At 73.4% G+C, this 115,343-nt stretch carries 94 protein-coding genes, 3 tRNA genes and 2 riboswitches (2 of these 99 running past the window's edge); of the genes, 65 read left to right on the top strand and 32 right to left on the bottom strand.

All coding sequences use genetic code 11. The annotated features are described in order from the left end of the window. The 3 genes in view from B124_RS04170 to B124_RS04160 are tightly spaced (each overlapping or abutting the next) and all read left to right on the top strand, a layout consistent with a single transcriptional unit that may run on beyond the window. Window positions 1–1,760, top strand: partial view of a vWA-MoxR associated conflict system protein gene (locus tag B124_RS04170; RefSeq protein WP_496501239.1) — the 3' portion only. The gene continues 310 nt to the left of window position 1, outside the view; only the last 1,760 of its 2,070 coding nucleotides appear in the window; its start codon lies beyond the left edge, outside the window; its stop codon occupies window positions 1,758–1,760. Next, window positions 1,757–2,758: an AAA family ATPase gene (locus tag B124_RS04165; RefSeq protein WP_496501238.1), complete on the top strand. Its 1,002-nt coding sequence runs from the start codon at window positions 1,757–1,759 to the stop codon at window positions 2,756–2,758. The genes B124_RS04170 and B124_RS04165 overlap by 4 nt, the downstream gene beginning before the upstream one ends. Further along, entirely contained in the window at window positions 2,751–6,269 is a 3,519-nt protein-coding gene (locus tag B124_RS04160) for an SAV_2336 N-terminal domain-related protein (RefSeq protein ID WP_496501237.1), read from the top strand. The genes B124_RS04165 and B124_RS04160 overlap by 8 nt, the downstream gene beginning before the upstream one ends. Before the next feature lie 73 nt (window positions 6,270–6,342). Here the strand turns inward: B124_RS04160 and B124_RS04155 are convergent, their stop codons facing one another. Then, on the bottom strand, window positions 6,343–7,095 hold the full coding sequence (locus B124_RS04155; RefSeq protein WP_496501236.1) for a GH12 family glycosyl hydrolase domain-containing protein: 753 nt from the start codon (window positions 7,093–7,095) through the stop codon (window positions 6,343–6,345). Between the two features lie 284 nt (window positions 7,096–7,379). On the opposite strand from B124_RS04155, the gene B124_RS04150 reads away from it, so the two are divergent. After that, complete coding sequence (locus B124_RS04150; RefSeq protein WP_496501235.1) at window positions 7,380–7,802, top strand: PPOX class F420-dependent oxidoreductase; 423 nt, start codon at window positions 7,380–7,382, stop codon at window positions 7,800–7,802. 91 nt (window positions 7,803–7,893) lie between these two features. Here B124_RS04150 and B124_RS04145 read toward each other — a convergent pair whose 3' ends face one another. Beyond that, a complete protein-coding gene (locus B124_RS04145) occupies window positions 7,894–8,934 on the bottom strand; it encodes an arabinan endo-1,5-alpha-L-arabinosidase (protein ID WP_496501234.1) in 1,041 nt (346 codons plus the stop codon). 168 nt (window positions 8,935–9,102) lie between these two features. Between B124_RS04145 and B124_RS04140 the strand changes: the two genes are divergently transcribed. Then, window positions 9,103–10,584, top strand: a complete 1,482-nt coding sequence (locus tag B124_RS04140) for a glycosyl hydrolase (RefSeq protein ID WP_496501233.1) — start codon at window positions 9,103–9,105, stop codon at window positions 10,582–10,584. A gap of 120 nt (window positions 10,585–10,704) precedes the next feature. On the opposite strand, the gene B124_RS04135 is transcribed toward B124_RS04140, so the two are convergent. Beyond that, window positions 10,705–11,445 carry a transglycosylase SLT domain-containing protein gene (locus tag B124_RS04135; protein ID WP_496501232.1) on the bottom strand — a complete coding sequence of 247 codons (741 nt, stop codon included), beginning with the start codon at window positions 11,443–11,445 and terminating at the stop codon, window positions 10,705–10,707. A gap of 3 nt (window positions 11,446–11,448) precedes the next feature. Beyond that, window positions 11,449–11,609, bottom strand: a riboswitch (cyclic di-AMP (ydaO/yuaA leader). A gap of 401 nt (window positions 11,610–12,010) precedes the next feature. On the opposite strand from B124_RS04135, the gene B124_RS04130 reads away from it, so the two are divergent. After that, the gene (locus tag B124_RS04130; protein WP_496501231.1) at window positions 12,011–12,598 is read left to right on the top strand and encodes an ATP-binding protein; all 588 of its coding nucleotides are present in this window, start codon (window positions 12,011–12,013) and stop codon (window positions 12,596–12,598) included. A 177-nt stretch (window positions 12,599–12,775) separates the two neighbouring features. Here B124_RS04130 and B124_RS04125 read toward each other — a convergent pair whose 3' ends face one another. After that, a complete protein-coding gene (locus tag B124_RS04125; RefSeq protein ID WP_496501230.1) occupies window positions 12,776–12,985 on the bottom strand; it encodes a DUF397 domain-containing protein in 210 nt (69 codons plus the stop codon). Further along, entirely contained in the window at window positions 12,982–13,824 is an 843-nt protein-coding gene (locus tag B124_RS04120) for a helix-turn-helix domain-containing protein (protein WP_496501229.1), read from the bottom strand. Before B124_RS04120 ends, B124_RS04125 begins: the two co-directional genes overlap by 4 nt. 345 nt (window positions 13,825–14,169) lie before the next feature. Between B124_RS04120 and B124_RS04115 the strand changes: the two genes are divergently transcribed. Continuing rightward, window positions 14,170–14,589: a DUF7848 domain-containing protein gene (locus B124_RS04115; RefSeq protein WP_496501228.1), complete on the top strand. Its 420-nt coding sequence runs from the start codon at window positions 14,170–14,172 to the stop codon at window positions 14,587–14,589. Between the two features lie 109 nt (window positions 14,590–14,698). Then, on the top strand, window positions 14,699–14,959 hold the full coding sequence (locus B124_RS04110; RefSeq protein ID WP_496501227.1) for a hypothetical protein: 261 nt from the start codon (window positions 14,699–14,701) through the stop codon (window positions 14,957–14,959). A 169-nt stretch (window positions 14,960–15,128) separates the two neighbouring features. On the opposite strand, the gene B124_RS04105 is transcribed toward B124_RS04110, so the two are convergent. From B124_RS04105 to gcvT, 4 genes are all read right to left on the bottom strand, one after another. After that, complete coding sequence (locus B124_RS04105) at window positions 15,129–16,526, bottom strand: L-serine ammonia-lyase (RefSeq protein ID WP_496501226.1); 1,398 nt, start codon at window positions 16,524–16,526, stop codon at window positions 15,129–15,131. 176 nt (window positions 16,527–16,702) lie between these two features. After that, the gene (gene glyA, locus B124_RS04100; protein ID WP_496501225.1) at window positions 16,703–17,968 is read right to left on the bottom strand and encodes a serine hydroxymethyltransferase; all 1,266 of its coding nucleotides are present in this window, start codon (window positions 17,966–17,968) and stop codon (window positions 16,703–16,705) included. 128 nt (window positions 17,969–18,096) lie between these two features. Next, window positions 18,097–18,474, bottom strand: coding sequence for a glycine cleavage system protein GcvH (gcvH, locus tag B124_RS04095; RefSeq protein WP_496501224.1), 378 nt, complete (start codon window positions 18,472–18,474; stop codon window positions 18,097–18,099). Between the two features lie 57 nt (window positions 18,475–18,531). After that, window positions 18,532–19,665 (bottom strand): glycine cleavage system aminomethyltransferase GcvT, encoded by a 1,134-nt coding sequence (gene gcvT / locus B124_RS04090; protein ID WP_496501223.1) that lies wholly within the window; start codon window positions 19,663–19,665, stop codon window positions 18,532–18,534. 157 nt (window positions 19,666–19,822) lie between these two features. Next, window positions 19,823–19,920: riboswitch (glycine riboswitch) on the bottom strand. Between the two features lie 202 nt (window positions 19,921–20,122). Between gcvT and B124_RS04085 the strand changes: the two genes are divergently transcribed. The 10 genes from B124_RS04085 to B124_RS04040 all read left to right on the top strand — a co-directional run bounded on the left by B124_RS04085 (window position 20,123) and on the right by B124_RS04040 (window position 31,150). Further along, window positions 20,123–20,683, top strand: a complete 561-nt coding sequence (locus B124_RS04085; RefSeq protein WP_496501222.1) for an AAA family ATPase — start codon at window positions 20,123–20,125, stop codon at window positions 20,681–20,683. A gap of 122 nt (window positions 20,684–20,805) precedes the next feature. After that, the gene (locus B124_RS04080) at window positions 20,806–21,579 is read left to right on the top strand and encodes an enhanced serine sensitivity protein SseB (RefSeq protein ID WP_496501221.1); all 774 of its coding nucleotides are present in this window, start codon (window positions 20,806–20,808) and stop codon (window positions 21,577–21,579) included. A 131-nt stretch (window positions 21,580–21,710) separates the two neighbouring features. Continuing rightward, entirely contained in the window at window positions 21,711–22,511 is an 801-nt protein-coding gene (locus B124_RS04075; protein ID WP_496501220.1) for an enhanced serine sensitivity protein SseB C-terminal domain-containing protein, read from the top strand. 345 nt (window positions 22,512–22,856) lie between these two features. Beyond that, the gene (locus tag B124_RS04070; RefSeq protein ID WP_496501219.1) at window positions 22,857–23,855 is read left to right on the top strand and encodes an ABC transporter permease; all 999 of its coding nucleotides are present in this window, start codon (window positions 22,857–22,859) and stop codon (window positions 23,853–23,855) included. A gap of 107 nt (window positions 23,856–23,962) precedes the next feature. Continuing rightward, window positions 23,963–25,720, top strand: coding sequence for an ABC transporter substrate-binding protein (locus tag B124_RS04065; RefSeq protein ID WP_496501218.1), 1,758 nt, complete (start codon window positions 23,963–23,965; stop codon window positions 25,718–25,720). A 76-nt stretch (window positions 25,721–25,796) separates the two neighbouring features. Further along, a complete protein-coding gene (locus B124_RS04060) occupies window positions 25,797–26,804 on the top strand; it encodes an ABC transporter permease (protein ID WP_496501217.1) in 1,008 nt (335 codons plus the stop codon). Further along, window positions 26,801–27,898, top strand: a complete 1,098-nt coding sequence (locus B124_RS04055; RefSeq protein WP_496501216.1) for an ABC transporter ATP-binding protein — start codon at window positions 26,801–26,803, stop codon at window positions 27,896–27,898. Before B124_RS04060 ends, B124_RS04055 begins: the two co-directional genes overlap by 4 nt. Then, a complete protein-coding gene (locus B124_RS04050; protein WP_496501215.1) occupies window positions 27,895–29,130 on the top strand; it encodes an ABC transporter ATP-binding protein in 1,236 nt (411 codons plus the stop codon). The genes B124_RS04055 and B124_RS04050 overlap by 4 nt, the downstream gene beginning before the upstream one ends. A 26-nt stretch (window positions 29,131–29,156) precedes the next feature. Next, the gene (locus B124_RS04045; protein ID WP_496501214.1) at window positions 29,157–29,816 is read left to right on the top strand and encodes a trimeric intracellular cation channel family protein; all 660 of its coding nucleotides are present in this window, start codon (window positions 29,157–29,159) and stop codon (window positions 29,814–29,816) included. A 143-nt stretch (window positions 29,817–29,959) separates the two neighbouring features. Continuing rightward, window positions 29,960–31,150 carry a cysteine desulfurase family protein gene (locus B124_RS04040; RefSeq protein ID WP_496501213.1) on the top strand — a complete coding sequence of 397 codons (1,191 nt, stop codon included), beginning with the start codon at window positions 29,960–29,962 and terminating at the stop codon, window positions 31,148–31,150. 143 nt (window positions 31,151–31,293) lie between these two features. On the opposite strand, the gene B124_RS04035 is transcribed toward B124_RS04040, so the two are convergent. Beyond that, the gene (locus tag B124_RS04035; RefSeq protein ID WP_496501212.1) at window positions 31,294–32,097 is read right to left on the bottom strand and encodes an N-acetylmuramoyl-L-alanine amidase; all 804 of its coding nucleotides are present in this window, start codon (window positions 32,095–32,097) and stop codon (window positions 31,294–31,296) included. 111 nt (window positions 32,098–32,208) lie between these two features. Between B124_RS04035 and mnmA the strand changes: the two genes are divergently transcribed. Further along, a complete protein-coding gene (mnmA, locus tag B124_RS04030) occupies window positions 32,209–33,348 on the top strand; it encodes a tRNA 2-thiouridine(34) synthase MnmA (protein ID WP_496501211.1) in 1,140 nt (379 codons plus the stop codon). Window positions 33,349–33,380: 32 nt separating this feature from the next. On the opposite strand, the gene B124_RS04025 is transcribed toward mnmA, so the two are convergent. Continuing rightward, window positions 33,381–34,190, bottom strand: coding sequence for an alpha/beta fold hydrolase (locus tag B124_RS04025; protein ID WP_496501210.1), 810 nt, complete (start codon window positions 34,188–34,190; stop codon window positions 33,381–33,383). Between the two features lie 114 nt (window positions 34,191–34,304). Here B124_RS04025 and B124_RS04020 point away from each other — a divergent pair, with 114 nt between their 5' ends. The 8 genes from B124_RS04020 to B124_RS03985 all read left to right on the top strand — a co-directional run bounded on the left by B124_RS04020 (window position 34,305) and on the right by B124_RS03985 (window position 43,447). Then, window positions 34,305–34,850, top strand: coding sequence for an LOG family protein (locus tag B124_RS04020; protein ID WP_496501209.1), 546 nt, complete (start codon window positions 34,305–34,307; stop codon window positions 34,848–34,850). An 89-nt stretch (window positions 34,851–34,939) separates the two neighbouring features. After that, window positions 34,940–35,650, top strand: coding sequence for an SDR family oxidoreductase (locus tag B124_RS04015; protein ID WP_496501208.1), 711 nt, complete (start codon window positions 34,940–34,942; stop codon window positions 35,648–35,650). A gap of 44 nt (window positions 35,651–35,694) precedes the next feature. Continuing rightward, window positions 35,695–36,735, top strand: coding sequence for a methionine synthase (locus B124_RS04010; RefSeq protein ID WP_496501207.1), 1,041 nt, complete (start codon window positions 35,695–35,697; stop codon window positions 36,733–36,735). 16 nt (window positions 36,736–36,751) lie between these two features. Next, window positions 36,752–38,911: an NAD-dependent DNA ligase LigA gene (ligA, locus tag B124_RS04005; protein WP_496501206.1), complete on the top strand. Its 2,160-nt coding sequence runs from the start codon at window positions 36,752–36,754 to the stop codon at window positions 38,909–38,911. 162 nt (window positions 38,912–39,073) lie between these two features. Further along, window positions 39,074–41,230, top strand: coding sequence for a putative bifunctional diguanylate cyclase/phosphodiesterase (locus B124_RS04000; protein WP_496501205.1), 2,157 nt, complete (start codon window positions 39,074–39,076; stop codon window positions 41,228–41,230). A gap of 179 nt (window positions 41,231–41,409) precedes the next feature. Beyond that, window positions 41,410–41,706, top strand: a complete 297-nt coding sequence (gene gatC, locus B124_RS03995) for an Asp-tRNA(Asn)/Glu-tRNA(Gln) amidotransferase subunit GatC (RefSeq protein ID WP_496501288.1) — start codon at window positions 41,410–41,412, stop codon at window positions 41,704–41,706. Beyond that, entirely contained in the window at window positions 41,703–43,211 is a 1,509-nt protein-coding gene (gene gatA / locus B124_RS03990) for an Asp-tRNA(Asn)/Glu-tRNA(Gln) amidotransferase subunit GatA (protein ID WP_496501204.1), read from the top strand. Before gatC ends, gatA begins: the two co-directional genes overlap by 4 nt. Then, window positions 43,208–43,447: a hypothetical protein gene (locus B124_RS03985; RefSeq protein ID WP_496501203.1), complete on the top strand. Its 240-nt coding sequence runs from the start codon at window positions 43,208–43,210 to the stop codon at window positions 43,445–43,447. The genes gatA and B124_RS03985 overlap by 4 nt, the downstream gene beginning before the upstream one ends. A 70-nt stretch (window positions 43,448–43,517) precedes the next feature. On the opposite strand, the gene B124_RS03980 is transcribed toward B124_RS03985, so the two are convergent. Further along, window positions 43,518–43,730: a type II toxin-antitoxin system prevent-host-death family antitoxin gene (locus tag B124_RS03980; protein ID WP_496501202.1), complete on the bottom strand. Its 213-nt coding sequence runs from the start codon at window positions 43,728–43,730 to the stop codon at window positions 43,518–43,520. Between the two features lie 46 nt (window positions 43,731–43,776). On the opposite strand from B124_RS03980, the gene B124_RS03975 reads away from it, so the two are divergent. The 4 genes from B124_RS03975 (at window position 43,777) to B124_RS03960 (ending at window position 52,097) form a co-directional block, all read left to right on the top strand. Then, window positions 43,777–44,940, top strand: coding sequence for an RNA-guided endonuclease InsQ/TnpB family protein (locus B124_RS03975; protein ID WP_496501201.1), 1,164 nt, complete (start codon window positions 43,777–43,779; stop codon window positions 44,938–44,940). Window positions 44,941–45,010: 70 nt separating this feature from the next. Further along, complete coding sequence (gatB, locus tag B124_RS03970) at window positions 45,011–46,531, top strand: Asp-tRNA(Asn)/Glu-tRNA(Gln) amidotransferase subunit GatB (RefSeq protein WP_496501287.1); 1,521 nt, start codon at window positions 45,011–45,013, stop codon at window positions 46,529–46,531. Between the two features lie 117 nt (window positions 46,532–46,648). Further along, window positions 46,649–48,916 (top strand): MMPL family transporter, encoded by a 2,268-nt coding sequence (locus B124_RS03965; protein WP_496501200.1) that lies wholly within the window; start codon window positions 46,649–46,651, stop codon window positions 48,914–48,916. A 142-nt stretch (window positions 48,917–49,058) separates the two neighbouring features. Further along, a complete protein-coding gene (locus tag B124_RS03960) occupies window positions 49,059–52,097 on the top strand; it encodes a helix-turn-helix transcriptional regulator (RefSeq protein ID WP_496501286.1) in 3,039 nt (1,012 codons plus the stop codon). An 80-nt stretch (window positions 52,098–52,177) separates the two neighbouring features. On the opposite strand, the gene B124_RS03955 is transcribed toward B124_RS03960, so the two are convergent. The 4 genes from B124_RS03955 to B124_RS03940 form a co-directional block, all read right to left on the bottom strand. Continuing rightward, a complete protein-coding gene (locus B124_RS03955; protein ID WP_496501285.1) occupies window positions 52,178–55,201 on the bottom strand; it encodes a helix-turn-helix transcriptional regulator in 3,024 nt (1,007 codons plus the stop codon). A 228-nt stretch (window positions 55,202–55,429) separates the two neighbouring features. Next, on the bottom strand, window positions 55,430–55,585 hold the full coding sequence (locus tag B124_RS03950; RefSeq protein ID WP_496501199.1) for a hypothetical protein: 156 nt from the start codon (window positions 55,583–55,585) through the stop codon (window positions 55,430–55,432). A gap of 223 nt (window positions 55,586–55,808) precedes the next feature. Further along, window positions 55,809–58,850, bottom strand: a complete 3,042-nt coding sequence (locus B124_RS03945; protein ID WP_496501198.1) for a helix-turn-helix transcriptional regulator — start codon at window positions 58,848–58,850, stop codon at window positions 55,809–55,811. Window positions 58,851–58,852: 2 nt separating this feature from the next. Next, entirely contained in the window at window positions 58,853–59,020 is a 168-nt protein-coding gene (locus tag B124_RS03940) for a hypothetical protein (RefSeq protein ID WP_496501197.1), read from the bottom strand. A 194-nt stretch (window positions 59,021–59,214) separates the two neighbouring features. Between B124_RS03940 and B124_RS03935 the strand changes: the two genes are divergently transcribed. Next, complete coding sequence (locus tag B124_RS03935) at window positions 59,215–62,286, top strand: helix-turn-helix transcriptional regulator (RefSeq protein ID WP_496501196.1); 3,072 nt, start codon at window positions 59,215–59,217, stop codon at window positions 62,284–62,286. A gap of 77 nt (window positions 62,287–62,363) precedes the next feature. Here the strand turns inward: B124_RS03935 and B124_RS03930 are convergent, their stop codons facing one another. Together B124_RS03930 and B124_RS03925 are read right to left on the bottom strand one after the other, a co-directional pair. Next, window positions 62,364–63,524, bottom strand: a complete 1,161-nt coding sequence (locus B124_RS03930; protein ID WP_496501195.1) for a PQQ-dependent sugar dehydrogenase — start codon at window positions 63,522–63,524, stop codon at window positions 62,364–62,366. Between the two features lie 205 nt (window positions 63,525–63,729). After that, window positions 63,730–64,734, bottom strand: coding sequence for an aldo/keto reductase (locus tag B124_RS03925; protein WP_496501194.1), 1,005 nt, complete (start codon window positions 64,732–64,734; stop codon window positions 63,730–63,732). 120 nt (window positions 64,735–64,854) lie between these two features. Here B124_RS03925 and B124_RS03920 point away from each other — a divergent pair, with 120 nt between their 5' ends. The 8 genes from B124_RS03920 to B124_RS03885 all read left to right on the top strand — a co-directional run bounded on the left by B124_RS03920 (window position 64,855) and on the right by B124_RS03885 (window position 77,216). Further along, entirely contained in the window at window positions 64,855–65,763 is a 909-nt protein-coding gene (locus B124_RS03920) for a 2-hydroxyacid dehydrogenase (RefSeq protein ID WP_496501284.1), read from the top strand. Between the two features lie 313 nt (window positions 65,764–66,076). Next, a complete protein-coding gene (locus B124_RS03915) occupies window positions 66,077–68,896 on the top strand; it encodes a putative bifunctional diguanylate cyclase/phosphodiesterase (protein ID WP_496501193.1) in 2,820 nt (939 codons plus the stop codon). Window positions 68,897–69,124: 228 nt separating this feature from the next. Next, window positions 69,125–71,068: an acetolactate synthase large subunit gene (locus B124_RS03910; protein ID WP_496501192.1), complete on the top strand. Its 1,944-nt coding sequence runs from the start codon at window positions 69,125–69,127 to the stop codon at window positions 71,066–71,068. Between the two features lie 29 nt (window positions 71,069–71,097). Then, complete coding sequence (ilvN, locus tag B124_RS03905) at window positions 71,098–71,622, top strand: acetolactate synthase small subunit (RefSeq protein WP_496501191.1); 525 nt, start codon at window positions 71,098–71,100, stop codon at window positions 71,620–71,622. Window positions 71,623–71,905: 283 nt separating this feature from the next. Continuing rightward, window positions 71,906–72,904: a ketol-acid reductoisomerase gene (ilvC, locus tag B124_RS03900; RefSeq protein ID WP_496501190.1), complete on the top strand. Its 999-nt coding sequence runs from the start codon at window positions 71,906–71,908 to the stop codon at window positions 72,902–72,904. 213 nt (window positions 72,905–73,117) lie between these two features. Beyond that, window positions 73,118–74,734, top strand: a complete 1,617-nt coding sequence (gene serA / locus B124_RS03895; protein ID WP_496501189.1) for a phosphoglycerate dehydrogenase — start codon at window positions 73,118–73,120, stop codon at window positions 74,732–74,734. Between the two features lie 221 nt (window positions 74,735–74,955). Beyond that, the gene (locus tag B124_RS03890; protein ID WP_496501188.1) at window positions 74,956–75,612 is read left to right on the top strand and encodes a TetR/AcrR family transcriptional regulator; all 657 of its coding nucleotides are present in this window, start codon (window positions 74,956–74,958) and stop codon (window positions 75,610–75,612) included. 71 nt (window positions 75,613–75,683) lie between these two features. Beyond that, window positions 75,684–77,216: an MFS transporter gene (locus B124_RS03885; protein WP_496501187.1), complete on the top strand. Its 1,533-nt coding sequence runs from the start codon at window positions 75,684–75,686 to the stop codon at window positions 77,214–77,216. Between the two features lie 274 nt (window positions 77,217–77,490). Here B124_RS03885 and B124_RS03880 read toward each other — a convergent pair whose 3' ends face one another. Continuing rightward, window positions 77,491–78,927: a helix-turn-helix domain-containing protein gene (locus B124_RS03880; RefSeq protein ID WP_496501186.1), complete on the bottom strand. Its 1,437-nt coding sequence runs from the start codon at window positions 78,925–78,927 to the stop codon at window positions 77,491–77,493. Between the two features lie 130 nt (window positions 78,928–79,057). Here B124_RS03880 and B124_RS03875 point away from each other — a divergent pair, with 130 nt between their 5' ends. The 4 genes from B124_RS03875 (at window position 79,058) to B124_RS03860 (ending at window position 82,911) form a co-directional block, all read left to right on the top strand. Continuing rightward, window positions 79,058–79,984 (top strand): proline dehydrogenase family protein, encoded by a 927-nt coding sequence (locus B124_RS03875; protein WP_496501185.1) that lies wholly within the window; start codon window positions 79,058–79,060, stop codon window positions 79,982–79,984. Window positions 79,985–80,046: 62 nt separating this feature from the next. Continuing rightward, on the top strand, window positions 80,047–81,678 hold the full coding sequence (gene pruA / locus B124_RS03870; RefSeq protein WP_496501184.1) for an L-glutamate gamma-semialdehyde dehydrogenase: 1,632 nt from the start codon (window positions 80,047–80,049) through the stop codon (window positions 81,676–81,678). 131 nt (window positions 81,679–81,809) lie between these two features. After that, the gene (locus B124_RS03865; protein WP_496501183.1) at window positions 81,810–82,535 is read left to right on the top strand and encodes an HAD family hydrolase; all 726 of its coding nucleotides are present in this window, start codon (window positions 81,810–81,812) and stop codon (window positions 82,533–82,535) included. A 220-nt stretch (window positions 82,536–82,755) separates the two neighbouring features. Then, complete coding sequence (locus B124_RS03860) at window positions 82,756–82,911, top strand: hypothetical protein (RefSeq protein WP_496501182.1); 156 nt, start codon at window positions 82,756–82,758, stop codon at window positions 82,909–82,911. A gap of 25 nt (window positions 82,912–82,936) precedes the next feature. Here the strand turns inward: B124_RS03860 and B124_RS03855 are convergent, their stop codons facing one another. After that, the gene (locus B124_RS03855) at window positions 82,937–84,511 is read right to left on the bottom strand and encodes a purple acid phosphatase family protein (protein WP_496501181.1); all 1,575 of its coding nucleotides are present in this window, start codon (window positions 84,509–84,511) and stop codon (window positions 82,937–82,939) included. 130 nt (window positions 84,512–84,641) lie between these two features. Between B124_RS03855 and B124_RS03850 the strand changes: the two genes are divergently transcribed. Both B124_RS03850 and B124_RS03845 read left to right on the top strand, forming a co-directional pair. Beyond that, the gene (locus B124_RS03850; protein WP_496501180.1) at window positions 84,642–85,682 is read left to right on the top strand and encodes a 3-isopropylmalate dehydrogenase; all 1,041 of its coding nucleotides are present in this window, start codon (window positions 84,642–84,644) and stop codon (window positions 85,680–85,682) included. Between the two features lie 256 nt (window positions 85,683–85,938). After that, window positions 85,939–87,048 carry a branched-chain amino acid aminotransferase gene (locus B124_RS03845; protein WP_496501179.1) on the top strand — a complete coding sequence of 370 codons (1,110 nt, stop codon included), beginning with the start codon at window positions 85,939–85,941 and terminating at the stop codon, window positions 87,046–87,048. 81 nt (window positions 87,049–87,129) lie between these two features. Here B124_RS03845 and B124_RS03840 read toward each other — a convergent pair whose 3' ends face one another. Then, on the bottom strand, window positions 87,130–88,206 hold the full coding sequence (locus B124_RS03840; protein ID WP_496501178.1) for a S1 family peptidase: 1,077 nt from the start codon (window positions 88,204–88,206) through the stop codon (window positions 87,130–87,132). Window positions 88,207–88,587: 381 nt separating this feature from the next. Here B124_RS03840 and cimA point away from each other — a divergent pair, with 381 nt between their 5' ends. Beyond that, window positions 88,588–90,219: a citramalate synthase gene (gene cimA, locus B124_RS03835; protein ID WP_496501177.1), complete on the top strand. Its 1,632-nt coding sequence runs from the start codon at window positions 88,588–88,590 to the stop codon at window positions 90,217–90,219. Here cimA and B124_RS03830 read toward each other — a convergent pair. Continuing rightward, window positions 90,137–91,747, bottom strand: coding sequence for an MFS transporter (locus tag B124_RS03830; RefSeq protein WP_496501176.1), 1,611 nt, complete (start codon window positions 91,745–91,747; stop codon window positions 90,137–90,139). The genes cimA and B124_RS03830 overlap by 83 nt on opposite strands. Before the next feature lie 101 nt (window positions 91,748–91,848). Further along, window positions 91,849–92,349, bottom strand: a complete 501-nt coding sequence (locus tag B124_RS03825) for a MarR family winged helix-turn-helix transcriptional regulator (protein WP_496501175.1) — start codon at window positions 92,347–92,349, stop codon at window positions 91,849–91,851. Between the two features lie 216 nt (window positions 92,350–92,565). Between B124_RS03825 and B124_RS03820 the strand changes: the two genes are divergently transcribed. Together B124_RS03820 and B124_RS03815 are read left to right on the top strand one after the other, a co-directional pair. Next, window positions 92,566–94,182: an acyl-CoA carboxylase subunit beta gene (locus B124_RS03820; protein WP_496501174.1), complete on the top strand. Its 1,617-nt coding sequence runs from the start codon at window positions 92,566–92,568 to the stop codon at window positions 94,180–94,182. A gap of 58 nt (window positions 94,183–94,240) precedes the next feature. After that, complete coding sequence (locus tag B124_RS03815) at window positions 94,241–94,453, top strand: acyl-CoA carboxylase epsilon subunit (RefSeq protein ID WP_496501173.1); 213 nt, start codon at window positions 94,241–94,243, stop codon at window positions 94,451–94,453. Window positions 94,454–94,819: 366 nt separating this feature from the next. On the opposite strand, the gene gltX is transcribed toward B124_RS03815, so the two are convergent. From gltX to B124_RS03800, 3 genes are read right to left on the bottom strand one after another with little or no spacing between them, the layout of a single operon-like run. Then, on the bottom strand, window positions 94,820–96,313 hold the full coding sequence (gene gltX / locus B124_RS03810; protein WP_496501172.1) for a glutamate--tRNA ligase: 1,494 nt from the start codon (window positions 96,311–96,313) through the stop codon (window positions 94,820–94,822). Further along, window positions 96,306–97,118, bottom strand: a complete 813-nt coding sequence (locus B124_RS03805) for a fumarylacetoacetate hydrolase family protein (protein WP_496501171.1) — start codon at window positions 97,116–97,118, stop codon at window positions 96,306–96,308. The genes gltX and B124_RS03805 overlap by 8 nt, the downstream gene beginning before the upstream one ends. Window positions 97,119–97,161: 43 nt before the next feature. Continuing rightward, window positions 97,162–97,350, bottom strand: a complete 189-nt coding sequence (locus tag B124_RS03800; RefSeq protein WP_496501170.1) for a hypothetical protein — start codon at window positions 97,348–97,350, stop codon at window positions 97,162–97,164. 639 nt (window positions 97,351–97,989) lie between these two features. Here B124_RS03800 and B124_RS03795 point away from each other — a divergent pair. The 7 genes from B124_RS03795 to B124_RS03765 all read left to right on the top strand — a co-directional run bounded on the left by B124_RS03795 (window position 97,990) and on the right by B124_RS03765 (window position 103,700). Continuing rightward, the gene (locus tag B124_RS03795; protein WP_496501169.1) at window positions 97,990–101,829 is read left to right on the top strand and encodes a sensor histidine kinase; all 3,840 of its coding nucleotides are present in this window, start codon (window positions 97,990–97,992) and stop codon (window positions 101,827–101,829) included. Then, entirely contained in the window at window positions 101,830–102,252 is a 423-nt protein-coding gene (locus B124_RS03790; RefSeq protein WP_047018298.1) for a roadblock/LC7 domain-containing protein, read from the top strand. A gap of 71 nt (window positions 102,253–102,323) precedes the next feature. Continuing rightward, window positions 102,324–102,734, top strand: coding sequence for a DUF742 domain-containing protein (locus tag B124_RS03785; RefSeq protein WP_496501168.1), 411 nt, complete (start codon window positions 102,324–102,326; stop codon window positions 102,732–102,734). Then, window positions 102,715–103,308 (top strand): GTP-binding protein, encoded by a 594-nt coding sequence (locus B124_RS03780; protein ID WP_496501167.1) that lies wholly within the window; start codon window positions 102,715–102,717, stop codon window positions 103,306–103,308. Before B124_RS03785 ends, B124_RS03780 begins: the two co-directional genes overlap by 20 nt. A 110-nt stretch (window positions 103,309–103,418) precedes the next feature. Further along, window positions 103,419–103,490: transfer RNA gene (locus tag B124_RS03775), tRNA-Gln, on the top strand. 24 nt (window positions 103,491–103,514) lie between these two features. Continuing rightward, a tRNA-Glu gene (locus B124_RS03770) sits at window positions 103,515–103,587 on the top strand. 37 nt (window positions 103,588–103,624) lie between these two features. Continuing rightward, window positions 103,625–103,700, top strand: a tRNA-Glu gene (locus B124_RS03765). 165 nt (window positions 103,701–103,865) lie between these two features. On the opposite strand, the gene B124_RS03760 is transcribed toward B124_RS03765, so the two are convergent. Then, a complete protein-coding gene (locus tag B124_RS03760) occupies window positions 103,866–104,582 on the bottom strand; it encodes an IclR family transcriptional regulator (RefSeq protein WP_281621774.1) in 717 nt (238 codons plus the stop codon). A gap of 167 nt (window positions 104,583–104,749) precedes the next feature. On the opposite strand from B124_RS03760, the gene leuC reads away from it, so the two are divergent. The 4 genes from leuC to B124_RS03740 all read left to right on the top strand — a co-directional run bounded on the left by leuC (window position 104,750) and on the right by B124_RS03740 (window position 107,911). Beyond that, window positions 104,750–106,162 (top strand): 3-isopropylmalate dehydratase large subunit, encoded by a 1,413-nt coding sequence (leuC, locus tag B124_RS03755; RefSeq protein WP_496501166.1) that lies wholly within the window; start codon window positions 104,750–104,752, stop codon window positions 106,160–106,162. 3 nt (window positions 106,163–106,165) lie between these two features. Beyond that, on the top strand, window positions 106,166–106,777 hold the full coding sequence (leuD, locus tag B124_RS03750) for a 3-isopropylmalate dehydratase small subunit (protein ID WP_496501165.1): 612 nt from the start codon (window positions 106,166–106,168) through the stop codon (window positions 106,775–106,777). Between the two features lie 126 nt (window positions 106,778–106,903). Further along, a complete protein-coding gene (locus tag B124_RS03745) occupies window positions 106,904–107,116 on the top strand; it encodes an SCO5555 family protein (RefSeq protein WP_496501164.1) in 213 nt (70 codons plus the stop codon). Between the two features lie 126 nt (window positions 107,117–107,242). Continuing rightward, window positions 107,243–107,911, top strand: a complete 669-nt coding sequence (locus tag B124_RS03740) for an HU family DNA-binding protein (protein WP_496501163.1) — start codon at window positions 107,243–107,245, stop codon at window positions 107,909–107,911. Between the two features lie 120 nt (window positions 107,912–108,031). Here the strand turns inward: B124_RS03740 and B124_RS03735 are convergent, their stop codons facing one another. Both B124_RS03735 and cofC read right to left on the bottom strand, forming a co-directional pair. Continuing rightward, on the bottom strand, window positions 108,032–108,235 hold the full coding sequence (locus B124_RS03735; RefSeq protein WP_496501162.1) for a hypothetical protein: 204 nt from the start codon (window positions 108,233–108,235) through the stop codon (window positions 108,032–108,034). A gap of 24 nt (window positions 108,236–108,259) precedes the next feature. Then, the gene (cofC, locus tag B124_RS03730; RefSeq protein WP_496501161.1) at window positions 108,260–109,063 is read right to left on the bottom strand and encodes a 2-phospho-L-lactate guanylyltransferase; all 804 of its coding nucleotides are present in this window, start codon (window positions 109,061–109,063) and stop codon (window positions 108,260–108,262) included. Between the two features lie 153 nt (window positions 109,064–109,216). Here cofC and B124_RS03725 point away from each other — a divergent pair, with 153 nt between their 5' ends. Genes B124_RS03725 through B124_RS03715 form a run of 3 tightly spaced genes read left to right on the top strand, consistent with a single transcriptional unit; the run spans window position 109,217 to window position 112,202 of the window. Next, on the top strand, window positions 109,217–109,963 hold the full coding sequence (locus tag B124_RS03725; protein ID WP_496501160.1) for a lysophospholipid acyltransferase family protein: 747 nt from the start codon (window positions 109,217–109,219) through the stop codon (window positions 109,961–109,963). After that, entirely contained in the window at window positions 109,960–111,000 is a 1,041-nt protein-coding gene (locus tag B124_RS03720; protein WP_496501159.1) for an NAD(P)H-dependent glycerol-3-phosphate dehydrogenase, read from the top strand. The genes B124_RS03725 and B124_RS03720 overlap by 4 nt, the downstream gene beginning before the upstream one ends. 32 nt (window positions 111,001–111,032) lie before the next feature. Continuing rightward, on the top strand, window positions 111,033–112,202 hold the full coding sequence (locus tag B124_RS03715) for a D-alanine--D-alanine ligase family protein (protein ID WP_496501158.1): 1,170 nt from the start codon (window positions 111,033–111,035) through the stop codon (window positions 112,200–112,202). A 208-nt stretch (window positions 112,203–112,410) separates the two neighbouring features. Here the strand turns inward: B124_RS03715 and B124_RS03710 are convergent, their stop codons facing one another. Then, complete coding sequence (locus B124_RS03710; protein WP_496501157.1) at window positions 112,411–112,980, bottom strand: DUF3515 domain-containing protein; 570 nt, start codon at window positions 112,978–112,980, stop codon at window positions 112,411–112,413. 20 nt (window positions 112,981–113,000) lie between these two features. Continuing rightward, window positions 113,001–113,234 carry an Lrp/AsnC family transcriptional regulator gene (locus B124_RS03705; protein WP_496501156.1) on the bottom strand — a complete coding sequence of 78 codons (234 nt, stop codon included), beginning with the start codon at window positions 113,232–113,234 and terminating at the stop codon, window positions 113,001–113,003. 137 nt (window positions 113,235–113,371) lie between these two features. On the opposite strand from B124_RS03705, the gene B124_RS03700 reads away from it, so the two are divergent. Further along, window positions 113,372–114,346 carry a thiamine-phosphate kinase gene (locus tag B124_RS03700; RefSeq protein WP_496501155.1) on the top strand — a complete coding sequence of 325 codons (975 nt, stop codon included), beginning with the start codon at window positions 113,372–113,374 and terminating at the stop codon, window positions 114,344–114,346. Next, entirely contained in the window at window positions 114,339–115,193 is an 855-nt protein-coding gene (gene thiD, locus B124_RS03695) for a bifunctional hydroxymethylpyrimidine kinase/phosphomethylpyrimidine kinase (RefSeq protein ID WP_496501154.1), read from the top strand. Before B124_RS03700 ends, thiD begins: the two co-directional genes overlap by 8 nt. 123 nt (window positions 115,194–115,316) lie before the next feature. Here the strand turns inward: thiD and rpmB are convergent, their stop codons facing one another. Next, a protein-coding gene (gene rpmB, locus B124_RS03690; protein WP_180929172.1) for a 50S ribosomal protein L28 crosses the window boundary here: on the bottom strand, window positions 115,317–115,343 show its end. Its footprint extends 159 nt past the window's final position; only the last 27 of its 186 coding nucleotides appear in the window; its start codon lies beyond the right edge, outside the window — the gene reads right to left on this strand; its stop codon occupies window positions 115,317–115,319.

Here is a 115,343-nt window from a genome sequence, read left to right as displayed (position 1 = left end):
TGGTCCGGGACTCGACGACGCAGAGCCCGCGGTCGGCCGTGGACGTGGGCCGGATGCTCACCGGGGCCGCCGACGAGCCGGGTCTCGACGGGCTGATCGCCATCGTCGACACCTGCCACGCGGGCGGCGCGGCACCGGACGTCGGCAGGCTGGCGGGCGGCGTCCGCGCGGGCCGCTCCCGGATCGCCGTGCTCACCGCCGCCGCGGCCGACCAGCAGGCCCGCGACCTGAGTCTCAGCTTCGCCCTGGCCCGTACCCTGCGCGCGGGCATCCCGGACGCGGCCAGCGCGCTGTACGTGGACCACACGCTGGCCCGTGCCCTGCGCGACCAGGTCAGCGGGCAGGCGGTCGGGCGCGCCGAGTACGACCAGGACCCCTTCCCCCTCCAGGACCTGTGGCTGGCCCGCAACGCCGCACACGACACCCGGACCGCCGGCGACGCCGTCGGCCCGCTGGGGCTGCGGGACCTGAAGGAGAGCGTGGAGCTGTGGCGGGGCAGCCGCGCCGCGCCGGAGCGGCTGACCAGCGCCTCGCTCGCCGGCCTGCGCGAGTTCTTCGCCCGGCAGGAGGCCGGCGACGAGCCGCAGCACCCGGCCGCCCGCGCGGAGGTCGAGGACGTGGTGACGGCCCTGCTGGAGGCCGTACGCACCAAGGAGTTCCTCACCGACGCGCTTGCCGGCTCCCTCACCACCGGCCTGCTGCGCTCGGCCCGCCGCCTCGCCGGCTTCCCCGCCGAAGCGGAGGGCGCCGTGCCACTGCGGGACCTGCTGGAGTACGCGGTGCTGCGCACGCGGCGCCGCCGCGAGGCCCGCTGGAAGGGGCTGGCGCGGCTCGTCACCGCCCTGTTCCACCTGGCGGACGCGGCACCCGACCACGCCGGGCTGCGGGACTGGGCCCGCCGCCTGGACGTGCTCACCGAGGTCAACGACGCCCGCGCGGAGTTCGCCGAGGACCGCAGACGCCGGGAACTGCGCCTGGTCGTCAGCCTCGCCGGGGCCTGGACCGAGTGGCCGGAAGAGGTGGACGCCTGGCTGCTGCGCGGCAGCGAGGACCGTCCGCAGCACCAGCGCTTCCCGTGCGAGACCGGCGGCTCGCACGGCGTGGCCCGGGCGATCGAGGCCGCGCTGCGCTGGGCCCGCGGCGAACTGCCGCACCCGGAGCTGCTGGAGCACATCGACGTCGCGGCCCCCGCACACCTGCTCGCCGGCTGGCACCCCGAGGAGGAGAAGGTCGGCCGCTACCTGCTCGGCGCCAAGTACTCGGTGCTGGCCCGCTGGAGCGGCCGGCTCGACGAGGCCGAGGACAACGCCGAGATCAACGAGGCGGCCCGCAAGGCGCTGCGGAAGATGGCCTCCTCCAGCACGGCGCCGGTGACGTGGATAGACCCGGCCGCGCTGCACGACCGCCCCGCCTTGGAACACCGGCTGGCCACCGGCCAGTACGACACGGCCGTCGGCGTCGACCACGTGCCGCAGGACCTCACCGAGGTGCTGCGCCTGTTCCTGCCGTTCGCCCCGATCGTGCTGTGGCCGCGCGGCGACGCGCGGCCCGTGGCGGACCGGCTGCCCGAGCTGGTGCACGAGCGCTGGCACCAGTTGCCCGACGGGCTGGCCGCCGCGTACCGCAGCCGGTGGGAGGGGCACCAGGACGGCGCCCTGTGCCTCGGCGACGTGCGCGCGGTCTGGCACGACGAGGCGTGGATGGAGTTCTGCCGGCCCTTCGAGAACCGAGTGGTCGCCGCCCCAGAGGAGGAAGCATGACCTGGCAGCCCTACTACCGGGGTGACGGCCGGCGACGGGACGTCGAGCTGGCCGCGCCCCCGCCGTGGCGCACCTTCCCGCGCGCCTCCCAGCACCGCGAGTACCAGCCGCCGCCGGGGCTGCTCGACGCCGTCAACGCCGCGCTCCACCTGCGCCGCCCGCTGCTGGTCACCGGGCCGGCCGGGTCGGGCAAGTCCACGGTGATCGAGCAGGTGGCGTACGAACTCGGCCTCGGGGACGTACTCCGCTGGCACATCACCTCCCGCAGCACCCTCGGCGAGGCCCTCTACCGCTACGACGCCCTCGGCCGGATCCACGCCCAGAACCTCCGCGCGGCCGTCGGCCGGCGGCGGCCGGGCTCCCGGGCGGCGGCCGGCAAGGGCGGCAAGGGCGGCAGCGGCGGCAACGGCAGCGCGCGCGGCCGGGACGACATCGCGCCGTTCCTCCAACTCGGCCCGCTCGGCACCGCGCTGCTGCCCGCCGAGCGGCCCCGTGCCCTGCTCGTCGACGAGATCGACAAGAGCGATCTCGACCTCCCCGGCGACCTGCTGGAGATCCTGGAGCGCGGCGAGTACGAGATCCCCGAGCTGGTGCGGTACCGCCGGGAGCGGGTGGAGATCCGCTGCTGGGACAGCCGGGACACGTACACCGTGGCGGGCGGGCGGGTGCGCTGCTCCCAGTTCCCCTTCATCGTGCTCACCAGCAACGGCGAACGGGACTTTCCGCCGCCGTTCCTGCGCCGCTGCATCCGCTACACCATGCCCCAGTTGACGCCGCCGCTCCTGCGGGGCATCGTCCGGGCGCACTTCGACGGCGAGCTGCCCGACGACGGCGAGGAGCTGATCCAGGAGTTCGCCGACCGGGTGGCGGGCGGCAGCCACCTGGCCATCGACCAACTGCTCAACGCCATCGCCCTGCTGAGCGGTGCCCCGGGGCTGGCGGGCGAGCAGCGGGAGAGCCTGCGCGAACTGCTCACCCGCGAGCTGTCCCGTGCCTAGCCCACCCCGCGGCGCCCCCGGCAGCCCGCTCCCACCCGACGGACCACCCGGCGCCGCAGCGCCGCACGGCGAGGCGTCCGGCGAGGCGCCCGGCGAGGCGTCCGGCGAGGCGCCCGGCAGTCCACTCGACCGGCTCCTGGCGGCGCTGGCCGCAGCGGTCCCACCCGGCACGGACGCCCGTACCCTCGCCGACGCGGTCTGGCTGGCCGCCGCCCGGAGCCCCGCCGGCCAGGACCCGCCGGCCCCGGCCGGACCCACCGAAGGGCCGCCCCCGCCGGGCCGGCCGCACCCCGGCGACGACGGCGACCCGGCGCTCACCGGGGACCGCGGCACACCGGCGCCGCCCCCCGACGCGCCCCCCGGTACGGGCGTATCGGCGCGCCACCCCGACGCGGACACCCGCATCCGCGGCGAGCCGCTGTCCCTCGGCCGCCCCGCGGCGCTGCCGGAGCCGCTGGCGGTCGGCCGGTCGTTCCAGCCGTTCCGGCGGCGCTGGCCGAAGGGGAGCCGCACGCGGCTCGACGTCGAGGCGACCGTCGACCACTACGCCAGGGGCGGGCCGCTGGTGCCCGTGTTCGCCGCGGCGCCGGAGAAGTGGTTCGAGGTCGTCGTCGTGGTGGACACCTCGGTGTCCATGCAGGTGTGGAGCGAGACCGCCCGGTCGCTGACGAAACTCCTGCGCGTGCTCGGGGTGTTCCGGGCCGTCCACGAGTGGCGCCTGGTGTGGGAGGGCGAACAGCCCCGGGTACGCGACCAGTCGGGCGCCTTCGTCGCCCCCGGGCGCGTCCCGTACCACGGCAGCGGAAGCCGCCGCAGACGGCTGGTCGTCGTCTTCTCCGACTGCGCGGCGGGCGGCTGGCGGCGCCCGGGGCCCTGGCTGCTGCTGCGGGAGTGGGGGCGCCAGGTGCCGGTCGTGCTGGTCGATCCGCTGCCCCGGCGGCTCTGGCGGCGCTCCGCACTGAACCTGCCCGCCGTCCGCGTCACGGCCGCGGAAGCGGGCGCCCCCAACGGCGCCCTGCGCTACCGCACCCCGCCGCGGCTCCGGCGCGGGGCGCCGGGGCGGCCGGCGGGCGGGGACGAGTGGCTCCCGCTGCCGGTGGCTTCCTGCTCGCCGCGGTCGCTGGGCACGTGGGCCGGCGCCCTGATGCGGCCGGCACCGCAGGGCTGCGAGGCGGTCCTGATCCCGCGAATGGGGCGCCTCGACCCTGACGCGAGCACCTTCCCCATGGGGCCCGCCGGTTCCGCAAGCCGCGCCGGTTCCGCCCGGCCCGCCCCGCCGGAGCGCGCAGCCCTCGCCAGCCCTGCCGATCCCGCCAGCCCTACCGGTTCCGCGGACCCCGCCAGCTCCGCCGGTTCTGCCAGTCCCGCCTCCCGGCCGGAGCGTGCCGACCCCGCCGTCCTCGCCCGCTCCTTCCTGCACACCGCCGCCGCCCCGGCGGTACGGCTTGCAATCCTCTGCTCGGAACTGCCGGCCCTCACGCTGCCGCTGCTGCACGCGCTGCGCGACCAGGCGGTGCCCGAGGCGGGCCCGGCCGACCTCGCCGAACTCCTCACCGCCGGCCTGCTGACGGTCACCCACACCCACGGGCACGACCCGGTCATGACCCTCCGCCCGGACGCGCGCGAGGAACTGCGCGACGAGGCGACGACGTACGACGCACGGCAGGCCCGGCGGGCGCTCAGCCACTACACGAAGTCCCACCCGTACGCCCCGGCCGGCATCCCCGCCGTCCGCCACGACCCGTCGTCGCCCGGGGAGTTCGCCGCCCACGCCGAGCCGTTCGCGTACACAGGCGCGGCGGCGGAGCGCACCCCGCTGCCGGCGGAACTGGGCACGCACGCGCCGCTCCTGGGGCTCCTGGCGCGGGGGCGGAGATCCGGGTACGTCGAGGCGGAAGCCGTAGTCGAGGCGCTCGTGGTGAGCCGGATTCTGCCGAGTGCGATGAAGGACACCCTGCGCGCACTCTTCCTGGTGCTGGAACGCGAAGACGTGCAGATCCGGGTCCCGACGGGCGATGTACCGGTGCCCGAATTGGAGGACGAGTCCGAGGCTCTGCGCGCGGAACTCGAGTACGAGGCCCTGCTCACGGAGTTCCTGTCCGACGGCCTGCACCCGGAGCTGGCGTCCCACGCCCTGCGCACGGAGCTGGAGAACCGCGCGTATGCCGCCGGGGAGCTGCTGCCCACCGAGGCCGAGCTTGTCGACCACTTCCACGCCGTACGCGACATCGCCTGGCGCGCCATGGCCGCGATGCGTGACCAGGCTGACCCCAGCCACGCTCCTTCACCGTCGGCCCCGGAGCCCGACTCGTCCGCGGCGGACCACGCCCCCCTCGGCCCGCCGCCGCCGGAGCTGGCCGGCTTCGCCGCCGTCATGCGGGTGGTCCGGCTGGGGAAGGCCGTCGGGTACGTCAGCGGGGACGGCGTACGCCGTGCGTTCGAGGAGGACGGGATCCCACCTGCGCAGTGGAAGGACGTGCTGCGGTCGTTGAACGGCTACCTGGAGTCCGAGGGCGTCCGGCTCCACGTCTCCGCCGCGGAACCACCCCCGCCCGCACCCCCGTCGCCCCAGCGGGGCAGCCGCTTCCTTACGCGAAGGGCCCCGCGGCACGAAGAGCAACTGGCGGTGATCCGCACGCCGTTGCAGTCCTCGTACCGCATCGCGGTGATCTCCCTCAAGAGCGGCGTCGGCAAGACCACGACCACCACGGCGCTCGGCGCGATCCTCGCCGCCGAGCGGCAGGACAAGGTCCTCGCGATCGACATCGACCCGGACGGCGGCGCCCTGGGCCGCCGGGTGCCCCGCGAAACCGGCGCGACCCTCGGCAACCTGGTGATGTCGATCCCTTACCTCAACAGCTTCGCGGACATCCGCCGATTCACCTCGCAGACGCCGTCCGGTCTGGAGGTCCTGGCCAACGACGTCGACCCGGAGATCGCCGCGACGTTCAACGACGAGGACTACCGCCGCGTCATGGACGTGCTCGGCAGGGAGTATCCGGTGATCCTCACCGACTGCGGCACCGGCCTGCTCTACCGCACCATGCGCGGCGTGCTCGACCTCGCCGACCAACTGATCGTCGTGGCCACCCCGTCCGTCGACGGCGCGTCCAGCGCCAGCACCACCCTCGACTGGCTGCAGGCCCACGGCTACGCCCACTTGGTCGCCCACTCCGTCGTCGTCGTCTCGGATATGCGCGACGGAGGAAGGAGGATCAAGACCGAGGACATCGTGAGGCACTTCGAGACCCGGTGCCGCGGCGTGGCCGTCGTCCCGTTCGACGACCACCTGATGAACCACGGCCTGCTCGACCTGAACCCGCTCCGGCACAAGACCCGCGAGGCGTACTACGACCTCGCCGCCCTCGTCGCCGAGGACTTCGCCCGTGCCCGCGACGCGCAGGATCCGCCGCCCGGCGCCCCGCCCGAAGGACCGCACATCACCCAGCAGACCGGCACCTTCGAGGACCCCTCCCGCCAGCAGACCCGCCGTCCGCCCGGCGACCGCTAGCACTCCGCACTCCGCACGCGGCGCGGCGGCGACCCAGGACGCCTGCCGCCGCGCCGCGCCGCGTCGTCCGCGGTCAGCCGGACGTGACCTCGAAGGCGTTCGTGGTGAACTCCAGCCCGCCGGACGCCGAGGTGATCTCGTACCCGAACTGCACGTCGCCGACGGTCACGTCACCCCACCAGCCCTCGTCGCTCAGCCAGCGGAGCACGGGCAGCAGGTCCACCTCGCCGGCGGTCGAGTCGCCCTGCCGGAGGAAGGAGAAGACCTCGTTGTTGCCGTTGTTCCCGCTGTAGACGTCCCAGGTGTGGCCGCCGAGCGCCACGGTGGTCCGGAACTGCCCGAGCGGGCCCACGGGTCCGGTCCAGTTCATCCAGAGCATGACCTCGTAGTCGTAGTTGACGTCCCACACGTCGTACGTGGTGTTGTACGCGCCGCTGCTCGGCACGGTGACGTCGTACGAGCTGCTGAGCCGGTCGATCTGGCTGACCGGCTCGTTCACGATCCACTTGGCGTTGGGGTACGACTTGATGCCGCCGGTGTCCGGGTGGTCGGCGTCGACCGTCCAGTCGTGGGCCGACTCCGCGGAGATGCACTGGCTGCCGGCGCCGGAGCCCCAGATGTTGTTGTAGAGGATGTAGCCGTCCGGCGACTCCCAGTTGCCCCACTGGTCGCAGGACTGCCATGCCTGTGCCATTGCGGCCTGCGCGGGCACCGCCAGATGGCCGAGGAACCCGAGCGCCGCCAGCAGCGGGGCGGCGATCAGGGTGCGGACGGCCCGGCGCCGGCGGCGGGGGCGTCCGGTGGGGGTGCGCTTGCTGTGGCTCATGGCGCCACTCTCCTTGGCTCGTGTGGTGGGGGGTGCGCACGGAAGGGGTTCGCTTCCCCGCGCGTACGAGGACAGTGGCCGCCGGGCCGTCGAATGGTTGCCGTCGAATCGGCACCGAGCCGGAGCCGGATCCGGATCCGGCGGCCGGGCTTCCGTGTCGGCACTGCGGAGCGGGGCGCGCGGTCCGTAGCATGCCCGTGCCTGCCCGCCGCGCGCCGCGCGCCGCGCGCCGCGCGCCGCCGCCCGGGCGGCACCCGTACCGGATCTGCCGAAGGAGACCCCGCGTGTCCAGGCCACCGCTGCCCGCCGACGTCGTCGAGATGCTGCGCCGCCCCAACCCCTGCGTGATCGCCACGCTGCGCGCGGACGGCGCGCCGGTGTCGACCGCCACCTGGTACCTGTGGGAGGACGGCCGCGTCCTCGTGAACATGGACGAGAGCCGCCGGCGCCTGCAGCACCTGCGCGACGACCCGCGCGTGACCCTCACCGCCCTGGCCGAGGAGGGGTGGTACTCGCACGTCACCCTCATCGGCCGGGTCGCCGAACTGCTCCCCGACGAAGACCTCAGGGACATCGACCGCCTCGCCCGCCACTACACGGGCAAGCCCTACCCCGAGCGCGGGCGCGCCCGGTTCAGCGCCTGGATCGACGTCGACCGCTGGCACGGCTGGGGCGCCTACCGGGACACCGCCCAGGCATCCACCTGACCCGCGTCCCGGCCGCGGGACGCCGGGCCCCGGCGTTCCGCGGCCGGCCTGCCGGCCACCATGCCTGGCCGACGGGTCCCGGCCGCCCGGCTCAGTGGGCGTAGGGCCAGCCATCGCCGTCCCAGCCGAGCCAGTTGATGCCCAGCAGGGCCGTGCCGTCGTCGGCGTAGTAGTGGTAGACGAGGATGTCGTGGTCGGTGTCGGCGAAGACGTCCTGGTGGCCGGGGCCGTGGATGGTGTCGTGGCCGGCCATGACCTCGGTGCCGCCGCCGGAGGTCATCGCGGTGCCGTTGCGGTCGCGGTAGGGGCCGGCGATGTCCGTGGACCGGCCGGCCATGACCCGGTACGTGCTGGCCGCGCCGCGGCAGCACAGGTCGAACGAGACGAAGAGGTAGTAGTAGCCGCCCCGCCGGTAGATCGTGGGCGCCTCGATGGCGCCGCCGCCGCGGCCGGCGATCGAGACCATGCTGCCGTCCAGCCGCCGGCCCGTCGCCGGGTCGATCCGGATGAGCTTGATGCCGGACCAGAACGAGCCGAAGGCCAGCCACCAGCGGCCCTCGGCGTCGACGGCGAGGTGCGGGTCGATGGCGTTGTAGTCGTCCGCGCCGCCGGACTCGATGACCAGGCCCTGGTTCGTCCAACTGCCCGAGTCGCCGCTGGCGCTGGTGGCCAGGAAGATCGCTGAGTGGTTGGAGCCGAAGGTGGAGGCCGAGTAGTAGAGGTGGTACCCGCCCCCCACGTGGCTGAGGTGCGGAGCCCACAGGTTGCGGCTTCCTCCGGTGTACGCGGTGGTCCACGGGGCGCCGCCGGGGAAGACGCTGCCGGCGTTGCGGAAGTCCGTGCGGTCGGAGGACGTCTTCAGGGCGATGTCGTCGCCGGTGTGGGCGACGAGGTAGCCCCCGGAGGGCCGCTTGACGACGGACGGGTCGTGCACGCGGGTGTCCCCGGTCACGAGGCCGGGGAAGGGGTACGCGGCCGGGGCGGCGCCGGCCGGCGCGGGGCGCAGCCCGGAGGCGCCGGCGACGGAGGCGGCTGCCAGGGTGCCGGTCGCCAGCGCGCCGCGGAGCAGCCGGCGCCGGGACGCGCCGGGCGGCGGGCCGGCGGCGTGGTCGTGGTGGGGGGTTCGGGTCACGGGTGCCTCCCGCCGAAGAAGATGTTCGGGATATCGCACGACGTTCGTGATGCTGCGCAGAGCGTAGCGCCGATACATTGACGCGGCCATTACGCAAGAGCAGGATATTGGGAGCGCTCCCAATATTCCCCGTGCACACACCCCCACGCCCCGGCAGGAGACCCCCCGGTGACCCAGCCCCCGCTCCGCCGCACGCCCGCGCTGGCGCTCCTCGTCCTGACCGCGCTCCTCGCGGCCCTGCTCTCGGCCGGCACGGGAGCCGAGGCCGCGGCCGGCGAGGCCGGCGCCGCCGCCCAGCCCGTCGTCTACGAGGCCGAGGACGGCCGACTGAACGGCACCGTCGTCGAATCCTCCGCGCCCGGCTACTCCGGCACCGGCTACGTCGCCGGTTTCGACGCGGCCGAGGACTCCGTCACCGTCACCGTCCCCGACGGCCCGGCCGGGCTCCACGACCTGACCATCCACTACCGCGCCCCGTACGGCCAGAAGGTCGCGTCGCTGCGGCTCAACGGCGAGGGCGCGGGCGACGTCACCCTCGCCGCCACCGACACCTTCAGCACGGTGGCCGCCGGCAAGGTGATGCTGCAGGACGGCCCCGACACGATCACGATCGTGAACAACTGGGGCTGGTACGAGATCGACGCCATCAGCCTCAGCCCGAGCGAGCCCCGTCCGCCGCACCAGGTCTCCGGCGTCCCCGTAGACCCGCAGGCCACTCCCGAGGCCCGGGCGCTGCTCGGCTACCTCGCCGCGGGCTACGGCGAGCACATCCTCAGCGGCCAGCAGGACGCGGCGTCCATCCGCTGGCTGGAGGAGAACGTCGGCCGCGCCCCGGCCGTGGCCGGGCACGACATGATGGACTACTCACCCAGCCGCGTCGAGCGCGGCACCACCTCCACCGAGGTCGAGAACGCCCTCGACTGGGACGAACGCGGCGGCATCACCACGTTCACCTGGCACTGGAACGCCCCCGCCGGCCTCATCGACGAACCCGGCAAGGAGTGGTGGCGCGGCTTCTACACCGACGCGACGACCTTCGACGTGGCCGCGGCGCTCGCCGACCCGCAGTCCGAGGAGTACGCGCTGCTGCTGCGCGACATCGACGCCATCGCGGCGGAGCTGAAGCGGCTGCGGGACGCGGGCGTCCCGGTGCTGTGGCGCCCGCTGCACGAGGCCGAGGGCGGCTGGTTCTGGTGGGGCGCCAAGGGCCCCGAGCCGGCCAAGGAGCTGTGGCGGCTGATGTACGAGCGCATGACCGGCCACCACGGGCTGCACAACCTCATCTGGGTGTGGAACTCCGTCGACCCGGCCTGGTACCCCGGCGACGACGTCGTCGACGTCATCAGCGCCGACACCTACCCCCCGGTCGGCGACCACGGCCCCGCCAGCGGCACGTACGACAAGCTGGTCGACCTCGTCGGCGACGAGAAACTCGTCGCGATGACCGAGACGGGCTCCATCCCCGACCCGGACCTGCTTGAGGCGTACGAGGCGGACTGGAGCTGGTTCACCACCTGGAGCGGCGAGTTCATCGACGACGGCGAGCACAACCCGCTGCCGTTCCTCCAGGAGGTGTACGCGCACGATTACGTCATCACGCTCGACGAACTGGGCGACTGGCGCTCCCACCCCCCGGCCCGGACCGGCTGAACCCAGGTCGGCGCAGGAGGCATTCCCGGGCCTGGCGGATCCGCTGCCGGTCCTCGTGCGGTGGGGCGTGCCGCAGGCCGCGGAGAGCGCCGGTGGGAACACCGGCGCTCTCCGGTTGTGTCAGTACGGACCGTAGACGTTGTCGATCGACCCGTACCGGTCGGCCGCGTAGTTGCACGCGGCGGTGATGTTGGCCACGGGGTCGAAGCTGTCGGTCGAGGTGCCGGGTACGTGGTAGGCCACGAAGGTGGGAGCGATGACCTGGAGCAGGCCCTTGGAAGGCGTGCCTGCCGCGGCGTTGGAGTCCCAGTTGTTGATGGCCTGCGGGTCGCCGCCGGACTCACGCATGATGTTGCGGTAAATACCGTCGTAGGTCCCGGCGATGCCGTGCTCGGCCATGATGTCGAGCGACTCCCTGATCCAGCCGTCGAGGTTGTCCGGGTAGCCCGTGACGGAGGCGGTGGCCGCCTTCGTGCCCGAGTCGGAATCCGTCGAGTCGCTCGTGTCGGCCTTTGCGCCGAGCGCGAGTTCGAGGCCTGGGAGGATGAAGTGCGGGTTGTCGCCGACGGCCTCGCGGTTGTCTTCGTACAACTTCTGCCAGCCGCCGGGCACGGCTTGCTCTTCGGCAATCTTCGCCAGGGAATCTCCCGCGACCGTGACATACGTGGTCGCTTCGGCCTTGGCGGTTCCCGCGGCGGTGACGTCGGCGCGTACGGTGGACTGCGGGGCCGATCCGGCCGCGGAGGCCGAGGACGCGCCGATCAGCGGGACGGCGATCACGACGCCGCTGACACCGGCGAAAGTGACACCACGGCTGATCAGTCGCCGCTTGGGACGGCGGTGCTTACCTTTACCAGGCATGGGTGTTTCTCCTCCTGCGCCTGCGAGGTGAGCTGTCGGGTTCGGGCGGGAGATGCCCGGCCGCACGACCGTGCGACTTCACCCCAAGCCGTTCCGGAATACGGAACGGCACCTTACCTATGGGTCCCCCGCTCCTGCCGTGTGTGGTTAGGGAAAGGTTCCGGGTGGCGGCAGGATTCGGCGTCCATCCGGCTGGCGCAGACTTAAGCATGCCTTTCCGGTCCGGACAAGCCGCGGAAACCGTCTGGGCAATGCGAGACGGGCTCCGAGACCGGTTGAGTGCCGCTGCCGAAATCGAAGAGGAGGGCAACTCGCGTGCGGAACAAGGAAACTGTGAATTCCACTGCCGGTGCGCCGCGGCCGAACGTGATTCGCATCACCGGACACAGGAGGTCCGATCGGCCTGGAGTGCATGATGGGGCGATCGGGGCGAATTAATCAAATGGTACGGAGTGACGTCAGGGAATATCCGACAAGTCGGCTTGTTCTTGGTCCACAGCAGCCGGTGTTCGCATGGATCTTCGATCTCGTCAGCGTCCCGATCTGAAGAGGGAACCGCTCGCTTGTGCGGAGAACGAGGCGTCAACTGACCAAAGGAAATCTCGGTAACGAGCTCGGCCTTCCACAGCCGACGATCAAGCGCTATCTGGGGCTGCTGGAGGAGGTTTTCCTCATAAAGCGCATCCCCGCCTGGTCCCGCAACCTCAGCACCCGGGCCGTCGGCACGGCCAAGGTCGCCATGGTCGACTCCGGTATCGCGGCCAATCTGCTCGGGCTGGACGCCGCGGCTCTGGGACAGCCCGCCGGTCCGCTCGGCGGGCTGCTGGAGGGATTCGCGGCGATGGAGATCGCCCGCCAGCTCACCTGGGCCGCACAGCCCATCGAGCTGTACCACTACCGCACCAAGGACAAGGTCGAGGTCGGCATCGTGCTGGAGGACAGGCGTGGCCAGGTCGTCGCGATCGACGTCAAGGCGGCCTCGACCGTCAAGGCCGAGGACTTCCGCGGGCTGCGGCATCTCGCCGACCGCCTCGGCAGTGACCTGCTGACCGGGATCGTGCTCTACACCGGAGGGCAGACGCTCCCCTTCGGTCCGCGTTTCCGCGCCGTTCCCATCAGCGCGTTGTGGGAGACGGCCGCGCCGTCGGACTGACGGAACCGAACGGTGGCCGTCAGCGCTCCACCCCGCTGACCGTGGTGTCGTTGTCCTCGCGGCGGTAGCCGCTGTACTCGCCGCCGGCTGGTCCGGCAGCGCCGGATGACACAGAAGAGCCGCCCCGTCCCGCGGTCAACAGCCGTAGGACAGGGCGGTCTCTGTGTGTCTGCGAGGTCAGACGGCGCCGAACTCTCCGGCCTTGACGCTCGTCACGAAGGAGGCGAACGCGTCGGCGCGGATGTCGAGTACGGGACCCGTCGGGTTCTTGGAGTCGCGGATGGGGACCACGCCGCGTGAGGCGGCGAGGTTGACGGCCACCTCGATGCAGTCACCGCCGTTGCCGCTGTAGGAGGACGTGAACCAGCGGGGGGATTCGGTCGTCACGGGGTGCCCTTTCGTAACTGGTTGATCATGGCCACGGACGCCGCCGGGGACAGCGCCTCGCCCTGAAACTGATGGTAGGCCGTCAGCATCGGCAGCACGGAGGCGCTCTCCCGGTCCAGATGTCCTTTCGACTGGGATTCGGCGTAGCAGATCACGGACCGGTCGGCAAGGGTGAGCAGATTGACCGGGAGGTTGAACGCACGCCGGGCGCCGATGCCGAAGGGCGCTACCTGGAGGATCCAGTTGGGACGGGTGGCGACTTCGACGAGACGCTGAAGCTGCGCGTCCATGATCTCCGTGCCTCCCACAGCATGGCGGAGGCAGCTCTCATCCATGACGACGAACATCATCGGCGGCCGAGGCCGCACCAGCGCCGCTTGGCGCTCCGCCAGGAACGCGACCCGCTCCGCTGCCTGTTCGGGCGTGATCGAGCCACGCTCGACATGGCCGTCTTCCTGGGCCTGCGCGTACTCCGGTGTTTGCAGCAGGCCAGGGATGATGCCCACGTTGAACAGCCGGATCTCAACCGCCCGTCCCTCGTGCGCGACGTACTCCGGGAAGCCCTCCAGCAGGCTGCCGTGTTTGATCTCCCCCCACTCACGTTCGAACGAATCGGCCGTTCCCTCGATTCCCAACGCGGCGTCAACGGCCACTGAAAACCGGCGGGTTGGCGGTTTGTGGGCAGTTTCCACCCCGGAGACGTGTCGTCCCGTGTATCCGATCCGCGCGGCCAGTTCATCTTGCAGCCACCCCCGACCCTCCCGCACGCTGCGCAATCGTGCGCCGTACGCCGCTTCCGGGCTCGCTTCAGGGGTTAACTCCTTACGGTTGACCACCATGTTCCTTCCGGTGCTGGAACGTTGAAGGCTTACTCACGCTAAGCCACCCTGTGACCTCTTGGTAGTGGACCCACTACGGAGAGGAGCGGCGGTGTCTGTGCAGAACGTACCCCCAGACGGCCAGAAGTCCGCCCGTGTCCCGGAACCCGGCACACTCATGGTGGACACCCACCGTGGTCGGGTTGGGGAGTTCCGGGGTCTCGTCGGTTCGCACTGGCTGTTGCGTCCGGTGTGCGGCGGGGCCCCGTGGACGGCGGAGCCCGAGTACGTCCGATCCGCGGAGCCGATAGAGCGGTTGCGCGCCGAGAACCGGCGGCGCAACGCCCGTAGCCGGGGGGAGTACCTGTGACCGGGGCGGCCGGCCGCGTGTTCCACCTCGTCGGCTGCACTCTGCGTCCCGGTCTGGACGACGACGCCTCGCCGGTCAGGGGCAAGTGCCGACGTCTCGCGCTGACGTGCGACGACACGGAGTGCGGTGCGGAGTCGGCGCGGATCACCGATGACGCCGGGGCGCAGGCGTGGACGTTCCGGCACCTGCGCGAGCACCCCGAGCACACCAGCCAGCCCCCGCCCTTGTCGCATGGGCCGCGGGAGGGCCGCCTGTGCGGGTCCGGCTCACCGCCTCTCCGCGATCAGGACGGGCCCCAGCGGGACGAGCCTCACCGTGGCCTGGAGCCGTTCAGCCAGCGGCCGGCCACCGCGAGCCTCGGCAACGCGCCGGACTGGCGCGGCTACCCGCCCGCGATCCGAAAGAAGGGACCGTGATGCGTTACTGCACTCACTGCGGCCAACTCGGCACCGAGCAGCATCCGGTGGAGTCCGTGGGCGAGGCCGGCGAGTCCGGGGGCGGGTCGGTCGTCTACGCGCACCCGGGGTGCCGGCCCAAGCCGCGTCGTACGTCTCCGACGTCCGCGCTGCCGGCCAGACGCGTCCGGCGACGGCCGTGACGTACCGCTACGACACGCGCATGCCGGCCCTCCTGCCCGAGCGTGCCACGTACGCCAGCGATGCCACCCCCACGCCCGGGTGCGTGCGATGCGCCAGGCTCGTCAACGCGCGGACCAGGGCTCGCATCTACCTCGACGAGCAGCGGGTGACAGCCGCCAACGTCGCCATCCGGCGACATCCGCACTGAATCCGACCCACGGCGCGCACCCGCCGCGGAGAGATCCGGCCGTAACTCGCGGTAACACCCCCTTCAATTCGGCCCAAATCGGCCCCGAGGGCCGAACTTTGCCCACCCGCACGCATTCGCCCTCCACCCCCACCCTGCGCCGTCGGGCTGACTGAACCGAAGGCGGTCGTCAGCACTCCACCACGTTGACCGCGAGGCCGCCGCGGGCGGTTTCCTTGTACTTGACCTTCATGTCCGCGCCCGTCTCCTTCATCGTCTTGATCGCCTTGTCGAGCGAGACGAAGTGCTGCCCGTCGCCGCGCAGCGCCATACGGGCGGCGGTGATCGCCTTGACCGCCGCCATGCCGTTGCGTTCGATGCACGGGATCTGCACCAGGCCGCCGACCGGGTCGCAGGTCAGGCCCAGGTTGTGCTCGATGCCGATCTCCGCGGCGTTCTCCACCTGCTCCGGGGTGCCGCCGAGGATCTCGGCGAGGCCGCCGGCGGCCATGGAGCAGGCGGAGCCGACCTCGCCCTGGCAGCCGACCTCGGCGCCGGAGATGGAGGCGTTCTCCTTGAAGAGCATGCCGATCGCGCCCGCCGCGAGCAGGAAGCGGACCGCGGTGTCTTCCTCCCCAGCGCGGCTGTCCGCGCCGGGGAGGAAGTCCGCCGCGTAGTGCAGGACCGCGGGGATGATGCCCGCCGCGCCGTTGGTGGGAGCGGTGACGACCCGGCCGCCGGCGGCGTTCTCCTCGTTGACCGCCATCGCGTAGAGGGTGACCCACTCCATCGCGTGCGCCGCCGGGTCGCCGGCAGCGCGGAGCTGGCGGGCCTCGCCGGCGGCGCGGCGGCGGACCTTCAGGCCGCCGGGGAGGATGCCCTCGCGGGTGGTGCCGCGGGCGACGCACTCGCGCATGACCCGCCAGATCTCCAGCAGTCCGGCGCGGATCTCCGCCTCCGTGCGCCAGGCGCGCTCGTTCTCCAGCATCAGCGAGGACAGCGACAGGCCCGTCTCCCGGGTGCGGCGCAGCATCTCGTCGGCGGTGCGGAACGGGTACGTCAGCACGGTGTCGTCGAGCTTGATCCGGTCCTCGCCGACGGCCGCCTCGTCCACGACGAAGCCGCCGCCCACGGAGTAGTACGTCTTCTCCAGCAGCGTGCCGCCGTCCCGGTCGTACGCGGCCAGCACCATGCCGTTGGCGTGGTACGGCAGCGAGCGGCGGCGGTGCAGGACGAGGTCGGCGCCGGTGTCGAAGGGGATCTCGTGGTCCCGCCCTATCTCGGCGCCCAGCAGGTGCAGCCGTCGAGCGGTGCGGATGCGCTCCACCTCGCCCTCGGCCCACTCGATGTCGACGGTGCGCGGCGAGTGGCCCTCCAGACCGAGGAGTACGGCCTTGGGGGTGCCGTGGCCGTGGCCGGTGGCGCCGAGGGAGCCGAAGAGTTCGGCCCGTACCGCGGCCGTGTGCGCCAGCAGGCCGTCGTTCTTCAGCCGGCGCGCGAACATCCGGGCCGCCCGCATCGGGCCGACCGTGTGCGAACTCGACGGGCCGATGCCGATCGAGAAGAGGTCGAAGACGGAGATGGCCACTCGGGACTCCCTTGTCCTTTCGTGGGGCGTGCGCGTGCGACGTGCATAGTGCCTGTTGCCTGTGGGCGTTGCCTGTGGCTGTGCCTGTGGCGGTGGCTGGTGCCGGCGGTTTCGCGTACGTCCCCGGGGCCCGGCCGCCCGCCGCGTCGTTGCGCCGGGCCGCCGGGCCGTACGTGCTACAGGCCGGGGTACAGCGGGTGCTTGTGCGCCAGGGCCGTGACCCGGGCGGCGAGGGCGGCGCTCTGCGCCTCGAAGCCCGGCTTCAGGGCCTCGGCGATGACGTCGGCGACCTCCTCGAAATCCGCGGCGGTGAAGCCGCGGGTGGCCAGCGCCGGCGAGCCGATGCGCAGGCCGGAGGTGACCATGGGCGGGCGGGGGTCGTCCGGGACCGCGTTGCGGTTGACGGTGATGCCGATCTCGTGGAGCCGGTCCTCGGCCTGCTGGCCGTCCAGCTCGGAGTTGCGCAGGTCGACCAGGACCAGGTGGACGTCCGTACCGCCGGAGAGCACCGAGACGCCGGCCGCGCGCGCGTCGTCGCGCAGCAGCCGCTCCGCGAGGATCCGGGCGCCGTCGAGCGTGCGGCGCTGCCGCTCCTTGAACTCCTCCGACGCCGCGATCTTGAACGACACCGCCTTGGCGGCGATCACGTGCTCCAGCGGCCCGCCCTGCTGGCCGGGGAAGACCGCCGAGTTGATCTTCTTGGCGAGGTCCTGGCGGGAGAGGATGACCCCGCCGCGCGGGCCGCCGAGCGTCTTGTGCGTCGTCGTGGTGACGATGTCCGCGTACGGCACGGGGTTGGGGTGCAGGCCCGCGGCCACCAGCCCGGCGAAGTGCGCCATGTCGACCATCAGCAGCGCGCCGACCTCGTCGGCGATCCGGCGGAAGCCGGCGAAGTCGAGCTGCCGCGGGTACGCCGACCAGCCGGCGATGATCAGCTTGGGCCGCCGCTCCTTGGCCAGCCGCTCGACCTCGGCCATGTCGACCAGGCCGGTCTCGGCGTCCACGTGGTAGGCGGCGACGTCGTACAGCTTGCCGGAGAAGTTGATCCTCATGCCGTGGGTCAGGTGCCCGCCGTGGGCCAGGTCCAGGCCGAGGATCGTGTCGCCGGGCCCCAGCACCGCGAACATCGCCGCCGCGTTCGCCGACGCGCCGGAGTGCGGCTGGACGTTCGCGGCCTCGGCGCCGAAGAGCGCCTTGACGCGCTCGCGGGCCAGCTCCTCGGCGACGTCGACGTGCTCGCAGCCGCCGTAGTAGCGGCGGCCGGGGTAGCCCTCGGCGTACTTGTTGGTGAGGACCGAGCCCTGCGCCTCCAGCACGGCGACCGGGGCGAAGTTCTCCGAGGCGATCATCTCGAGGGTGGACTGCTGGCGGGTGAGTTCGGCGTCCACGGCGGCGGCGACCTCGGGGTCGACCTCGTGGAGCGAGCCGTTCAGAAGGGACATGGGACCTTCCGTGGGAAAGGACGGACGCGGGCGGTCGGGGGCGGGCGCGGCTGCGGCGGCGGAGCGCGGCCCGGAGTTCACCTCGCGGCGGAGTTCACCTCGCGGCGGGGCTCAGCTCGCCGGGCAGCTCAGGTCGCGGTGAACGCGGTGTACTCGTCGGCGGACATCAGGCCGTCGGCCTCGGCCGCGACCCGCACCCTGAACAGCCAGCCGTCGTCGAACGGACCCGAGTTCACCAGCGCCGGGTCGGCCACGACGTCCTCGTTGGTCGCCGTGACCTCGCCGGTCACCGGCGCGTAGAGGTCCGAGACGGACTTGGTCGACTCCAGCTCGCCGCAGGGCGCGCCCGCGGTGACCGTGTCACCGACGTCCGGGAGCTGGACGAAGACGACGTCGCCGAGGGCGTTCGCGGCGTGGGCGGTGATGCCGACGGTGGCCACGCCGTCGTCGGCGGCCGTGATCCACTCGTGTTCCTTGCTGTAGCGCAGGTGCTCAGGGTTGGTCATGAGGGCGATTCTCCAGGATCGGGACGTGGGTGAGGTGCAGGGGCGCTCGTGGCACGCTCAGGCGCGCTGGTAGAAGGGCAGTGCGACGACCTCGTACGGCTCGTGGCTGCCGCGGATGTCGACGCCCACGCCGGTGGCCGCCGCGGACCCCGGCTCGGCGTGCGCGGCGTCCACGTACGCCATGGCGATCGGCTTGCCGAGGGTGGGGGAGGGGGCGCCGGAGGTGACCTCGCCGATCCGCTCGCCGCCGGCCACCACCGCGTACCCCGCACGCGGCACCCGCCGGCCCTCGGCGACCAGGCCGACCAGCACCCGCGGCGGCTCGGCCGCGGCGCGCTCGGCGGCCCGCGCGAGCGCCTCGCGGCCCACGAAGCCGCCGGGCTTGTCGAGCTTGACGACCCGGCCGAGGCCGGCGTCGAAGGGGGTGAGCGCGGTGGACAGCTCGTGCCCGTACAGCGGCATGCCGGCCTCAAGACGCAGGGTGTCGCGGCAGGAGAGGCCGCACGGCACCAGGCCGTCGTCCGCACCGGCGGCGGTCAGCGCATCCCAGACGGCGACCGCGTCCGCGGGGCGGACGAACAGCTCGAAGCCGTCCTCGCCGGTGTAGCCGGTACGGGCGATGAGCGCGTCGGCGCCGGCGACGGTGCCGGGCAGGCCCGCGTAGTACTTCAGGCCGGCCAGATCCGCGTCGGTGACCCGGCCGAGGACGGCCGGCGACTTCGGGCCCTGCACGGCGATCAGGGCGTACGCGTCCCGGTCGTCGCGCACCTCGGCGCGCGGGAAGCCGGCGGCGCGCTCGGTGACGGCGTCCAGCACGGCCTGGGCGTTGGCGGCGTTCGCGACGATCATGTACTCCTCGTCCGCGAGCCGGTAGACGATCAGGTCGTCGACGATGCCGCCGTCCTCGCGGCAGATCATCGTGTACCGGGCGCGGCCGGGGCGAACCGCGGAGAGCCGGCCCACCAGGGCGTAGTCCAGCAAGTCGGCGGCCTGGGGGCCGGTGACGGTGATCTCGCCCATGTGGGAGAGGTCGAAGAGGCCGGCGCGGGTGCGCACCGCGACGTGCTCCTCGCGCTCGCTGCCGTAGCGCAGCGGCATGTCCCAGCCGGCGAAGTCGGTCATGGTGGCGCCGAGGGCGCGGTGCGTGGCGTCGAGCGCGGTACGGCGCGGTGCAGGGCTCTCAGTGGTCATCGTCAGGCTCCCGGACAGGGGGTGGTCGTGTCCTCCCCATCTGTCATCGGAACCTGAGAGGTTCGCCACGATCCCGCGGGAGCGTGGCTTGCACCTTGGGTGGGGCGGCACCGGCACACGGCTGTGCTCCAGAGCGCTGCCCGCTTTTCAGATCTGCCTCGCCCGCGCGGTGACGGGGCCTGAGAGATTCAAGGGAGGACTTGCTCCTTCGGCGCCCGGTGCGATGAGGCACCGGGACTCTCCCGCGCGGGTTCGAACGGCCGGTATGCAGTTGGCGGGCCCCATCATTGCACGCGGCCGGCGATAGCGGGACGGCGCGAAGAACTGGGAGACCGGCTTCCGCCGCTCAGGTGCCGTCAATGGCTTCGGCTGCTTCCGTGGCGTCCTTGTCGAGCCCCGCCGCTGTTGCCAGGCTGGTGGGGGGCAAGCGGCGGCGGTGCAGGGCGTGGGAGGCAGCGTGACGGTGGAGCAGGCGGCCTCCCGGGAACGGCTCCGCTATCCGGCGGGGGACATCGTCGTGGTCTCCGGGCTGCCGGGCAGCGGCAAGAGCACGCTCATGCGGCGTACGCAGCCGCCGGCGGCGCTGCTCATCGACTCGCAGTACGTGCGCGAGCGCTGGGCGCGGAAGCTGGGCGGGCGGCTGCCGTACGCCGTGTACCGGCCGCTGGTGCGCATCGACCACTACGTGCGGCTGCGCCTGGCCGTCCGCGCCGGCGGCAGCCTCGTCGTGCACGACTGCGGCACGCTGCCCTGGGTGCGCTGGTGGCTGACCAGGCAGGCCAGGCGGTACGGGCGCGGGATGCACGTCGTGGTGCTCCACGTGCCGGCCGACGTGGCGCGCGAGCGGCAGGAGCGGCGCGGGCGCTCGGTGTCGCGCTACGCCTTCGCCCGGCACCGGTGGGCGCACCGCAGGCTGCTGGACCGGGCGCGGGCCGGCCAGCCGGCGCCGGGGTGCGACTCGGTGCTGGTGCTGGACGGACAGGCGCCGGGGGCGCCGCGCTCGATCAGCTTCGGCTGAGCCCGCCGGTCAGCTTCGGCTGAGCCCGCCGGTCAGCTTCGGCCGAGCCCGCGCCTTCGCCCGCGGGCGCGTGCAGCGGTTAGGGTGCCGACGTTCCTCCCGAAGAGAGTTGGCTGGTCCCGATGAGCTTCGACTACCGCTCCCCGCAGCCCCCCGCGACGGGCGGCTTCCCCGGCAACGAGCTGGAGGAGGTGCTCGCCGCCTCCCTCGGCAACCCGCAGGCCGCCCCGCGGCTGCTGGAGGTGCTGGGCCGCAGCAGCCTGTGGGTGCCGCTGCCCCAGGGCGGCGGGCCCGACAGCACGTCGCTCGGCGTGCCGACGACCGACATCGGCGGGGCGCTGTACGTGCCGGTGTTCTCCTCGCAGGAGGAGTTCCTGCGGGTAGCCGGCTCCCACCTGTCGTTCACCGTCGCGCCGGCCCGCGAGTTCGCCCGCGGGCTGCCGCCCCAGGTCGGCATCGCGGTCAACCCGGGCGGCACGGTCGGCGTGCCGCTGCCGCCGGCGGCGGTGGCGGAGCTGTGCCGGGACCGCGGGTCGCTGCGGCTGCCGGGGGAGGTGCGCGGCGGCCGGGTGCGGCTGTTCACCCCGGACTGGCAGGACGATCCGGTGGACTTCCTGGCCGCGGCCCGGGAGGAGTTCGAGCAGATCGGGGTGGTGCGCAGCGCACGCCGGGGGCTCGCGAGCGTGGAGGGCGGTCCGGAACAGCTCTACATCGGCGTCGACATGCTGGACACGTACGACGAGAGCAAGCAGGCGGCGGTGGCGGCGCTGGGCCGGGCGCTGGGCACGCAGCCGGTGCCGTGGAAGGTGCAACTGGTCTTCCTCGACGCCGCGGTGGACCCGGTGATCACCTGGATGCGGGCCAAGGTTGAGCCGTTCTACATCCGGGTCGGCTGACGCGGTGAGGCTCTAAGCTGGTTTGATGACCTTTCGGGCATACACGCGTGCCCGGAAGCGGCGGCGGCCGGGAGGAAGGGTTGGGGCCCAGGGTGAACGGGGGCGCGAGCGGGGGTGCGCCGGGAGCGGGCGTGGACCAGTTGGTCCGCCAGATGGCTCCCGGCAGGTACGACGCGTACGAGGCGCTGCTCGCCGCGCTGGCCGCCGGGCAGGTGTGGATGCTGCTCTGGCAGGGCCGCCCGGACTCGCCCGACGCGCAGTACGGCAGCATGCAGGTCGACGGCCACGCCTACGCGCCGTGCTTCAGCTCCGACCGCGAGCTGGCCGCCAGCGGCTGGGCCGGTGCCCACGAGTCCGTCGCCGGCCATGAGATCGCCGCCGCGCTCTACCCCGACCGCTGGGGCCTGTGGCTCGACCCGCACGCCGCCGGCGGCGGCGTCGGCGTCCCCTGGCTCGACCTGCGCCGGGTGGCCACCGGCCTGGACCGGCTGCCCGCGGGGCCGCTGCGGATCTCGGAGCCGGTCGTGGACGTCGCGCAGTTCTACGCCCTGCTGGGCCAGACCGCGCACCGTACGCCCGCCGTCCGCACCCTCTGCCGCGCCTGGGTGCAGCCGGCGCTCGGCGAGCCGTACCTGGCCATCGGCATCGACCTGTACGACACCGGCCCGCAGTCCGTCGCCGCGGCGCAGGCGATGATGCAGGAGTCCGTGGCCGCCGTGCCCCCGGGCCTGGCGGTCTCCACGGTGGCGCTGGCCGACGACCACGACCCGGTGGCGATGTGGATGCGGGCCAACTCCCGGCCGTTCTTCGACCGCGGCGCCTACGGCGGCGGCCCGGCCGCCCCGCCCGCCGGTTACGGCTATCCGCCGCCCTACTCCGCGGGCGGCGCCCAGCAGTCCGGGTGGCAGCCGGGGCCCGCACCGCAGTTCTGAGGGCTAGCCCCCCATATCCGGATCTGTCACGTTATTGCGGCGGCGAAGATCCGCTCAGCGGCGGTGGGATGTCCGGATAACGGTATCCACTGCATCGCATCACGTTTGCGCATCCATTCCCCTCGGGGTCTGGCGAGTGATCCCCAGCGCGTTGAAGACTCCCCCTTCGGGAAGCTGCCGTTCCTCTGTGCGACGGCGGGGCTTCACGATCACGTACGACGGGCACACCGGCACACGAGCACGACGGATCACGGCACCACGCATGACTTGCACCAGCGAAGCGAATGAGCCGCTACCGCGGCCGACGACGGCGGGACGCCGCCGCTCGAGAGGGGTCCCCACAACATGACGGCACCTATCGAGACCACCGGGGCTGCCGAGGCGGCGCCGGAAGCTCTCGTCGAGGGCGTGGACAAGAGCCGGATCGAGGGCCGTTCACTGGGGCGCATCGCCTGGATGCGGCTCAAGCGGGACCGTGTCGCCATGGCCGGCGGCGTCGTCGTGGTGCTGCTCATCCTGCTCGCCGCGCTCTCCCGGCCGATCCAGTCGGTCTTCGGGCTCGACCCCAACAAGCTCAACCAGGACCTTGTCGACCCCTCCCTCGCCACGCCGTACGGCTCCTTCGGCGGCATGAGCTGGGACCACCCGCTGGGCGTCGAGCCGCGGCTCGGCCGCGACATCGCCACCCGGATCCTCGAAGGCTCCTGGGTCTCGCTGCTCGTCGCCTTCGGCGCCACCATGGTCGCCGTCGTGATCGGCACCGTCCTCGGCGTGATCGCCGGCTACTACGGCAAGTGGGCGGACACGGTCATCAGCCGGACCATGGACACGTTCCTGGCCTTCCCGGTGCTGCTCTTCGCCATCTCCATCTCGGCCGCGCTGCAGGGCGGCGCTTTCGGCCTGAAGGGCCTCCAGCTCCACATCGGCGTGCTGATCTTCGTCATCGGCTTCTTCAGTTGGCCGTATATCGGCCGTATCGTCCGCGGACAGACCCTCAGCCTGCGCGAACGCGAGTTCGTCGAGGCGGCCAGGAGCCTGGGCGCGCGCGGTCCCTTCATCCTCTTCCGGGAACTGCTGCCGAACCTGGTGGGGCCGATCCTGGTCTACTCCACCCTGCTGATCCCGACCAACATCCTCTTCGAGGCGGCGCTCAGCTTCCTCGGCGTGGGCATCCAGCCGCCGCAGGCGTCCTGGGGCGGCATGCTGAGCAGCGCGATCGACTACTACCAGGTCGATCCGATGTTCATGGTCGTGCCGGGCGTGGCGATCTTCCTGTCCGTGCTGGCCTTCAACCTCTTGGGCGACGGGCTCAGGGACGCACTCGATCCCAAGGGCCGCCGATGACGCCGATGACCTCGATGACCCCGATGACCCCAAGAAGCAGCCTGGGCGCGGCACCCGCCGTTCCCGCTCTCGTCCCATCACTCCGAACCAGGGGGCAACGCCTCACCATGAAACTCAGGTCGAAATCAGCCGCACTGCTCGCGGTTGCCGTCTCGGTCGCGCTGACCGCCTCCGCCTGCGGCGGTGGCGGCAACGACGACGACGAGGGCGGCGAGGGCGGCGGCGCGCCGGCGAACGCGGCGATCGAGAAGGTGCTCAACCCGTCCGAGAAGAAGGGCGGGACCCTCGTCTACGAGTCGGCCGACGTGGCGGACTCGATGGACCCGGGCAACACGTACTACGGCTACGTGTGGAACTTCAGCCGGCTGTACGCGCGCTCCCTCATGACCTACGCGCCCGGACCGGGCGCCCAGGCCGCGGAGCCGGTGCCGGACCTCGCCGAGGGCCCCGGTGAGGCCACCGACGGCGGCAAGACCTGGACGTACAAGATCAAGAAGGGCGTCAAGTACGAGGACGGCACCGAGGTCACGGCCGCGGACGTCAAGTACGCCGTCGAGCGGAGCAACTACGCCCGCGACGTGCTCTCCCTCGGCCCGAACTACTTCGCCCAGTACCTGGAGAACCCGGACGACTACAAGGGTCCGTACAAGGACAAGAGCGAAGAGGGCATCGCGTCCATCCAGACCCCGGACGACCACACGATCGTCTTCAAGCTCGCCCAGCCGTTCCAGGAGTTCGACTACCTGGTGGCGATGACCCAGACCGCGCCGGTCCCGCGGGACAAGGACAACGGCTCGGACTACCAGAAGAACATCATGTCCACCGGCTCGTACAAGTTCGAGAGCTTCGAGCAGGACAAGTCCGCCACCCTGGTCCGCAACGACCAGTGGGACCCGAAGACGGACCCGATCCGCAAGCAGCTCCCGGACAAGATCGAGGTCCGGTTCAAGGTCAACCCCGAGACCATCGACCAGAACATCGAGGCCGGCAAGACCCACGTGATGTTCGACGCCCTCGGTGTCACCGGTCAGACCCAGTCCCAGCTGCTGCGGGACAAGTCCAACCTGATCGACAACCCGACCGGTGGCCGCCTGACCTACCTGGCGATGAACACCCAGCTAGCGCCCTTCGACGACGTCAACTGCCGCAAGGCCGTGGAGTACGCCGTCGACAAGGACTCCTCGATGCGCGCCCTCGGCGGCGAGCCCAAGGGTGACATCGCCACCACGGCGCTGCCCCCGGACGTCCCGGGCCACCAGATGTACGACGACCCGTACGCCACCCCGGACAGCAAGGGCGACATCGACAAGGCCAAGGCGGCGCTGAAGGAGTGCGGCAAGCCCGACGGCTTCGACACCGTGCTGACCGCGCGCAGCGAGCGCCAGGACGAGGTCGACAACGCCACCGCGATCCAGGCGGCGCTGAAGAAGGTCGGCATCAACGCCGAGATCCAGAAGTACCCCGGCGGCAAGTACTTCACCGACTTCGCCGGCGCCAGGAAGTGGGTCGAGGACAACAACGCGGGTCTGTACATGATGCAGTGGGGCACCGACTGGCCCAGCGGCTACGGCTTCCTGCAGCAGATCGCCAACGGCGGCGCCATCGGCGAGTCCGGTAACACGAACATCTCGTACCTGGACGACCCGGAGATCAACAAGCTCCTGGACGAGTCGATCGCCAACCCGGACAAGGCGGCCCGCGCCCAGGCGTACGCCGAGGTGGACCAGAAGATGCTGGAGACGGCTGCCATCGTGCCGCTCTCCTACTTCAAGGTCCTGCACCAGCGTTCGGACAAGCTCACCAACCTGGTGGTCTCGCAGGCGTTCAGCGGTCAGTACGACTACCTGAACCTCGGCCTGAAGTAGTACCCCCACCGGCTGCGCGGGCGGTGCCCTTCACCGGCACCGCCCGCGCCGCCCGGACCGTGGAAGGCACGCCCTCGTGTTCGCGTATCTCATCCGGCGGCTGCTGGCCGCGGTGATGCTGCTCTTCGTCGTGAGCGCCATCACCTACGCCATCTTCTTCATCCTGCCGCGACTCGCCGGCAGCTCCGCAGACCAGCTCGCCGCGCAGTACATCGGCAAGAGCCCGGACCCCAAGACCATCGAAGCGGTCAAGAAGAACCTCGGCCTGGACGATCCTGTCTACGTCCAGTACTGGGACTTCATCCGCGGCATCTTCGCCGGCCGGGAGTTCAACTTCGGCCCCGACCCGTCGCAGTGCGACGCGCCGTGCCTCGGTTACTCCTTCCGCAAGCACGTCGAGGTCTGGCCGGAGATGCTGGACCGGCTGCCGGTCACCGCCTCGCTGGCCATCGGCGCCGCGGTGCTGTGGCTGATCTCCGGCGTGACGACGGGCGTGATCTCGGCGCTGCGTCCGGGGTCGTTCTTCGACCGCGCGGCGATGGGCGTCGCCCTGGCCGGCGTCTCGCTGCCGATGTTCTTCACCGGCACCGTCGCGCTGGCGCTGTTCGTCTACAACTGGGAGATCTTCCCGAACGAGTACACGCCGCTCACCGAGAATCCGGTGCGCTGGTTCCAAGGGCTCATGCTGCCCTGGTTCTCGCTGGCGTTCTTGTATTCCGCGCTCTATGCGAGACTCACGCGGGCCGGGATGCTGGAGACCATGGGCGAGGACTACATCCGCACCGCCCGCGCGAAGGGCCTGAAGGAGCCGGTGGTCATCGTCCGGCACGGGCTGCGCTCCGCGCTGACCCCCATCGTGACCATCTTCGGCATGGACTTCGCGCTGCTGCTCGGCGGAGCGGTGATCACCGAGACGGTGTTCTCCTTCAACGGGGTCGGTTCCTGGGCGGTGCAGTCCATCAACGAGAACGACCTGCCACCGATCCTCGGTGTCACGTTGTTCGCCGCCTTCTTCATCGTGCTCTGCAATCTGGTGGTCGACTTCGTGTACGCCGCCATCGACCCGAGGGTGAGGGTCTCGTGACCGGCCTGACGAAGACGGGCGCCGTCGGCGAGCCGGTGCCCACCGGCGCACAGGCGTCGAGCTTCCTGGACATCCGGGACCTGAAGGTCCACTTCCCGACCGACGACGGCCTGGTGAAATCCGTCGACGGGCTCTCCTTCCGACTGGAGAAGGGCAAGACCCTCGGCATCGTGGGCGAGTCCGGCTCCGGCAAGTCCGTCACCTCGCTCGCGGTGATGGGCCTGCACACCGCCGGGCAGCACGGCAAGCGCCGGCGGGCCCAGATCTCCGGTGAGATCTGGCTCAACGGCCAGGAGCTGCTGTCCGCGGAGCCCGACGAGGTGCGCCGGCTGCGGGGCCGCGAGATGTCGATGATCTTCCAGGACCCGCTGTCCGCGCTGCACCCGTACTACAAGATCGGGTACCAGATCGTGGAGGCCTACCGGGTCCACCACGACGTCGACAAGAAGACCGCCCGCAAGCGGGCCATCGAGATGCTCGACCGGGTCGGCATCCCGCAGCCCGACAAGCGCGTCGACGACTACCCGCACCAGTTCTCCGGCGGCATGCGCCAGCGCGCGATGATCGCCATGGCACTGGTGAACAACCCCGAACTGCTCATCGCCGACGAGCCGACGACCGCGCTCGACGTCACCGTGCAGGCGCAGATCCTCGACCTGATCCGGGATCTGCAGAAGGAGTTCGGCTCCGCGGTCATCATCATCACCCACGACCTCGGCGTGGTCGCCGAGCTCGCCGACGACATCCTGGTGATGTACGGCGGGCGGTGCGTGGAGAAGGGGACGGCCGAGCAGATCTTCGACGAGCCGCAGCACCCGTACACCTGGGGCCTGCTCGGTTCGATGCCGCGCATCGACCGCGACGCCACCGACCGGCTCATCCCGGTCAAGGGCAGCCCGCCGAGCCTCATCAACGTGCCGGGCGGCTGCGCGTTCCACCCCCGCTGCCCCTACGCGGACGTGCCCGCGGACAACGCCAGCCGCACCGTACGGCCCGAGCTGCGCGAGGTTGGCGCCGGCCACTTTGCCGCCTGCCACCTGCGGCAGGAAGACCGGGAGCGCATCTACACCGAAGAGATTGCGCCGAAGCTGTGAAGGACGAGGCTGTGCCCGAGACGAACGCCGACAACGCCGGCAAGGCAGCCGGCAAGGCAACAGAGGCGGGGGACGGGAAGGCTGCCAATGCCCCGGCGGATGCCCCGGCGGATGCCCCGGCGAAGGTCCCGGCGGACGCCGCGGCCAGCGCGCCGGCCGACGGCGGCGGGGCGAAGGCGACCGCGACCATCCCCGGCGCGCGGCTGCGCAAGAAGCCGGCCGCCGGCACCGAGCCGCTGCTGAAGGTCTCCGGGCTGACCAAGCACTTCCCCATCCGCAAGGGCCTGCTGCAGCGCCAGGTCGGCGCCGTGCAGGCCGTGGACGGCATCGACTTCGAGGTGCTGCCGGGCGAGACCCTGGGCGTGGTCGGCGAGTCCGGCTGCGGCAAGTCCACCATGGGCCGGCTGATCACCCGGCTGCTGGAGCCCACCGGCGGCACCGTCGAGTTCCAGGGCCGGGACATCACGCACCTGAGCACGGGCCAGATGCGCCCGCTCCGCCGCGATGTGCAGATGATCTTCCAGGACCCGTACTCCTCGCTGAACCCCCGGCACACCGTCGGCACCATCGTCGGCGCCCCGTTCAAGCTGCAGAAGGTGCAGCCCGAGGGCGGGGTGAAGAAGGAGGTCCAGGGGATCCTGGAGCGGGTCGGCCTGAACCCCGAGCACTACAACCGCTACCCGCACGAATTCTCCGGCGGCCAGCGGCAGCGCATCGGCATCGCCCGCGCGCTGGCCCTGCAGCCGAAGCTGATCGTGGCGGACGAGCCGGTCTCGGCGCTCGACGTGTCCATCCAGGCGCAGGTGGTCAACCTCCTGGACGACCTCCAGCAGGAGTTCGGCCTCACGTACGTGATCATCGCCCACGACCTGTCCGTCGTCCGGCACGTCTCCGACCGGATCGCGGTCATGTACCTGGGCAAGGTCGTCGAGCTGGCCGACCGCACCAGCCTGTACCAGGAGCCGCTGCACCCGTACACCAAGGCGCTGATGTCCGCGGTGCCGGTGCCGGACACCAAGCGCCGGCAGCAGCGCGAGCGGATCCTGCTCAAGGGCGACGTGCCCTCGCCGATCGCGCCGCCGTCCGGCTGCCGCTTCCACACCCGCTGCTGGAAGGCCACCCAGGTCTGCAAGACCAAGGAGCCGCCGCTGCTGGAGCTGAAGCCCGGCCGGCGCACCGCCTGCTGGCACCCGGAGAACGCGCCCGACCAGGCACCCGACGACAAGAAGTAGGAGCCGCCGCGGTACAAGGGGGCGTGGTGTCCGACACGCTGTTCACCCCCTCCCTCCAGCACTGGCTGGACCTCGCGGGGATCTTCGTCTTCGCGATCTCCGGCGCGCTGCTCGCGGTCCGGAAGAACTTCGACGTCTTCGGCATCGCCGTGCTCGCGCTGGCCACCGGGCTCGGCGGCGGGCTGCTGCGGGACCTGGTGATCGGCGCGGTGCCGCCGGCCGCGTTCACCGAGGCGGGGTACCTGATCATGCCGCTCCTCGCCGCGCTGCTGGTCGTCTTCCTCCACCCCGAGGTGGAGCGGATCACCAGCGCGGTGATGGTCTTCGACGCGGCCGGCCTGGGGCTGTTCTGCGTCACCGGCACGCTCAAGGCGTACGAGTACGGCCTCGGCCTCACCTCCGCCGCCGTCCTCGGGCTGACCAGCGCGGCCGGCGGGGGCGTGGTGCGCGACCTGCTCGCCGGCGAGGTGCCCTCGCTGCTGCGCTGGGACCGGGAGATGTACGCGGTGCCGGCGCTGGTCGGCGCGGCGGCGACCGCGCTGCTGATCCGTCTCGACGCGGTCGGGCCGGCCACGGCGACGGGCGCGGCGGCGCTGGCGTTCGTGCTGCGGCTGCTGGCGCTGCGCTTCCGCTGGCGCGCCCCGCGCGCCTGGCAGCGGCGCAGCAGCGCGGCGGGGGAGGGCTGAGGCCGCGGGCCGGGGCGGGCTGGCGGTACGGGGCCGGGACAGCGGGCCGGGACAGGCCCGGCGGTACGGGGCCGGGGGCCGGTTCGTACGGCCGGAAGGCGGCGTTCGGCGGGCGGGGCGCGCGCCGTAGAATCGGGACCATCATGGACCAGGCTGTCTATCTCGACCACGCCGCCACCACCCCGATGCTCCCCGAAGCGGTGCGGGCCATGACCGGACACCTCACCGCCACCGGCAACGCCTCCTCGCTGCACGCCGCGGGCCGGCGGGCCCGGCGCACGGTCGAGGAGTCCCGGGAGCGGCTGGCCGCCGCCTTCGGCGCCCGGCCCAGCGAGGTGGTCCTCACCTCCGGCGGCACCGAGGCCGACAACCTCGCCGTCAAGGGCCTGTACTGGTCACGGCGGGCCGAGGACCCCGCCCGCACCCGGGTGCTCGCCAGCCCCGTCGAACACCACGCGGTCCTCGACGCCGTGCACTGGCTGCAGAAGCACGAGGGCGCCACCGTCGAGTGGCTGCCCGTCGACACGTACGGCAGGGTGCACCCCGACGCGCTGCGCGCCGCGCTGGAGCGCGGGCCCGCCGGCGGCGCGGGCGACGTGGCGCTGGTGACGGTGATGTGGGCCAACAACGAGATCGGCACGGTCATGCCCGTCGCCGAGCTGGCCGCCGTGGCCCGGGAGCACGGCGTGCCGATGCACGCCGACGCCGTGCAGGCCGCGGGCCAGGCGGAGGTCGACTTCGGCGCCAGCGGGCTGGCCGCGCTGACGCTCACCGGGCACAAGATCGGCGGCCCGTACGGCATCGGGGCGCTGCTCCTCGGCCGGCAGTACGCGCCCGAGCCGCTGCTGCACGGCGGCGGGCAGGAGCGCGAGGTGCGCTCCGGCACGCTGGACGTGCCGGCGGTCGCGGCGTTCGCGGTGGCGGCGGAGCTGGCCGCCCAGCGGCGCACGGAGTTCGCCGCCGGGGTGGGGGCGCTGCGCGACGGCCTGGTGGCCGCGGTACGGGCCGCGGTGCCCGACGCGGTGCTCAACGGCGACCCGGACCCCGCCGGACGGCTGCCGGCCAACGCGCACTTCTCCTTCCCCGGCTGCGAGGGCGACTCCCTGCTGCTGCTCCTGGACGCCCAGGGCATCGCCTGCTCCACCGGCTCCGCCTGCACGGCGGGCGTCGCCCAGCCCAGCCACGTGCTGCTCGCCGCGGGGGCGGACGCGGACCTGGCGCGGGGCACGCTGCGGTTCTCCCTGGGGCACACGTCGACGGAGGCGGACGTGGCGGCGCTGGCGGCGGCGATCGGGCCCGCGGTGGCGCGGGCGCGGGCGGCGGGGCTGACCTGAAGCGGGCCTGAGCCGAGCTGGCCTGAGCCGATCTGAGCTGTGCTGAGCTGGGCTGTGCCGATCTGAGCCGGGCTGACCCGGCCTGGGCGGTGCGGGGCGATGTGGCGCGTAGCGGATCGGAGGCCCGGGGGCGTCCCGCCCGGTCAGGAGCCGCGTGCCGGGCGGGCGCTCGCCCTGCGGTCCGCCGCCGCGTGCGCCTCGCGGACCAGGCGTATGTACCGCGGCCAGTCCCAGTGCGGCCCCGGGTCGGTGTGCGTGGCCTGGGGTACCTCGTTGTGGCCGACGATGTGCTCCCGGTCCACGGGGATGCCGTAGCGCCGGCAGATGTCCGCGGCCAGCTTCGCCGACGAGCGGTACATCACGTCGGTCAGCGTCTCCGGGCGGTCCACGAAGCCCTCGTGCTCGATGCCGACGCTGCGTTCGTTCCACTCCCGGTTGCCCGCGTGGAACGCGACGTCCAGCTCGCGCACGGTCTGCGCCACGTGCCCGTCCGCGGCCCGGACGACGTAGTGGGAGGCGGCGCCGTGGCCGGGGTCGCGGAAGACCTGGAGCGCCACCTCGTAGCTGCCCTCGGTGACGTGGATGACGACGCGGTCGATGCCGTAGTCCGCGGGGCGGTCGGCGCGGCGCCAGTTCGCCTCCGAGGCGCCGGCCCAGCCGGCGGCGGCGTAGTCCAGCTCGCCCGGTTTACGCGGTTTGTCGATGCCGGGCACCCGCCACCACATGCGCTTGAGCTGCTCGTACCCGGCCCAGCTGAGGCCGGCGCCGACCGCGCCCACGCCGAGTGCGGCGAGCACGGCGCGGCGGCTGGAGCGGCGGCGCGGCTCGGCGCCCCCGGGCTCCCCGGCGCCCTCCGCGCCGGGCTCACCACCAGCCGCGCCGGGCTCGTCGGCCGGGTGGGGCTCGTCGGCCACCTGCTCCGGGCCGTCGCCGTCCGTCGTCGGCATGCGGTCATTCCATCCCGTTCGGTCACATCAGGTCACTTCAGGTCTCTTCCGGTCTCACGCCTACGGCCACCCGATGGTTCCCCGCCGCGGCCTCGCTACCCTTGAGTGGCTATGACACCACGAGCGACAGACACCGCCCGCCCCGCCCGTCTGAAGGTCCTCGCCGCCATGTCCGGCGGCGTGGACTCCGCCGTCGCCGCCGCCCGCGCCGCGGCGGCGGGGCACGACGTCACCGGGGTGCACCTCGCGCTCTCCGCCAACCCGCAGTCCTTCCGCACCGGTGCCCGCGGCTGCTGCACCATCGAGGACTCGCACGACGCCCGCCGCGCCGCCGACGTCATCGGCATCCCGTTCTACGTCTGGGACCTCGCCGAGCGGTTCCGCGAGGACGTCGTGGAGGACTTCGTCAGCGAGTACGCCGCGGGCCGGACGCCCAACCCCTGCCTGCGCTGCAACGAGAAGATCAAGTTCGCGGCGCTGCTGGACAAGGCGCTGGCCCTCGGCTTCGACGCGGTGTGCACCGGCCACTACGCCAAGGTCGTCACCCGCGCCGACGGCAGCCGCGAGCTGCACCGTGCGGCGGACATGGCCAAGGACCAGTCGTACGTCCTCGGCGTGCTGGACGAGCGGCAGCTCGCGCACGCGATGTTCCCGCTCGGCGAGACGGAGACCACGAAGGCCGAGATCCGCGCGGAGGCCGCGGAGCGCGGGCTGTTCGTGGCGAAGAAGCCCGACAGCCACGACATCTGCTTCATCGCGGACGGCGACACCCAGGGCTTCCTCGCCAGCCGCCTCGGCACCGCCGAGGGCGACGTCGTCGACGAGTCCGGCGCCCGCGTCGGCACCCACTCCGGTGCGTACGGCTTCACCGTGGGCCAGCGCAAGGGCCTGGCGCTGGGCCGCCCGGCCCCGGACGGCCGGCCGCGCTACGTGCTCGACATCTCGCCGGTGGACAACACCGTCACGGTCGGCCCCGCCGCGTCCCTGGACGTCGAGTCGCTGACCGCGATCTCGCCGCGCTGGTGCGGCACGCCGCCGGCCGGCCCGGGCGCGTACACCGCCCAACTGCGCGCGCACGGCGGCGAGACGGCGGTGACCGCCGAGGTGGTCGGCGGGGAACTGCGGGTGAGCTTCGCGGCGCCGGTGCGGGGGGTGGCCCCGGGACAGGCGGTGGTGCTGTACGACGGCACGCGCGTGGTCGGCTCCGCGACCATCGCGACGACCCGCCGCGCCGGCGCACCGGCGGCGTAGCCGGCGCCCGGCGCGGCCCGTACCCGACGCGGCTACGCCGCCAGGAACTCCGTGAGAGGCGGCGCCACCGCCTCCGGCGCCACCTCGTGCGTCTGCTCCGGCACCAGCGCGAACCGGCCGTCGCGCACGGTGTCCGCCACCCGGCGTGCCGCGTTCTGGATCCACTCCCAGCTCGCCCCGCCGGCCAGCGCGAGCACCGGCATGGACACCTCCGCCAGCAGCCCGGCAGGCAGCCGGCCGTCGCCGAGGACGTCGTAGTCGTACGCGAGGGTGGGTGCCAGCGCCGTGAAGTCCGCCCACAGGGGCGTGGCCCGCATCTCCCGGACCGCCTCCGGCGGCGCGCCCACGCCGCCGATGAAGTGCGCCACCGCGCCGTCCCGGTCGCCGGCGGCGAGCAGGTCGTACAGCCGGGCGACGCCCGCCGCGTGCGCCTCGTCGTCGTCGGGGCCGCTGTCCTCGGCGCGGAACGGCGGCTCGTAGACCGCGAGGCGGGTGACCGGCAGCCCGGCCGCCGCCGCGCGCAGCGCCAGCACCGCGCCGGAGGACATGCCGTACACCGCGGCGCGTCCGCCGACCGCGTCGATCACCGCGGCCAGGTCCTCGATCTCCCGCTCCGCGACGCCCGTCGGCGGGATCCGGCCCGTGGTGGCGTCGCCGCTGGCGCCCCGGCCGCGGCGGTCGTACAGCACCGCGGTGAGGTGCCGGGAGAGCAGTCCGGCCAGCGGGCCGTCGGCGGTGCGGGCGCACAGCGCGCCCTGGACCAGCACCACGGGCGGGCCGTCGCCCAGCGTCTCGTACGCCAGCGGCGTGCCGTCGGCCGAAACGGTGGTGAGCTGCGTCATGTCGTACTCCTCCGAATTCCTCGCGGGTGCGGGAAGGTTGCCGGAATACTGACCTGCCGCGCGGCCGGAACTCATCGGTCCACGCCGGGGGAGTCCGCGCGTACGGTGTCAGGCATGAACATCTGCGTCTTCCTCTCCGCCGCCGACCTCGACGAGCACTACACGGCGCCCGCCCGCCACTTCGCCGAACTGCTCGGCAAGCGCGGGCACACACTGGTGTGGGGCGGCTCAGATGTGGGCTTGATGAAGGTCGTCGCCGACGGGGTGCAGGAGCACGGCGGGCGGCTCGTCGGGGTCTCGGTGACGTTCCTGGAGGACAAGGCACGCGCGGGCGCCGACGAGATGGTGGTCGCCCGGGACCTGGCGGAGCGCAAGGCGGAGCTGCTCGGCCGCTCCGACGCCGTCGTGATCATGGTCGGCGGCACCGGCACGCTGGACGAGGCCACGGAGATCCTGGAGTTGAAGAAGCACGGGCTGCACACGAAGCCGGTGGTGCTGCTCAACAGCGCGGGCTACTACGACGGGCTGCGCGAGCAGTTCCGGCGGATGGAGGCGGAGGGGTTCCTGCCGCTGCCCCTGACGGACCTGATGTTCTTCGCCGACGACCCGGAGACCGCCATGACGTACCTGGAGGCCGGTCCGGACCCGGCGGTGCGGTGACAGGATGGCCGCATGAGCGAGCGGAGCGAGCGAATCATTCAAAGGTGCGCGCTGTGCTCACAGCCCGCCGAGCGAAGCGAGGCTGGCGCATGAGCGAGATCACCCCTGCCACCACGTACCTGATCACGGGCGCCGGCTCCGGCATCGGCGAGGCGCTGGCGCGGCGGCTGGCCGCGCGCGGGGCCGCCGGGCTGTGGCTCCTCGCCCGCAGCGAGGCCCGCGCCGCCCAGCTCGCGGAGCGGTTCCCCGGGGCGCACACCGTGGTGGCCGACCTCGGCGAGCCGGAGAGCCTGGCCGCTGCGCTGGCGGGACGGGAGCTGCCGGCCCGGCTTGATGCGCTCGTGCACGTCGCGGGCGTGGTGGAGCTGGGCCCGGTCGCGGAGACCACCCCGAAGGTCTGGGCCGAGACGCTGGCGGTCAACCTGACCGGGCCCGCCGAGCTGACCCGGCTGCTGCTGCCGCGGCTGCGGGCGGCGCGGGGGCACGCCGTGTTCGTCAACTCCGGCGCCGGGCTGAGCGCGGGGCCCGGGTGGGGCTCGTACGGCGCGAGCAAGCACGGGCTGAAGGCGCTGGCCGACGCGCTGCGCGCCGAGGAGGCCGGCAGCGGTGTACGGGTCACCACGGTCTACCCGGGCCGCACGGCCACCCCGATGCAGGCGAAGGTGCACCGCCAGGAGGGCCGGGAGTACGACCCGGGGCGCTGGATCGACCCCGAGTCGGTGGCGACGACCCTGCTGACGGCCCTGGACCTGCCGCGCGACGCCCAGCTCACCGACGTCTCCGTACGCCCCGGCCCGTAGCCCGGCGCACCGCCCGGCGCGGCTTTCGGCATACCCTCACCCTCGTGAATGAGACAGCGACGCGCCCGTGGGGTGCCGGTGCCGCCACCGGCGTGGGGTCCATGCCCGGCGGTGACGCGCGGGAGACCGCGCGCACCGTGACCGGTGAGGTCGGCGGCTTCCCGTTCCTGCCCGAGCTGCCCGCGCGCGGGCCGGGCGCCGACATGGTCGGCCGCAGCGCCGGGATGCTCGTCGACGTCTACGCGCACCTGCAGCCCAGCGGCTGGCGCATCGCCGACCGCCCGGGGCTCGACACCCGCAGGGCCCGCTCCTGGCTGGGCGAGGACCTGGACGCGCTGGAGGAGTTCACCCAGGGCTTCACCGGCCCGCTGAAGGTCCAGGCCACCGGGCCGTGGACGCTCGCTGCCGCGCTGGAACTCAAGGGCGGCGAGGCCGCGCTGCGCGACCCCGGCGCCTGCCGCGACCTGGCCGCCTCGCTCGCCGAGGGGCTGCGCGGGCATCTGGCGGACGTACGCCGCCGGGTGCCCGGCGCCGAGGTGGTGCTGCAGCTCGACGAGCCGTCGGTCACCGCCGTGCTCACCGGCCGGATCGCCACCGCCAGCGGCTACCGCACCTACCGGGCCGTGGACCGCGCCGTGGTCGAGTCCACCCTGCGCGACGTGATCGACGCCGCCGGGGCCCCCGTCGTCGTCCACTCGTGCGCGCCGGACGTGCCCTTCGCGCTGCTGCACCGCGCGGGGGCTGCGGCCGTGTCGTACGACGCGGCGCTGCTCACCGAGCGTCAGGACGAAGCGGTCGGCGAGGCGGTGGAGGGCGGGCTCGGGCTCTTCGCGGGCGTGGTGCCGGCGCTCGCCGGTGCGCCCGCCGCCGCGCCCGCCGGCGCCGGTGAGATGTCAGACCCTGCCGGTAGCGTCGGGGGTGTCAGGACGTGGTGGCGCAGGCTGGGGCTGTCGCCGCAGGCGCTCGCGGGCGCCGTGGTGATCACTCCGGCGTGCGGCCTCGCGGGTGCAGAACCGGCGTACGCCCGCCGGGCCCTCGCCCACTGCGTCCGTGCCGCGGGGTCCCTCGCCAGGGACCCGGAGTGACAACGGGAGGCCCGGTGTGAGTACGGACAGCGTGGCGCGTGAGCGGCATCGGCTGCTGGCCGAGCAGATCGAGGAGCACCGCTTCAGGTATTACGTGACGACGCCCGTCATCAGCGACGCCGACTTCGACAAGCTGCTGCGGGAGCTGGAGGGGCTGGAGGAGGAGCACCCGGAGCTGCGCACGCCCGACTCGCCGACGCAGAAGGTCGCCGGGGCGTACGAAACGGAGTTCACCTCCGTCCAGCACCGCCGGCGGATGCTCTCCCTGGACAACGCGTTCACGGACGAGGAGCTGGACGCCTGGGCCGACCGGATGGCCAAGGAGCTGGACCCCCAGCCGTATCACCTGCTCTGCGAGCTGAAGGTCGACGGCCTCGCGGTCAATCTGACGTACGAGCACGGCCGGCTGGTCCGCGGCGCCACCCGCGGCGACGGCCGCGCCGGCGAGGACATCACGCCGAACATCCGCACCATCGGCGAGATCCCGCACCGCCTGAAGGGGGAGAACGTCCCGGACCTCGTCGAGATCCGCGGCGAGGTGTACTTCACGCTCCCGGAGTTCCAGCAGCTCAACGCGGATCTCGTGGCCGACGGCAAACCCCCCTTCGCCAACCCGCGCAACTCCGCGGCCGGTTCGCTGCGCCAGAAGAACCCCCAGGTCAGCGCCTCCCGCCCGCTGCACATGGTGGTCCACGGCATCGGCGAGATCGACGGCGTCCGCCTTGAGCGCCTCTCCGGGGCGTACGACCTGCTGGGGGAGTGGGGCCTGCCCACCTCGCCGTACACGAGGGTGGTCGACGGCATCGACGGCGTACGGGCCTACATCGCGAGCTACGCCGACCGCCGCCACGGCGTGGCGTACGAATTCGACGGCGTCGTCGTCAAGCTCGACGAGATCGCCCTGCAGGGCCGCCTGGGCTCCACGTCCCGCGCGCCGCGCTGGGCCATCGCCTGGAAGTTCCCGCCGGAGGAGGTCAACACCAAGCTCGTCGACATCCGCGTCGGCGTCGGGCGCACCGGGCGGGTCACGCCGTACGCGGTGGTCGAGCCCGTGACGGTGGCCGGCTCCGAGGTCGAGTTCGCCACGCTGCACAACCAGGACGTGGTCAAGGCCAAGGGCGTCCTCATCGGCGACACGGTCGCGCTGCGCAAGGCGGGCGATGTAATCCCCGAGATCCTGGGGCCGCTGACCGACCTCAGGGACGGCAGCGAGCGGGAGTTCGTGATGCCCGCGGAGTGCCCCGAGTGCGGCACGGCGCTCAGACCCATGAAGGAGGGCGACGTCGACCTGCGCTGCCCCAACGCCCGGTCCTGCCCGGCCCAGCTCCGCGAGCGGCTGTTCTACCTCGCCGGCCGCCGCTGCCTGGACATCGAGAACTTCGGGTACGTCGCCGCGACCGCGCTCACCCAGCCGCTGGAGCCGGACCAGCCGCCGCTGAAGGACGAGGGCGGCCTTTTCGACCTGAAGGTCGAGGACCTGCTGCCCATCAAGTCGTACGTCCTGGACCAGGACACCGGCCTGCCCAAGCGCGACCCGGAGACGGGTGCGGAGAAGGTCGTCACCTTCTTCGCCAACAAGGAGGGCAACCCGAAGAAGAACACCGAGCTGATGCTCGGTCACATCCAGGCGGCCAAGGACCGGCCGCTGGCCCGGGTCATCGCCGGGCTGTCCATCCGGCACGTCGGGCCGGTCGCCGCGGAGGCGCTGGCCCGCGAGTTCCGCTCGATCGAGCGCATCATGGCGGCGAGCGAGGAGGAGCTGGCCGCGGCCGAGGGCGTCGGGCCCACCATCGCCGCCTCGCTGACGCAGTGGTTCGCCGAGGACTGGCACCGCGAGATCGTCGAGCGGTGGCGGGCGGCGGGCGTCCGGATGGAGGAGGAGGCGGACGAGTCGGAAGGTTCACGTCCGCTGGAGGGTCTGACCGTCGTCGTCACGGGAACACTTCAGTCGCACACCCGGGACGGCGCGAAGGAGGCACTGCAGACCCGCGGCGCGAAGGTGACGGGCTCGGTCTCCAAGAAGACCGACTTCGTCGTCGCCGGCGACAACCCGGGTTCCAAGTACGACAAGGCCGTGCAGTTGAAGGTCCCGCTCCTCGACGACGCGGGCTTCGCCGTCCTCCTCGAGCAAGGTCCCGACGCCGCCCGCGAGGCCGCCGTGACACCGCCTGAGTAGCCGTCGCAGCCCGGGTTTGTCGATTGCTGACCGAATGCTGACCGAAACCCGGCGAGTCGGGGGCAATCGGGCGACCGCAGCCGATCGCCGCCCCAGACCGCCTTTCGCGGCCTAGTGTGGATGGGCGCGCCGACGCGCGCCCCAGGCGGTGAGAGGGACGGGATGCGACCGACGGAGAGCACGGAACCGGCGCCGGTGCTGCGCCGGTTGGTGCTGCCCGCCCTGCCGTGGCTGGTGCAGTCCGCCGGCGGCCTGGTGTTCGCCCTCGGCGTGCTGTACGGGCTGCGGCAGGGCCACTCCCTCTTCCCGCGCGGCACCGCGGGCTGGGGCCTGGTCGTCCTGACGGCCCTCCTCATCGCCCATCTGGTCGCACCCGGCCGCGACCGCTGGTCCGGCGGCAACGGCTCGGCCGCCGCGCTCACCCTCGCCGTGCTGCTGCTCTACGGCTGGTTCCCGGCCGCGGTCGTCAGCCTGCTGGTCATCGCCGCCGTCGCCGCCGTCCGCAGCCCGCACCGCCGCGAGGTGCCGGTGCACGCCGCCGTCGAGGTCCTCGGCATCTCCTCGGCCGCCGTCGTGCTGTGGACCTGCGGTGAGAGCCCCACGGTCGAGGAGCCCTGGGAGCCCGCCTCCTGGGACGCGTACGCGCTGCCCGAGCTGATCGCCGCCGCGCTGTCGTACGTCCTGGTGACCCGCGTGCTCACCTGGTACGCGACCCCCGGCCACCGCGAGGGCCCCGGCCTGCTCGCCCGCGCCGCCCTCACCCGCCAGGGCCTGGGCGGCGCGGCGCTGCTCGGCATCGCGCCGCTCATCATCGTCGTCGCCGTCAACACCCCCGTGCTGCTGCCCCTGTTCGCCGTGCCGCTCATCGCGCTGGACTCCAGCCTGTGGATGGCCCGCGCCCGCGTCGAGGAGCAGTTGCGCGACCCGCTGACCGGGCTGCCCAACCGCCAGTGGCTGCTGGAGCGGACCCGGCATGCCCTCGGCGAGGCCGAGAGCACGGGCCGCCGCGCCGCCCTCGTCCTCATCGACCTCGACCGCTTCCGCGCCGTCAACGACACCCTGGGCCACCGCGCCGGTGACCGGCTGCTGCTCCAACTCGCCGGCCGGCTGCGGCTCGCGCTGCCCCGCGGCGCGGAGGCCGCCCGCCTCGGCGGCGACGAGTTCGCCGTGCTCATCCCGCTGACCGACTCCGCCACCAGCGCCCAGCGGGTGGCCCGTACGCTCGTCGCCGCCCTCGGCTCGCCGCTCGACCTCGACGGGATGAGCCTGGTGCTGGAGGCCAGCGCCGGCGTCGCCGTCTACCCCGAGCACGCCGCCGAGACCGAGGGCCTGCTCCAGCGCGCCGACGTGGCGATGTACCAGGCCAAGCGGGACCGCAGCGGCGTCGAGGTCTACGAGGCCCGCCGCGACGGCAACACCCCCGACCGGCTCGGCCTGCTGGGCGACCTGCGCCGTGCGCTCCAGGCCCGCGAGGTGGCGCTGCACTACCAGCCCAAGGTCGGCTTCGACGGCCGCGTCGTCGGCCTGGAGGCCCTGGTCCGCTGGGCGCACCCGGAGCGCGGGCACGTCAGCCCGGAGGAGTTCATCGCCATCGCCGAGACCTCGGGCCTGATGCCGGTGCTCACGGAGTACGTGCTGGAGACCGCGCTCGCCCAGGTCGCCGACTGGCGCGCCGCCGGCCTCCGGGTCCCCGTCGCCGTCAACGTCTCGCCGCGCGACGTGCACACGCCCGGGTTCGCCGGCGCCGTCGCCGCCCGCCTGGCCCGGCACGGGGTGCCGCCCGGCGCGCTGCAGTTGGAGATAACGGAGCACGTGCTGCTGGAGGACCCGCAGCGGGCGGCCGACACCCTCGCCGGGCTCACCGGGCACGGCGTGAAGATGTCGCTCGACGACTTCGGCACCGGCTACTCCTCGCTGGTCCATCTGCGCCGGCTGCCGGTCAGCGAGTTGAAGATCGACCGCTCGTTCGTCGCCCGGCTCGCCGTCGACCCGGAGGACCTGGAGATCGTCCGCTGCACCGTCGACCTCGCGCACTCCCTCGGCCTGCGCGTCGTCGCCGAGGGCGTCGAGGACGACGAGACCTGGGAGCACCTGCGCGACCTCGGCTGCGACGCCGTGCAGGGCTGGCTCGTCGCCGCCGCCATGCCGCCGCAGGAGACCACGGCATGGCTGCGCGCCAGGGGTCCTGGACCCGCCGGGGTCAGGGCGCTGCCGGCCGCGGCGGGCGCCGTGCACGGCCCGGCGGAGAAGCCGGCGGGGGAGGACGGGGCCGAGCAGCAGCCGGACGAGGCGGAGGAGCCGGTGAAACCGGCGAAGTGACCGGCGTCCGGGCGCGGGTGGCGCACCCGGGCGGCCGGCGTCCTGCGTACCTCCCGGTGCCTCCCGGCGGGGCGTACGGGCGGCCGGAACCGCCCCGCCGGGAAACCCGGTCGGGCGCACCGCCCCGCGCCCCATAGGATTGCCCCAAACCGTCACACCACCCTGTGAGGATGACCCGCATGCCTGGCATCACGCGCGAGGAGGTCGCCCACCTCGCCCGGCTGGCGCGCCTGGAGCTGAGCGGCGAGGAGCTGGACCACTTCGCCGGCCAGCTCGACGCCATCATCGGCGCAGTCGCCCGCGTCGCCGACGTGGCCGGCGAGGACGTACCGCCGACGTCCCACCCGCTGCCCCTGACGAACGTCATGCGCCCGGACACCGTCCGGCCGAGCCTGACCGCGCAGCAGGCGCTCTCCGGCGCGCCCGCGCAGGAGCAGCAGCGTTTCACGGTGCCGCAGATCCTGGGGGAGGAGTGACCGTGGCGGACAGCTCGGGAATCATCAGGCAGACCGCGGCCGAGACCGCCGCGAAGATCGCTGCCGGCGACCTCACCGCCGTCGAGGTGGCCGAGGCCCATCTCGCCCGCATCGACGCCGTGGACGAGAAGGTGCACGCCTTCCTCCACGTCGACCGCGAGGGCGCGCTGGCCCGCGCCCGGGCCGTGGACGCCAAGCGGGAGCGCGGCGAGAAGCTCGGCCCGCTGGCCGGCGTGCCGCTGGCGCTGAAGGACATCTTCACCACCGAGGGCGTGCCCACGACCGCCGGGTCGAAGATGCTCGAGGGCTGGATCCCGCCGTACGACGCGACCGTGACCCGGCGGCTGAAGGAAGCCGACGTCGTCATCCTCGGCAAGACCAACATGGACGAGTTCGCCATGGGCTCCTCCACCGAGAACAGCGCCTACGGCCACACCGGCAACCCCTGGGACCTCACCCGCACCCCCGGCGGCTCCGGCGGCGGCTCGTCGGCCGCCATCACCGCGCACATGGCGGCGCTGGCCATCGGCACCGACACCGGCGGCTCCATCCGCCAGCCCGCGGCCGTCACCGGCACCGTCGGCGTCAAGCCGACCTACGGCGGCGTCTCCCGGTACGGGATGATCGCGTTCTCCTCCAGCCTCGACCAGGGCGGCCCGTGCGCCCGCACCGTGCTCGACGCGGCGCTGCTGCACGAGGTGCTCGCCGGCCACGACCCGATGGACTCCACCTCCGTCGACGCCCCCGTCCCGCCCGTCGTCGAGGCCGCGCGCAGCGGCTCGGTGGCCGGGATGCGCGTCGGCGTGGTCAAGGAGTTCCGCGGCGAGGGCTACCAGGCCGGCGTCATCCAGCGCTTCGACGAGGCCGTCGAGCTGCTGCGCGAGCTGGGCGCCGAGGTCGTGGAGGTGTCCTGCCCGACGTTCGACAGGGCGCTTGCCGCGTACTACCTGATCGCGCCCGCCGAGTGCTCCTCGAACCTCGCGCGCTACGACGGCCTGCGCTACGGCCTGCGCACCGGCGACGACGGCACGCACTCCGCCGAGGAGGTCACCTCCCTGACCCGCGAGGCGGGCTTCGGCCCGGAGGTCAAGCGCCGGATCATGCTCGGCACGTACGCGCTCAGCTCCGGCTACTACGACGCCTACTACGGCTCGGCGCAGAAGGTCCGCACCCTCATCACCCGCGACTTCGAGCGCGCCTACGAGCAGGTCGACGTGCTTCTCTCGCCGACCACCCCGACGACGGCGTTCCCGATCGGCGAGCGGGTCGACGACCCGATGGCGATGTACCTCGCCGACCTGTGCACCATCCCGTCCAACCTGGCCGGCAACGCCGCCATGTCGCTGCCCTGCGGCCTCGCGCCGGAGGACGGGCTCCCGGTGGGGCTGCAGATCATCGCCCCCGCCATGGCCGACGACCGGCTCTACAAGGTCGGTGCCGCGGTGGAGGCCGCGTTCACCGACCGGTGGGGCCACCCCCTGCTGGAGGAGGCACCCGCCCTATGAGCAAGTTCGCCAAGGCCAAGGACTTCAAGAAGTCCAAGACCGGTCTGTACATCTCCCTCGCGTCCACGCTCTTCGGCGCGGTCGGCATCGTCAAGCAGATGAAGCAGGCGCGCCTCGACGAGGACCGGCTGCGCCAGCTCGACGCCGCGGTGTCCGCCGCCGCCATGGCCACCGGCGTCGCCCTGCTGCTGCGTGAGCTGCGCCGGAAGAACGACGACGACATCCTCGCCGGCTGAGCGGGCCGCGCCGGGGTCGAGAGGCTGGAAGAGAGCTTTGACCGTGCGTAAAGGGCGCAGGCCCCGTATTTCAGGGCGGGGTGGGCTCGGCGCCGTCGGTGGCGTGCCCAGATTCGCCGGTACGGTCGGCGGCCTCGGCGATGGCGAGTGGGACGACGGCCGCGACGCGGCGCCCCCGGCTGGTGATGTAGGTGGTCCGCCCGCGGGCGGACGCGGCGTTGAGCACGTCGGCGAGGTGGCGCCGGGTATCAGCCACGGACAGGTCGATCGGCTCGTCATTCATGTACATCACAGTACGTGGGCGCTTCAACCCGTGTACGCTCATGTACATGCAGCTCCGCTACAACTTCCGCCTCATGCCCACGCCGGGCCAGCGCGTCGCGCTGGCCAAGGCGTTCGGGTGCACGCGGGTGGTCTTCAACGATGGGCTGCGCCTCCGGCAGGAGGCCCACACGGCCGGGCTGCCGCACATCAGCGACACCGACCTGCAGAAGCAGGTCATCACCGCCGCCAAGCAGACCCCGGAACGGGCGTGGCTTGCCGAGGTGTCATCGGTCGTCCTCATTCAGGCGCTCGCCGACCTGCACACTGCGTACCGGAACTTCTTCACCTCTGTCACCGGCCGACGGAAGGGGGGAAAGGTCTCACCGCCCCGGTACCGCTCCCGAAAGGACAACCGGCAGACGATCCGGCTCACCCGCAACGGCTTCCGGCTCCGGCAGGACGGCACACTGAACATCGCGAAGGTCGGCGATGTGAAGGTCCGTTGGTCCCGCTCGCTGCCGTCCGCTCCGTCGTCGGTGACGGTGGTCAGGGACGCGGCCGGCCGGTACTTCGCGAGCTTCGTCGTGGTCACCGACCCCGCCGCGGACCTGGACCGGATGCCTGCCACCCATGCCGACGTCGGCATCGACCTGGGGCTGACGCATTTCGCGGTGCTCTCCGACGGCACGAAGGTCGACGCCCCGAAGTTCTTGCGTCGCGCCGAACGGAAACTCCGCAAGGCCCAACAAGCTCTCTCCCGCAAGGCGAAGGGCAGCAACAACCGCAAGAAGGCCGTCGTCAAGGTCGCCCTGCAGTACGCGCGGGTGGCGGCCGCGCGGCGGGACCACCATCACAAGCTGTCCACGGGACTGATCCGCGAGAACCAAGCGATCTACGTCGAGGACTTGTGTGTGAAGGGTCTGGCCCGTACGCGGCTGGCGAAGTCGATTCACGACGCCGGCTGGTCTCGGTTCGTCGCGATGCTGGAGTACAAGGCCGCCCGCTACGGGCGCTCCTTCGCCCGTGTCGACCGCTGGCTGCCCTCTTCGCAGACCTGCTCCGCCTGCGGCGTCATCGACGGGCCCAAGCCCCTCGGCATCCGTGCGTGGACGTGCGGAGCATGCCAGACCACCCACGACCGGGACGTGAACGCTGCCCAGATCGTCCTCGCCGCCGGACGGGCGGAGAGACAAAACGCCTGCGGAGGGACCGTAAGCCCTCCCGTCTGACGGAAGGCAGGACCCGGTGAACCAGGAACCCACCTCAAGGCGAGCCGCCAAGGCGGATGCCAGGGAGGGAATCTCCCGCCTTCAGGCGGGAGAGGACGTCAATGTCACGTACGAGGACGCCCTCGCGACGTACGAGCCGGTGCTGGGCCTGGAGGTCCACGTCGAGCTCGGCACCGCGACCAAGATGTTCTGCGGCTGCGCCACCACGCTGGGCGCCGGGGCCAACACCCAGACCTGCCCCGTCTGCCTCGGCCTGCCCGGCGCGCTGCCGGTGGTCAACGAGACGGGCGTGGAGTCCGCGGTCAAGATCGGCCTGGCGCTGAACTGCCAGATCGCCGAGTGGTGCCGCTTCGCCCGGAAGAACTACTTCTATCCGGACATGCCGAAGAACTTCCAGACCTCGCAGTACGACGAGCCCATCGCGTACGACGGCTACCTCGACGTCGAGGTCGACGACGAGGTCTTCCGGGTCGAGATCGAACGCGCCCACATGGAGGAGGACACCGGCAAGTCCACGCACGTCGGCGGCGCCACCGGCCGGATCCACGGCGCCTCGCACTCGCTGCTGGACTACAACCGGGCGGGCATCCCGCTGATCGAGATCGTCACCAAGCCGATCACCGGCGCCGGCGCCAAGGCGCCCGACGTGGCGAAGGCGTACGTGGCCGAGCTGCGGGAGCTGATCAAGGCCCTCGGCGTCTCCGAGGCCCGCATGGAGCAGGGGCAGATGCGCTGCGACGTGAACCTGTCGCTGATGCCGGCCGGCGCCACCGTCTTCGGCACCCGCAGCGAGACGAAGAACGTCAACTCGCTGCGGAGCGTCGAGCGCGCGGTGCGCTCGGAGGTCATCCGGCACGCCGGAGTCCTCGACGGCGGCGGCAAGATCGTTCAGGAGACCCGCCACTTCCACGAGGACACCGGCACCACCACCTCGGGCCGGACGAAGGAGGAGGCGGAGGACTACCGCTACTTCCCCGAGCCCGACCTCGTGCCGGTCGCGCCCGCCCGCGAGTGGGTGGAGAAGCTGCGCGCCGGGCTGCCGGAGCTGCCGCGGCTGCGCCGCAACCGGCTGCGCGAGGAGTGGGGCGTCTCCGGCCACGACATGCAGTCCATCCTCAACGCCGGTGCCATCGGCCCGATCGTCGCGACCATCGACGCGGGCGCGGACGCCGCGGCGGCGCGCAAGTGGTGGATGGGCGAGCTGGCGCGGCGGGCCAACGAGGACGGCGTCGACCTGGCCGATCTGGCGATCACGCCCGAGCAGGTCGCGCGGGTGGCGGCGCTGGTCGCGGAGGGCAAGCTGAACGACAAGCTGGCCCGCCAGGTCATCACCGGCGTCCTCGGCGGCGAGGGCACGCCGGACGAGGTGGTGGACAAGCGCGGCCTGGCCATCGTCAAGGACGAGGGCGCACTCGGCGCCGCGGTCGACGAGGCCATCGCCGCCAACCCGGCCATCGCGGACAAGATCCGCGGCGGCAAGGTGCAGGCGGCGGGGGCGCTGGTCGGTGCGGTGATGAAGGCCACCCGCGGGCAGGCGGACGCCGCCCGGGCCCGGGAGCTGATCATGGAGAAGCTGGGCGTAGCAGACTGACCGTGTGAAAAGGGCCACTCTCCGGACAAACGATCTCCTGCGCCTGCAACAGTGGCAGGTGCAGGAGTCTTTGAGGGCGGGCCTCCCTGAAAGATCGCGAATCTCAGGGAGCTGCCCGTGTCCTCTCTCGCCCGGTGGTGTCTACGCCGCCGTCTGGTCGTCGTGCTGCTCTGGCTCGCCGCCTTCGCCGGCGCCGCCGTCGCGGCGTCCCTGCTGGGGCCGGCGTACTCCAACGACTACGACGTCCCCGGCACCGAGTCCGACCGGGCGCAGGTGCTCATGGCCGAGGCGTTCCCCGGCCTCGACGGCGTCGCGGACACCGTCGTCTGGCACGACGACGGCGGGGTGCGCGACCCGCAGACGACCGAGCGGATGGACGCGGCGCTGACGCGGATCGCCGGGCTGCCGGGGGTCGCGGAGGTGGCCGGGCCGTACGGCTCGTACGCTGCCGGCCCCGGTGGCACCGCGGGCGGCGGCGAGGCCGGCGGCGAGGGCGGGGCGGTCAGCGCCGACGGGCGCACGGCGTACGCCACCGTCACGTACGACACCCCCGTGGCCGACCTGGCGACGGGTGACGTCCGCAAGGTCGTCGACACCGCCGTGACGGCGGCCGGTGACGGTCTGGAGGTCGCCGTGGGCGGCCCCGGCGCCGGGCTGCTGCAGGCGCCCTCCGTGCACTACGGCGAGGCCGTCGGGGTGGTCGTCGCGGCCGTCGTGCTCTTCGTCGCGTTCGGCTCGCTCGCCGCGATGGCGCTGCCGATCGCGACCGCGCTCGTCGGCGTCGGCACGGCGTACTGGTGCATCACCCTCCTCGGCCACGCCATGGCCGTCGCCGACTTCGCGCCCATGCTCGGCCTGCTCGTCGGCCTCGGTGTCGGCATCGACTACGCCCTGTTCATCGTCACCCGGCACCGCCGCGGGCTGCGCGAGGGGCTGCCGGTGGGCGAGGCCGCGCAGCGCGCCGTGGCCACGGCCGGGCGGGCGGTGGTCTTCGCCGGCGTCACCGTGTGCATCGCGCTGCTCGGCATGCTCGTGCTGCGGCTGAACTTCCTCATCGGCGTGGCCGTCGCCGCCTCGCTGACCGTCGCGCTCACCGTCGCCGCCTCGATCACGCTGCTGCCGGCGCTGCTCGGCGTCATCGGCATGAAGGCGCTCAGCCGCCGCGAGCGGCGCGCGCTGGCCGAGAACGGCCCGCGGCCCGAGGTGCCGCGCGGGCTCGCCGCCCACTGGGCGGCCTTCGTCCAGCGCCGGCCGCGGCTGCTGGGCGTGCTCGCGGTGGCGCTGATGGGCGTCCTCGCGCTGCCCGTCGCCGCGCTCCACCTGGGCAGCTCCGACCAGGGCAACCACCCCGCGAGCGCCACCACCAGGCAGGCGTACGACCTGCTGGCCGGGGGCGCCGCCCAGGCCGGCGGCTCCGGGGCGGGCTTCGGCCCCGGCAGCAACGGACCGCTCACCCTCGTCGCCCGCCTCGACGGCGCGGGCGACCGGGTGGCCTTCGACGCGCTGCCCGGGACGCTGCGCGGCACGCCGGGCGTCGCCGACGCCACCGCCGCGGTGTACGGGCAGGGCGGCGGCACCGGGATGATCACCGTCACCCCGCGGACCGCGCCGCAGGACGAGGCGACGTCGGACCTGGTGGACCGGCTGCGCACGGACGTGCTGCCGGAGGCCGTCGACGGCACGTCGATGCAGGTGCACGTGGGCGGGATCACCGCCGCCCAGGACGACTTCGCCGAGGTGATCGTCGGCAAGCTGCCGCTCTTCGGCGGCGTCGTGATCGCACTGGGCTGCCTGCTGCTGCTCGTGGCGTTCCGCAGCGTCGCCGTGCCGCTGAAGGCCGCGCTGATGAACGTGCTGGCCGTGACGGCGTCCTTCGGGGTGGTGGTGGCGGTCTTCCAGTGGGGCTGGGGGAGCGGGCTGCTGGGCCTTGACGCCACGGGGCCGATAGAGCCATTCCTGCCGGTGATCATGATCTCCGTGCTCTTCGGGCTCTCGATGGACTACCAGGTCTTCCTCGTCAGCCGGATGTACGAGGAGTGGCGGGCCACCCGCGACAACCGGCGGGCGGTGCGCGTCGGGCTCGCCGAGACCGGCCGGGTGATCAACTCTGCGGCGCTCATCATGATCGCGGTCTTCTCGGCGTTCGCGCTGGGCGGCGACCGGATCATCGCGATGTTCGGGGTGGGTCTTGCCGCGGCGGTGGCGCTGGACGCCTTCGTACTGCGCACGCTGCTGGTGCCGGCGCTGATGCACCTGCTGGGCCGGGCCAACTGGTGGCTGCCGTACTGGCTGGAGCGGCGGCTGCCGCGCATCGGCGTCGAAGGTCCCGGCCAGCCGGCGGCGGCCGAGCACCTGGAGGTGCCGCAGGAGCAGGCCGCCCGCTGACCCGCGGCCAGGGCCCCGCGTCCAGGGCCCCGCGTCCAGGGCCCCGCGGCCAGGGCCCGTGGAGCCGGCGACGGCCGCGTCCGCACGGCCGCCGTGCCCGACCGGTGAGAAAACCGATACCTCGCTGTCAGTGCAGCGTGCGATGCTCGACAGCGTGCAGAGCCGATCCATCAGCCCGGTGTTCGCAGGCCGTCATGACGAGTTGAAGACCCTTGACGCCGCGCTCGCCCGCGCCGCCCTCGGCGAGCCGCAGGTGCTGCTCGTGGGCGGCGAAGCAGGCGTGGGCAAGAGCCGCCTGCTGGACGAGTTCCTGGAGGCCGCGCAGGGCGCCGGTGCGGTCACCGCCGTCGGCGGCTGTCTGGAGCTGGGCGCCGACGGCCTGCCGTTCGTGCCGTTCGCCACCGCGCTGCGCGTGCTGCACCGCCAGCTCGGCCCCGAGCTGGCGGAGCTGGCCGCCGGTCAGGAGCCGGTGCTCGCCCGGCTGCTGCCCGACCTGGGCCCGGTCACCGAGGAGCCGCACGGCCAGGACAACCGGGCCCGCCTCTTCGAGCTGACCGTCGGCCTGCTGGAGCGGCTGGCCGCCGACCGCACGGTGGTGCTTGCCCTGGAGGACCTGCACTGGGCGGACCGCTCCACCCGCGAGCTGCTCGGCTATCTCGTCCGGTCGGTCCAGGGCGCCCGGCTGGTGATCCTCATGACGTACCGCTCCGACGACGTCCACCGCCGCCATCCGCTGCGCCCCTTCCTCGCTGAGCTGGACCGGCTGCGCTCCGTGCAGCGGCTGGAGCTGGCCCGGCTCAGCGAGGAGGAGGTGCGCAGCCAGCTCGCCGGCATCCGCGGCGTGGCCGAGCCCGAGCGCGAGCTGACCGCCGAGGTGTATGCGCGCAGCGAGGGCATCCCCTTCTTCGTCGAGGAGCTGGCCCTCAGCGACGACGTCGGCAGCCTCAGCGACTCCCTGCGCGACCTGCTGCTCGTACGGGTCGAGGCGCTGCCCGAGAGCGCCCAGCGCGTGGTGCGCCTGGCCGCGCGCAACGCGCGCGTCCCGCACGCCCTGCTCGCCGTCGTCTCCGGCTTCGCCGAGGACGAGCTGATCGAGGGCCTGCGCGCCGCCGTGGGGGCGAACGTGCTGGTGCCCGACGAGGAGGGCGAGGCGTACCGCTTCCGGCACGCGCTGCTGCGCGAGGCCGTCCTCGACGACCTGCTGCCCGGTGAGCGCACCCGCCTCAGCCGGCGGTACGCGGAGGCCCTGGAGGCCGACCCCGCCCTGGTCGCGGCGGAGGAGCGGGCGACCCGGCTGGCGAGCTACTGGTACTACGCGCGCGACGCCGCCAAGGCCCTGCCCGCCGTCCTGACCGCCGCCCTCGAAACCCGCGCCCGGCACGCCTATGCCGAGCAGCTCAAGCTGCTGGAGCGGGCGTTGGAGCTGTGGGACGAGGTGCCGCCGGAGGAGCGCCGCGGGCTGCCGGCGCAGGGCCCGCTGGAGTCGTATCCGCCGTGCGGCTGCGGGGACCGGCCGGAGGAGATCGAGCTGCACCTGGTCGACCTGATGGCCCACGCCGCGTACGCGGCCCGGCTGGACGGCCAGTGGGAGCCGGCGCTGAAGTTCGTGAAGAAGGCGCTGATGGTCATCGACGAGACGCGGGAGCCGCTGCGCGCCGCCTGGTTCTGGCTGGAGCGCTCCAAGCTCATCGCGCTGGCCGGCCGCGGCGACGGCCGCGCGGAGCTGACCCGGGCGCAGGAGCTGGTGCATGAGCTGCCGGCGTCGGCCACTCACGCCGACGTCCTGGCGCACGTGGCGATGTGGGACCTGCTGCACGCCTCCGATATGGACAGCATGGCGCTCGCCGAGCGCGCCGTGGAGCTGGCCCGGCAGGCCGGCGCCGGGGACGTCGAGCTGGGCGCGCGGATCACGCTGTGCACACTGCGCTCGGCCAAGGGCGACTCCGACGCCTGGATCGCCGAGCTGTACGAGATCCGCGAGCTGGCCGCGCAGCGGGGCGCGTTCCGCGAGCTGGGCCGCGTGCACATCAACCTCTGCGACGCGCTGGAGAAGGTCGGCCGGTCCGCGGAGGCGGTCGAGACGGGCCTCGCCGGCATGCAGGACATGCACAGCCGCGGGCTGTACGACGCCGCCGCCTTCGCCGCGCTCAACGTCGTGGAGTCGCTGACCTCGCTGGGCGAGTGGGACCGCGCCGAGCAACTGCGCCAGGAGTGGATGCGGTTCGCGGTCGGCTCCCGTACCAGCGCGTCCGTGGCGCTCCGGCGGGCCCAGTTGGCGCTGCTGCGCGGGGAGTTCGAGCTCGTCCCCGAGCTGATCGACGCGGCCCGCCGCAACCGGGGACGCAACGACGGCGAGCCGCAGTACGAACTGCCGTTCGCCGCCGTGGAGATGAGCGCGCTGCGGATGCTGGGCCGGGTGCCGGAGGCGCTCGACGTGCTGGAGCGGCACCTGGCGATGCTGCCGATGCGCGGCCAGGAGACGTACGTCTGGGAGTTCCTCATCGCCGCGGCCCGGCTGGCGGCGGACGTCGCCGGGGTGCCGGGCGCGCCCGAGGCGCGGCGCGCGGAGATCGTGGCGCGGCTGACGGACGCGGCGGCGGTCCTGCCGGCCGAGGGACCGCTGTGGACGCCGCAGTCCCGCCTCTTCGCCGCCGAACTGGCCCACGCCCGCGGCACGGCCGACCCCGGCGTGTGGGCCGCGGCTGCCGCGGCCTACGAGCCGCTCGGCCACCCGCACACGCTGGCGCACATCGCACACCGCCGGGCGGAGGCGCAGCTCGCCGGCGCCGCGGGCGGCGGTGGTGCGGGCGGTGCGGGTGCGGCGGCCCGCGACGCCGCGACGCCGCTGCTGGCGGAGGCGCACGCGACGGCCGTCCGCCTCGGCGCGGCCCCGCTCCGCGAGGCCGTGGAGCAGCTCGCCGGCCGCGCCCGCGTCCCCCTCGGCCCGGCGTCCCGGCCGCCGGCGGACCCGGTGGAGTCGCTGGGCCTGACGGCCCGGGAGACGGACGTGCTGCGGCGGGTGGCCGCGGGGCGGAGCAACCGCGAGATAGCGCAGGAGCTGTTCATCGCGCCGAAGACGGCGAGCGTGCACGTGTCGAACCTGATGGCGAAGCTGGGTGTCTCCAACCGCGGCGAGGCGGCGGCGGTGGCCCATCGGCTGCGGCTGTTCGAGGACGAGTAGCGCGCCCAGGCATCCCCCCCCGGGTACGCGGGCCGGGTCAGCCTCGCCGCCGCTCCGGAGCTGCCGGTCTCTCCGCGGGCTTACGCGCTTTCGAACAACCGCAGCCGGTGGGCCACGGCCGCGGCTTCGCCGCGGTTGGACACGCCCAGCTTGGCCATCAGGTTCGACACGTGCACACTCGCCGTCTTCGGCGAGATGAAAAGCTCCTCCGCGATCTGCCTGTTGCTCCGGCCCGCGGTCACCAGCCGCAGCACGTCCCGCTCCCGGGCCGTCAGCCCCAGCGCCTGGGCCGGATCCTCCGGCGCCGCCGCGGCGGCGGCGCCCGGCTCGGTGAGCGGGAGTCTCGCGCGCGCCGCCACCTGCTCCACGCCGTCGCGCAGCGGCGCCGCGCCCAGCGTCTCCGCCGTGGCGTGCGCCTGCGCGAGCAGGTGCGCCGCCCGTTCCCGTACGGCTGTACCCGTCCCGGCCGCACCGCCCGCGAGCAGCGCCTCGGCCCACCGGTAGCGCACCCAGCCCAGCTCGTACGGCCGCTCCAGCGGCTCAAGACCCGACGCCGCCGCCTCCCACCGGGCCGCCTCCGACCGGCCCCGCGCCCGGCCCAGCTCCGCGGTGAAGTACCGCCGCCACGCCTCCCACACCGGCGTCGGGGTGTCCAACTGCCCCGCCGTGCGCTCCAGCCGGTCCAGCAGCTCCTCGCGCCCTTCCGCCGCCCCCGGCAGCCCGCGCGCGTCGCCCTCCGCCGCCGCGGCCGAGACCAGCAGGTGCCACAGGTACGACTCGTGCCCCAGCTCCGGCAGTTTCACCAGGCCCTCGGTGAGCACCGCCCGCGCCTGCCCGTACTGCCCGCGAGCCATCAGGATCCGCGCCTCGATCTGCACCAGCCGGAAGCCGCCCTGCGGCTCCGCGACGGTCGCGCCCCCCGCCTCGCGCGCCGCGGTGAACAGCTCCTCGGCCCGGTCCATGTCGCCGCGGAACAGCGCCAGCCAGGTGGCGGAGACCGTCGCGAACGCGCGGGTACGCGCCTGGGCGCCGTACGACCGCAGGCTGTCCAGGTCCCGCTCGGCGGCGTCCCACTCGCCGACGGAGATCATCGCGTCGACCATGTTGCACCCGATGAAGGCGACCGAGTCGCGCAGGCCCTGCTTCCTGGCCGCCGCCAGGCCCGCCCGCGCCGCCTCGATGGCCTCGCGGGAGCGGCCGGTCATCTCCAGCACGGACGCGAGGTTGTTGTGCGCCCGGGTGATCACGGTGGGGGCGCCGCTGCGGTCGGCGGCGTCGCGCAGCTCGTACAGCTCGGCGAGGGCGCGGTCGACGTCGGCGGCGTGCGCCCGCAGCGTGGCCAGCGTGATCCGGGCGTGCAGCTCGACCTCGGTGGCGCCGACCAGCCGGGCCTGCTCCACCGCGCTCTCGGCCAGCGGGATGCTCCCCGGGTCCGGGCTGTGCAGCATCTTCCACAGCGCGGCCGTCGCCAGCACGTCCGCCTTCACCGGCGACGGCGGGCGGTCCGCCACCAGCTCCTGCGCCCTGCCCAGCTCCGTCCAGCCGTCGCCGCCGCCGCTGTTCACGACCTGCCACTGCCGCTCCAGCCAGAACCACGCCGCCCGCTCCGGCTCCTGCGCCCCGTCCAGCAGCTCCAGCGCCCGGCGGGTCAGCGTGCGGGCCCTGACGTGCTCGCTGTCGAGCCGGGCCGCGACGGTCGCCTCGGCGAGCAGGTCGAGGAAGTGCAGGTGGGGGCGGTCGGCGCAGTGGCACAGCGGATACGACTCGGCGTAGCGCACGGTCAGGGGCTCGCGGAGCTGCTCCTCCGGGACCTCGTCCCACAGCTCGATGGCCCGCTCCAGCAGCGCCAGTTGCTCGGCGAACGCATGCCGTACCCCCGCCTCGCCGGCCGCCTTGAGCGCGGCGGGCAGCGCCCGGGCGGGGTCGCGGGCGGCGTACCAGTGGCTGGCCAGCCGGGCGGCGTGCTCCTCAGGGCGGACCAGCGAGGGGTCGGCCGCCAGCGCCTCGGCGTAGCGCCGGTGCAGCCGGGAGCGCTCGCCGGGCAGCAGGTCGTCACCGGTGGCCTCGCGGAGCAGCGCGTGCCGGAAGCGGAAGCTGTCGGTCCCCGGGCCGCCCGCCGCGGGCAGCAGGATGCCGGCGTCGACCGCGGGCCGCAGCGCCTCGATCAGCTCCTCCTCGCCCTTCCCCGACACGGCGAGCAGCAGCCCGAACTCCACGGTCGAGCCGGCCTCCGCGGCGGTCCGCAGCACCCGCTGGGTGGCCTCCGGCAGGGTCTCGACCCGTACGAGCAGCAGGTCGCGCAGCGACTCCGACAGCGCGTCGGGCGAGCCGCCGCAGTCCAGCAGGGCGGTCAGCTCCTCGACGAAGAACGGGTTGCCGTCCGAGCGCTGGAAGATCGTGTCCACCAGGTGGGGCAGCGGCCCGGTGCCGCGGATCGCGGTGATCTGGCCGATGACCTCCTGCCGGGAGAAGCGCGCCAGCTCCATCCGCTGCACCCTGCGCAGCCGCTCCAGCTCGGCGAGGAAGGGGCGCAGCGGGTGACGGCGGTGGAGGTCGTCGGTGCGGTACGTGCCCAGCAGCACGACGCGGGCGTTCTGCAGGGACCGGATCAGATAGCCCAGCAGCTCGCGGGTGGAGCGGTCCGACCAGTGCAGGTCCTCCAGCGCGAGCACCACCGTCCGCTCGGCGGCCAGCTTCTCCAGCAGCCGGGCGGCGTGCTCGAAGAGCCGGGCCTTGGCGTCGGCGTCGTGCCGTTCCCCGGGCTCCTCGCCGCCGCCGGCCCCGGCCAGCTCGGGCAGCAGCCGGGCGAGTTCGGCCTCGCCGCCGCGGGCGGCGTCCGCCAGTTCGCCGCCGAGGGCGCGGTGCAGGGCGCGCAGGGCGGTGGCGAACGGCGCGAACGGCAGGCCCTCGGCGCCCAGCTCCAGGCAGCCGCCGACGGCCACCACGGCGCCGGCCCGCTCGGCGCGGCCGGCGAACTCCTCCAGCAGCCGGGTCTTGCCCACCCCCGCCTCACCGCCGACCAGCACGGCCTGCGGCACGCCGGTGCCGGCCCGCTCCAGGGCGGCGCCGAGGGAGCGCAGCTCCTCGGCCCGGCCGACGAGCACGGGGCTCACGCACGAGATCGTCACGATTGAGAGCATCGCACAGCGCCACGACACGAGGGCAGCCCGGCGACGGCGCGGACCCGGCGAGGGGCGCGGGACCGGCCGGCGGCGCGGGGAAGGAACGCAGACGGCGAGAGCGCCCTGCCCGCGCTGCGCGGGAGGGCGCTCTCCGGTGCCGGCCCCGAGGGCCGGCGTTCTGGTCGGTGACGGGGCCGCACGTCCGCCACCTCAGGCGGCCTTCACCCAGCGGGCCAGCGCGCGCACCCGGCGGGCTTCGCGGCGCTGCTCCCGGCGGGCGGCGGCGGCCTCGCGGACGAGCCGGTACTGCGCTGCCTCGCGGCGCAGGTCGGCGGAGCGGGACTCGTGCATCTGGTACGCGAACATCTCGTTCTCCCTGGCGTTTCGGCTGGTCTCCTGGTGCTGTGACTCCAGCTTCCTCGCCCAGGCGGGTCCGCCACATCGGGAGACTTCCGCATCTCTGCGCCCCCGCCGCCTTACCCGCAGCCGCTACCGGCCCGTACACGCCTAAGGCCCCCGCGGATTCGCCGCCGCCGGGGCCTTAGGGGTGCTTATGCGTCCGTACGCGTGCTGAGGCGCCGAGGCCGGCCTAGGCGTCTTCGAAGAGCCGGAGGCGGTGGGCCGTCGCCGCCGCTTCGCCGCGGCCCGAGACGCCGAGCTTGGCCATCAGGTTCGACACGTGCACGCTCGCCGTCTTCGGCGAGATGAACAACTCCTCGGCGATCTGCCGGTTGCTGCGCCCCGCCGTCACCAGCTTCAGCACCTCCTGCTCCCGCGACGTCAGCCCCAGCGCCCGTACCGGATCCCGCGGGGCCGGCTCCGGGCCGCCCAGGGGTACGCGCGCCCGCGAGGCGAGGGCCGTGACCGCCGTGCGCAGGGGGACGGCGCCGAGGGCGTCGGCCACCGCGTGGGCGTCGGCGAGCAGGCCGGCGGCGCGGTCCCGGTCGCCGGCGGCGAGCAGCGCCTCCGCCCACCGGTGCCGTATCCGGGCGAGCTCGTACGGCCGGTCCAGCGGCTCGAACGCGGCTGCCGCCGCCGCCCACGGCGCCGGGTCGGGGTCGCCGCCGGCGCGGGCGAGCTGCGCGTCGAGGAAGAGCGCGTGCGCCGCCCACACCGGGGCCGAGCGGGTCAGCCCCTCCGCGGCGGTACGGATCCGCGCCAGCGCCGCGGCGCTGCCGCGCGCGAACGCGGGGGTCCGCCGCCCGTCCGCCTCGGCCTCCGCCGCCACCTCCAACAGCAGCCACGCGTACCGGTGCACCCCCGGCGCCAGCCCGCCGCCGAGGGTGCGGGCAGCCTCCTCGCGGGCGCCCGTCAGGTCGCCGCGGGCCGCCGCGACCGCGGCCGTCAGCGTGCTCATCGGGATCGCCATCTGCGGCTGCGTCTGCTGCGGCCCGAGCCGCTCCCGGGCGGTGGCCAGCAGCGCCTCCGCCCGCGCCACGTCGCCGCGGAACAGCGCCAGCCGGGCGCGGGCCTGCACCAGATTGCCGTACGTCAGGGCGCCGACCGCGTCCCGCTCCGCCCGGTCGGCGACGCGCTCCGCCTCGTCCCAGCGGCCCATCGCCACCAGGGAGTCCATCTGGTTGCCGAGCGAGAAGGCGACCTTGTCGCGCCGCCCCCGGCTCGCCGCCGCCTGCGCCGCGTCCGCGGCGGCCTCCGCCGCCTCCCGTGAGCGGCCCAGGTTCTCCAGCGCCGCGGACAGGTTCAGCTCGGCCCGGGCCGCCGCCGTGTAGTCGCCGGTGCGCCGGGCCCGGTCGCGGGCCTCGCGCAGGATCTCCAGGCCCTGCTCCTCGCGGCCGGAGTCCTCCAGGTGGATGCCCAGCATCACCCGGGCGTTCAGCTCCAGGTTGTCCTCGCCGGCCGCGGTGGCGGTGCGTACCGCCAGCTCCGCGGCGGCCAGTCCTTCCGGCCGGCCGGGCCGGTGCAGCATCTCCCAGCTCGCCGCGGCGGTCAGCGCCAGCGCCGGCACGCGCGACGGCGGCCGGTCACGGACCAGCCGCAGCGCGTGGTCCAGTTCGGCGCGGCCGTCGCCGCGCGCCAGCTCCTCGACCAGCCAGTGCCGCTGCACCCAGAACCACGCCGCGCGCAGCGGCTCGGCCGCCTCGTCGATGTTCTCCAGCGCGCGCCGGGTCAGCGCCAGCGCCCGTTCCCGCTCGTCCGCGAGCCGGGCGGCGACGGCGGTCTCGGCGAGCAGGTCGAGCTCGGTGAGCGGCGTGTCCGCCGGACAGGTCTCGTAGTCCTCGATGGCGTCCGCGGGCCGCAGCCGGGCGTGGACCTCGGGCGGCACGTCGTCCCACAGCTCCATCGCCCGCTTCAGCAGCTCGTACTGCTCGGCGAAGGCGTGCCGGCAACGCGCCTCGACCGCCGCCGCCAGCACCGCGGGCAGCGCCCGTGCGCTGTCCCGGCCGTGGTGCCAGTGCCGGGCGATGCGGGTGAGCCGCTGCTCGGCGCGGACCAGCGTGGGGTCGGCCTGGAGCACCTCGGCGTAGCGGCGGTTGAGCCGGGAGCGCTCGCCGGGCAGCAGGTCGTCGCGGACCGCCTCGCGCAGCAGGGCGTGCCGGAAGCGGTACAACTCGCCGTCCTCGTCGGGTACGAGCACGTTGTCGGCGACGGCCGCGCGCAGCGCCTCGTCCAGCGCGTCCTCGCCCTCGCCGGTGACCGCGGCCAGCAGCGCGTGCTCCGCGTGGCTGCCGGCCTCGGCGGCGACCCGCACCACCCGCTGCGCGGGCTCCGGCAGCCGTTCGAGGCGGACGAGCAGCAGGTCGCGCAGCGACTCGCTGATGCTGCAGTCGGGGTTGGCCGACAGCTCCTCGACGAAGAACGGGTTGCCCTCGCTGCGCCGGAAGATGTCGTCGGCGTGGGTGGGCGTGGGCACGGTGCCGTGGATGCCGGTGAGCTGGGCGGCGACCTCGTCGCGGCTGAGGGGGGCCAGCTCGATGCGGCGCACCGGGCGCAGCCGGTCCAGCTCGGCGAGGAAGGGGCGCAGGGGGTGGCGGCGGTGGATGTCGTCGGAGCGGTACGTCGCCAGCAGCACGAGCCGGGTGGCCTGCAGGGTGCGGAACAGATAGGAGAGCAGCTCGCGGGTGGAGCGGTCGGACCAGTGCAGGTCCTCCAGGGCGAGGACGACGGTGCGGTCGGCGGCCAGCCGCTCCAGGCTCTGCGCGGTCAGCTCGAACAGGCGGGTGCGCCCGTCGCGTTCCCGCGGCGAGACGCCGCCCAGGGGGGTGTACGCGGGGTCGGGCAGCAGCCGGGACAGCTCGTCCTCGCGGCCCGCGACGGCCGCGGCGATCGCCTCGTCGCCCAGCTCGCGCTGCAGGGCCCGCAGGGCGGTGGTGAACGGGGCGAACGGCAGCCCGTCCGCGCCGAGTTCGACGCAGCCGCCGGCCGCGGTCACCGCGCCCGCGGCGCGCGCGGCGGCCAGGAACTCCTCCACCAGCCGGGTCTTGCCGACGCCGGCCTCACCCGCCACCACGAACGCCTGCGGCTCGCCCGCGGAAGCGCGGGCGAGCGCGGCGTCGAGAGTGTTCAGTTCTTCCGTGCGGCCTGCGAGGACAGGGCTGAGGCGGACGGCTCTCACGCCGCCGAGGATGTCACGTGCCTCGGCCCCGGCGACAGGTGCCGGCGGGGCGGCCATCCTCAGGCCGCCTTCACCCAGCTCCCGCGGTGGGCGGCGGCACCGCCCGGGCCGTCGGCCTGGCGCCGGCGCGCCCGGCGGCCGGCGGCGGCGCTGCGCGCCATCCGGTACTCGGCGGCGCTGCGGCGCAGCTCGGCGGACCGGGTCTGGTGGATCTCGTAGGCGTACATCTTCGCTCCCCTGGTGTGCCGGCTCAGTGCCGTGTTCTCCCTGTGCCTCAACCTTCGCGTCCCAGGGGGGTGCGGCACATCGGGAGACTTCCTCATCTGTGCGTACGAGGCGCCTTAGAAGCCGGCCTCCGCGGGGCCGCGGGGCCTAAGGCCCTCCTTACGTCCCGGCGGTCTGCCAGGCCGCGCGGCGTGCGATGCTCTCCCGTGTGGAGTCCCCGAAGCCCCTGGAGCCGGCCGGCGCGGACGCCGGCAGGCGCGCCGGCGGCCGGTTCTTCGTCGGCCGCGCCGCGGAGCTGGGCGCGCTGACCGAGTCGTACGACCGGGCCGCCGCCGGCGAGCCGTGCGCCGTGCTCGTCGGCGGCGAGGCGGGCGTCGGCAAGTCCCGGCTGGTGGAGGAGTTCCTGGCGCGCGCGGAGGCCGCGGGCGCGGTCACCGCCGTCGGCAACTGCATCGAGTCGGGCGCCGACGGCCTGCCCTTCGCGCCCTTCTCCACCGCGCTGCGCGCCCTGCGCCGCCGCCTCGGCGAGAAGCTCGACGAGGCCGTCGCCGGGCAGCAGGGCGAGCTGGCCCGGCTGCTGCCCGAGCTGGGGCCGGTCCCCGGCCAGCCGGCCGCCGCGCAGGGCGAGGCCGGGCGGGCGCGGCTGTACGAACTGGCCGCCCGGATGCTGGAGAAGCTGGCCGGCGAGCGGGTGCTCGTGCTGGTCGTCGAGGACCTGCACTGGGCCGACAACTCCACCCGCGAACTCCTGGGCTACCTGCTGCGCTCCGTGCAGGCCGCCCGCCTGCTCCTCGTGGCCACCTACCGCTCCGACGACCTGCACCGCCGCCACCCGCTGCGCCCCGGCCTCGCCGAGCTGGACCGGCTGCGCGGCGTACGCCGCTTCGAGCTGGCCCGCTTCAGCCGCGACGAGGTGCGCAGCCAGCTCGCCGGGCTGCGCGGCGGGCAGCCGCCGCCGGAGGAGCTGGTGGCGGAGGTGTACGGGCGCTCCGACGGCAACGCCTTCTTCGTCGAGGAGCTGGCCGCGGGCCTGGGCGCCGGCGTGCACGGACGCGCCGATCCGGGCGGTGCCGTCGCCGGGCTCGGCGCGTCGCTGCGCGACCTGCTGCTCGTACGGACCGAGGCGCTGCCCGACGGCGCCCGCCGGGTCGTCGCGCTGGCCGCGGTCGGCGGCGACCGCGTCGACACCGCGCTGCTGGCCGCCGTCTCCGGGCTGGGCGAGGACGAGCTGTTCGACGCGCTGCGCACCGCCATCGGCGCCGGGGTGCTGCTCCCCGCCGACGAGCGGGTGGACGCGTACCGCTTCCGGCACGCCCTGATGCGCGAAGCCGTCTCCGACGACCTGCTGCCCGGCGAACGCACCCGGCTCAGCCGCCGCTTCGCCGAAGCGCTGGAGGCCGACCCCGGGCTCGTCCGGGCCGACGAGCGCCCCGCCCGGCTGGCCGGCTACTGGTACCAGGCCGGCGACCCGGCCCGCGCGCTGCCCGCCGTGCTCGCCGCCGCCGCGGACGCCCGCGCCCGGCACGCCTTCGCCGACCAGCTCGCGCTGCTGGAGCGCGCCGTCGCGCTGTGGGACGACGCCCCGCCCGAAGCCCGTACCGTGCCGCACTCCGGCGGCGTCTACCCGCCCGCCGGCCGGCCCGAGTTCGCCGACCTGCTCGCCGAGACGGTGTTCGCGGCCCGGCTCGCCTCCGCCTTCGGCAGGGCGCTCACCCTCGGCGACCGCGCGCTGCGGCTGCTCGGCACCCGCGCGCCGCTGCGCGCCGCGTGGTTCCGCGTCGAGCGCGCCCGCTGCCTGCAGGGCCTCGGCCGCGGCGACGGCCGCGACGACCTGGACCGGGCGCAGGAGCTGGTCCGCGGCCTGCCGCCGTCGCCGGTGCATGCGCTGGTGCTCGCCGAGGTCGCCAACTGGCAGGCGGTGCACACCCCCGGCGCCGGCGCCATCGAGGCCGCCGAGCGCGCCGTGCAACTGGCCCGGCTGGTCGGGGCGGAGGAGACCGAGCTGACCGTGCGCATCCCGCGGGCCTGGATGATGGTCGACTCCGGCGACGTCGAGGGCGGCATCGCGGAGTTCCACGCGGTACGGGACCGGGCGGTGGCCGACGGCCTGGTGGTGGCCGCCGCCCGGGCGTACGCGAACCTGCCCTCGGCTCTCGAAGGCGTCGGCAGGTCCGCGGAGTCGGTGGCCGCGGCCGAGGACGCGGTCGCGGCGCTGGCCGACTCGGGGCTGGCCACGTACCTCTCGCTCAGCCACGGCAACCGCGCCGATGCGCTGCTGTCGCTGGGTCGCTGGGCCGAGGCGGAGGAGGCCACGGCCGATCAGTTCCGCACCGCGCGCAACACGCAGTTGCGCGGCAGCGCGCTGCTGGACCGGGCGCTGCTGGCGCTGCTGCGCGGGGACCACGCCGGCGCGCACCGCGAACTCGCGGCGGCCCGCCAGGAGTTCGGGGGCGACCGGCAGCCGCAGAACGAGCTGCCGCAGGCCCGGATGACGATCGAGCTGGCCGCCGCGGAGGGCCGGGTCGCCGACGCGCGCGCCGCGTTCAGCCAGGCGGTCGGCGACGGGCTGCGGCTGGGCATGCAGCGCTACGCCTGGCCGCTGCTGTACGCCACCGCCGCCGCCGAGGCCCGGCTGCGCGCCCTGCCCGCGGCCGAGGCGGGCCGTCCGGCGGCGCTGGCCCGGATTCGCGCGGCGATGCGCAACCTGCCGCGGTTCGCGCCGCCGTGGGCGGCGTGGGCGCTGATGACGGAGGCGGAACTGCGCGCGGCGGAGGGCGGCGACGCGACGGCGCGCTGGGCGGAGGCGGAGGCGGCGTGGGCCGGCCTGGAGCGGCCGTACGAGCAGGCGCTGACCCGCTGCCGGTGGGCGGAGTCGGCCCTCGCGGGCGGCCCGGGCCCGGGCGGCGCCCGGGACGTCGCGGCGCAGGCGCTGCGGCGGGCGTACGAGACGGCGGCGGACCTCGGCGCGGCAGGTCTCGCCCGAGACGCCGAGGCGCTGGCGGCCCGCGCCCGGATCCCGCTGACCGCGGACACCGCGCCGGCGGAGCCGGAGGATCCGGCCCAGGCACTGGGGTTGACGGCGCGGGAGGCGGACGTCCTGCGGCTGGTGACGGCGGGGCGGAGCAACAGGCAGATCGCGGAGGAGCTGTTCATCTCGCCGAAGACGGCGAGTGTGCATGTGTCGAACCTGATGGCCAAGCTGGGCGTGTCCAACCGCGGCGAAGCCGCGGCCGTGGCGCACCGGCTGCGGTTGTTCGAGGGCGCGTGAGCCCCCGGAGTGACCGGCAGATCGCGGAGGAGTACGGGGGTCCGGGGGTGTCCCCCGGAAAGCCCGCGGCGTACGCCTCAGCTCACTTCCACCCGCAGGATCCGGTCGTCGCCCTTCTCCGGAGTGCCGCGCAGATCCGTCTCGTTGGTGATCAGCAGCAGATCGCCGTCCGACGCCCGCTGCACCGTGCGCAGCCGCCCGTACTCCCCGTCGAGGAACGCCTGCGGGTCCGCCGCCGCCTCCGTGCCGTCCAGCGGGATCCGCCACAGCCGCTCGCCCCGCAGCGACGCCATCCAGATCGACCCGTCCGCGTACGCGATGCCGCTCGGCGAGGCGTCCGGGGTGGGCCACTGCACGACCGGGTCGATCAGGCCCTCCCGGTTCTCCTGGCCCTCCGCCTCGGGCCAGCCGTAGTTCCCGCCCGGCTCGATCAGGTTCAGCTCGTCCCACTTCTGGTCGCCGAACTCCGCCGCCCACAGCCGCTTGTCGTCGTCCCAGGCCAGCCCCTGCACGTTGCGGTGGCCGTACGAGTACACCACCGAACCCGCGTCCGGGTTGCCGCGCGCCGGCTGGCCCTCGGGCGTCATCCGCAGGATCTTGCCGCCCAGCGACTCCTCGTCCTGCGCCAGCGCCGGGTCGCCGGCCTCGCCGGTGCCGACGTAGAGCATCTTGTCCGGGCCGAACGCGATCCGGCCGCCGTTGTGCCGGCCGCCCTTGGGAATGCCGCGGAAGACGGTGTCCGGCGCGCCCAGCCGGTTGCCCTCGGGGCCGGCCGCGTCGTAGGTCATCCGCACGATGCGGTTGTCGCTCTCGGAGGTGAGGTACGCGTAGAGCATCTCGTCGGCACCGAACGCGAGCCCCAGCAGGCCGCCCTCGTTGCCCGGGGCGCTCTGCACGCCGGGCACCTCGCCGGCCTCGGTGACCTTCCCGCCGTCGGCGGCGACGTGGTAGACGGTGCCGGAGTCGCGGGAGGAGACCAGCAGGCCGCCGGTGGGCAGCTCGGCCAGGCCCCACGGCGTCTTGAGCCCTTCCGCCACGGTGCCGACGACCTTCGCGGAGCCCTTGTCCGGCGGTGGCGAGCCGCGGTCGGCGGAGCCGCCGCTGCCGGCGGGCGCGGTGGCGGAGGACTCCCCGGACGGGTCCGCGGAGCCGTCGTCGTCTCCCGACGAGCAGCCGGCGGCGAGCACGAGTGCGGCGGCGGCTGCCAGCCGGACGGCGACGGCGGCGCGGGCTCTCACGGGACGGTTCTCCTCTGCGTCGGGCGGCGGGCGGAACATACCCAGCACATCACAACCGGGCGGTCACCGCGCGCCGGTGGGGCGTTCCCGCCCGTACGGACGAGGGCCGTCCGCCCGCGGGAACGCGCCCGCCCGGCCCGTCGCGGGGCGCCCGCCCGGCCCGCCTGCCCGGCCCGCCGCGGGGCGCCCGCCCGGCCCGCCGGGCCTACTCCCACGACCCCTGCGCCGGCGGCAGGGCCGCGATCTCCGCCAGGTCCGCGGGAGCCAGCCGCAGCCCCGCCGCCGCGGCGTTCTCCACCGACCACCGCGCCTGCTTCGCCCCCGGCACCGGCACCACGTGCGACCCCTGCTCCAGCACCCACGCCAGCGCCGCCTGCGCCGGCGTCGCGCCGTGCCGCCCGGCGACCCGCCGCAGCCCGGCGACCACCGGCTGGTTGGCCGCCATCATCTCGGCGGTGAACCGCGGGTGCCGGGCCCGTATGTCGTCCGGCTCGAAGCCCTGCCCCGGGGTGAGCGTGCCGGTGAGGAACCCGTGCCCCAGCGGCATCGCCGCGAGGAACCCGACCTGCCGCGCCTCGCACCACGGCAGCAGGCTCGTCAGCGCCTCCGGCGACCACACCGACAGCTCCGCCTGCACGCTGCTGACCGGGAAGACCTGCTGGACCCGGCCCAGCCGGCCGATCGTCGCGTCGTACATCCCGCCGCCCGCCCGGCCGCCTGCCCGGCGATCAGCCCGCGCGCCGACCGCGCAGAACCCCAGCGAGCGCACCTTGCCCGCGGCCACCAGCTCCGCCATCGCCCCCCAGGTCTCCTCGACGGGCACCTCCGGGTCCTCGCGGTGCAGTTGGTACAGGTCGATGACGTCGGTCTGCAACCGGCGCAGCGAGGCGTCGCAGGCGCGCCTGACATACGCCGGGCGGCCGTTGGCGACGACATGCTGCTCGCCGACGAGGAGGCCGACCTTGGTGGAGACGAAGGCGTCCGTACGACGCTGCCTGAGCACCCGGCCGACCAGCAGCTCATTGGTGAACGGCCCGTACATGTCGGCGGTGTCGAGCAGGCTCACGCCGGCGTCGAGCGCCGCGTGCACGGCCCGTACCGACTCCTCGCCCTGCTGCCGCGACGTGCTGTACGCCCAGCTCATCGGCATGCAGCCGAGGCCGACCGCGCCCACCTGGAGGGCCGCCGCCCCGATCGTCCTGCGCTCCACCCAAGGCACACTAACCCCTGCCGCCGACACCCGGACCGCGGCCTCGGGCCTGACCACCCGGCCCCGCGCCCCGCGCGCCCGTGCCGATCGCCTAGCCTCGTGGGCATGAGCGAGGGACAGGTGTGGCTGCCGATTCCGCCGGACGAGATCGCCGGTCTGCCGCCGGAACTCGACTACGTCCACTGGGACGCCGAGCCGGAGTTCCCGGCCGACCCGGCCGGCTGCGTGTTCTTCGTGGCCCCGTACATGCGCCGGATGACCAGCAACCCGGTGCCGCGGATGCGGGCGCTGCAGGTGCTGCAGACCCTCACCGCCGGCGTCGACGACTTCCTGCCGGCGCTGCCGCCGGGGGCCCGGCTGTGCAACGCCCGCGGCGTGCACGAGGCGTCGACCGCGGAGCTGGCGCTCGCGCTCACCCTCGCGTCGCTGCGCGGCATCCCGGACTTCGTCCGCGGCCAGGACGCGCAGGAGTGGCGCACGGGGTTCCACCCGTCGCTCGCCGACAAGACCGTGCTGATCCTCGGCTACGGCGCCATCGGAAGCGCGGTGGAAGACCGGCTCGCGGGCTTCGAGTGCGAGCGGGTCATACGCATTGCGCGCTCCCCCCGCACCACACCGCGCGGTCCCGTCCACGCCCTCGCCGACGTACGGGAGTTGCTGCCCGCCGCCGACGTGGTGATCGTGACCACCCCGCTGACCGACGCCACCCGCGGCCTGGTCGACGCCTCCTTCCTGGCCCGGATGAAGGACGGCGCCCTGCTCGTGAACGTCGGCCGCGGCCCGGTCGTGGACACGAAAGCGCTGCTGGACGAGGTGGAGCCGGGCCGGCTGCGGGCCGCGCTCGACGTGACGGACCCCGAGCCGCTGCCGCCGGGCCACCCGCTGTGGCGCGCGCCCGGTGTGCTCGTCAGCCCGCACACCGGGGGCCCCACGTCCGCGTTCCGGCCGCGTGCCGAGAGGCTGCTGCGCGGCCAGTTGCGGCGGTTCGCCGCCGGTGAACCGGTGGAGCACGTGGTCGCCGTTGCCTGACGGACGACTATACGAACACTGTGTGTAGCCGAGACGCGACTCTCGGTTTCAGTTACGCTCCGTAGAGGAAGTATGTCCCTGCGTGACGAACCTGGTGTATCGTCCGCAGCGGGGATTGCTCCCGACGTCAACGTGGCCGGCCCGCTGCCGGCCGCGCAACCGATATCGAGGGGGGCGATGGGCACATGCACGGCAAATGGAAAAACTTTCCGGTACGCGGGCTGCACGGCAGTCCCGCGCGCCTCCCGGCCTTGAGAGCCGGCGCCGCGGCGGCACCGCCGACGCGGCCGGCTCCCGGCAGCCGGGGGGCGCGGTGACCGCGTCGATCGGGGCGGTGGTGCCCAGGCCGCCGTTGCCCGCGGGGGTCGTACCCCAGCTGGTCCTCGCGGTGCTCTGCGCGGGGTATGCCACCGGTTCCGCTCTGGGCTGGGGCTCTACCCGAATGGCCCTGATCATGGGGGACTTCGGGCTGAGCGCGGCGGCGTTCGCGGCCGCCTTCTCGTGTCTCTACTACGCGCGTATCCGCCAGGGCCGCTTTCGACCGGCCTGGCTCATGTTCGGCGTCTCGTCCGCCATGGCGGGCATCGGCAACGGCATCTGGGGCTGGTACGAGGTCGTGCTCCAGCGCCCGCTGCCCGAGGCGTCCATGGCGGACTTCTTCTTCCTGCTCTTCGCACCGCCGGCGGTCATCGGCCTGCTGGTGCTCGCCCGGCGGCCGGTGTCCAGAGCGGGCTGGATCTGCCTGGGCCTGGACACCTGGCTCATCGGCGGCTCCCTGCTCACCATCTCCTGGACCCTCGCCCTGGCGCACGCCGCGGGGGACGACGAGTCGGTGCCGCGGGTCGCGCTCGCGCTGGCGTACCCGCTGCTGGACATCGTGCTGGTGAGCATGGTGCTGGCGCTGCACTTCCGGCGCACCGCGGCGGGCCGCTCGGCGATCAACACGGCGATCGGCGCGCTGGTGCTCACGGTGCTGTGCGACGCGCTGTTCACCTCGCCGCTGCTCCAGGAGCACTACCGCTCCGGCCAGTTGCTGGACGCCGGCTGGTTCGCCGGCTCGGTGCTGCTCGCGTACGCCCCGTGGGTCGGCAGAGCCGAGGAGGCGGAGGAGCGCGGCCAGGAGGAGCGGGCCCGCCCCATCGCCGGGCACATCGGCGCGCTCGCGCCGTATCTCGCGGCCGGCGTGTGCACGCTGGGGATCCTGTACAACCTGCTGCACGGCCGCAGCGTGGACCGCGTGGTGCTGATGACCGCGTGCACGGTCGTGCTGGCGCTGGTCGTACGCCAGGCGATCATGCTGCTTGACAACATCAGCCTCACCCAGGAACTCGCCCACAAGGAGAGCCACTTCCGCTCGCTCGTGCAGGGTTCCAGCGACGTCATCATGATCGCGGCGCCGTCCGGCGTGCTGCGCTACGTCAGCCCCGCGGCCCTGGGCGTCTACGGCACGGATCCCGAGGAGCTGGAGGGCTGCGAGCTGGCCGGCCTCATCCACCCCGACGACCTGGGCCGGGTGCTGCACGAAGTGCGCCGGTTCCTGTCGGCGCCGCCGGGCGGGGCGCGGTCGATCCGCATCGAGTGCCGCTTCAAGGCCGGCAGCGGCCGGCGCGGCGGCGCCCGCGCCGGCGGCGAGGGCGGGTACGGCGAGGACGGCTGGCTCAACGTCGAGTCGACGGTCAACCGGCACCACAACGGCCTGATCTTCAACTCCCGGGACGTCACCGAGCGTGTCCGGCTCCAGGCGCAGTTGCAGCACAGCGCCTCCCACGACGCGCTCACCGACCTGCCGAACCGGGCGCTGTTCACCGAGCGTGTCGGCCACGCGCTCGGCGGCCGGCGGGCCGGGGACGCGAACGCAGCCGTGCTCTTCATCGACCTCGACGGCTTCAAGGCGGTCAACGACACCGTCGGGCACGCCGCCGGCGACGAGCTGCTCATCCAGGCCGGCCGCCGGCTGCAGGAGTCGATCCGCTCCGGGGACTCGGCGGCCCGGCTCGGCGGCGACGAGTTCGCCGTGCTGCTCGTCGGCGGTGCCGCGGGCGAGAACCGGTCCGACGGCGCCGGGCGCGAGCGGCGCACCCGCGAGGTCGCCGACCGGCTGCGGGTGCGGCTCTCCGAGCCGTACACCGCGGGCGGCGTCGAGGTGCGGGTCGCGGCCAGCATCGGCGTGGCCTTCGCCGAGCCCGGGAGCACGCCGGCGGAGCTGATGCGCAACGCCGACCTGGCGATGTACCGCGCCAAGCAGGCCGGCAAGGCGCGCGTCGAGCTGTACGCGCCGCAGATGCAGGCCGAGGTGGTGCGCCGCATCGAGATGGCGAACCGGCTGCGCTCCGCGCTGGACGACGGGCAGTTCACGCTCGTGCACCAGCCGGTGGTGGAGCTGTCCAGCGGGCGCCTCGCCGCGCTGTCGGCGCAGCCGCGCTGGCGCTCGGCGCAGGGCATCGTGCACACGCCCGCCGAGTTCATGCAGGGCCCGCCGGACGGGCGCGGCAGCGGGCAGGACCGGGCGCGTACCGCGGAGCTGGCGCGCTGGCTGCTGGAGGCGACGGTCGAGCAGGCCGCCGAGCGGTACGAGGCGGGCATGGGCATCCCCGTGACCGTACGGATGTCCGCCGCCCGGCTCACCGACCGGAGCATGTCCCCGCAACTGGTCCAGGCCCTGCTGATGCGGCACGGGCTGCCGCCCGGCGCGCTGACCATCGAGATCGCCGACAGCGACACCCGGGTGGGCATGGACGAGCTGGAGCGGCGCCTGGTGGCGCTGCGCCGGTTCGGCGTGCGCATCGCGCTCGACGGCTTCGGCAGCGGGCACGCCGCCATCGCCGCGCTGCGCCGGCTGCCGGTGGACGTGCTCAAGCTGGACCGGGGCCTGGTCGACGGCCTGGCCGAGTCACCCCGGCTGCGCGCCATCGCGGCCGGGATGATCGGCATCGCCGGCGAGCTGGGCCTGGACTCGACGGCCGAGGGAGTCGACCTGCCCGAGCAGGCCGAGGTGCTGCGCGCGCTGGGCTGCCGGCACGCGCAGGGCATGGCCTACTGCGAACCACTGGAGGAGGAGCGAGTACGGGACGCACTGGCCCTGGGAGCGTTCGCGCTGCCGGAGGAGGACGCTTCGGCCATTGCGCTCACATAGTGAGACCTGGGTCCCACGAACTTGACACCCCCGGCGCGCCGGGGGCAAGGTCAGGTCCATGCGCACCCGAATTCTCGTACTTGGACAGCGCGTCGGCTGAAGCGGATCCCGACTCCCGGACCGCGCCGGCGCGCTCCCCTCGCTTGCCATCTGGCACGAGGGGTTTTTTGTTGCTCGAACCCGCTCCACCCCAACCCTCGCACCATTCGAAGACGAGAAGAGAAACCGATGACCGAGCAGGCTCCCCCGCGGAGTGAGCCCCACCCGCAGCCGCCGCGGGCCCGCAGCGGGGGACAGTCCCGCGCCCCGGGGCACACACCGGCAGAAAAGACCGTGACGGGCGCGCAGTCCCTCATCCTCGCCCTTGAGGCCGTGGGCGCGGACACGGTGTTCGGCATTCCGGGCGGGACCATCCTCCCCGCCTACGACCCGCTGATGGACTCCACCAAGGTCCGGCACGTCCTCGTCCGCCACGAGCAGGGCGCGGGGCACGCCGCCACCGGGTACGCGCAGGCCACCGGCAAGGTGGGCGTCTGCATGGCCACGTCCGGACCGGGCGCGACCAACCTCGTCACCCCGATCGCCGACGCGCACATGGACTCCGTGCCGCTGGTGGCGATCACCGGCCAGGTGGTGGTCAAGTCGATCGGCACGGACGCCTTCCAGGAGGCGGACATCTGCGGCATCACCATGCCGATCACGAAGCACAACTTCCTGGTCACGGACCCCGCGGACATCCCGCGGGTGATCGCCGAGGCGTTCCACATCGCCAGCACCGGCCGCCCGGGACCGGTGCTGGTCGACATCGCCAAGGACACGCTGCAGTCGCCCACGGTCTTCTCCTGGCCGCCCCGGCACGAGCTGCCCGGCTACCGCCCGGTGACCAAGCCGCACGCCAAGCAGATCCGCGAGGCCGCCCGGCTCGTCGGCGCCGCCCGGCGCCCGGTGCTCTACGTCGGCGGCGGCGTGCTCAAGGCCCGCGCCACCGCCGAGCTGAAGGTGCTCGCGGAGCTGACCGGCGCCCCGGTCGTCACCACCCTGATGGGCCTCGGCGCCTTCCCCGACACCCACCCGCAGCACCTGGGCATGCCCGGCATGCACGGCACGGTGGCCGCGGTCACCTCGCTGCAGAAGGCCGACCTGATCGTGGCGCTCGGCGCCCGGTTCGACGACCGGGTCACCGGCAGGCTGGACACGTTCGCGCCGTACGCCAAGATCGTGCACGCCGACATCGACCCGGCGGAGATCGGCAAGAACCGCGAGGCGGACGTGCCGATCGTCGGCGACGCCCGCGAGGTCATCGCCGACCTGATCGTGGCGGTGCAGAGCGAGCAGGAGCAGGGCGGCCAGCGGGACGGGGGCGCCACCGGCACGGACCGGTACGCGGAGTGGTGGCAGCAGCTCAACCGCTGGCGCGAGACGTACCCCCTCGGCTACGACCTGCCCACCGACGGCACCCTCTCGCCGCAGCAGGTGATCCAGCGCATCGGCGAACTGGCCCCGGAGAACACGGTCTACACCGCGGGCGTCGGGCAGCACCAGATGTGGGCGGCCCACTTCATCGACTACGACAAGCCCCGCACCTGGCTCAACTCCGGCGGCGCCGGGACCATGGGCTACGCCGTCCCGGCCGCCATGGGCGCCAAGGCCGGCGCGCCGGAGGCGACGGTCTGGGCCATCGACGGCGACGGCTGCTTCCAGATGACCAACCAGGAGCTGGTCACCTGCGCACTGAACGGCATCCCGATCAAGGTCGCGATCATCAACAACGGCGCGCTCGGCATGGTCCGCCAGTGGCAGACCCTCTTCTACAACCGCCGCTACTCCAACACCGTGCTGCACTCCGGCCCGAACGGCAATGGCGGCACGGGGGCCGGCGCGGGCGACGGCGACGCCGAGGAGCAGGCCCGCCAGGCCGCCGGCACCCGCTGCCCGGACTTCGTCAAGCTCGCCGAGGCCATGGGCTGCGTCGGCATCCGCTGCGACGACCCCGAGCAGCTCGACGCCGTCATTGAGAAGGCCAACGCCATCAACGACCGCCCCGTCGTCGTGGACTTCATCGTCCACCAGGACGCGATGGTCTGGCCGATGGTCGCGGCCGGCACCTCCAACGACGAGATCATGGCCGCGCGCGACGTCCGCCCGGACTTCGGCGACGGCGCAGACGACTGACGCCGGGCAGCGAAGAGAGAGACGAAGACATGTCCAAGCACACGCTCTCGGTCCTGGTGGAGAACAAGCCGGGCATCCTGGCCAGGATCTCCGCGATGTTCTTCCGCCGCGGCTTCAACATCGACTCCCTCGCCGTCGGCACCACCGAGCACCCGGACATCTCCCGGATGACGATCGTGGTGAACGTCGAGGAGCAGCCCCTGGAGCAGGTCACCAAGCAGCTCAACAAGCTCGTCAACGTGCTGAAGATCGTCGAGCTGGAGCCGGGCGCCGCGGTGCAGCGCGAACTCGTCCTGGTGAAGGTGCGCGCCGACAACGACACCCGCTCCCAGGTCGTCGAGATCGTCCAGCTCTTCCGCGCCAAGACCGTGGACGTCTCCCCGGAGGCGGTCACGATCGAGGCCACCGGCAGCGGCGAGAAGCTGGAGGCGATGCTGAAGATGCTGGAGCCGTACGGCATCAAGGAGCTGGTCCAGTCCGGCACGATCGCCATCGGCCGCGGCGCCCGCTCCATCACGGACCGCTCGCTGCGCGCCCTGGACCGCACGGCGTAGCCCCCGGCCCGGGCGGCGGGGCGCCTCCCGGCGCGGGCCGCGGGTGGACGGCCGCGAGTGGCCCCGGCGTCCGGCGGCGGCCGGGCCCGGCGGCTACCGCCGCCGGGCCGCCTCGCGCGGCGCCGCACGCCGCCCCGGCGGCTGCGGCAGCCGCCGTGGGCGAGGCCCGCTCCCGCCCGCTCCGTGTCCGGGCTCCGTCAGCCCTCGTTAACCGACCCCCGACAGACCCCCACCTCGCCAGGCGTACGGTGGGCCCATCCGCAAGACTCGAGGAGAGACTTCAGTGGCCGAGCTGTTCTACGACGACGACGCCGACCTGTCCATCATCCAGGGCCGCAAGGTCGCGGTCCTCGGCTACGGCAGCCAGGGCCACGCCCACGCGCTGTCGCTGCGCGACTCCGGCGTGGACGTCCGCGTCGGCCTGCACGAGGGCTCCAAGTCCCGGGCGAAGGCCGAGGAGCAGGGCCTGCGCGTCGTCACCCCCGCCGAGGCCGCCGCCGAGGCCGACGTGATCATGATGCTGGTGCCGGACCCGGTCCAGGGCCAGGTCTACAAGGAGTCCGTGCAGGACAACCTCAAGGACGGCGACGCGCTGTTCTTCGGCCACGGCCTCAACATCCGCTACGGCTTCATCGAGCCGCCCGCGGGCGTCGACGTCTGCATGGTCGCCCCGAAGGGCCCGGGCCACCTGGTCCGCCGCCAGTTCGAGGAGGGCCGCGGCGTGCCGTGCATCGCGGCCGTCGAGCAGGACGCCAGCGGCGGCGCCTTCGCGCTGGCCCTGTCGTACGCGAAGGCAATCGGCGGCACCCGCGCCGGCGTCATCAAGACCACCTTCACCGAGGAGACCGAGACCGACCTCTTCGGCGAGCAGGCCGTGCTCTGCGGCGGCACCTCGGCGCTGGTCAAGGCCGGCTTCGAGACCCTGGTCGAGGCGGGCTACCAGCCGGAGATCGCGTACTTCGAGTGCCTGCACGAGCTGAAGCTCATCGTGGACCTCATGTACGAGGGCGGCCTGGAGAAGATGCGCTGGTCGGTCTCCGAGACCGCCGAGTGGGGCGACTACGTCTCCGGCCCCCGGATCATCAACGACGGCACCAAGGCCGAGATGAAGAAGATCCTCGGCGAGATCCAGGACGGCTCGTTCGCCAAGGACTGGATGGCCGAGTACCACAACGGCCTCCCGCGCTACAACGAGTACAAGAAGCAGGACGGCGACCATCTGATCGAGACCACCGGCAAGGAGCTGCGGAAGCTCATGAGCTGGGTCGACGACAACGACTGAGCGGACCGGATCGCTCGTTCGAGCGGTGGTCGAGCGCAACCGCGCCCGGCCACCGCCCGGCGCCACTACACTCTTCGTACATCGCGCGTCAGGCTCACAGCGTCGTGTGTCCTTCAAACGCGGCGGCAGGCGTCTGTCCGGCGGACCGGCGCTGCATCCCTCCACCTGCGGCCGTCGGGACGGCCGTCCGCACAGGAATCCAGTGAGGACCACGTGAGCACTGCCCCAGCATCCGGCGCCCCCCAGAAGCCGGCCGTACTGATCGCCGAGGAGCTCTCGCCGGCCACCGTCGACGCCCTCGGTCCCGACTTCGACATCCGCCACTGCAACGGCGCCGACCGGGCCGAGCTGCTCGCGGCCATCGCCGACGTGGACGCGATCCTGATCCGCAGCGCCACCAAGGTCGACGCCGAGGCCGTCGCCGCCGCGCGCCGGCTGAAGGTCGTCGCCCGCGCGGGCGTCGGCCTCGACAACGTCGACGTACCCGCCGCCACCAAGGCCGGCGTGATGGTCGTCAACGCGCCGACCTCCAACATCGTCACCGCCGCCGAGCTGGCCTGCGGCCTGATCATCGCCAGCGCCCGCAACATCCCGCAGGCCAACGCCGCGCTGAAGGCCGGCGAGTGGAAGCGCTCGAAGTACACCGGCGTGGAGCTGAACGAGAAGGTGCTCGGGGTCGTCGGCCTCGGCCGCATCGGCGTCCTCGTCGCGCAGCGGATGGCGGCGTTCGGGATGCGCGTGGTGGCGTACGACCCCTATGTGCAGGCCGCGCGCGCCGCGCAGATGGGCGTCAAGCTCGTCTCGCTCGACGAGCTGCTGGAGACCTCCGACTTCATCACCGTCCACCTGCCGAAGACCCCCGAGACCCTGGGTCTGATCGGCGACGAGGCGCTGCAGAAGGTCAAGCCGTCCGTACGGATCGTCAACGCCGCCCGCGGCGGCATCGTGGACGAGGAGGCGCTGACCGCCGCGCTGAAGGAGGGCCGGGTCGCGGGCGCGGGCCTCGACGTCTACGCCACCGAGCCGTGCACGGACTCCCCGCTGTTCCAGTTCGACAGCGTCGTCGCCACCCCGCACCTCGGCGCCTCCACCGGCGAGGCGCAGGAGAAGGCGGGCATCTCGGTGGCCCGCTCGGTGCGGCTCGCGCTCGCCGGCGAACTCGTGCCGGACGCGGTCAACGTCCAGGGCGGCGTCATCGCCGAGGACGTACGCCCCGGGCTGCCGCTGGCCGAGAAGCTGGGCCGGATCTTCACGGCGCTGGCCGGCGAGGTCGCGGTCCGCCTCGATGTGGAGGTGTGCGGCGAGATCACCCAGCACGACGTGAAGGTGCTGGAGCTGTCCGCGCTCAAGGGCGTCTTCGAAGACGTCGTCGCCGAGACCGTGAGCTACGTGAACGCGCCGCTGTTCGCACAGGAGCGCGGCGTCGAGGTGCGGCTGACCACCAGCTCGGAGTCGAACGCCCACCGCAACCTGGTGACGGTGCGCGGCATGCTCGCCAGCGGCGAGGAGGTGTCGGTCTCCGGCACGCTCTCCGGGCCGAAGCACCAGCAGAAGGTCGTCGCCGTCGGGGAGCACGACGTGGACCTGGCGCTCGCCGACCACATGGCGTTCTTCCGCTACGGCGACCGCCCCGGCGTCGTCGGCACCATGGGCCGGATCCTGGGCGAGGCGGGCATCAACATCGCCGGGATGCAGGTGTCGCGGGCCAAGGCGGGCGGCGAGGCGCTGGTCGCGCTGACCGTGGACGACACGATCCCGCAGCCCGTCGTGCAGGAGATCGCCGGCGAGATCGGCGCGGCCTCGGCGCGCGCGGTGAACCTCACCGAGTAGCCCCACCGGGCAGACCGGGCACCGGGCCCGGGCGGGCGGCAGCGATGCCGCCGGCCCGGGCCCGTTCGTATGTCCGGGCACGGCCGCGGGCCCGGGACCGCGGCGCGATGCGGAGGATCTTCGCGCGATCCCCTATCACTTCACTTCAGACGGATGAAATCTCTCCGGTTCCCTCCTACGGTGCAGGAAGTGGAGATTTTCCCTTCGGTTGAGGAGTGGTTATGCGGACCCCGACGCGAGCGGACGCCCTGCGGAACCGCGAGCTGATCCTGAAGGCGGCCGGCGAGGTCTTCGTGGGCGAGGGCCCCGACGCCCCGCTGGAGGAGGTCGCCCGCCGGGCCGGCGTCGGCATCGCCACGCTCTACCGCAACTTCTCCAGCCGCGAGGCGCTGATCCGCGGCGTCGCCCTCGTCACGCTCACCAAGCTGCACGACGCGGCCGAGGAAGCGCTCGCCGGCGAGGACGAGCCGTTCGAGGCGCTGCGCTGGTTCGCCCACGCGGCGCTCACCCTGCGCATCGGCGCGGTACTGCCCGCGCTCTCCGGCCGGATCCAGATCGACGCGGAGCTGGCGGAGCGGCGCGCGCGGACGATGCGGCCGGTGCAGGAGCTGATCGTACGGGCGCAGCAGGCCGGCCAGATCCGCGACGACGTCGTCTTCGGCGACCTCCCGTTCATGGTCATGCGGCTGACGCTGCTGCTGCCGGGCGGCGGCGTAGCCGAGGACGAGGCCCTGGCCCACCGCCATCTGGAGGTGTACCTCGACGGGCTGCGCCCGGAGGCCGCCCGCGCCCGCGGCGCCGCGCTGCCCGGCCCCGCGGTCTCCGTCGCCCGTTTCGTACGGACCACCGACCGCATCATCGGCGGGAAGGCCGGCTAGCGCCCGCACCGCCCGCACCGCCCGCACACCCCCGAGCCCGAACCCGAAGCACGCACGAGAAAGGTAGTGGCATGGACACTACAAAGAAGCCCCGCACCGCCGAGGGAGCCGACCCGCGGCGCTGGCTCGCGCTGGCCTTCATCGGGCTGGCGCAGCTCATGATCGTCCTGGACGTCACGATCGTGAACATCGCCCTGCCGTCCGCCCAGACGGACCTGGAGATCTCCGACGGGGACCGGCAGTGGGTGATCACCGCGTACACGCTGGCCTTCGGCGGTCTGCTGCTCCTCGGCGGCCGGATCGCCGACTACGCCGGCCGCCGCCGGGCCTTCCTGACCGGGCTCCTCGGCTTCGCCGCCGCCTCCGCGCTCGGCGGCGCGGCGACCGGCTTCGGCATGCTGCTGGGCGCGCGGGCCGCACAGGGGGCGTTCGCCGCACTGCTCGCGCCGGCGGCGCTGTCGCTGCTCACGACGAGCTTCACCGATCAGCGTGAACGCGCCCACGCCTTCGGCATCTTCGGCGCGATCGCCGCGGGCGGCGGCGCGATCGGCCTGGTCACGGGCGGGGTGCTGACCGAGTACCTGGACTGGCGCTGGTGCCTGTACGTAAACGTGCCCATCGCGGTGCTGGCCGCGGCCGGCTGGTGGGTGCTGCCCGCCGACACCCGCACGCAGACGCGGCCGAAGATCGACGTGCCCGGCGCGCTGCTCGCCGTGACCGGCCTGGTCGCCGTCGTCTACGGGTGCAGCGAAGCGGAGTCCGAGGGCTGGGGCTCGGCGCTGGTGCTCGGCCTGCTCTTCCTCGGTGTCGTGCTGCTCACCGGCTTCGTGCTGCACGAGCGGAACGCCGCCGCGCCGCTGCTGCCGCTGGGCGTGGTGCTCAGCCGGGCCCGGGGGAGCGCGTTTTTGGGCATCGCGGTGGCCACGGTCGGGATGTTCGCCATGCTCCTCTTCCTCACGTACTACATGCAGATCGTCATGGGCTACTCGGCGCTGAAGACCGGGGTGGCGTTCCTGCCGATGACCGCGGGAGTGCTGGCCGGCGCCGGCGGGCTCGCCAGCAGGCTGCTGCCGATCGTCGCGCCGCGGGTGCTGATCGCCCCCGGCCTGCTGCTCGCCGCCGCCGGCACGGGGTGGCTGACTACGGTGGACATCGACACCTCGTACGCCGCCGGGGTGCTGCCCTCGGGACTGGTCGTGGGCGTCGGGATGGGCCTGGTGATGGCCCCGGCGATCAACTACGCCACCTACGGCGTCCGCGAGGAGGAGGCCGGCATCGCCTCGGCGACGGTCAACACCTCGCAGCAGATCGGCGGCTCCATCGGCACCGCGCTGCTCAACACCGTGGCCACCAGCGCGACCACCGACTACATCGCCGACCGGGTGCCGGACGCGGGGGCGATCGAGGAGCGCCGGGCCGCGGGCGGGCCGGTGCCGGAGTTCGTCAAGGCGGGCCTGGTCGAGGGCTTCTCCTCGGCGTACGCGGTGGCGTCGGTGATCCTGCTCGTGGCGGCGGTGGCGGTCGCGGTGCTGATGAACACCCCCCGTCCCGACCGCACCAAGGCGCACGCCGCCAGCGCCAGCCCGGCAGTCCACCTGGGCTGAGCCTCCCGAACTCCTGGCCCGCCACACCCCCGAGGCGGGCCGGGGCTCCGGCGCCACCGGCGCCTGCCCGCGGTCGGCGCGGCGCAGGCGCCGGCGGCGGTACCGGGGGAGCGCCCGGCCCGCCCGGCGGCGGGCCGGGCGCGTATCGGCGAACGGCGGGCGGGGGAGGGAGCGGTCGGCGGCCACCTCCGTGGGCGGTGCCGCCGCTTCCGCCTCGGCCGGGGGCCGGTGTCCCGTACGCGACCGGCGTCCGCGCCCCGGGCGCGGTCCGCCCTCACAGGCGGGCGGCCTTCAGGGCCATGTGGAGCAGCAGGCGGTCCTCGCCCGCGGCGAGGTCCAGGCCGGTCAGCTCCTCGACCCGGGACAGCCGGTAGTACAGCGTCTGCCGGTGGATGCCCAGCGCGGCGGCGGTGCGGGCGGCCTGGCCGGCGTGGTCGAGGTAGACCTCGGCGGTACGGGCCAGTTCGGCGTGCGCCGGCTCCAGCAGCCGGCCGACGACCGGGTCGACACCGCCGGGCAGGCCGGTGAGCAGCCGGTACGGGCCGATGTCCGGCCATCTGGCCACCGGCCCAAGGTGCGGTGCGGCCCACGCCGCGCGGGCGGCGGCCAGCGCCTCGCGCCAGGCGCCGGGCAGCCCGGCGAGGCCGGCCCGCCCGTCGCCGACCCCGGCGACGGCGTCCGGTGCGGCACTCGCAGTACCCGCGGCAGTCACGGCACTCGCGGCGGGAGCAGCGGCCTCGGCGGGGGTCTCGCCGGTGCGGGTACGGGCCCCGCCCGGCGCCCCGCGCCGTACCTCCGCCGGCTCCGCGTCCCGGCCCGCCGCGGGCGCGTGCGCGCCCGGCGCCCGGCCGGCCGCGGCGTGCAGCAGCCGTTCCGCGGCCGTCACCGCCGGCTCCAGCACCCCCGCGGACGGCAGCAGCACCAGCGCCGCCAGCGCCCGTACCGGCGCGGCCCGGCCGCGGGCCTCCGCCGCCGCGCCGGTACGCGCCGCGTCGCCGGCCCCGCCGGCCCCGCCACCCGCGGCGCCCGCGGAACCCCGCACCCGTACCACCGTCGTCGCCGCCGTCCGCGGCAGCCCCGGACCCGGCGCCGCCGGGTCCGCCGGCCGCCACGGCAGCACCGCCACCGCCGCCACCGGCCCCGCCGCACCGCCCGGCAGCGCGTCCCGCAGCTCCGCCAGCGCCGCGTCCCGCCCCGCCGCGGGCCCGGCCAGCACGTCGCGCAGCAGCGCGCCGGCCGCCGCCCCCGCCCTGGTCTCCGCCGCCAGCAGCGCCCCGATCCGCGCCGCCGTCCGCATGGCCTGCGCGATCCGCGGGTCCGGCGCCCGGCCGGGCCCGCCCAGCTCGACGTCCGCCAGGTGCCCGTCGTCGAGCAGCCAGACGTACCCCTGCACCACGCCGCCGTGCCGCGCCGGCAGGCAGATCCGCCCGGTGAGCACCCCCGCGGAGGGATCCGGCGGGATCCGCATCGGCCCGGTCGCGCGGGCGATCCCGTACGCCTCGAACCACGCCCGCACCGCCGCCGTGGAGCGCCGGTGCAGGATGGACTTCGTCCGTACCGGGTCCATGAGCGAGGAGACGCCGCCCGACGAGCCGTCGCCGGTGTCGTGGACGCCGAAGGCGATCAGCCCGAAGTCCCGGTCCTCCAGGGTGGCGGGGGCGCCGAGCACCGCCGAGACCTCGTCCACCAACTGCTGGTAGTCGCCGCGCATGACCGCAGCCTCTCATACATCTGTATGAGGGCGCGGTGCCTGATGCGTGACAGGTGTCGATGGCCCACGATCGGAGCGATCCTTAGATTTCACGGAGGTGATACCTGCGCTCCGACCGTGGAGGTGCCCCGTGCTGGGTCCCGTGCTTCTCGCCGCCGCGCGCAGCGACCGAATCCGTCGCGTCGTCTCGGCCGCGCCGGTCAGCCGCCAGGTCGTCGCGCGCTTCGTCGCCGGCGAGGACCTCGCCGACGCCGTCGCCGCCGTCCGCGACCTGGCCGCCCGCGGCCTGGAGGTCACCCTCGACCACCTCGGCGAGGACGTCACCGACCCCCGCGAGGCGCTGCGCGCCCGGGACGCGTACCTCCGGCTGGCCGAAGCGCTCGAAGACGAGGGGCTTGGCACCCGCGCCGAGATGTCGGTGAAGCTCTCCGCCTTCGGCCAGGCGCTGCCCGGCGGCCACGACCTCGCGCTCGCCCACGTCACTCCGGTGGTCGAGGCCGCCGCCGCGGCCGGTACCACGGTCACCCTCGACATGGAGGACCACACCACGGTCGACTCCACCCTCGCCGTCCTGCGCGCCCTGCGCGAGCGCTTCCCGCAGACCGGCGCCGTGCTGCAGGCGTACCTCTTCCGCACCGAGGAGGACTGCCGCGACCTGGCCGGCGAGGGCTCGCGGGTACGGCTGGTGAAGGGCGCGTACAAGGAGCCTGCCGTCGTGGCCTTCCAGGATAAAATGGAGGTGGACCGGGCCTATGTGCGCTGCCTGAAGCTTCTGATGACCGGGCGCGGCTACCCCATGATCGGCACGCACGACCCCCGGATGATCGCCATCACCCGGGAGCTGGCCCGCCGCCACGGCCGCAAGCCCGGCGAATACGAGTTCCAGATGCTCTACGGGATCCGCCCCCAGGAGCAGCAGCGGCTGGTGGCCGAGGGGCACCGCATGCGCGTCTACACCCCCTACGGCACCGACTGGTACGGCTACTTCATGCGCCGGCTCGCCGAGCGCCCGGCGAACACGGCCTTCTTCCTGCGCGCCCTGGCCGGCCGCCGCTGACGACCCCCGCGAGACCCCGCGAGCCCTCCGAAAGACTCCGCACCTCGAAGGAGAACCGCACCATGGACGCTGTGACCCAGGTCCCCGCCCCGTACAACGAGCCGGTGCACACCTACGCCCCCGGCACACCGGAGCGTGCGCGGCTGGAGGCCAAGCTCAAGGAGCTGGCCGGGAGCCCCGTGGAGCTGCCGATGACCATCGGCGGCGTACGCCGCATGGGCGGCGGCGCGCGCGTCGACGTCGTGCAGCCGCACAACCACAAGGCCGTCCTCGGCACGTACGGCGCCGCCACCCGCGCCGACGCGCAGGACGCCATCGACGCCGCCCTGGCCGCCGCCCCCGGCTGGCGCGCGCTGTCCTTCGACGACCGCGCCGCGATCCTGCTCAAGGCCGCCGACCTGCTCGCGGGGCCGTGGCGCGAGACGATCGCCGCGTCCACCATGCTCGGCCAGTCGAAGACCGCCCAGCAGGCGGAGATCGACGCACCCTGCGAGCTGGTCGACTTCTGGCGCTTCAACGTCCACTTCGCCCGCCAGATCATGGACGAGCAGCCGCCGATCCAGCCGCACGGCGTGTGGAACCGGCTCGACCACCGCCCGCTGGAGGGCTTCGTCTACGCGATCACGCCGTTCAACTTCACCGCGATCGCCGGCAACCTGCCGACCGCGCCCGCCCTCATGGGCAACGTCGTGGTCTGGAAGCCGTCGCCGACCCAGACGCACTCCGCCGTGCTGCTCATGCGGCTGCTGGAGGAGGCCGGGCTGCCGCCCGGCGTCATCAACCTCGTCACCGGCGACGGCAAGGACGTCTCCGAGGTCGCGCTGCCGCACCCGGACCTGGCCGGCATCCACTTCACCGGCTCCACCCGCACGTTCCAGCACCTGTGGGGCGAGGTCGGCAGGAACCTGCCGGGCTACAAGGCGTACCCGCGGATCGTCGGCGAGACCGGCGGCAAGGACTTCATCGTCGCCCACCCGACCGCCGACCCGGCGAAGCTGAAGACCGCCATCACCCGCGGCGCCTTCGAGTACCAGGGCCAGAAGTGCTCGGCGGCCTCCCGCGCGTACGTGCCGCGCTCGCTGTGGGACGGCGGCCTGAAGGACGCGCTGGTCACCGAGGCCGAGGGCCTGGCGATGGGCGACGTCACGGACCTGTCGAACTTCATCGGGGCCGTCATCGACGACCGGGCGTTCGCCAAGAACAAGGCCGCCATCGAGCGGGCCAAGGCCGACCCCGCGTGCGAGATCGTCGCGGGCGGCACGTACGACGACTCCGTCGGCTACTTCGTCCGCCCGACCGTCGTCGTCTGCTCGGACCCGGAGAACGAGGTCTTCACCGAGGAGTACTTCGGCCCGATCATCGCCGTCCACGTGTACGAGGACGACGCCTACGACACGATGCTGGACCAGATGGAGTCCGTCGCCGCGTACGCCCTGACCGGCGCGATCCTCGCACAGGACCGCGCGGTCATCGCGGACGCGACCCGGCGGCTGCGCTTCGCGGCCGGCAACTTCTACGTCAACGACCGGCCCACCGGCTCGATCGTCGGCCAGCAGCCCTTCGGCGGCGCCCGCGCCTCCGGCACCAACGACAAGGCGGGCTCGAAGTTCAACCTGCTGCGCTGGTCCTCGCCGCGCGCCGTCAAGGAGACGATGGACGCCCCGACGGACTACCGCTACCCCCACATGGGCTGACGCCCAGGACCGCCCCGCGCGGTCCCCGCTGACGCCGCCCCTGGCCGCCTCCCCCGTCGGCCGGGGGCGGCCCCCTGTGTGCGGCGCCCCGGCCCGCGCCGCCGGGACAGGTCCCGGGTTACCGTCGTGACATGCGGATACTCGCCGTGGTCTGGGACATCGACGACACGATCTTCGATCACTCGGGTGCCGAGCGGCGCGCCGCGCTGGAGTACCTGACCGACCGCGGGCTGCTCGGCCGGTACGCCTCGCCGGAGGCCGCCACGGCGCACTGGCACGCGGTGTCCGAGGCGTACGTGGAGCGCTATCTCGCCGGCGAGTTCACCTTTACGGGCCAGCGCCGCGAGCGGGCCCGGGTGTTCGCGGGCCGGCCGCTGACCGACGCCGAGGCCGACGTCTGGATGGCCGGCTACCTGGCCGCGTACCGGCGGCACTGGCGGGTCTTCCCCGACGTCGTGCCGGCGCTCGACGGCCTCACCCCGGGCCGCCGGCACGGCCTGCTGTCCAACAACAGCGCCCCGCACCAGGAGGACAAGCTCCGCGCCATCGGCGTGCACGACCGCTTCGAGGCGCTGGTGTGCTCCGAGGAACTCGGCGTCGCCAAGCCCGCCCCCGCCGCCTTCCACGCCGCCTGCGCCGCCCTCGGGCTGCCGCCGGAGCGCGTCGCCTACGTCGGCGACCGGCCGGACACCGACGCGGCGGGCGCCGACGCGGCCGGGCTGACGGGGATCTGGCTGGACCGCGCCGGCGCGGGCGCCCCCGCGAGCCCGGGTGCGGCCGGCAGCGCCCCCGCGCAGGTGCGCCGCATCACGTCGCTCACCCAGCTCGGCACGCTTCTCAGCACCCTGGATTCGTAGCGATCACCGCAGGTCGGCGGGGGTGCCGTCTCAGATAGTAGGAAGCCCGAGTATATGACGGGACAAGAACGCTTTGACGTCCTACTTTTGTAGAGAGCCGAACTCGCCGAACGGCGACGGTGGTCGAGGCATGGCGCCTTGGCGCAGGTCACCCCTGCGGCGCCGCTCCCGCCCCAGCGGCGTCCCCACGTCACTCCAGCGCCCCTTCAGGAGCTGCCCCATGGCTGCCACCCCCACGGTCCGCCGCGCCCGCCGTGTCGCCCGCACCACCGGCACCGAGCAGACCCGCGACTCCGCCCTCGCCCGGAAGAACGCCGCCGCCGCGCTGCAGCGGGCGTTCGACCGCCGCGACAACGGCGGCGCGACCGGCCACTGAGCCCGCCCGGCGGCGGCCGGCCCGTTCAGCGGTCCCGTACCAGCTCGAAGCGGTCGATCCGGGTGCCGTCCTCGGCGTACGCGGTCGCCCGCAGCACGGGCGAGGCGCCCGGCACGGACTCCACCGCCAGGAACGAATAACCCGTGTAGCGCACCCGCGACCACTCGACCCCCTCGCGCGCCTTCCCGCCCTCGCGGGTCCAGTGGAACGTCTCCACCACGTCGCGGTCGCGGCGCCGGCCCTCGTAGCTGTCCGGCGCGCTGAAGTCGTACAGCGTGCGCCCGCCGCCGCCCGCGGTCACGTAGACGGCGCCGTGGCGCGCGGTGTCCACGGAGCCGCCGATCGGCAGCGGCCGGGTCAGGGCCCCGGCGCGCAGGGCGTCGGTGCGCTCGTAGACGTGGTTGTGGCCGTTGACCACGAGGTCCACCCGGTGCGTGTCGAACAGCGGCGTGAAGTGGTCCCGTACCCCGCCGTCCGAGGCGTGCGTGCTGGTGGAGTACGCGCAGTGGTGGAAGAAGACCACGACGAAGTCGACGCCCGGCGTCCGCCGCAGCTCGCCGAGGTGCCGGCCCAGCCAGCGCGCCTGCGCGCCGCCGGTATAGCCGAGGTTGGCCGGGATCTCGTACGACACGTCGTTGGCGTCCAGCGCGACGACGGCGACGTTGCCGTAGACGAAGGAGTACGCACTCGGCGCCTCGCGCGGGTCGAAGCCGCTGTCCGGCAGCGTCCAGCGGGCGCGCTGGCCGCCGTAGCCGTCGGGGGAGTACCACGCCTCCATGTCGTGGTTGCCCATCGCCGGCATCCATGGGACCCGCGAGGACACCGGGTCGATCTGCCGCAGGAAGCGGTCCCACACCCGGGCGTCGTAGCGGTCGCTCTCCAGGCCGTGCCCGGAGTCCTCGGCGTAGCAGATGTCGCCGGCGTGCAGGTGGAAGGCCGGCGGGCCGCCGGGCAGGGCGGCGATGCGGCGGGTGACGGCGCGGGCGGCGCGGCCGGTGCCCTGGTCGCCGAAGGCGGTGAAGACGAAGCGCTCGGGCCGGGCGGGCGCGGTGCGGAACTCCGCGAGGTGCTCAGCCGCTCCCGGCGACCCGGCGGGGTCGAACTCGTCGTGGCCCAGGCCGTAGACGTACGCCGTGCCGGGCTCAAGGCCGTCGAGCGCGGCGTGCACGTAGTGCTGCTCCACCGCCGGCAGGCCGCCCAGCGCCGGGGTCTTCAGCGGGCGGATCTCCGCTTCGACGCGCTCGCCGAGGTCGCCGCGGTCCGTGCCGAAGCGCACGTACGGCCGGCGCACCGGCAGCGGGAGCTGCCAGCCGATGCGCATCTGGCTGCGCGGGTCGGCGCCGAACGCCAGATGCCGGCCGAACGCCGCCGGTGCGCCGGTGGGCGCGGGGGCGGCGACGGCGGTCGAGGAGCCGTCCGTACGCCCGGACGCGCCGCCGCCGTCCCCGACGCACCCGGCGAGCAGCAGCCCGCCGGCCAGCCCGCCCGCGCCGGTGACGACGCGGCGCCGGGAGTGCCCGGCGCGCAGGTACGCGTGCTGCTCGGCCATGCTCATGCCGCGGGCGAGCCGTGGGGGGATGCCGAAGCCGGGGGTGTCCATACGGCTGAGCATTCCCCGCCGGTCCCGACGCGCCGGAGAACCACGGGCGTCGGCGTGGTGAACGCCTCCCGGTGTCCACATCCCGGACGGCGGTGTCATCCCGCAAGACGTACCGCGTAGGCTCCCCCTCATGTCCCGCAGCATTCGTCTCGCGTCCATTCCCGGCGACGGCATCGGCCCCGAGGTCGTTGCCCAGGGCCTGAAGGTGCTCTCCGCCGTCCTGCCGCAGGACGTGAAGCTGGAGACCGAGAGCTACGACCTGGGCGCCCGCCGCTGGCACGCCACCGGCGAGACCCTGCCGGACGCGGAGCTGACGGCCCTCGCGGACCGCGACGCGATCCTGCTCGGCGCCATCGGCGACCCGTCGGTGCCGTCCGGCGTGCTGGAGCGCGGGCTGCTGCTGAAGCTGCGCTTCGCCTTCGACCACTACGTGAACCTGCGCCCGTCGAAGCTCTTCCCCGGCACCGCCACCCCGCTGGCCGGCCGCCCCGCCATCGACTTCGTCGTCGTCCGCGAGGGTACGGAGGGCCCGTACACCGGCAACGGCGGCAGCCTGCGCACCGGCACCCCGGCCGAGGTCGCCACCGAGGTCAGCGTCAACACCGCGTACGGCGTGGAGCGCGTGGTGCGCGACGCGTACGAGCGGGCCCAGGCCCGCCCGCGGAAGAAGCTGACCCTCGTCCACAAGAACAACGTGCTCGTCTACGCCGGCCACCTGTGGAAGAACATCTTCGACCGCGTCGGCGCCGAGTACCCCGACGTCACCACGGACTACCTGCACGTGGACGCCGCGACGATCTTCCTCGCCACCCAGCCGGAGCGGTTCGACGTGATCGTCACCGACAACCTCTTCGGCGACATCCTCACCGACCTCGCCGCCGCCATCAGCGGCGGCATCGGCCTCGCCGCCTCCGGGAACATCAACCCGGCCGGCACCTTCCCGTCGATGTTCGAGCCGGTCCACGGCTCCGCGCCGGACATCGCCGGCACCGGCAAGGCCGACCCGACGGCCACGGTCCTGTCGGTCGCCCTGCTGCTGCGCCACCTCGGCTACGCGGCGCAGGCCACCCGCGTCGAGGAAGCCGTCGAGGCCGACCTCGCCGCGCGGGGCGACGCCGTGCGCACCACGGACGAGATCGGCGACGCGCTCGCCGCCCGAGTATCCGGCTGACCGCCGGGACCACACACGCTCGCAGCGGCCGGCCCGGCCGGTCAGGTTTCTCCTCACGGCCGACTGACGCCTGCCCTCCGGTGGGCGTCGGTGCGACGATGACCCATCGGGCCGCGTACCACCGCCACGCTTGCCGCTGCCCACGCCCACGTCATAATCGACAGCGGGGCCGCAGCACGGGGTGATGCTCGGACGTCCTAGTAACTTGCCCGGGACGCGGTCCGCCACCCACCGAACGGTGAAGGACACGAATCTCATGACCACGATCGAGCTCAAGCCTTCCGCGCACCCGCTGTCCGACGCGGAGCGCGAGGCGATCCTGACCAACCCCGGCTTCGGCAAGCACTTCACCGACCACATGGTCACGATCAAGTGGACCGAAGGCCGGGGCTGGCACGACGCCCAGCTCCAGCCGTACGCGCCGCTGACCCTCGACCCGGCGACGATGGCGCTGCACTACGGGCAGTCCATCTTCGAGGGGCTCAAGGCGTACCGGCAGCCCGACGGCAGCGTGCGCACCTTCCGGCCGGACGCCAACGCGCGCCGCTTCCAGCTCTCCGCGCGCCGGCTGGCGATGCCGGAGCTGCCCGTGGAGACCTTTGTGGCGGCCATCGACGCACTCGTGCACCAGGACAAGGCGTGGGTGCCGGGCACCGGCGAGGAGTCGCTGTACCTGCGCCCGTTCATGTTCGCCACCGAGGTCGGCCTCGGCGTGAACTCGCCGGCGCACGAGTACCTGTTCATGGTGCTGGCCTCGCCCGCCGGCGCGTACTTCCACGGCGGCATCAAGCCGGTGTCGGTGTGGCTCACCGAGGAGTACGTGCGCGCCGCGCCCGGCGGCACCGGCGAGGCCAAGTGCGCGGGCAACTACGCGGGCGCGATGGCCGCCACGCTCCAGGCCGTGCAGCAGGGCTGCGACCAGGTGGTCTGGCTGGACGCGGTCGAGCGCCGGTGGATCGAGGAGATGGGCGGGATGAACCTGTACTTCGTGCGGGGCGGTGGGCCCAGCGGGCAGGAAGGGGCCGCGGAGGTGGTCACGCCCGAGCTGACCGGCACGCTGCTGCCCGGCATCACCCGCGACTCGCTGCTGACCATCGCCGCCGACCTCGGCTACCGGACCGGGGAGGTGCGGATCTCCAAGGAGGAGTGGCAGGCCGGCTGCGCGGACGGCACGATCTCGGAGACCTTCGCCTGCGGCACCGCCGCCGTCATCACGCCGGTGGGGCACGCGAAGTCGAGCACCGCGGAGTGGACGGTCGCCGACGGGTCGATGGGGCCGATCACGGCGCAGTTGCGCAAGGCGCTGGTGGACGTGCAGACCGGGCAGGCCCCTGACCCGCACGGGTGGATGCACGAGCTGGGCTGAGGTGCGGGCCGGCTGAGGCGAGGGCCGCCGCCGGGATTCCGGCGGCGGCCCCGCGCGTGCCGTCGTGCTGGTGCCCGTGCGTCAGTAGACGCTCACGCCGTACGCGCTCAGCGCCTCGGTGACCGGCTGGTGGATGGCGGAGCCGCTGGTGCCGCTGCAGCCCGAGCTGCCGGAGTGGATGCCGTACGCGACGGAGCCCGAGAAGTGGGCGCCGCCGCTGTCGCCGCCGGCGGAGCAGGCGGTGGTGCGGACCATGTTGTAGACCGGGCCGTCGCTGTAGTTGACGGTCACGTTCACGGCGGTCACGGTGCCGCTGGTGACCTGGGTGGTGGAGCCGCTCTTCTGGATGGCCTGGCCGACGACGGCGTTGGCGGCGCTGGTGATGTCCCGGGTGCTGCCGTTGTAGAGGTTCACGGTGCCCGCGGGGGAGGAGCCGTCGGTGTAGCGGACGATGCCGTAGTCGTTGGTCGGGAAGCTGGTGCCCTCGCGGGTGCCGATGGCCGGGCCGCCGCTGGTGGCCGACCAGGAGGAGCCCGCGTTGGTGCAGTGGCCCGCGGTGACGAAGTAGCGGGCGCCGTTCTTGGTCACGTTGAACGCCGCGGAGCAGCGGTAGCCGCCGCCGTAGATCGCGTCGCCGCCGAGGACCTCCTTGCGGAACGCCCCGGGTATGCGCTCCACCCGGGCCGCGCCGTCGAGGCTCCGCGCGACGCGCTCGAGCTTCGCGTACTCGGCGCCGGAGACCGTGGAGTCGGCCTGCACGGCTATCTGGTTCGTGGCCGGATCGACACCCCAGGAGGTGCCGGTGATCTTCGCCCGGTCCTCGAAGGCGCCCATCGCGGAGCGCAGTTCCGCGGCGCTGTGCTCGACCACCTCGGCGCGGGCGCCGGCGGCGCGGGCCTCGGCGGCGGCGGCCTCGTCGGTGACCGTCACGACCAGCTCGCCGGTGTCGGCGTCCAGGTACGTACCGGCGCTGTCGGCGCCGAGGGCGCGCGTGACGTCGGCGTTGAGCGCGATCGTCGCCGCGCCGGCCTGCACCCCCTGGCCGGGGCGGTCGGCGGGCGGGGGTGCCGCGGCGGCCGTGGAGCCGAGTGCGGCGGTGCCGAGGAGGAGAAGGGCGGCGACGGTGCCGCCCAGACGCGCGGACATCTGGGGTCTCATGCGGTGGTTCTCCTTTGGTGTGAACCAGGTGGGGGTGTGGGGGGTGCCGTACTGACTGGCCTGGACCAAATTGGCACGCGCATGACATCCACACAAGACCGCATTGCGCCCTGGCCTCCGCGTACGAAAGAGAACACATTGCCCGTATCGTGAGACGGGACTCCAGGCAGGGCGGGGCGTGTGCCAGACTGCGCGACGTGACCTCGTTTGCCGTCATGATTATGGGCAACAGGCGCGCCGGTCCGCGCTGACCCGTACCGCGATCCGCATGCGGTGCTGGCTCACCGCGTCCCAGACCCGCGCGCAGACCTCTCGCGACCCGCGAGGGGTCTTTTCCGTTTCCGGGACCGGAGAGCACACCCTCCCGACAGGAGCACTTCGATGAGCACAGAGCCGGAAGCCCCGAAGACCCCCGATGACGCGTTCCACGTCTTCGACACCACGCTGCGCGACGGCGCGCAGCGCGAGGGCATCAGCCTGACCGTCGCGGACAAGCTGGCCATCGCCCGGCACCTCGACGACTTCGGCGTGGGCTTCATCGAGGGCGGCTGGCCCGGCGCGGTGCCCCGGGACACGGAGTTCTTCCGCCGCGCCCGCGACGAGATCGACTTCCGGCACGCGCAGCTCGTCGCCTTCGGGGCCACCCGCAAGGCGGGCGTACGGGTCGAGGACGACCCGCAGGTGCACGCGCTGCTGGAGTCCAAGGCCCCCGTCGTCACGCTGGTCGCCAAGGCGCACGACCGGCACGTGGAGCTGGCGCTGCGCACCACGCTGGAGGAGAACCTGGCGATGGTCCGGGACACGGTGGCGTTCCTGCGCGAGCACGGCCGCCGGGTCTTCGTCGACTGCGAGCACTTCTTCGACGGCCACCGCGCCAACGCCGCGTACGCCAAGCAGGTCGTCGCCGCCGCGCACGAGGCCGGCGCCGACGTCGTCGTGCTCTGCGACACCAACGGCGGCATGCTCCCCGGCCAGGTGCGCGAGACCGTCGCCGAGGTGCTGGCGGCCACCGGCGCGCGGCTGGGCATGCACGCCCAGGACGACTCCGGCTGCGGCGTGGCCAACACCCTGGCCGCCGTCGACGGCGGTGCCACGCACGTGCAGTGCACCGCCAACGGCTACGGCGAGCGCGTCGGCAACGCCAACCTCTTCCCCGTCGTGGCCGCGCTGGAGCTGAAGTACGGCATGCGGGTGCTGCCCGAGGGCAGGCTGGCGGAGATGACCCGGATCTCGCACGCCGTCGCCGAGGTCGTGAACATCGCGCCCGCCACCCACCAGCCGTACGTGGGCGTCTCGGCCTTCGCCCACAAGGCCGGCCTGCACGCCTCCGCCATCAAGGTCGACCCCGACCTGTACCAGCACATCGACCCCGAGCTGGTCGGCAACCGGCTGCGCATGCTGGTCTCCGACATGGCCGGCCGGGCGTCCATCGAGCTGAAGGGCCGGGACCTCGGCCTCGACCTCGGCGACGACCGCGAGCTGCTGAGCCGGGTGGTGGCGCGGGTCAAGGAGAACGAGCTGCGCGGGCTGACGTACGAGGCCGCCGACGCCTCCTTCGAACTGCTGCTCCGCGAGGAGCTGCAGGTGCGCGAGTCCGGCCGGGCGCGGCGCTACTTCCGTACCGAGTCCTGGCGGGCCATCGCCGAGGACCGGCCGGACGGCACCCACGCCAACGAGGCCACGGTCAAGCTGTGGGCCAAGGGCGAGCGGACCGTCGTCACGGCGGAGGGCAAAGGCCCGGTCCACGCGCTGGACCGGGCCCTCAGAGTGGCGCTGGAGCGGATCTACCCCCAGCTCGCGGGCTTCCAGCTCGTCGACTACAAGGTGCGGATCCTGGAGGGGACCCACGGCACGGAGTCGACGACGCGCGTGCTCATCACCACCAGCGACGGCCGCGGCGAGTGGGACACCGTCGGCGTCGCGGACAACGTCATCGCGGCGTCGTGGCAGGCGCTTGACGACGCGTACGCCTACGGTCTGCTGCGGGCCGGGGTGGTGCCGCAGGAGGAGTAGCGGCGGCCGTCGCGCCGGCGCCCCCGGCGCCGGCGTCCTCCGCCGGGGCGCTCTCCGCACGGGCCCCCGCCGCGCCGGCGCCCGGCTGCCGCGGCCCGCCGGGCGTACCCGGCCGGAGCACCGCCAGCGTCAGCACCGCCGCCGCGGCGACCAGCGCCGCCCCGATGCCGAACGCCAGTTGGAAGCCGCCCGTCAGCGCCGCGTCCCGGCCCTCCCCGGCCGCGGCCAGCGACTCCGTGCGCCCCGCCGCCAGCGTGGTGAGCACCGCGACGCCCAGCGCGCCGCCGATCTGCTGACCGGTGTTGAACAGCCCGGAGACGACCCCGGCGTCGTCCTCGCGCGCCCCGGACATGCCCAGCGCGGTCATCGCAGGCAGCACCAGTCCGCCGCCGCCGATCAGCAGCATCGTCGGCAGCAGGTGGGTCACGTAGCTCACCTCGGCGGGATCCCGCGGGACGCGGACCAGCAGCGCCAGGGCGAGCGCGAGGAGCACCAGCCCGGCCAGCAGCACCGACCGCTCGCCGAACCGCGCCACCAGCCGGGCGGAGACGAGCAGCGAGGTGACGCCGATGGTGGCCGCGGCCGGCAGCATCGCCAGGCCGGTCTCGGCGGCGCCGTAGCCCAGCACCTGCTGCATGTAGAGCGCGACGACGATCTGGAAGGCGAACATTCCGGCGATAACGAGCAGTTGGACAGCGTTGGCGCCGGAGACGGCGCGCGAGCGGAAGACGCGCAGCGGCAGCAGCGGGGTGGCGGCCCGGGCCTGGCGGAGCACGAAGCCGGTGAGCAGGGCGGCGGCGAGCGCGGCGGAGCCGAGGGTGCGGCCGGAGGTCCAGCCGTGGCTCTCGGTCTCGACGATGGTGTAGACGCCGAGCATCAGCCCGGAGGTGACCAGCAGCGCCCCGGCGACATCGGCGCCCGCGGCCAGGCCGAGCCGCCCGTCGGCCGCGCCGCCGGGCAGCAAGCGCAGCGCGAGTACGGCGGTGGCCAGGCCGATGGGCAGGTTGACGAGGAAGATCCAGTGCCAGTTCAGCGCGTCGGTGAGCACGCCGCCGAGCACCTGGCCCAGTGAGGCGCCGGTCGCGCCGGTGAACGCGAAGGCGCCGATGGCCTTCGCCCGCTCCTTCGCGTCCGTGAAGAGCGTGACGATCATGCCGAGCCCTACGGCCGAGGCCAGCGCCCCGCCGACGCCTTGCAGGAAGCGCGCGGCGATCAGCGTCCACGGCTCGGCGGCCAGCGCGCACAGCAGCGAGGCGACGGTGAAGAGCACGATGCCGGCGATGAACACCCGCTTGCGGCCGAGCAGGTCACCGAGGCGGCCGGCGAGGAGGAGCAGCCCGCCGAAGGCGATCATGTAGGCGTTGACGGTCCAGGTCAGGTCGGCGGGCGAGAACCCCAGGTCCTGCTGGATGGCGGGCAGTGCGACGGTGACGATGCTCCCGTCGAGGATGATCATCAGCGCGCCGGTGCAGAGGATCGCGAGTGCGAACCAGCGGGATCTGTCGGGCCGTGGGCCGGTGGCGTTCATGCGGGTTCTCCTGTGCGTGTGGGCAACAGGAGAGACCGTAGCAGATAGTTTTGTACGAGACTATCTGTTGTTCAGTTTTCTTGTACGGACCTTCTTGCCGGCTACCGCCGGGCCTGCCGCGCCCGGCGGACCGGCTGGCCGGACGGGACGGGCTGGGCGAGCGGGCCTTCCGCCAGGCTCTCCAGGCAGCCGGTGAACGCGTCCCGCTGCGCGGCCGGCAGGGCGTCGAGCACCTCCCGGTGCACCCGGTCGACGACCTCCTGGCCGCGCGCCGCGATCTGCGCGCCGGCCTCGGTGACGTGGATGATGCGGGCCCTGCGGTCCGTGCTCGACAGCCGCCGCTCGGCGTACCCGGCCTTCTCCAGGCCGTCCACGGTCACGACCATCGTGGTCTTGTCCATGCGGGCCAGCTCGGCGAGCTGGCCCTGGGTCCGCTCGGCCTCCAGCGCGTGCACCAGCACGCACTGCTCGCGCTGGAGCAGGCCGACCTCGCCCAGCGCGGCGGCCAGGCGGGTGTTGAGGACGTGCGCGGTGTGGACGAGCGCGCCGGTCAGGTCCAGTACGGTACGGGCGGGCGCGCGGGTCTCGGGCGTCGTGGTCATGTGGCCAGGTTAACAAGAAAGTTTGTTGCGAAACCTTCTTGTGCGCTAACGAACTGTCCAACTGCGTTGTCGAAGCCCTACAGCGCCGATCGACGTGTCCTTGGCCGATGTCTGGCCCGGTCACCTGCACATAGTGCCGGATGCTCATGATTTCCCGGCCGACGTTGTAGGGAAATGACATAAGGTTCGATGCCCTCGTACCCGTACCGTCGTTTCATGACCACAGTGGAGTACACCCCCTCCGACGCGGCGGCGGCAGGCGCTGTCGAGAAAGCCGTCGAAAACGAGGCCCGGGGGCGGGCGGCCGAGCTGCGCCGCATTCGCGAGCAGGCCCACGCGGGGCCGAGCGAGCGGGCGACCGCCGCGCAGAAGGCCAAGGGGAAGCTCACTGCCCGGGAGCGGATCGACCTGCTCCTGGACGAGGGGTCGTTCAACGAGGTGGAGCCGCTGCGCCGGCACCGCGCCACCGGCTTCGGCCTGGAGGCCAAGAAGCCGTACACGGACGGTGTGATCACCGGTTGGGGCACGGTGCACGGGCGGACGGTCTTCGTCTACGCGCACGACTTCCGGATCTTCGGCGGCGCGCTCGGCGAGGCGCACGCGAACAAGATCCACAAGATCATGGACAAGGCGATCGCCGCGGGCGCGCCGCTGGTGTCGCTGAACGACGGCGCGGGCGCCCGTATCCAGGAGGGCGTCTCGGCGCTCGCCGGGTACGGCGGCATCTTCCAGCGCAACACCCGCGCGTCCGGCGTCATCCCGCAGATCTCCGTGATGCTCGGCCCGTGCGCGGGCGGCGCGGCGTACAGCCCGGCGCTGACGGACTTCGTGTTCATGGTCCGCGAGACCTCGCAGATGTTCATCACGGGCCCTGACGTGGTCAAGGCGGTGACCGGCGAGGAGATCAGCCAGAACGGCCTGGGCGGCGCGGATGTGCACGCGGAGACGTCGGGGGTCTCCCACTTCGCGTACGACGACGAGGTGACGTGCCTGGAGGAGGTGCGCTACCTGCTGTCGATGCTCCCGCAGAACAACCGGGAGAACCCGCCGGCCGTCACCGCGGAGGACCCGGCCGACCGCGTCGGCGACGCGCTGCTGGACCTGGTGCCGGCCGACGGCAACAGGCCGTACGACATGCGCAAGGTGATCGAGGAGATCGTCGACGACGGCGAGTACCTCGAAGTCCACGAGCGGTGGGCGACCAACCTGATCTGCGCCCTCACCCGGCTCGACGGCCAGGTCGCCGGCATCGTCGCCAACCAGCCGCAGTCGCTGGCGGGCGTGCTGGACATCGAGGCGAGCGAGAAGGGCGCCCGCTTCGTGCAGATGTGCGACGCCTTCAACATCCCGATCGTCACCCTGCTCGACGTCCCGGGCTTCCTGCCCGGCGTCGACCAGGAGCACGGCGGGATCATCCGGCACGGCGCGAAGCTGCTCTACGCCTACTGCAACGCCACCGTGCCGCGGATCTCGGTGGTGGTCAGGAAGGCGTACGGCGGCGCGTACATCGTCATGGACAGCCAGTCCATCGGCGCCGATCTGACCTACGCCTGGCCGACCAACGAGATCGCGGTCATGGGCGCGGAGGGCGCCGCCAACGTGATCTTCCGGCGCGACATCGCCGCTGCGGAAGACCCCGAGGCCAAGCGCGCCGAGATGGTCAAGCAGTACAAGGCCGAGCTGATGCACCCGTACTACGCGGCCGAACGCGGCCTCGTGGACGACGTCATCGACCCCGCGGACACCCGCCGGACCCTCATCCGGTCCCTGGCGATGCTGCGGACGAAGCACGCGGACCTGCCGGCGCGCAAGCACGGCAACCCGCCGCAGTGACCCGCCGCTTCACCGCAGCCCGCAGCCGACCCGCGCAGAACAGCCCAGGAGCCCACACGTGACCACGCAGCACACCGAGAACCTCGTCCGCGTCGAGAAGGGCGAGGCCAGCGAGGAGGAGCTCGCCGCGCTCACCGCGGTGCTGCTCGCCCGCGCCGCCGCCCCGCGGCCGGCGCACCCCCGCCACGGCGGGCACGGCGGCTCCGCGGCCCGCTGGCGCCGGCTGGAGCGCCAGCACGGCTTCCGCGCCCCGCACAGCTGGCAGCGCTGACACGCACCGCCCCACCCGCACCGATGGCCCCGCCTGTGGCGGGGCCATCGCGCGTCATGAGCGCCTCGGCGGGGTGCCGCCAGCCACACCTGGTCCGGCCCGGTGCACACCCTGGCCCGGATGCACACCCCGGCGCGGACGCCCGCGGCTGCAAGCAGCGCGCGAGCTGAGGTCACCTCGGGGGCCAGGGCCGTGGCCCGGTACGCCGCGGCGGAGCCGCCACCGGCCGGATCCGGGCGGCGTACACGGCGGTGAACGCGGCCGTCACGACGACGGCGATCCAGCCGGGCGGGCCGGGCCCGCCCGGCGCACCGGCCGCCCGTCACTCCCGGCGATGCGCCGGGGCCGCGGCCCGGCCGGGCGCCGCTAGCCCTGCGCCCCCTCCAGGCGGGCCAGCGCCGCGTCCACGCGCGCCAGCGTGCGCTCGCGGCCCAGCACCTCCAGGGACTCGAACAGCGGCAGCCCCACCGTCCGCCCCGTCACCGCGACCCGCACCGGCGCCTGCGCCTTGCCCAGCTTCAGGCCGTGCTCCTCGCCCGCGGCGAGCACCGCCTCCTTCAGCGGCTCCGCCGACCACTCGGCCGCCGCCAGCTTCGCGCGTGCCGTACGCAGCAGGTCGGCCGCGCCCGGCTTCATGGCCTTGTCCCAGGACTTCTCGTCCGGCACCGGCTCGTCCAGGAAGAGGAAGTCGACGTTGGCGGTGATGTCGGACAGCACTGTCAGCCGCGTCTGCGCCAGCGGCGCCACCGCCGCGAAGGCGTCCGCGTCGAACGAATCCGCCGGCCACGGCGCGTACGGCGGGCGCAGCCAGGGCGTGCAGCGCTCGGCGAAGTCCTTCACGTCCAGCATGCGGATGTGGTCGGCGTTGATGGCCTCGGCCTTCTTCAGGTCGAAGCGGGCCGGGTTGGGCACCACGTCGGCGATGTCGAAGGCCGCGACCAGCTCCTCGCGGGTGAAGACGTCGCGGTCGGCGGAGAGCGACCAGCCCAGCAGCGAGAGGTAGTTGATCAGCCCCTCGGGCAGGAAGCCGCGCTCGCGGTAGAGGTTGAGCGAGGACTGCGGGTCGCGCTTGGAGAGCTTCTTGTTGCCCTCGCCCATGACGTACGGCAGGTGGCCGAACTCCGGCACCCGCTTGGCGACGCCGAGGCCGGTCAGCGCGCGGTAGAGCGCGATCTGCCGCGGGGTGGAGGACAGCAGGTCCTCGCCGCGCAGCACGTGCGTGATCTCCATCAGCGCGTCGTCGACGGGGTTGACCAGGGTGTAGAGCGGGGCGCCGTTGGCGCGTACCAGGCCGTAGTCCGTGACGTGCTCGGGGGCGAAGGTCAGCTCGCCGCGCACCAGGTCGGTGAAGGTGATCGTCTCGTCCGGCATGCGGAAGCGGACGATCGAGGTCCGGCCCTCGGCCTCGTACGCGGCCACCTGCCCGGCGGTCAGCTCCCGGCAGTGCCCGTCGTACCCGGAGGGCCGCCCGGCCGCGCGCGCCGCCTCGCGGCGCTCCTCCAGCTCCGCCGCGGTGCAGTAGCAGCGGTAGGCGTGCCCGGCGTCCTGGAGCCGGCGGGCCACGTCGGCGTAGATGTCCATGCGCTGCGACTGCCGGTACGGCGCGTGCGGGCCGCCGGCCTCGGGGCCCTCGTCCCAGTCGATGCCGAGCCAGCGGAAGGAGTCGAGCAGTTGCTCGTAGGACTCCTCGGAGTCGCGGGCCGCGTCGGTGTCCTCGATCCGGAAGACCAGCGAGCCGCCGGTGTGACGGGCGTACGCCCAGTTGAACAGGGCGGTGCGCACCAGGCCCACGTGGGGGTTGCCGGTGGGCGAGGGACAGAAGCGGACCCGTACGGGGACCGGGGGGGCTGCGCTAGCCACGCTTGATCACCTTGTTGGCGAGAGTGCCGATGCCTTCGATGGTGACGGCGACCTCGTCGCCGTCCTGGAGCGGGCCGACGCCCGCGGGGGTTCCGGTCAGGATGACGTCGCCGGGCAGCAGCGTCATCGCCTCGGTGATGTGCACGATCAGCTCGGGGATCGAGCGGACCATGTCCGTCGTCCGGCCGAGCTGGCGCTGGGCGCCGTTGACGGTGCACTGGATGGCGATGCCCTCGGCGATCCGGGCCGGGGCCAGCTCCGTCTCGACCCAGGGGCCGAGCGGGCAGGAGGTGTCGAAGCCCTTGGCGCGGGCCCACTGCTTCTCCCGCCGCTGGACGTCGCGTGCGGTCACGTCGTTCGCGCAGGTGTAGCCGAGGATCACGTCCTGGGCCCGCTCCAGCGGCACTTCGCGGCAGAGCCGGCCGATGACGACGGCCAGCTCCGCCTCGTGCTGCAGGTCCGCGGAGAAGGAGGGGTACGCGATGGGGTCGCCGGGGCCGATCACCGAGGTGGACGGCTTGAAGAAGGTGACGGGCACCTCGGGCACCTCGTTGCCGAGCTCCGCGGCGTGCTCGGCGTAGTTGCGGCCGATCGCGACGACCTTGCTGGGGAGCACGGGGGGCAGCAGCCGCACCTTGTCCAGCGGGAGCTTGCGGCCCGACCGCTCGAACTCGGCGAACGGATGGCCCTTGATCACGTCGAGGGTGACCTCGCCCTGCGGGGTGCCGGTGCCGTCGAAGCCGTCGGAGCCTTCGACCACACCGAACGCGACACTGCCGTCGACGGAGAACCTGGCGATACGCACGGGCCCAGGCTATCGCCCCGCCGCCGCCCGCCCCGCCGCCCGGTCAGGCTCCGGACGGGAGGTCCGCCAGCACGGTACGGCGCGGGTTCGCGGTGCGCTCCGGCGGCTGCGCGGCCGGGGCGGCGGCGATCCGGGGGGCCGAGTCGGGCGGCTCGGGAAGCAGCAGGTCCGCGGCGTCGTCGAGGTCGGCGAGGGTGGTGCGCCGCGGGTTGGCTATGGTGCGGAAGATCATGGTGTGAGGCGTGCCTTTACGTGCTGGGGCCCGCAGTTGGGCCGGGAAGACCGTGCCTGACGGAGCGGCTTTACGGAATGCTCCGTTGTGTCAAAGGAAGAGTAGGCGCTGCTATTCCCCGCGCCGCTGGGACCCATCCCGTAGGGCATTGTGACTTTGCTCACCTCCACGGTGACGAATGCCAAATATCGTCGGCTCCGCCGATAGGTCGAAACGGGTCGTCTCCCTACAGGAGCGACATTTCCCAATCGATGCGCTCGACCCGGGACACAGGGCTGCGGCATGCACCTCGTAGGAAAATGTCCGTTATCCCCACCCGTTGCTTCCACCCCGTGTAGCGTGGCTGGCACGGTGCGTAGTGACTGCTGGGCTGTTACCCCCGGGCCTTGTTGGAGATCCCGGCACTGTGCTGGAATTCCACGGACCGTCGCTGGGGTGCAGTCGACGCAGGGGCGCAACGGGGCGCCACGCGGGGGACTGCACGGGGAGCTTGCGCCGGTTGGTTCACGGCGGGCGGGGGCCTAAGCTCCCGCACGACCAGACAACGCTCCGGTGCATGCGCCGGAGCCGGTCCTAGAGGTTGCGACGCTAGTGCAGGGACGATTGAAGACTGACGGCAGCGTTCCGGGCGAGCCTGAGGTGCGCGGGAAGACCGACCGCGCAGCCTCCCTTCGGTACGGCCAGAGCGCGGGCTCCTCGCCGGACCGGAACGCCGACCGCGGCGGCGCCCGAATACCCGCGCCCGAAGCCGGTGACTTCGCCAGCGTGCAGCAGCCCAAGGGCTCGAAGGGGCCGGGTTCCCGGATCCTGCTGCGCAACTGGCGCATCAGCACCAGACTTGTCTCGCTCCTCGCGCTCCCCGTGGTCGCCGCGACCACGCTGGGAGCTTTCCGCATCGAGGACTCCTGGCAGAACCTCCAGCAGCTCGAGAACATGAAGCTGCTGACGGACATGACCGAGGAGGCCACGGAGCTCGCCGACATGCTCCAGCAGGAGCGTGACAAGTCGGCCGGCCTCATCGTCGACGGCAACCCCAAGCACCCGGACATCACCGACGCCCGCGACGAGACCGACAAGGCCCTGATCGCCTTCACCCGGTCCGCGGACGAGATCGACACCACCGATGACGAGGACCTCGCCGGGGTCAACAACTCGCTCACGAGCGTCATCGAGAAGCTCAACAAGATCAACAGCATTCGCAAGACGGCCTATTCGGACGACACCGGCGGCGCCGCCCAGACGGTCAAGGCGTACGGCGAGCTGATCGACTCCCTGGTCTCGCTCTCCCAGGACATGGCCCTGGCCACCAGCAACCCGGACATGATCGCCAAGACCCGGGCGCTGGCCACCTTCTCCTCCGCCAAGGAGTACGCCTCCGTCCAGCAGGCGATCATCAGCGCCGCCCTCGCCGAGGAGCCGCGCGACGAGTTCGCCGAGGCCGACCGGCTGGAGGCCGCCTCCGCCCAGGACGCGGAAAGCTCCTCGCTCAAGCTCTTCGCCCACCTGTACTCCGGCCGGATCGGCCTGACGGATCTGATGCGCTCGCTGGACGGCGGCAACGCCTCCGTGCAGCAGGCCGACACGTTCGCCAAGAACCTGGTGAACAACCCGGACAGCATCAAGAACGCCGACATGAGCTACCGGCACTGGTACGAGCTGGACAGCGTCAAGATCGAAGAGATGAAGAAGATCGAGCAGCACCTGCTCCAGGAGATGGAGCAGGCCGCGCGCGATCTGCGGTCCGACGCCCAGCAGGACGCGATCTTCAACGGCGTCCTGATCCTCCTCGTCCTGCTCATCTCCCTCGCCGGCGCGTTCGTCGTCGCCCGCTCCATGGTCCGTTCGCTGCGCCGGCTGCAGGACACCGCGCAGACCGTCGCCCAGAAGCGGCTGCCCGAGCTGGTCAAGCAACTCTCCGACGCCGACCCGCAGGACGTCGACACCTCCGTCGAGACCGTCGGCGTCCACAGCCGGGACGAGATCGGCAAGGTGGCGTCCGCGTTCGACGACGTGCACCGCGAAGCGGTCCGGCTGGCCGCGGAACAGGCGCTGCTGCGGGGCAACGTGAACGCGATGTTCACCAACCTCTCGCGCCGGAGCCAGGGCCTCATCCAGCGCCAGCTCTCTCTTATATCCGAACTGGAGTCCCGCGAGGCCGACCCGGACCAGCTCGAGAACCTCTTCAAGCTCGACCACCTCGCGACCCGCATGCGCCGCAACGGCGAGAACCTGCTCGTCCTCGCGGGCGAGGAGCCGGGCCGCCGGTGGACCCGCCCGGTCCCGCTGGTCGACGTGCTGCGCGCCGCCGCCTCCGAGGTGGAGCAGTACGAGCGCATCGAACTGTCCGCCGTGCCGGCCACCCAGGTCGCCGGCCGCGTCGTCAACGACCTCGTCCACCTGCTCGCCGAGCTGCTGGAGAACGCCACGTCGTTCTCCTCGCCGCAGACCAAGGTCAAGGTCACCGGCCACGCGCTGCCCGACGGGCGGGTGCTGGTCGAGATCCACGACACCGGCATCGGCCTGTCGCCCGAGGACCTCGCGGCGATCAACGAGCGGCTGGCCAACCCGCCCACGGTCGACGTCTCCGTCTCCCGCCGCATGGGCCTGTTCGTGGTCGGCCGGCTGTCCCTGCGCCACGGCATCCGCATCCAGTTGCGCCCCTCCGACTCCGGCGGCACCACCGCGCTGGTCATGCTCCCCGTCGACGTCACGCAGAACGGCGGCGGCAAGCAGCCGGCGGGCGCGGGCGGCAAGTCCGGCGCGGGCGCCGAAGGACCCGGCAAGGGCGCCCCGGTGCGCGGCGGTGCCGCGGGCCGCGCGGGCGCGATGAGCAGGCTCGGTGCCGCGCAGCAGCGCGGCCAGGTGGGGGCGGGTGCCGGCGCCGGCCGGCCCGCGCTGCCCAGCCGCGAGGCCGGCGCCTCCGGCGGGCCCGGCGGTACGGGCGGACCCGGCGGCCCCGGCCAGCGGCCCGGGCTGCCCGGACGCGAACCCGCCGGCGCCGGTTCGGGCCTCGGCCGCTCGCCGGGCTCCGCCTTCCCCGGCGGCTCGGCCTTCGGTGCCGCACCGGATGCGAACTCCAATTCGGCCGCCGGTCTCGGCGCCCCGCCCTCCCGTCCCGGGCTGCCCGCCCGGCCGGGCGCTGACTCCGGCGCCCGCGAGCCGGCCGACGCCCAGCACACCGGCGCCGGGCTCCGCGACTCCGGCCGCGACCAGCACGACGGACCGCGGCAGCACGACGACGCCGACACCACGCAGTTCGCCCGCCCCGACGTCTCCGGCCCGCCGCCGGGCGGGGGGATCCCGGCGTTCGGCTCCGCGCCGCCGCCGCGCTCCCCGCAGCCGCCCGTACCCGGCGAGGCCGCCTCGTACGGCCCTCCGCAGGACACCGGCGAGCACCCGGCGCTGCCCCCGCAGCCCCGCCCGCAGCCCCGCTCCGGCCCGGGGGACACCGGCGCCCACCCCGTCGCCCGCCCCGGCGCGGCCCCGCACGATACGGGCGCACACCCGGTGGCGCGGCCCGGTCCCGGTGACACCGGTGAGTACGCGATGCCGGGCCAGCGGCCCGGTCCCGGTGACACCGGTGAGTACGCGATGCCGGGCCAGCGGCCTGGTCCCGGTGACACCGGTGAGTACGCGATGCCGGGCCAGCGGCCCGGCCCTGGCGACACCGGTGAGTACGCCATGCCCGGCCAGCGGCCCGGCCCTGGCGACACCGGTGAGTACGCCATGCCCGGCCAGCGGCCCGGCCCTGGCGACACCGGTGAGTACGCCATGCCCGGCCAGCGGCCCGGCCCTGGCGACACCGGTGAGTACGCCATGCCCGGCCAGCGGCCCGGCCCTGGCGACACCGGTGAGTACGCCATGCCCGGCCAGCGGCCCGGCCCCGGTGACACCGGCTCGTACCCGACGGCGGTCCCGCAGCAGCGGGCCACGTCGCCCCTGGACGACGGCCTGCTCGACGGCGGCCCCGTACCCACCAGCGGCGACGAACCCACGCCGATCTTCGCGTCGATGGAGTCGAACTGGTTCCGCGGGAACCGCGGTCGCGGGCCGGCGCCCGCGGCCCCCGGCGCCGGGCAGCCCCAGGCCGAGGCGCCGCCGGCCGCACAGCCGGACCAGGACGCCGCGGCGGCCCCCGCCGCTCCCGCACCGCAGCCGGCCACGGCCACCCCCGCACCGGCCTGGCGGCCCTCGCCCAACGACGACCTGCGGCGCCGCGCGGAGCAGTTGCGCACCCCGCAGGCGGGCGGCGTCACCACGTCGGGCCTGCCGCGGCGGGTGCCGCGCGCCAACCTCGTCGCGGGCACCGCGCAGCAGTCCGCGAACGCCAGCGGAACCCAGGTCTCTCGCGCGCCTGACGACGTGCGCGGCAGGCTGACGAGCCTGCGCCGGGGAATCCAGCGGGGCCGCCAGGCCGGCGGCACCGGTGAGACCCTCGGCGGCAACGGCTTTGGTCCCACCTATCAGCAGGAGCGTTAGTTGAGTCCATTGAGCCAGGCGGCGCAGAACCTGAACTGGTTGATCACTAATTTCGTGGACAACACCCCGGGGGTGTCGCACACGGTGGTGGTCTCCGCCGACGGACTCCTCCTCGCGATGTCCGACGGCTTCCCGCGCGACCGCGCCGACCAACTGGCGGCGGTGGCGTCCGGTCTGACGTCGCTGACGGCCGGTGCCTCGCGCATTTTCGAAGGCGGCAGTGTGAACCAGACGGTGGTGGAGATGGAGCGCGGCTTCCTCTTCATCATGTCTATTTCGGACGGTTCCTCGCTGGCCGTGCTGGCGCACCCCGAGTGCGACATCGGCCTGGTGGGTTACGAGATGGCGTTGCTGGTCGACCGGGCGGGCGCGGTGCTCACCCCCGATCTGCGCGCGGAACTGCAGGGCAGCCTGCTGAACTGAACGACGGTCGGCCGCCCGGCCGCCCGCTTTACCGACCTTCCCCATCGGCCATGTTCCCGCCCGGAGGATCCATGACCCCGCCACCCGCCTCACCCGACTCGTACGGTGGTGCCCAGCATCAGCCCTACGAAGGTGACGGAGATCAGCCGCTGGTCCGGCCTTATGCCATGACCGGTGGCCGGACCCGGCCCCGTTATCAGCTTGCCATCGAGGCGCTGGTGAGCACGTCGGCCGACCCGATGCGGCTGCAGGGGCTGCTTCCGGAGCACCAGCGGATCTGCCACCTGTGCCGTGAGGTGAAATCCGTTGCCGAGGTCTCCGCGCTGCTGACCCTGCCGCTGGGCGTCGCGCGCATTCTCGTCGCCGACCTGGCCGAAGCCGGCCTTGTGGCGATTCACCAGCCCGGCGGCGGCACGGATGGTGACGGAACCCCCGATGTGACTTTGCTCGAAAGGGTGCTCAGTGGACTTCGCAAGCTCTAGTGGTGTGGCCGATTCTTCTCCGGCTCGTGCGACCACGTCGGCGAAGATCGTGGTGGCGGGTGGTTTCGGGGTAGGGAAGACCACGTTCGTGGGTTCGGTGTCGGAGATCAATCCGCTGCGTACTGAGGCGGTGATGACGTCGGCGTCTGCGGGGATCGATGATCTGTCGCAGGTGTCGGGGAAGACCACGACGACGGTGGCGATGGACTTCGGGCGTATCACGTTGGATCAGGATTTGATCCTGTATCTGTTTGGGACGCCTGGTCAGGATCGTTTCTGGTTCATGTGGGACGATCTGGTGCGTGGTGCCATCGGTGCGGTGGTGCTGGTGGATACGCGGCGGTTGGCGGATTGTTTCCCGGCGGTGGATTACTTCGAGAACTCGGGGTTGCCGTTCGTGATCGCGTTGAACGGGTTTGACGGTCATCAGCCGTACTCGCCGGATGAGGTGCGTGAGGCGCTGCAGATCGGGCCGGAGACGCCGATCCTGACCACGGACGCCCGGCAGCGCTCGGAGTCCAAGTCCACACTGATCACACTCGTCGAGCACGCCCTCATGGCCAGGCTGCGCTAGGGCCTGTCTAACCCGTTTTGGAGTGCGGTCCGCGATCGGGTAATGTTCTGTCCGTCGCCGGGAACGGCGGCCACCTGAACAGGACCCCCGCGACGGGGGTTGTGTTTTGGTGGGGTATGGTGTAATTGGCAGCACGACGGATTCTGGTTCCGTTAGTCTAGGTTCGAGTCCTGGTACCCCAGCGCAACGCAGTTGCAGATGTGCCCGCCCCCGTTGTGTAGCGGCCTAGCACGCTGCCCTCTCAAGGCAGTAGCGCCGGTTCGAATCCGGTCGGGGGTACAGGTCCTCTCCATCGCGAGGAGAGGATCGTCCAAAGGCCCCCGTTGTGTAGCGGCCTAGCACGCCGCCCTCTCAAGGCGGTAGCGCCGGTTCGAATCCGGTCGGGGGTACCACCTGGAAAACCTGCCCCGTCCCCGCCTCGGCGGGGGCGGGTTTGTGCGTTGGTGCGCCGCCGTGGGCGGTGCCCGTACCCGGCGGGGGAGGGGCGCCGCAGCAGCCCCCCGGCCCCGCCCGGTCTTGCGCGGCCTGCGCGGCCTGGCGGCGCCCCGCGCCCACCCTCATCCCGTCCTGCGCAGCGCGTCCGTGAGCCGTGCGGCGGCGTCCACGACCGCCTGGGCGTGCATCCGCCCCGGGTGCCGGGTGAGGCGCTCGATCGGCCCGGAGACCGAGACGGCGGCCACCACGCGGTTCGACGGGCCGCGTACGGGCGCGGAGACCGACGCGACGCCCGGCTCCCGCTCCCCGACGGACTGGGCCCACGCCCGGCGCCGTACGCCCGACAGGGCCGTGGCCGTGAACCGGGCGCCCTGCAGTCCCCGGTGCAGCCGCTCGGGCTCCTCCCAGGCGAGCAGCACCTGGGCCGCGGAGCCGGCCTTCATCGGCAGGGTGGAGCCCACCGGGACGGTGTCGCGCAGGCCCGAGAGCCGCTCGGCCGCCGCGACGCAGATGCGCATGTCGCCCTGGCGCCGGTAGAGCTGGGCGCTCTCGCCGGTGACGTCCCGCAGGTGCGTGAGCACCGGGCCCGCCGCGGCCAGCAGCCGGTCCTCGCCGGCCGCCGCCGCCAGCTCGCCGAGCCGGGGGCCGAGGATGAACCTGCCCTGCATGTCCCGCGCCACCATGCGGTGGTGTTCCAGGGCCACCGCGAGGCGGTGGGCCGTGGGGCGGGCGAGACCGGTCGCGGAGACCAGCCCGGCGAGGGTGGCCGGACCGGACTCCAGCGCGCTCAGTACCACAGCCGCCTTGTCGAGTACGCCGACGCCGCTAGAGTTGTCCATGCAACGATACTCACGTCTCACACTGTGAAACGCAAGTTCAAATTTCCGGCGGACGCGTCACTCTGGGGAGACCGGCCCCCGTCCGGAACCAGGGGGAGCGGACGGTGCCGCCGTGCACCGGCACGGACGCACACACGCAGTTCGCGATCAACGACGATGGGAATGCGATGGGAAGGACACTCGCGGAGAAGGTCTGGGACGACCATGTCGTCCGGCGCGCGGAGGGCGAGCCCGACCTTCTCTTCATCGACCTGCACCTGCTGCACGAGGTGACCAGCCCGCAGGCGTTCGACGGCCTGCGCAAGGCGGGCCGGCCGGTGCGCAGGACCGACCTCACCATCGCCACCGAGGACCACAACACCCCCACCCTCGACATCGACAAGCCCATCGCCGACCCGGTCTCGCGTACGCAACTGGAGACCCTGCGCAAGAACTGCGCCGACTTCGGCGTCCGGCTGCACCCGCTCGGCGACGTCGAGCAGGGCGTCGTGCACGTCGTCGGCCCGCAGCTCGGGCTGACCCAGCCGGGCACCACCGTGGTCTGCGGCGACAGCCACACCTCCACCCACGGCGCGTTCGGCGCGCTGGCGTTCGGCATCGGCACCAGCCAGGTCGAGCACGTGCTCGCCACGCAGACGCTGCCGATGGCCCCGTTCAAGACCATGGCCGTGACCGTCAACGGTGAGCTGCCCGAGGGTGTCACCGCCAAGGACCTGATCCTGGCGATCATCGCCCGCATCGGCACCGGCGGCGGTCAGGGCTACGTGATCGAGTACCGCGGCGAGGCCGTCGAGAAGCTCTCGATGGAGGCGCGGATGACGATCTGCAACATGTCCATCGAGGCCGGCGCCCGCGCCGGGATGGTCGCGCCGGACGAGACGACGTTCGCGTACCTGAAGGGCCGCGCGCACGCCCCCGAGGGCGCCGGCTGGGACGAGGCCGTCGCGTACTGGCGCACGCTGCGCACCGACGACGACGCCGTCTTCGACCGCGAGGTCGTCATCGAGGCCGCCGAGCTGGCCCCGTTCGTCACCTGGGGCACCAACCCCGGGCAGGGCGCGCCGCTGTCGGCGCAGGTGCCCGACCCGGCGTCGTTCGGCGACGCCAGCGAGCGGCTGGCGGCGGAGAAGGCGCTGGAGTACATGGGCCTGACCGCGGGGCAGCCGCTGCGCGAGATCGCGGTCGACACCGTGTTCGTCGGCTCCTGCACCAACGGCCGGATCGAGGACCTGCGCTCCGCTGCCGAGGTGGTCAGCGGGCGGCGGGTCGCCGAGGGCGTACGGATGCTGGTCGTGCCCGGCTCCGTACGGGTCGCGCTGCAGGCGGTCGAGGAGGGGCTCGACAAGGTGTTCACGGCCGCCGGCGCCGAATGGCGGCACGCCGGCTGCTCGATGTGCCTGGGCATGAACCCCGACCAGCTCGCCCCCGGCGAGCGCTCGGCGTCCACCTCCAACCGCAACTTCGAGGGCAGGCAGGGCAAGGGCGGCCGTACGCACCTGGTCTCCCCGCAGGTCGCCGCGGCCACCGCCGTGACCGGCCGGCTGTCCTCTCCGGCCGACCTGATCACCGCGGAGGTCTGATCCATGGAAGCCTTCACCGTCCACACCGGGCGCGCCGTGCCGCTGCGCCGCGGCAACGTCGACACCGACCAGATCATCCCGGCCCACTGGCTGAAGAAGGTCACCAGGGACGGCTTCGAGGACGGCCTCTTCGAGGCGTGGCGCAAGGACCCGGAGTTCGTGCTGAACAGCGCGGCGTACCGGGGCGCGAGCGTCCTGCTGGCCGGCCCGGACTTCGGCACCGGCTCGTCCCGCGAACACGCCGTCTGGGCGCTGCAGAACTACGGCTTCAAGGCGGTCGTCTCGTCCCGCTTCGCCGACATCTTCCGCGGCAACTCGCTCAAGAACGGCCTGCTGACCGTGGTGCTGCCGCAGGCGGACGTCGAGCGGCTGTGGGAGCTGGTCGAGGCCGAGCCGCAGACCGAGGTGACCGTCGACCTCCAGGCCCTTGAGGTACGCGCCGGCACCGAGCCCGGCACGCCCGCGTTCGCCACGTCGTTCGAGCTGGACGAGAACGCCCGCTGGCGGCTGCTGAACGGTCTCGACGACATCAGCATCACCCTTCGGCACGAAGCTGACATCGCCAATTTCGAGGCGGCCCGGCCGGCGTTCAAGCCGCAGACCGTACCGAGCTGACCGGCGGATTCCGCCACAGCACCGGCCCCGCGCCCGCCACCGACAGGTGGCGGGCGCGGGGCTTTGTGCGCCGGTGCGTTGGCACGCCGCCGGGCGACAACTCACCGCAGATGACACAATCGGCGCATGGAACCCGAGGGCCAACTCGCGCTCTACGAGGCCGTCGCCGCCGGGCTGAAGGAGGCCCACCGCAAGGTGCGCGAGGTGGCCGTGACGGACGCTGAACGGGCAGAGCTGACAAGGCGCCTGCTCGCCATCACGGGTGCCGCCAAGCACGATCTCGCTGGAGCCGCAAGGCGGCTGGAGCGGCTGCGGCGGGAGCTGGACGCGCGCTCGTAGCGGGAGTCCGTTGCGACACAAGGGTGATGAGAGACGTTTTGCCTTTGATTTGCGGTATATATCTGCCTAACGTGCGAAAAAGCTTGAACATTTCGTTCGGCAATCAATGCCTCCGAAGGGGAAGACGTGAACAAGGCACAGCTCGTTGAAGCTATTACCGACAAGATGGGTGGCCGCCAGCAGGCCGCCGACGCCGTGGACGCCGTCCTCGACGCGATCATTCGTGCGGTCGTCTCCGGCGAGCGCGTATCGGTCACGGGCTTCGGCTCTTTCGAGAAGGTGGAGCGCCCGGCGCGCTACGCCCGCAACCCCCAGACCGGCGAGCGTGTCCGGGTCAAGAAGACCTCCGTGCCGCGGTTCCGCGCGGGGCAGGGCTTCAAGGACCTCGTCTCCGGCTCCAAGCGGCTGCCGAAGCACGACACGGCGGTGAAGAAGGCCCCGAAGGGCAGCCTGTCCGGCGGCACCAAGACCACCGCCAAGGCCGCGGCCAAGAAGGCCACCAAGAAGAGCGCTGCCAAGAAGACCACGGCGAAGAAGACGACCGCCAAGAAGGCCGCGGCCAAGAAGGCGCCGGCGAAGCGGACGACGGCGAAGAGGGCGACGGCCAAGAAGACCACGGCGAAGAAGACCACGGCCAAGAAGACCACCGCGAAGAAGGCCAGCGCCAAGAAGACGGCCGCCAAGAAGTCGGCGAAGAAGGCCCCGGCGAAGAAGGCGACCGGCAAGAAGGCGCCGGCCCGCAAGGCCCCCGGCCGGCGGACCACGGCCAAGAAGACCACTGCCAGGAAGCGATGACGGACCCGGCGCAGGGTCCGCAAGCGGGGCCGGCTCCCCTCGGGGAGACCGGCCCGCGGCATGTCCGGGCCCGGCCGGGCCCTGCCGTACGGGACGGGGCGGTGGCTCCGGCCCGCGGCGTCAGAGCGTCGGCAGCGTCACCAGGACGATCCTGCGCTCCTCGCCCGCGCCCTCGGTCTCGATCCGCACCCGCTGCCCCGGCCTGAGCAGCCGCAGGCCCCCCGCCGCGAACGCGGCGCCGTCGAAGGGCACCGGCGTGCCGTCGTCGAGGAGCACGCTGCCGCTGCGGGTCTGCGGGTCGTACGTGAACGCTGTGGCCTGCATGCGCGGCAGGTTACCGGCCGGCGCTCAGCCGCACACCCCGTCGCCCGCCGGCCGCGGCCCCCGGGCGTGCTCCGGGCACCGGGTGATGCCGCCGGCCCCGTTGCGGGCGTCCACGTCGCGGACCCCCCCGTCGCAGGCATCCGGGCCGTACGCCGCCAGCCCGGCCAGCGCCGCCGCCGTGTGCCGCCCCACCCCCAGGGCCACCGCCGCGCGCAGGTCCGCGCCGGTGTCGACGTCCTGGCGCACGGAGTCCACCCCGGTGAGCCCGATCTCCCGCGCCCCGGACGCCAGGTGCCGGGCCCGGGACCCGACGCCGAACCCCGGCGCCAGCGCCACCCCCGCACCCGCCGCGAGCAGCGTCGTGCCCACGCCCGGGGCGTCGGCCAGGAACGCCCGCCCGCCGCCCGCCGCCGCGAGCACCCGGGCCAGCTCCGCGGGCCGCAGCGCCGGGAGATCCGCGTTGAGCGCCGCGACGGCGGCGCCGGGCTCTGCCGCCCGTATCCGCTGCTCCCCGTGCGCCAGCGCGGCGTTCAGGCCCGCTCGCGGGGCATCCGGGACGACCCGCGCCCCCGCCGCCGTCAGATGCCCCGCCGCCTCGGCGTCGTCCGTGACGACGGTGACGGAGCCCACTGCCGGGCAGCCGAGCGCCGCGCCCACCGTGTCGAGCGCGAACGCCAGCGCCAGCCGGCCCCGGCCCGCCTCGCCCGCCGCCGGGGCCAGCCGGGACTTCGCCAGCGCCAGCGGTTTCAGCGGCACGACGACATGCCAGTGCCGCCGGTCCGGTCGGCCGGGGAGTTCCGTCTGCGCAGGTGCTGTGCGTTTCGTCATCGTCGTCGCACCATTGTCGCCTGCCCCCGCTGCGCGGGGCGGGGCGGGCCGCTCGCATGGGCGTACGGTGTTCTCGACAGACGTGAGAACCGGGGTGACACTGTTTCGTCCCCGAAACGCACACCGAGGAAATCCGGGAAGGTGAAAAGGACCGTGGCACGGCGGAGGATCGGCTTCTGGTACCGGCTGGTCGCGGCCATCTGCAAGCCGCCGCTGCGGCTGCTCGCCAAGCGGGACTGGCGTGGCGCGGAGCACATACCGGCCGACGGCGGATTCATCACCGCCGTCAACCACAACTCGTATCTCGACCCGTTCTTCTATGCCCACTTCCAGTACAACACCGGCCGCGTGCCGCGGTTCCTGGCGAAGGACGGACTCTTCAAGAAGGGCATCGTCGGCACCTTCATGCGCGGCACCGGGCAGATTCCCGTCTACCGCGAGTCGACCGACGCCTCCCGGGCATTCAGCGCCGCGGTCAAAGCCGTCGAGGACGGCGAGTGCGTCGCGTTCTACCCCGAGGGGACGCTCACCCGCGACCCTCGGCTGTGGCCGATGAAGGGCAAGACCGGCGCCGCCCGGGTCGCCCTCGTCACCCGGGCCCCCGTCATCCCCGTCGCCCACTGGGGCGCCAACGAGGTGCTGCCGCCGTACGGCAAACCCCGGCTCTTTCCGCGCAAGACCTTCCACCTGCTCGCCGGGCCGCCGGTGGACCTGTCGGCGTTCTACGGCAAGGAGCCCACCCCGCAGGTGCTCGCGGAGGCCACCGAGGTCATCATGGACGCCGTCACCCGCCTGCTGGAGGAGCTGCGCGGCGAGCAGGCGCCCGCCGAGCGCTTCGACCCGAAGACCGTACGCGCCGAACAGCGCCGCCGCTCCGCGAACCGTAAGGAGAACTCGTGACGCGCTGCGCCGTCTTCGGCACCGGGTCGTGGGGCACGGCCTTCTCGATGGTGCTGGCCGACGCCGGCTGCCAGGTGACGATGTGGGGCCGCAGAGCCGGGCTCGTCGACACCCTCAACGCCACCCGCGAGAACCCCGACTACCTGCCGGGCGTACGCCTCCCCGACACCGTCACCGCGACCGCCGACCCCGCACAGGCCGCCCGGGGCGCCGAGTTCACCGTCCTCGCCGTGCCGGCGCAGACGCTCCGCGGCAACCTGGAGCACTGGGCGCCGCTGCTCGACCCGGGCACCGTGCTCGTCAGCCTGATGAAGGGCGTCGAGCTGGGCACCGCCAAGCGCATGAGTGAGGTCATCGAGGAGGTCGTCACCAAGGAGGGCGCCGGCGAGGGCCCCGCGGGCGGCCCCGGCGGCGTCCGGGGCCGGGTCGCCGTGCTCACCGGCCCCAACCTCGCCCGCGAGATCGCCGCCCGGCAGCCCGCCGCCGCCGTGGTCGCCTGCACCGAGGAGGCGGTGGCCCGCCGGCTGCAGACCGCCTGCCACACCCCGTACTTCCGCCCGTACACCAACACCGACGTCGTCGGCTGCGAACTCGGCGGCGCCGTCAAGAACGTCATCGGGCTGGCCGTCGGCATCGCCGACGGCATGGGCCTCGGGGACAACGCCAAGGCGTCGCTCATCACCCGCGGCCTCGCCGAGACCGCCCGCCTGGGCAGCGTGCTCGGCGCCGACCCGCGTACCTTCGCGGGCCTGGCCGGCATGGGCGACCTCGTGGCCACCTGCTCCTCGCCGCTGTCCCGCAACCACACCTTCGGCACCAACCTCGGCCGCGGCATGACGCTGGCCGAGACCATCGCCGCCACCAAGCAGACCGCCGAGGGCGTCAAGTCCTGCGAGTCCGTGCTCGATCTCGCCCGCAGACACGCGGTCGACATGCCGATCACCGAGACCGTCGTGAGCATCGTGCACGACGGGAAGCCCCCGCTCGTGGCGCTGAAGGAGCTGATGTCGCGCAGTGCCAAGGCGGAGGGACACTGACGTACCCGTACGCAGCGGGTAGTGTGCGAGCGATGAGCAGCGAGCACTCCTACGAAAGCCAGGGCCGCAAGCCGCGCGTCGCCGTCGTTTTCGGCGGGCGCAGCTCCGAGCACGGCATCTCCGTGGTCACCGCGGGTGCCGTGATGGGCGCGATCGACCGGAACAAGTACGAGGTGCTGCCCATCGGCATCACCGCCGACGGCCGCTGGGCGCTCACCGCGGACGACCCCGAGCGGATGGCCATCGCCGGCCGCCGGGTGCCGCAGGTGGAGGAACTGGTCGACGCGGAGGCGGAGGACGGCGCCGTCGTGCTCTCCGCCGACCCCGGCAGCCGCGAGGTCGTCTACGCCGAGCCGGGGCAGGTGCCCAAGGCGCTCGGCGAGGTCGACGTCGTCTTCCCGATGCTGCACGGCCCGTACGGCGAGGACGGCACGCTGCAGGGCATGCTCGACCTGTCCGGTGTGCCGTACGTGGGCTCCGGTGTGCTGGCGTCCGCGGTCGGCATGGACAAGGAGTACATGAAGCGGGTCTTCGTCTCGTACGGGCTGCCGGTCGGCCCGTACGTCGTGATCCGGCCGCGCGAGTGGGAGCAGGGCGCCCCCGGGCAGGAGGGCGCGGCGGCCCGCAAGAAGATCGTGGACTTCGCCGCCGACCACGGCTGGCCGGTGTTCGTGAAGCCCGCGCGGGCGGGGTCGTCCATCGGCATTACGAAGGTCGGTGAACTCGGCGCGCTGGAGGACGCGATCGCCGAGGCGCGCCGCCACGACCCGAAGATCATCGTGGAGGCGGCGGTCAGCGGGCGCGAGATCGAGTGCGGGGTGCTGGAGTTCGAGGACGGGCCGCGGGCCAGCGTGCCCGCCGAGATCCCGCCGACCACCAGCCACGACTTCTACGACTTCGAGGCCAAGTACATCGACTCCGCCGACGGGATCGTGCCGGCGCCGCTGACCGAAGAGGAGACGGCCGAGGTGCAGCGGCTGTCGGTCGCCGCGTTCGAGGCGTGCTCCTGCGAGGGCCTCGTACGGGCGGACTTCTTCCGCACCGACGACGGCGGGTTCGTGATCAACGAGATCAACACGATGCCCGGGTTCACGCCCATCTCGATGTACCCGCGGATGTGGCAGGAGAGCGGCGTGAGCTACCCCGAGCTGGTCGACCGGCTCATCCAGGCGGCGCTGCGCCGCTCGACGGGGCTGCGCTAGCCGCCTCCGGCGAGGTTCGCGGCGTCTGCGTCCGCCCCGCGCCGCCCGGTGCCTGCCCGGCCTCCCCTCGCCCGCTCATGCGGCCCCGCTCATGCGGCCGGGAACGGCAGGCGCCGCCGCGGCGCAGGCGGGCACGCCGCCTGCCGCAGGAATGGCACCCGACGTCACCGAGGGCGCTCAGCAGCCTTGCCGGGGCCGCCGAAGGGCGTCAGAGCGTGCCCGGGACGGAGCTGCCGACCGGTTCCGCCAGGTCCGTCAGCGCGTTGACCTCGGGCGCGTACGTGCCGGGCACGGTGACCTCCACGAACGCCTCGCGCAGCGTGGTGGTGAAGCGGGCGCCGTCGTCCAGGTCCTCGTACAGCCAGTCGACGCCGTTCACGCTCACCGCGTCGGATTCGGGGTTGTAGTGTTCACTCCCGGGCGTGAGCACCTCCGGCCTGGACACGCCGCAGCGCAGCTCGACGGCCGGGTCACCCCACCCGGCGGTCAGCGCCGAGACCGGATCGGTCTCGCGGCGCTTCTGACCGTCGACGGTGCCTGGCAGCCGGTCGGCGAGCGCGCGGCAGTGGTCCACGGCCTTCCCCGTCGGGGTCGGCACGGCCACCTGCGGCGCGCCGCCGTCGCCTGATGAACAGGCGGCGAGCGCGGCGGCGAGCAGCAGAAGCGTGGCGGGCAGTCGGAGAGCGGAGCGGTATGGCCGGATGGTGCGGAAGTGCAGGGTGGGGCGGTCGGCCGGTGCGGTGCGATCGTGCGGGGTCGGGAGGCTCGGCGTGGTCACGGGCCGAGCATACGGGGGGCCTAGAGATGGACGACCGGGCAGGTGAGAGTCCGGGTGATGCCCGGCACCTGCTGGACTCTGGCGACCACGAGACGGCCGAGTTCGTCGACCGTGTCCGCCTGAGCGCGCACGATCACGTCGTACGGCCCGGTGACGTCCTCGGCCTGGATCACTCCGGGGATCTTGGCGATGACTTCGGCGACGGCCGACGCCTTGCCGACCTCGGTCTGGATCAGGATGTAAGCCTGTACCACGGAACCTCCAGGGGCGGCTTCGAGGATCATGGGGGGAGAGACGCAACCGTATCGCGGAGTCCGGCCGGCGCGGGAGGGTCGGGACCGGCCATGACGGGCGAGACCGGGGGCGCCGGGTTGACGGAAGGAGCGATCCGATGAGGGGCCGGGGCCAGGGGCAGGGCACCGTGGGGGAGCTGGGCGAGTTCGGGCTCATCCGGGAGCTGACCTCCCGGCTGACCACGACGCCGGCGGTACGGATCGGGCCCGGCGACGACGCGGCGGTCATCAGCGCCCCCGACCGCCGGGTCGTGGCCAGCACCGACGTGCTGATCGAGGGCCGGCACTTCCGCCGCGACTGGTCCACGGCGTACGACGTGGGCCGCAAGTCCGCCGCCCAGAACCTCGCCGACATCGCCGCCATGGGCGCCGTCCCCACCGCCCTGCTCCTCGGCCTCGTCGTCCCCGCCGACCTGCTCGTCACCTGGCCCGCGGAGCTGATGGACGGGCTGCGCGACGAGTGCCAGGTCGCCGGCGCCGCGGTCGTCGGCGGCGATGTCGTACGGGGCGACGCCATCACCCTCGCGATCACCGCGCTCGGCGACATGCAGGGCCACGAGCCGGTCACCCGCGCCGGTGCCCGCCCCGGCGACGTGGTGGCGGTGACGGGCTGGCTCGGCTGGTCCGCGGCCGGCCACGCCGTGCTGGCCCGCGGCTTCCGCTCGCCCCGCGCCTTCGTCGAGGCCCACCGCCGCCCGGAACCGCCGTACCAGGCGGGCCCGGCGGCGGCGGCGCTCGGCGCCACGTCCATGACGGACGTCAGCGACGGGCTGCTGGCCGATCTCGGGCACGTCGCGGAGGCGGGGAAGGTCCGTATCGACATCCGCACCGCGGCCCTCGACGTGCCCGGGCAGATGGCGGACATCGGCAAGGCGGTGGGCGTGGACCCGCTGCAGTGGGTGCTGACCGGCGGCGAGGACCACGCGATCGTGGCGACGTTCCCGCCGCAGGTGAAGCTGCCGGCGCGGTGGCGGGTCGTGGGCGAGGTGCAGGCGCCCTCGGCGGCGGCGCAGGTGACGGTGGACGGCGAGCCGTGGCGGGGCACGGCGGGCTGGGACCACTTCGGTGGGTGAGCGGGCCGGTGCCGGGGCGGGCGGGAGCGCGCCGCCGCGGGTGCTGACCGTCGCCGGCTCCGACTCCGGCGGCGGCGCGGGCATCCAGGCCGACCTGAAGACGATGCTCGCGCTCGGCGTGCACGGCATGAGCGTCCTCACCGCCGTCACCGCGCAGAACTCCCTGGGAGTGCAGGACAGTTGGACGCTGCCGGCGGCGGCGGTGCGCGCCCAGTTCCGCAGCGTCGTCGACGACATCGGGGCCGAGGCCGTGAAGACCGGCATGCTGGCCGGCCCCGAGACGGTGACGGTGGTCGTGGAACTGCTGGCCGGTGTCCCCGCGCCGGTCGTGGTCGACCCCGTCGGCGTCTCCTCCTACGGCGACCGGCTGCTGGCGGCCGGGGCGCTGGACGCGGTGCGTAGCCGGCTGCTGCCGGCGGCGACCGTCGTCACCCCGAACCTGGCCGAGGCGGCGTGGCTGACGGGGATCCGGGTGGCGGGCGCGGCGGACATGCCGCGGGCGGCGGCGGCGCTGCTGGCGTACGGGCCGCGGTGGGTGCTGGTCAAGGGCGGGCACCTGCCGGCGGACGAGAGCGCCGCGGACCTGCTGACGGACGGCGCCGAGGAGCACTGGCTGCGCGCGCCCCGGCTGCCGGTGCGGCACACCCACGGCACGGGCTGCACGCTGGCCAGCGCGGTCGCCGCGTACCTGGCGCTCGGGCGGCAGGTGCCGGAGGCGGTGGCGGCGGCGAAGGAGTACGTCACGGGGGCGATCGCCGGGGGGTTCCCGCTGGGAGAGGGGACGGGCCCTGTGGACCACGGGTGGCGGTGGCGGCGGGAGGCCGGCGCCGGGGGGTCTGCGGACTGAGGGCCGCGTCTGTGCGTACGGCCTGAACTCCCCTGTCCCGTACGGCCCGCCGGCCCGGAGACGCGAGAGAGCCGGCCCACCCTGTGGTGGACCGGCTCGCTGTGCGTGGGCGGCTGCGCTGCGTCAGCGCGAGACCTTGCCCGCCTTGAT

It is taken from the genome of Streptomyces sp. CNP082 (genome assembly GCF_059570535.1).
This window is presented reverse-complemented; position numbering and strand designations above follow the sequence as displayed.

Coding starts and splice junctions, on each gene's coding strand:
- B124_RS04165 (WP_496501238.1), top strand. CDS start 1,757: ATGACCTGGCAGCCCTACTACCGGGGTGACGGCCGGCGACGGGACGTC.
- B124_RS04155 (WP_496501236.1), bottom strand. CDS start 7,095: ATGAGCCACAGCAAGCGCACCCCCACCGGACGCCCCCGCCGCCGGCGC.
- B124_RS04135 (WP_496501232.1), bottom strand. CDS start 11,445: ATGCCTGGTAAAGGTAAGCACCGCCGTCCCAAGCGGCGACTGATCAGC.
- B124_RS04120 (WP_496501229.1), bottom strand. CDS start 13,824: ATGGTGGTCAACCGTAAGGAGTTAACCCCTGAAGCGAGCCCGGAAGCG.
- glyA (WP_496501225.1), bottom strand. CDS start 17,968: ATGTCCCTTCTGAACGGCTCGCTCCACGAGGTCGACCCCGAGGTCGCC.
- gcvH (WP_496501224.1), bottom strand. CDS start 18,474: ATGACCAACCCTGAGCACCTGCGCTACAGCAAGGAACACGAGTGGATC.
- gcvT (WP_496501223.1), bottom strand. CDS start 19,665: ATGACCACTGAGAGCCCTGCACCGCGCCGTACCGCGCTCGACGCCACG.
- B124_RS04080 (WP_496501221.1), top strand. CDS start 20,806: ATGAGCTTCGACTACCGCTCCCCGCAGCCCCCCGCGACGGGCGGCTTC.
- B124_RS04070 (WP_496501219.1), top strand. CDS start 22,857: ATGACGGCACCTATCGAGACCACCGGGGCTGCCGAGGCGGCGCCGGAA.
- B124_RS04065 (WP_496501218.1), top strand. CDS start 23,963: ATGAAACTCAGGTCGAAATCAGCCGCACTGCTCGCGGTTGCCGTCTCG.
- B124_RS04040 (WP_496501213.1), top strand. CDS start 29,960: ATGGACCAGGCTGTCTATCTCGACCACGCCGCCACCACCCCGATGCTC.
- B124_RS04035 (WP_496501212.1), bottom strand. CDS start 32,097: ATGCCGACGACGGACGGCGACGGCCCGGAGCAGGTGGCCGACGAGCCC.
- mnmA (WP_496501211.1), top strand. CDS start 32,209: ATGACACCACGAGCGACAGACACCGCCCGCCCCGCCCGTCTGAAGGTC.
- B124_RS04025 (WP_496501210.1), bottom strand. CDS start 34,190: ATGACGCAGCTCACCACCGTTTCGGCCGACGGCACGCCGCTGGCGTAC.
- B124_RS04020 (WP_496501209.1), top strand. CDS start 34,305: ATGAACATCTGCGTCTTCCTCTCCGCCGCCGACCTCGACGAGCACTAC.
- B124_RS04015 (WP_496501208.1), top strand. CDS start 34,940: ATGAGCGAGATCACCCCTGCCACCACGTACCTGATCACGGGCGCCGGC.
- B124_RS04000 (WP_496501205.1), top strand. CDS start 39,074: ATGCGACCGACGGAGAGCACGGAACCGGCGCCGGTGCTGCGCCGGTTG.
- gatC (WP_496501288.1), top strand. CDS start 41,410: ATGCCTGGCATCACGCGCGAGGAGGTCGCCCACCTCGCCCGGCTGGCG.
- B124_RS03985 (WP_496501203.1), top strand. CDS start 43,208: ATGAGCAAGTTCGCCAAGGCCAAGGACTTCAAGAAGTCCAAGACCGGT.
- B124_RS03980 (WP_496501202.1), bottom strand. CDS start 43,730: ATGAATGACGAGCCGATCGACCTGTCCGTGGCTGATACCCGGCGCCAC.
- B124_RS03975 (WP_496501201.1), top strand. CDS start 43,777: ATGCAGCTCCGCTACAACTTCCGCCTCATGCCCACGCCGGGCCAGCGC.
- B124_RS03960 (WP_496501286.1), top strand. CDS start 49,059: ATGCTCGACAGCGTGCAGAGCCGATCCATCAGCCCGGTGTTCGCAGGC.
- B124_RS03950 (WP_496501199.1), bottom strand. CDS start 55,585: ATGTTCGCGTACCAGATGCACGAGTCCCGCTCCGCCGACCTGCGCCGC.
- B124_RS03945 (WP_496501198.1), bottom strand. CDS start 58,850: ATGGCCGCCCCGCCGGCACCTGTCGCCGGGGCCGAGGCACGTGACATC.
- B124_RS03940 (WP_496501197.1), bottom strand. CDS start 59,020: ATGTACGCCTACGAGATCCACCAGACCCGGTCCGCCGAGCTGCGCCGC.
- B124_RS03935 (WP_496501196.1), top strand. CDS start 59,215: ATGCTCTCCCGTGTGGAGTCCCCGAAGCCCCTGGAGCCGGCCGGCGCG.
- B124_RS03910 (WP_496501192.1), top strand. CDS start 69,125: ATGACCGAGCAGGCTCCCCCGCGGAGTGAGCCCCACCCGCAGCCGCCG.
- ilvN (WP_496501191.1), top strand. CDS start 71,098: ATGTCCAAGCACACGCTCTCGGTCCTGGTGGAGAACAAGCCGGGCATC.
- B124_RS03890 (WP_496501188.1), top strand. CDS start 74,956: ATGCGGACCCCGACGCGAGCGGACGCCCTGCGGAACCGCGAGCTGATC.
- B124_RS03885 (WP_496501187.1), top strand. CDS start 75,684: ATGGACACTACAAAGAAGCCCCGCACCGCCGAGGGAGCCGACCCGCGG.
- B124_RS03880 (WP_496501186.1), bottom strand. CDS start 78,927: ATGCGCGGCGACTACCAGCAGTTGGTGGACGAGGTCTCGGCGGTGCTC.
- pruA (WP_496501184.1), top strand. CDS start 80,047: ATGGACGCTGTGACCCAGGTCCCCGCCCCGTACAACGAGCCGGTGCAC.
- B124_RS03865 (WP_496501183.1), top strand. CDS start 81,810: ATGCGGATACTCGCCGTGGTCTGGGACATCGACGACACGATCTTCGAT.
- B124_RS03860 (WP_496501182.1), top strand. CDS start 82,756: ATGGCTGCCACCCCCACGGTCCGCCGCGCCCGCCGTGTCGCCCGCACC.
- B124_RS03855 (WP_496501181.1), bottom strand. CDS start 84,511: ATGGACACCCCCGGCTTCGGCATCCCCCCACGGCTCGCCCGCGGCATG.
- B124_RS03850 (WP_496501180.1), top strand. CDS start 84,642: ATGTCCCGCAGCATTCGTCTCGCGTCCATTCCCGGCGACGGCATCGGC.
- B124_RS03845 (WP_496501179.1), top strand. CDS start 85,939: ATGACCACGATCGAGCTCAAGCCTTCCGCGCACCCGCTGTCCGACGCG.
- B124_RS03840 (WP_496501178.1), bottom strand. CDS start 88,206: ATGAGACCCCAGATGTCCGCGCGTCTGGGCGGCACCGTCGCCGCCCTT.
- cimA (WP_496501177.1), top strand. CDS start 88,588: ATGAGCACAGAGCCGGAAGCCCCGAAGACCCCCGATGACGCGTTCCAC.
- B124_RS03830 (WP_496501176.1), bottom strand. CDS start 91,747: ATGAACGCCACCGGCCCACGGCCCGACAGATCCCGCTGGTTCGCACTC.
- B124_RS03825 (WP_496501175.1), bottom strand. CDS start 92,349: ATGACCACGACGCCCGAGACCCGCGCGCCCGCCCGTACCGTACTGGAC.
- B124_RS03820 (WP_496501174.1), top strand. CDS start 92,566: ATGACCACAGTGGAGTACACCCCCTCCGACGCGGCGGCGGCAGGCGCT.
- B124_RS03800 (WP_496501170.1), bottom strand. CDS start 97,350: ATGATCTTCCGCACCATAGCCAACCCGCGGCGCACCACCCTCGCCGAC.
- B124_RS03785 (WP_496501168.1), top strand. CDS start 102,324: ATGACCCCGCCACCCGCCTCACCCGACTCGTACGGTGGTGCCCAGCAT.
- B124_RS03760 (WP_281621774.1), bottom strand. CDS start 104,582: ATGGACAACTCTAGCGGCGTCGGCGTACTCGACAAGGCGGCTGTGGTA.
- leuC (WP_496501166.1), top strand. CDS start 104,750: ATGGGAAGGACACTCGCGGAGAAGGTCTGGGACGACCATGTCGTCCGG.
- leuD (WP_496501165.1), top strand. CDS start 106,166: ATGGAAGCCTTCACCGTCCACACCGGGCGCGCCGTGCCGCTGCGCCGC.
- B124_RS03745 (WP_496501164.1), top strand. CDS start 106,904: ATGGAACCCGAGGGCCAACTCGCGCTCTACGAGGCCGTCGCCGCCGGG.
- B124_RS03735 (WP_496501162.1), bottom strand. CDS start 108,235: ATGCAGGCCACAGCGTTCACGTACGACCCGCAGACCCGCAGCGGCAGC.
- cofC (WP_496501161.1), bottom strand. CDS start 109,063: ATGACGAAACGCACAGCACCTGCGCAGACGGAACTCCCCGGCCGACCG.
- B124_RS03715 (WP_496501158.1), top strand. CDS start 111,033: ATGAGCAGCGAGCACTCCTACGAAAGCCAGGGCCGCAAGCCGCGCGTC.
- B124_RS03700 (WP_496501155.1), top strand. CDS start 113,372: ATGAGGGGCCGGGGCCAGGGGCAGGGCACCGTGGGGGAGCTGGGCGAG.